This is a genomic window from Shewanella xiamenensis (assembly GCF_024971755.1).
GTDB lineage: Bacteria > Pseudomonadota > Gammaproteobacteria > Enterobacterales > Shewanellaceae > Shewanella > Shewanella xiamenensis.
In genome coordinates this window covers 115,344-230,686 of record NZ_CP079718.1, presented here as the reverse complement: position 1 = coordinate 230,686, position 115,343 = coordinate 115,344, and the positions used below count along the sequence as shown (strand labels likewise).

The 115,343-nt window shown below is 46.0% G+C and carries 99 protein-coding genes, 1 tRNA gene, 3 rRNA genes and 1 pseudogene (1 of these 104 only partly in view); 67 read left to right on the top strand and 37 right to left on the bottom strand.

Annotation, left to right across the window (positions count from 1 at the left end):
- From dnaA to tnpA, 5 genes are all read left to right on the top strand, one after another.
- Positions 1-480, top strand: the 3' end of a protein-coding gene (dnaA, locus tag KXJ80_RS02110) for a chromosomal replication initiator protein DnaA (protein ID WP_037413464.1). The gene continues 903 nt to the left of window position 1, outside the view; only the last 480 of its 1,383 coding nucleotides appear in the window; the start codon falls outside the window, past its left edge; its stop codon occupies positions 478-480.
- 20 nt (positions 481-500) lie between these two features.
- Positions 501-1,601 carry a DNA polymerase III subunit beta gene (dnaN, locus tag KXJ80_RS02105; protein ID WP_218737723.1) on the top strand — a complete coding sequence of 367 codons (1,101 nt, stop codon included), beginning with the start codon at positions 501-503 and terminating at the stop codon, positions 1,599-1,601.
- A 161-nt stretch (positions 1,602-1,762) separates the two neighbouring features.
- The gene (gene recF / locus KXJ80_RS02100) at positions 1,763-2,845 is read left to right on the top strand and encodes a DNA replication/repair protein RecF (protein WP_218737722.1); all 1,083 of its coding nucleotides are present in this window, start codon (positions 1,763-1,765) and stop codon (positions 2,843-2,845) included.
- Between the two features lie 16 nt (positions 2,846-2,861).
- Complete coding sequence (gene gyrB, locus KXJ80_RS02095) at positions 2,862-5,279, top strand: DNA topoisomerase (ATP-hydrolyzing) subunit B (protein WP_088586444.1); 2,418 nt, start codon at positions 2,862-2,864, stop codon at positions 5,277-5,279.
- Between the two features lie 194 nt (positions 5,280-5,473).
- Positions 5,474-5,908, top strand: a complete 435-nt coding sequence (tnpA, locus tag KXJ80_RS02090; RefSeq protein ID WP_039978090.1) for an IS200/IS605-like element ISShes8 family transposase — start codon at positions 5,474-5,476, stop codon at positions 5,906-5,908.
- Positions 5,909-5,976: 68 nt separating this feature from the next.
- On the opposite strand, the gene KXJ80_RS02085 is transcribed toward tnpA, so the two are convergent.
- Positions 5,977-6,639: a glutathione S-transferase family protein gene (locus KXJ80_RS02085; RefSeq protein WP_218737721.1), complete on the bottom strand. Its 663-nt coding sequence runs from the start codon at positions 6,637-6,639 to the stop codon at positions 5,977-5,979.
- Positions 6,640-6,931: 292 nt separating this feature from the next.
- Here KXJ80_RS02085 and KXJ80_RS02080 point away from each other — a divergent pair, with 292 nt between their 5' ends.
- Positions 6,932-7,975, top strand: a complete 1,044-nt coding sequence (locus KXJ80_RS02080; protein ID WP_218678120.1) for an HDOD domain-containing protein — start codon at positions 6,932-6,934, stop codon at positions 7,973-7,975.
- Between the two features lie 62 nt (positions 7,976-8,037).
- Here KXJ80_RS02080 and glyS read toward each other — a convergent pair whose 3' ends face one another.
- Entirely contained in the window at positions 8,038-10,104 is a 2,067-nt protein-coding gene (gene glyS / locus KXJ80_RS02075) for a glycine--tRNA ligase subunit beta (RefSeq protein WP_218737720.1), read from the bottom strand.
- Between the two features lie 9 nt (positions 10,105-10,113).
- Positions 10,114-11,019 (bottom strand): glycine--tRNA ligase subunit alpha, encoded by a 906-nt coding sequence (glyQ, locus tag KXJ80_RS02070; protein ID WP_047538190.1) that lies wholly within the window; start codon positions 11,017-11,019, stop codon positions 10,114-10,116.
- 118 nt (positions 11,020-11,137) lie between these two features.
- Here glyQ and KXJ80_RS02065 point away from each other — a divergent pair, with 118 nt between their 5' ends.
- Entirely contained in the window at positions 11,138-11,713 is a 576-nt protein-coding gene (locus KXJ80_RS02065) for a DNA-3-methyladenine glycosylase I (protein ID WP_218737719.1), read from the top strand.
- Between the two features lie 86 nt (positions 11,714-11,799).
- Here KXJ80_RS02065 and KXJ80_RS02060 read toward each other — a convergent pair whose 3' ends face one another.
- The 5 genes from KXJ80_RS02060 to fadB all read right to left on the bottom strand — a co-directional run bounded on the left by KXJ80_RS02060 (position 11,800) and on the right by fadB (position 19,631).
- Positions 11,800-14,988: an amidohydrolase family protein gene (locus tag KXJ80_RS02060; RefSeq protein WP_218737718.1), complete on the bottom strand. Its 3,189-nt coding sequence runs from the start codon at positions 14,986-14,988 to the stop codon at positions 11,800-11,802.
- A 196-nt stretch (positions 14,989-15,184) separates the two neighbouring features.
- The gene (locus KXJ80_RS02055) at positions 15,185-15,622 is read right to left on the bottom strand and encodes an MOSC domain-containing protein (RefSeq protein ID WP_037413487.1); all 438 of its coding nucleotides are present in this window, start codon (positions 15,620-15,622) and stop codon (positions 15,185-15,187) included.
- A 35-nt stretch (positions 15,623-15,657) separates the two neighbouring features.
- On the bottom strand, positions 15,658-15,903 hold the full coding sequence (gene tusA, locus KXJ80_RS02050; RefSeq protein ID WP_037413489.1) for a sulfurtransferase TusA: 246 nt from the start codon (positions 15,901-15,903) through the stop codon (positions 15,658-15,660).
- Positions 15,904-16,294: 391 nt separating this feature from the next.
- Positions 16,295-17,458, bottom strand: a complete 1,164-nt coding sequence (fadA, locus tag KXJ80_RS02045; protein WP_037413491.1) for an acetyl-CoA C-acyltransferase FadA — start codon at positions 17,456-17,458, stop codon at positions 16,295-16,297.
- A 22-nt stretch (positions 17,459-17,480) separates the two neighbouring features.
- The gene (gene fadB, locus KXJ80_RS02040) at positions 17,481-19,631 is read right to left on the bottom strand and encodes a fatty acid oxidation complex subunit alpha FadB (protein ID WP_169548719.1); all 2,151 of its coding nucleotides are present in this window, start codon (positions 19,629-19,631) and stop codon (positions 17,481-17,483) included.
- Between the two features lie 443 nt (positions 19,632-20,074).
- Between fadB and pepQ the strand changes: the two genes are divergently transcribed.
- The 4 genes from pepQ (at position 20,075) to hemG (KXJ80_RS02020) (ending at position 24,085) form a co-directional block, all read left to right on the top strand.
- Positions 20,075-21,394, top strand: coding sequence for a Xaa-Pro dipeptidase (pepQ, locus tag KXJ80_RS02035; protein WP_089066600.1), 1,320 nt, complete (start codon positions 20,075-20,077; stop codon positions 21,392-21,394).
- 15 nt (positions 21,395-21,409) lie between these two features.
- A complete protein-coding gene (locus KXJ80_RS02030; protein ID WP_169548721.1) occupies positions 21,410-22,024 on the top strand; it encodes a YigZ family protein in 615 nt (204 codons plus the stop codon).
- Positions 22,025-22,101: 77 nt separating this feature from the next.
- Positions 22,102-23,559 carry a TrkH family potassium uptake protein gene (locus KXJ80_RS02025; RefSeq protein ID WP_218737717.1) on the top strand — a complete coding sequence of 486 codons (1,458 nt, stop codon included), beginning with the start codon at positions 22,102-22,104 and terminating at the stop codon, positions 23,557-23,559.
- A 1-nt stretch (position 23,560) separates the two neighbouring features.
- A complete protein-coding gene (gene hemG, locus KXJ80_RS02020; RefSeq protein ID WP_218737716.1) occupies positions 23,561-24,085 on the top strand; it encodes a menaquinone-dependent protoporphyrinogen IX dehydrogenase in 525 nt (174 codons plus the stop codon).
- A gap of 58 nt (positions 24,086-24,143) precedes the next feature.
- On the opposite strand, the gene KXJ80_RS02015 is transcribed toward hemG (KXJ80_RS02020), so the two are convergent.
- Positions 24,144-24,452: an ArsR/SmtB family transcription factor gene (locus KXJ80_RS02015; RefSeq protein ID WP_011715321.1), complete on the bottom strand. Its 309-nt coding sequence runs from the start codon at positions 24,450-24,452 to the stop codon at positions 24,144-24,146.
- 198 nt (positions 24,453-24,650) lie between these two features.
- Between KXJ80_RS02015 and hemG (KXJ80_RS02010) the strand changes: the two genes are divergently transcribed.
- Positions 24,651-25,205: a menaquinone-dependent protoporphyrinogen IX dehydrogenase gene (hemG, locus tag KXJ80_RS02010; protein ID WP_218737715.1), complete on the top strand. Its 555-nt coding sequence runs from the start codon at positions 24,651-24,653 to the stop codon at positions 25,203-25,205.
- 46 nt (positions 25,206-25,251) lie between these two features.
- Here hemG (KXJ80_RS02010) and KXJ80_RS02005 read toward each other — a convergent pair whose 3' ends face one another.
- The 5 genes from KXJ80_RS02005 to def are packed head-to-tail and all read right to left on the bottom strand — an operon-like array spanning position 25,252 to position 30,898.
- On the bottom strand, positions 25,252-26,694 hold the full coding sequence (locus KXJ80_RS02005) for a TrkH family potassium uptake protein (protein ID WP_144346143.1): 1,443 nt from the start codon (positions 26,692-26,694) through the stop codon (positions 25,252-25,254).
- 11 nt (positions 26,695-26,705) lie between these two features.
- A complete protein-coding gene (gene trkA, locus KXJ80_RS02000; protein WP_037429374.1) occupies positions 26,706-28,115 on the bottom strand; it encodes a Trk system potassium transporter TrkA in 1,410 nt (469 codons plus the stop codon).
- A 15-nt stretch (positions 28,116-28,130) separates the two neighbouring features.
- Positions 28,131-29,417 (bottom strand): 16S rRNA (cytosine(967)-C(5))-methyltransferase RsmB, encoded by a 1,287-nt coding sequence (gene rsmB, locus KXJ80_RS01995; RefSeq protein ID WP_259474806.1) that lies wholly within the window; start codon positions 29,415-29,417, stop codon positions 28,131-28,133.
- Positions 29,418-29,419: 2 nt separating this feature from the next.
- Complete coding sequence (fmt, locus tag KXJ80_RS01990) at positions 29,420-30,376, bottom strand: methionyl-tRNA formyltransferase (RefSeq protein WP_218737714.1); 957 nt, start codon at positions 30,374-30,376, stop codon at positions 29,420-29,422.
- 15 nt (positions 30,377-30,391) lie between these two features.
- Positions 30,392-30,898 carry a peptide deformylase gene (def, locus tag KXJ80_RS01985; protein ID WP_037429378.1) on the bottom strand — a complete coding sequence of 169 codons (507 nt, stop codon included), beginning with the start codon at positions 30,896-30,898 and terminating at the stop codon, positions 30,392-30,394.
- Positions 30,899-31,023: 125 nt separating this feature from the next.
- On the opposite strand from def, the gene KXJ80_RS01980 reads away from it, so the two are divergent.
- From KXJ80_RS01980 to hemF, 6 genes are all read left to right on the top strand, one after another.
- Entirely contained in the window at positions 31,024-32,166 is a 1,143-nt protein-coding gene (locus KXJ80_RS01980) for a LysM peptidoglycan-binding domain-containing protein (protein ID WP_037429380.1), read from the top strand.
- Positions 32,167-32,303: 137 nt separating this feature from the next.
- Positions 32,304-33,266: a DNA-processing protein DprA gene (dprA, locus tag KXJ80_RS01975; RefSeq protein WP_445772414.1), complete on the top strand. Its 963-nt coding sequence runs from the start codon at positions 32,304-32,306 to the stop codon at positions 33,264-33,266.
- A gap of 2 nt (positions 33,267-33,268) precedes the next feature.
- Positions 33,269-33,745 carry a DUF494 family protein gene (locus tag KXJ80_RS01970; protein WP_011070451.1) on the top strand — a complete coding sequence of 159 codons (477 nt, stop codon included), beginning with the start codon at positions 33,269-33,271 and terminating at the stop codon, positions 33,743-33,745.
- Positions 33,746-33,868: 123 nt separating this feature from the next.
- Complete coding sequence (locus KXJ80_RS01965; protein WP_218737712.1) at positions 33,869-34,432, top strand: DNA topoisomerase family protein; 564 nt, start codon at positions 33,869-33,871, stop codon at positions 34,430-34,432.
- Between the two features lie 131 nt (positions 34,433-34,563).
- Positions 34,564-35,130: an L-threonylcarbamoyladenylate synthase type 1 TsaC gene (tsaC, locus tag KXJ80_RS01960; RefSeq protein ID WP_218737711.1), complete on the top strand. Its 567-nt coding sequence runs from the start codon at positions 34,564-34,566 to the stop codon at positions 35,128-35,130.
- 28 nt (positions 35,131-35,158) lie between these two features.
- A complete protein-coding gene (hemF, locus tag KXJ80_RS01955; RefSeq protein ID WP_218737710.1) occupies positions 35,159-36,067 on the top strand; it encodes an oxygen-dependent coproporphyrinogen oxidase in 909 nt (302 codons plus the stop codon).
- 35 nt (positions 36,068-36,102) lie between these two features.
- Here the strand turns inward: hemF and KXJ80_RS01950 are convergent, their stop codons facing one another.
- A complete protein-coding gene (locus KXJ80_RS01950; protein WP_218737709.1) occupies positions 36,103-36,540 on the bottom strand; it encodes a group II truncated hemoglobin in 438 nt (145 codons plus the stop codon).
- A 171-nt stretch (positions 36,541-36,711) separates the two neighbouring features.
- Here KXJ80_RS01950 and aroE point away from each other — a divergent pair, with 171 nt between their 5' ends.
- Complete coding sequence (gene aroE, locus KXJ80_RS01945; RefSeq protein WP_218737708.1) at positions 36,712-37,590, top strand: shikimate dehydrogenase; 879 nt, start codon at positions 36,712-36,714, stop codon at positions 37,588-37,590.
- Positions 37,591-37,610: 20 nt separating this feature from the next.
- Positions 37,611-37,886 (top strand): DUF1488 family protein, encoded by a 276-nt coding sequence (locus tag KXJ80_RS01940; RefSeq protein WP_037413524.1) that lies wholly within the window; start codon positions 37,611-37,613, stop codon positions 37,884-37,886.
- A gap of 55 nt (positions 37,887-37,941) precedes the next feature.
- On the opposite strand, the gene KXJ80_RS01935 is transcribed toward KXJ80_RS01940, so the two are convergent.
- Positions 37,942-38,490 carry a gamma carbonic anhydrase family protein gene (locus tag KXJ80_RS01935; protein WP_169548732.1) on the bottom strand — a complete coding sequence of 183 codons (549 nt, stop codon included), beginning with the start codon at positions 38,488-38,490 and terminating at the stop codon, positions 37,942-37,944.
- Positions 38,491-39,040: 550 nt separating this feature from the next.
- Between KXJ80_RS01935 and KXJ80_RS01930 the strand changes: the two genes are divergently transcribed.
- From KXJ80_RS01930 to KXJ80_RS01905, 6 genes are all read left to right on the top strand, one after another.
- Positions 39,041-40,583: ribosomal RNA gene (locus tag KXJ80_RS01930) — 16S ribosomal RNA — on the top strand.
- Between the two features lie 318 nt (positions 40,584-40,901).
- Positions 40,902-43,794: ribosomal RNA gene (locus KXJ80_RS01925) — 23S ribosomal RNA — on the top strand.
- Between the two features lie 222 nt (positions 43,795-44,016).
- Positions 44,017-44,132, top strand: a 5S ribosomal RNA gene (gene rrf / locus KXJ80_RS01920).
- The 16S, 23S and 5S rRNA genes sit together here with 1 tRNA gene alongside, the layout of an rRNA operon.
- A gap of 36 nt (positions 44,133-44,168) precedes the next feature.
- Positions 44,169-44,245 (top strand) — tRNA-Asp (locus KXJ80_RS01915).
- Between the two features lie 306 nt (positions 44,246-44,551).
- Complete coding sequence (locus tag KXJ80_RS01910) at positions 44,552-44,806, top strand: YkgJ family cysteine cluster protein (RefSeq protein ID WP_218737707.1); 255 nt, start codon at positions 44,552-44,554, stop codon at positions 44,804-44,806.
- Positions 44,807-44,827: 21 nt separating this feature from the next.
- The gene (locus tag KXJ80_RS01905; RefSeq protein ID WP_037431159.1) at positions 44,828-45,283 is read left to right on the top strand and encodes an Rrf2 family transcriptional regulator; all 456 of its coding nucleotides are present in this window, start codon (positions 44,828-44,830) and stop codon (positions 45,281-45,283) included.
- Here KXJ80_RS01905 and KXJ80_RS01900 read toward each other — a convergent pair.
- From KXJ80_RS01900 to gpmM, 4 genes are read right to left on the bottom strand one after another with little or no spacing between them, the layout of a single operon-like run.
- Complete coding sequence (locus tag KXJ80_RS01900; protein ID WP_218737706.1) at positions 45,258-46,013, bottom strand: divergent polysaccharide deacetylase family protein; 756 nt, start codon at positions 46,011-46,013, stop codon at positions 45,258-45,260. The two genes, KXJ80_RS01905 and KXJ80_RS01900, sit on opposite strands and share 26 nt — an antisense overlap.
- A gap of 12 nt (positions 46,014-46,025) precedes the next feature.
- Complete coding sequence (locus tag KXJ80_RS01895) at positions 46,026-47,231, bottom strand: S41 family peptidase (RefSeq protein WP_218678108.1); 1,206 nt, start codon at positions 47,229-47,231, stop codon at positions 46,026-46,028.
- A gap of 48 nt (positions 47,232-47,279) precedes the next feature.
- Positions 47,280-48,413, bottom strand: coding sequence for a murein hydrolase activator EnvC family protein (locus KXJ80_RS01890; RefSeq protein WP_037414470.1), 1,134 nt, complete (start codon positions 48,411-48,413; stop codon positions 47,280-47,282).
- 10 nt (positions 48,414-48,423) lie between these two features.
- Positions 48,424-49,968 (bottom strand): 2,3-bisphosphoglycerate-independent phosphoglycerate mutase, encoded by a 1,545-nt coding sequence (gpmM, locus tag KXJ80_RS01885; protein WP_218737705.1) that lies wholly within the window; start codon positions 49,966-49,968, stop codon positions 48,424-48,426.
- A 265-nt stretch (positions 49,969-50,233) separates the two neighbouring features.
- Between gpmM and KXJ80_RS01880 the strand changes: the two genes are divergently transcribed.
- The 9 genes from KXJ80_RS01880 to KXJ80_RS01840 all read left to right on the top strand — a co-directional run bounded on the left by KXJ80_RS01880 (position 50,234) and on the right by KXJ80_RS01840 (position 61,891).
- Complete coding sequence (locus tag KXJ80_RS01880; RefSeq protein WP_037414466.1) at positions 50,234-50,668, top strand: rhodanese-like domain-containing protein; 435 nt, start codon at positions 50,234-50,236, stop codon at positions 50,666-50,668.
- Between the two features lie 256 nt (positions 50,669-50,924).
- Complete coding sequence (gene secB, locus KXJ80_RS01875) at positions 50,925-51,410, top strand: protein-export chaperone SecB (protein WP_011620882.1); 486 nt, start codon at positions 50,925-50,927, stop codon at positions 51,408-51,410.
- Positions 51,411-51,414: 4 nt separating this feature from the next.
- The gene (gene gpsA / locus KXJ80_RS01870; RefSeq protein WP_011620883.1) at positions 51,415-52,431 is read left to right on the top strand and encodes an NAD(P)H-dependent glycerol-3-phosphate dehydrogenase; all 1,017 of its coding nucleotides are present in this window, start codon (positions 51,415-51,417) and stop codon (positions 52,429-52,431) included.
- Positions 52,432-52,669: 238 nt separating this feature from the next.
- On the top strand, positions 52,670-53,854 hold the full coding sequence (locus KXJ80_RS01865; RefSeq protein ID WP_218737704.1) for a BaiN/RdsA family NAD(P)/FAD-dependent oxidoreductase: 1,185 nt from the start codon (positions 52,670-52,672) through the stop codon (positions 53,852-53,854).
- Between the two features lie 131 nt (positions 53,855-53,985).
- Positions 53,986-54,834: a TnsA endonuclease N-terminal domain-containing protein gene (locus tag KXJ80_RS01860; protein ID WP_218737703.1), complete on the top strand. Its 849-nt coding sequence runs from the start codon at positions 53,986-53,988 to the stop codon at positions 54,832-54,834.
- A complete protein-coding gene (locus KXJ80_RS01855) occupies positions 54,801-56,939 on the top strand; it encodes a TnsB C-terminal domain-containing protein (protein WP_218737702.1) in 2,139 nt (712 codons plus the stop codon). Before KXJ80_RS01860 ends, KXJ80_RS01855 begins: the two co-directional genes overlap by 34 nt.
- The gene (locus tag KXJ80_RS01850; protein WP_218737701.1) at positions 56,936-58,357 is read left to right on the top strand and encodes an ATP-binding protein; all 1,422 of its coding nucleotides are present in this window, start codon (positions 56,936-56,938) and stop codon (positions 58,355-58,357) included. The genes KXJ80_RS01855 and KXJ80_RS01850 overlap by 4 nt, the downstream gene beginning before the upstream one ends.
- Before the next feature lie 78 nt (positions 58,358-58,435).
- A complete protein-coding gene (locus tag KXJ80_RS01845) occupies positions 58,436-59,998 on the top strand; it encodes a TnsD family Tn7-like transposition protein (RefSeq protein ID WP_218737700.1) in 1,563 nt (520 codons plus the stop codon).
- 387 nt (positions 59,999-60,385) lie between these two features.
- A complete protein-coding gene (locus tag KXJ80_RS01840; protein ID WP_375164133.1) occupies positions 60,386-61,891 on the top strand; it encodes a TniQ family protein in 1,506 nt (501 codons plus the stop codon).
- Between the two features lie 372 nt (positions 61,892-62,263).
- Here the strand turns inward: KXJ80_RS01840 and KXJ80_RS01835 are convergent, their stop codons facing one another.
- Positions 62,264-62,434, bottom strand: coding sequence for a hypothetical protein (locus KXJ80_RS01835; protein WP_218737698.1), 171 nt, complete (start codon positions 62,432-62,434; stop codon positions 62,264-62,266).
- A 609-nt stretch (positions 62,435-63,043) separates the two neighbouring features.
- On the opposite strand from KXJ80_RS01835, the gene KXJ80_RS01830 reads away from it, so the two are divergent.
- Positions 63,044-63,415, top strand: coding sequence for an antitoxin Xre/MbcA/ParS toxin-binding domain-containing protein (locus tag KXJ80_RS01830; RefSeq protein WP_218737697.1), 372 nt, complete (start codon positions 63,044-63,046; stop codon positions 63,413-63,415).
- 281 nt (positions 63,416-63,696) lie between these two features.
- Here KXJ80_RS01830 and KXJ80_RS22475 read toward each other — a convergent pair whose 3' ends face one another.
- The 3 genes and pseudogenes from KXJ80_RS22475 to KXJ80_RS22465 form a co-directional block, all read right to left on the bottom strand.
- A complete protein-coding gene (locus KXJ80_RS22475) occupies positions 63,697-64,050 on the bottom strand; it encodes a transposase (protein ID WP_375164132.1) in 354 nt (117 codons plus the stop codon).
- Positions 64,040-64,249: a transposase gene (locus tag KXJ80_RS22470; protein ID WP_375164131.1), complete on the bottom strand. Its 210-nt coding sequence runs from the start codon at positions 64,247-64,249 to the stop codon at positions 64,040-64,042. The genes KXJ80_RS22475 and KXJ80_RS22470 overlap by 11 nt, the downstream gene beginning before the upstream one ends.
- A 42-nt stretch (positions 64,250-64,291) precedes the next feature.
- Positions 64,292-64,619 (bottom strand): annotated as a pseudogene (locus KXJ80_RS22465) (transposase); the annotation flags it as partial.
- Positions 64,620-65,194: 575 nt separating this feature from the next.
- Here KXJ80_RS22465 and KXJ80_RS01820 point away from each other — a divergent pair.
- The 3 genes from KXJ80_RS01820 (at position 65,195) to KXJ80_RS01810 (ending at position 68,509) form a co-directional block, all read left to right on the top strand.
- The gene (locus tag KXJ80_RS01820; protein ID WP_218737696.1) at positions 65,195-66,310 is read left to right on the top strand and encodes a nucleoid-associated protein; all 1,116 of its coding nucleotides are present in this window, start codon (positions 65,195-65,197) and stop codon (positions 66,308-66,310) included.
- Between the two features lie 4 nt (positions 66,311-66,314).
- Positions 66,315-67,580 (top strand): hypothetical protein, encoded by a 1,266-nt coding sequence (locus KXJ80_RS01815; RefSeq protein ID WP_218737695.1) that lies wholly within the window; start codon positions 66,315-66,317, stop codon positions 67,578-67,580.
- 539 nt (positions 67,581-68,119) lie between these two features.
- Positions 68,120-68,509, top strand: coding sequence for an H-NS histone family protein (locus KXJ80_RS01810; protein WP_218737694.1), 390 nt, complete (start codon positions 68,120-68,122; stop codon positions 68,507-68,509).
- Between the two features lie 202 nt (positions 68,510-68,711).
- Here KXJ80_RS01810 and KXJ80_RS01805 read toward each other — a convergent pair whose 3' ends face one another.
- The gene (locus KXJ80_RS01805; RefSeq protein WP_256930985.1) at positions 68,712-68,846 is read right to left on the bottom strand and encodes a hypothetical protein; all 135 of its coding nucleotides are present in this window, start codon (positions 68,844-68,846) and stop codon (positions 68,712-68,714) included.
- A 292-nt stretch (positions 68,847-69,138) separates the two neighbouring features.
- On the opposite strand from KXJ80_RS01805, the gene KXJ80_RS01800 reads away from it, so the two are divergent.
- The 4 genes from KXJ80_RS01800 (at position 69,139) to KXJ80_RS01780 (ending at position 72,510) form a co-directional block, all read left to right on the top strand.
- Positions 69,139-69,306: a hypothetical protein gene (locus KXJ80_RS01800; protein ID WP_218737693.1), complete on the top strand. Its 168-nt coding sequence runs from the start codon at positions 69,139-69,141 to the stop codon at positions 69,304-69,306.
- Positions 69,307-69,607: 301 nt separating this feature from the next.
- Positions 69,608-70,327, top strand: a complete 720-nt coding sequence (locus KXJ80_RS01795; RefSeq protein WP_218737692.1) for a hypothetical protein — start codon at positions 69,608-69,610, stop codon at positions 70,325-70,327.
- A 573-nt stretch (positions 70,328-70,900) separates the two neighbouring features.
- Positions 70,901-71,392 carry a hypothetical protein gene (locus KXJ80_RS01785; RefSeq protein ID WP_218737690.1) on the top strand — a complete coding sequence of 164 codons (492 nt, stop codon included), beginning with the start codon at positions 70,901-70,903 and terminating at the stop codon, positions 71,390-71,392.
- A gap of 710 nt (positions 71,393-72,102) precedes the next feature.
- Positions 72,103-72,510 carry a hypothetical protein gene (locus KXJ80_RS01780; RefSeq protein ID WP_218737689.1) on the top strand — a complete coding sequence of 136 codons (408 nt, stop codon included), beginning with the start codon at positions 72,103-72,105 and terminating at the stop codon, positions 72,508-72,510.
- 489 nt (positions 72,511-72,999) lie between these two features.
- On the opposite strand, the gene KXJ80_RS01775 is transcribed toward KXJ80_RS01780, so the two are convergent.
- The gene (locus tag KXJ80_RS01775) at positions 73,000-73,350 is read right to left on the bottom strand and encodes a DUF3147 family protein (RefSeq protein WP_208660740.1); all 351 of its coding nucleotides are present in this window, start codon (positions 73,348-73,350) and stop codon (positions 73,000-73,002) included.
- 89 nt (positions 73,351-73,439) lie between these two features.
- Here KXJ80_RS01775 and KXJ80_RS01770 point away from each other — a divergent pair, with 89 nt between their 5' ends.
- The 8 genes from KXJ80_RS01770 to KXJ80_RS01735 are packed head-to-tail and all read left to right on the top strand — an operon-like array spanning position 73,440 to position 82,100.
- The gene (locus tag KXJ80_RS01770; protein WP_208660738.1) at positions 73,440-73,817 is read left to right on the top strand and encodes a BlaI/MecI/CopY family transcriptional regulator; all 378 of its coding nucleotides are present in this window, start codon (positions 73,440-73,442) and stop codon (positions 73,815-73,817) included.
- An 8-nt stretch (positions 73,818-73,825) separates the two neighbouring features.
- Positions 73,826-74,806: a M56 family metallopeptidase gene (locus tag KXJ80_RS01765; RefSeq protein WP_208660736.1), complete on the top strand. Its 981-nt coding sequence runs from the start codon at positions 73,826-73,828 to the stop codon at positions 74,804-74,806.
- A 13-nt stretch (positions 74,807-74,819) separates the two neighbouring features.
- Positions 74,820-76,103 (top strand): TolC family protein, encoded by a 1,284-nt coding sequence (locus tag KXJ80_RS01760; RefSeq protein WP_218737688.1) that lies wholly within the window; start codon positions 74,820-74,822, stop codon positions 76,101-76,103.
- 8 nt (positions 76,104-76,111) lie between these two features.
- Positions 76,112-77,356: an efflux RND transporter periplasmic adaptor subunit gene (locus KXJ80_RS01755; protein ID WP_218737687.1), complete on the top strand. Its 1,245-nt coding sequence runs from the start codon at positions 76,112-76,114 to the stop codon at positions 77,354-77,356.
- Between the two features lie 11 nt (positions 77,357-77,367).
- Complete coding sequence (locus KXJ80_RS01750; protein ID WP_218737686.1) at positions 77,368-80,511, top strand: efflux RND transporter permease subunit; 3,144 nt, start codon at positions 77,368-77,370, stop codon at positions 80,509-80,511.
- The gene (locus KXJ80_RS01745) at positions 80,501-81,196 is read left to right on the top strand and encodes a HupE/UreJ family protein (protein WP_208660728.1); all 696 of its coding nucleotides are present in this window, start codon (positions 80,501-80,503) and stop codon (positions 81,194-81,196) included. Before KXJ80_RS01750 ends, KXJ80_RS01745 begins: the two co-directional genes overlap by 11 nt.
- 19 nt (positions 81,197-81,215) lie before the next feature.
- On the top strand, positions 81,216-81,746 hold the full coding sequence (locus KXJ80_RS01740; RefSeq protein WP_208660726.1) for a hypothetical protein: 531 nt from the start codon (positions 81,216-81,218) through the stop codon (positions 81,744-81,746).
- A 21-nt stretch (positions 81,747-81,767) separates the two neighbouring features.
- Positions 81,768-82,100, top strand: coding sequence for a DUF6488 family protein (locus KXJ80_RS01735; RefSeq protein ID WP_208660724.1), 333 nt, complete (start codon positions 81,768-81,770; stop codon positions 82,098-82,100).
- A gap of 258 nt (positions 82,101-82,358) precedes the next feature.
- On the opposite strand, the gene ltrA is transcribed toward KXJ80_RS01735, so the two are convergent.
- Positions 82,359-83,831, bottom strand: coding sequence for a group II intron reverse transcriptase/maturase (gene ltrA, locus KXJ80_RS01730; RefSeq protein ID WP_173243081.1), 1,473 nt, complete (start codon positions 83,829-83,831; stop codon positions 82,359-82,361).
- A 982-nt stretch (positions 83,832-84,813) separates the two neighbouring features.
- On the opposite strand from ltrA, the gene KXJ80_RS01725 reads away from it, so the two are divergent.
- The 3 genes from KXJ80_RS01725 to KXJ80_RS01715 all read left to right on the top strand — a co-directional run bounded on the left by KXJ80_RS01725 (position 84,814) and on the right by KXJ80_RS01715 (position 87,413).
- Positions 84,814-85,134 carry a hypothetical protein gene (locus KXJ80_RS01725; RefSeq protein WP_218737685.1) on the top strand — a complete coding sequence of 107 codons (321 nt, stop codon included), beginning with the start codon at positions 84,814-84,816 and terminating at the stop codon, positions 85,132-85,134.
- Positions 85,135-85,460: 326 nt separating this feature from the next.
- Positions 85,461-85,991, top strand: coding sequence for a hypothetical protein (locus KXJ80_RS01720; protein WP_099457171.1), 531 nt, complete (start codon positions 85,461-85,463; stop codon positions 85,989-85,991).
- Between the two features lie 342 nt (positions 85,992-86,333).
- Positions 86,334-87,413 (top strand): Fic family protein, encoded by a 1,080-nt coding sequence (locus KXJ80_RS01715; protein ID WP_218737684.1) that lies wholly within the window; start codon positions 86,334-86,336, stop codon positions 87,411-87,413.
- A gap of 36 nt (positions 87,414-87,449) precedes the next feature.
- On the opposite strand, the gene KXJ80_RS01710 is transcribed toward KXJ80_RS01715, so the two are convergent.
- The 5 genes from KXJ80_RS01710 to KXJ80_RS01690 form a co-directional block, all read right to left on the bottom strand.
- The gene (locus KXJ80_RS01710) at positions 87,450-88,811 is read right to left on the bottom strand and encodes a TrkH family potassium uptake protein (RefSeq protein ID WP_218737683.1); all 1,362 of its coding nucleotides are present in this window, start codon (positions 88,809-88,811) and stop codon (positions 87,450-87,452) included.
- A gap of 1 nt (position 88,812) precedes the next feature.
- A complete protein-coding gene (locus KXJ80_RS01705) occupies positions 88,813-89,511 on the bottom strand; it encodes a potassium channel family protein (protein WP_218737682.1) in 699 nt (232 codons plus the stop codon).
- Between the two features lie 44 nt (positions 89,512-89,555).
- Positions 89,556-90,245 (bottom strand): response regulator transcription factor, encoded by a 690-nt coding sequence (locus KXJ80_RS01700; protein WP_218737681.1) that lies wholly within the window; start codon positions 90,243-90,245, stop codon positions 89,556-89,558.
- A complete protein-coding gene (locus KXJ80_RS01695) occupies positions 90,246-91,292 on the bottom strand; it encodes a sensor histidine kinase (protein WP_218737680.1) in 1,047 nt (348 codons plus the stop codon).
- Between the two features lie 226 nt (positions 91,293-91,518).
- On the bottom strand, positions 91,519-92,445 hold the full coding sequence (locus KXJ80_RS01690; RefSeq protein WP_218737679.1) for a pirin family protein: 927 nt from the start codon (positions 92,443-92,445) through the stop codon (positions 91,519-91,521).
- 133 nt (positions 92,446-92,578) lie between these two features.
- Between KXJ80_RS01690 and KXJ80_RS01685 the strand changes: the two genes are divergently transcribed.
- From KXJ80_RS01685 to KXJ80_RS01670, 4 genes are all read left to right on the top strand, one after another.
- Positions 92,579-93,316 carry a sulfite exporter TauE/SafE family protein gene (locus tag KXJ80_RS01685; RefSeq protein WP_037416172.1) on the top strand — a complete coding sequence of 246 codons (738 nt, stop codon included), beginning with the start codon at positions 92,579-92,581 and terminating at the stop codon, positions 93,314-93,316.
- A 115-nt stretch (positions 93,317-93,431) separates the two neighbouring features.
- A complete protein-coding gene (locus tag KXJ80_RS01680; RefSeq protein ID WP_218737678.1) occupies positions 93,432-93,896 on the top strand; it encodes an NlpC/P60 family protein in 465 nt (154 codons plus the stop codon).
- 24 nt (positions 93,897-93,920) lie between these two features.
- Entirely contained in the window at positions 93,921-95,369 is a 1,449-nt protein-coding gene (locus tag KXJ80_RS01675) for an MFS transporter (protein WP_218737677.1), read from the top strand.
- A gap of 88 nt (positions 95,370-95,457) precedes the next feature.
- Positions 95,458-96,486 (top strand): LacI family DNA-binding transcriptional regulator, encoded by a 1,029-nt coding sequence (locus KXJ80_RS01670; protein ID WP_218737676.1) that lies wholly within the window; start codon positions 95,458-95,460, stop codon positions 96,484-96,486.
- Positions 96,487-96,546: 60 nt separating this feature from the next.
- Here the strand turns inward: KXJ80_RS01670 and gtfA are convergent, their stop codons facing one another.
- Positions 96,547-98,031 (bottom strand): sucrose phosphorylase, encoded by a 1,485-nt coding sequence (gtfA, locus tag KXJ80_RS01665; protein WP_218737675.1) that lies wholly within the window; start codon positions 98,029-98,031, stop codon positions 96,547-96,549.
- Between the two features lie 257 nt (positions 98,032-98,288).
- On the opposite strand from gtfA, the gene KXJ80_RS01660 reads away from it, so the two are divergent.
- The 4 genes from KXJ80_RS01660 to mog all read left to right on the top strand — a co-directional run bounded on the left by KXJ80_RS01660 (position 98,289) and on the right by mog (position 103,956).
- Positions 98,289-99,509, top strand: coding sequence for an MFS transporter (locus KXJ80_RS01660; RefSeq protein ID WP_218737674.1), 1,221 nt, complete (start codon positions 98,289-98,291; stop codon positions 99,507-99,509).
- 258 nt (positions 99,510-99,767) lie between these two features.
- Positions 99,768-102,164: a TonB-dependent receptor domain-containing protein gene (locus KXJ80_RS01655; protein ID WP_037427975.1), complete on the top strand. Its 2,397-nt coding sequence runs from the start codon at positions 99,768-99,770 to the stop codon at positions 102,162-102,164.
- Between the two features lie 92 nt (positions 102,165-102,256).
- Positions 102,257-103,216, top strand: coding sequence for a carbohydrate kinase family protein (locus KXJ80_RS01650; protein ID WP_259474518.1), 960 nt, complete (start codon positions 102,257-102,259; stop codon positions 103,214-103,216).
- A gap of 206 nt (positions 103,217-103,422) precedes the next feature.
- Complete coding sequence (mog, locus tag KXJ80_RS01645; protein ID WP_037416491.1) at positions 103,423-103,956, top strand: molybdopterin adenylyltransferase; 534 nt, start codon at positions 103,423-103,425, stop codon at positions 103,954-103,956.
- 166 nt (positions 103,957-104,122) lie between these two features.
- Here mog and KXJ80_RS01640 read toward each other — a convergent pair whose 3' ends face one another.
- The 4 genes from KXJ80_RS01640 to KXJ80_RS01625 form a co-directional block, all read right to left on the bottom strand.
- Complete coding sequence (locus KXJ80_RS01640; protein WP_218737672.1) at positions 104,123-104,383, bottom strand: phage shock protein B; 261 nt, start codon at positions 104,381-104,383, stop codon at positions 104,123-104,125.
- A 56-nt stretch (positions 104,384-104,439) separates the two neighbouring features.
- The gene (locus tag KXJ80_RS01635; protein ID WP_218737671.1) at positions 104,440-105,579 is read right to left on the bottom strand and encodes an ABC transporter permease; all 1,140 of its coding nucleotides are present in this window, start codon (positions 105,577-105,579) and stop codon (positions 104,440-104,442) included.
- 88 nt (positions 105,580-105,667) lie between these two features.
- Complete coding sequence (locus KXJ80_RS01630) at positions 105,668-106,402, bottom strand: ABC transporter ATP-binding protein (protein WP_023265913.1); 735 nt, start codon at positions 106,400-106,402, stop codon at positions 105,668-105,670.
- Between the two features lie 3 nt (positions 106,403-106,405).
- A complete protein-coding gene (locus KXJ80_RS01625) occupies positions 106,406-108,013 on the bottom strand; it encodes an alpha/beta hydrolase (RefSeq protein WP_218737670.1) in 1,608 nt (535 codons plus the stop codon).
- A gap of 92 nt (positions 108,014-108,105) precedes the next feature.
- Between KXJ80_RS01625 and KXJ80_RS01620 the strand changes: the two genes are divergently transcribed.
- The 5 genes from KXJ80_RS01620 (at position 108,106) to KXJ80_RS01600 (ending at position 115,240) form a co-directional block, all read left to right on the top strand.
- Positions 108,106-108,477 (top strand): GntR family transcriptional regulator, encoded by a 372-nt coding sequence (locus KXJ80_RS01620; protein ID WP_037427968.1) that lies wholly within the window; start codon positions 108,106-108,108, stop codon positions 108,475-108,477.
- A gap of 40 nt (positions 108,478-108,517) precedes the next feature.
- Entirely contained in the window at positions 108,518-109,381 is an 864-nt protein-coding gene (locus tag KXJ80_RS01615) for an ABC transporter ATP-binding protein (RefSeq protein ID WP_218737669.1), read from the top strand.
- On the top strand, positions 109,378-110,688 hold the full coding sequence (locus tag KXJ80_RS01610; protein WP_218737668.1) for an ABC transporter permease: 1,311 nt from the start codon (positions 109,378-109,380) through the stop codon (positions 110,686-110,688). Before KXJ80_RS01615 ends, KXJ80_RS01610 begins: the two co-directional genes overlap by 4 nt.
- Before the next feature lie 128 nt (positions 110,689-110,816).
- Positions 110,817-112,610, top strand: a complete 1,794-nt coding sequence (locus tag KXJ80_RS01605; RefSeq protein WP_218737667.1) for an AMP-dependent synthetase/ligase — start codon at positions 110,817-110,819, stop codon at positions 112,608-112,610.
- 140 nt (positions 112,611-112,750) lie between these two features.
- Positions 112,751-115,240, top strand: a complete 2,490-nt coding sequence (locus tag KXJ80_RS01600) for a toxin-antitoxin system YwqK family antitoxin (RefSeq protein WP_218737666.1) — start codon at positions 112,751-112,753, stop codon at positions 115,238-115,240.
- Positions 115,241-115,343 lie beyond the last annotated feature (103 nt).

Genomic DNA, 115,343 nt, shown 5'->3' with positions numbered 1-115,343 from the left:
AAAGCCCAAGAGAGCGGCATTAACCTGCCCGATGAAGTGGCCTTTTTTATTGCTAAGCGCTTACGTTCAAACGTACGCGAGTTAGAAGGGGCGTTAAACCGTGTGATCGCCAACGCTAACTTTACTGGTCGCCCAATAACGATTGATTTTGTGCGTGAAGCACTACGTGACCTCTTGGCACTGCAGGAAAAATTGGTCACTATAGACAACATTCAGAAAACCGTAGCTGAATACTACAAAATCAAGATGGCTGATATGTTGTCTAAGCGTCGTTCGCGCAGTGTTGCGCGCCCAAGACAAGTGGCCATGGCGTTATCCAAAGAATTAACTAACCAGAGCTTGCCGGAAATTGGTGATGCCTTTGGTGGTCGAGATCACACCACAGTGTTACATGCCTGTCGTAAGATTGCTCAGCTACGGGAAGAGAGTCACGACATTAAAGAAGATTATGCTAACTTGATTAGAACCTTATCTTCTTAAAATCAAGGAATTTGGACACTATGAAATTTTCAATTGATAGGGACGCCCTATTAAAGCCGCTTCAATTGGTTTGTGGTGCGGTAGAAAGACGCCATAACTTGCCTATTTTGGCAAATCTCCTTGTAGAAGTTAGTGGTCACTCACTCAAATTAACAGGTACTGACCTTGAAGTTGAGTTAGTCGGTCAGGCGGTTATTCATGGTGATATCGAAGAAGGTCGAACTACAGTTCCTGCTAAGAAGCTGTTAGATATCGTTAAATCCTTACCCGAGCAAAGCGAGCTTAAGGTCGAGCAGCAAGATAACAAATGGTTGTTACGCTCTGGCCGTAGCCGTTTCTCGCTGGCAACCCTGCCCGCAGAAGAATATCCCAACGTGGAAGCCTTTCAGGCGGAAATCGAATTCACCCTTAAGCAAGGCGTGCTGAAGTCTTTGATTGATGCGACCCAGTTTTCGATGGCGAACCAAGACGTTCGTTACTATCTGAATGGTTTATTGCTCGAAACCGAAGGTAATGTGCTGCGCGCCATTGCCACCGACGGTCACCGCTTAGCCTTAAGTCACAGAACCATAGATGCACAATTACCTGAAAAACAAGTGATCGTGCCCCGTAAAGGCGTGATGGAAATGGCACGTTTGTTGGAAGCCGATGATTTAGATATCACTATTGCCATTGGCGATAACGCGATTCGCGCGACCAACAGCACCACAGTCTTTACCAGTAAATTAGTCGATGGTCGTTTCCCCGATTATCGCCGCGTGTTACCTAAGGGCGGTGATAAAATCGTTATCGCCAGCCGTAACCACTTCAAGCAAGCTTTAACGCGCGCTTCTATTTTATCGAATGAGAAGTTTCGTGGTGTACGCATTCAGTTAGAGGCGGGGTTACTGAAAATCACCGCTAATAACCCAGAGCAAGAAGAAGCGGAAGAAATCATCGATGTGGATTACAACAATCAGCCACTCGAAATTGGTTTCAACGTCAGTTACTTATTGGACGTGCTCAACAACCTTAAGTCCGATGATGTGCGTATCACTTTAATCGATGGTAACTCGAGTGCTTTATTGGAAAACCACTTGGAAGAAGATTCCATGTATGTGGTTATGCCAATGCGCTTATAGTCATCCTCTTTCTACGCAGTGCCATACGCCGCTTTTTAGCGGCGTATATGTCTTCAGACCTTATCCCTTGTTGCCTTATTAACTCTAATGGATGTGAATTGCGGTATGATAACAGTCCTGAGTCTTGGCCTGAGCCGTCGATGCGGTTTGATGAGTAACGCATGAGCCTTATCCGTCTTAATATTGATTCTTTTCGCAATATTCAATTGGCGCAACTGAGCCCGAGTGAAGGGATTAATCTGATCTATGGTCAAAATGGCAGTGGCAAAACCAGTATTCTTGAGGCGATTTACTTTCTCGGGATGGGGCGTTCGTTTCGCAGCCACTTATCCCAGCGAGTCATCAATAACGACCAGGACAAACTAACCCTGTTTGCGACCTTAAATTTACCCCGCGGCGACAGTAAAATCGGTCTACGGCGTTTTCGCAGTGGCGAAACCGAAGTCAAAATTGACGGTGAAAAGGTCAAACGGCTATCGACTTTAGCTGAAACCTTGCCCATACAAGTCATCACGCCGGAAAGCTTTTCGTTATTGTTTGAAGGTCCAAAATCCCGCAGGCAATTTATTGATTGGGGCGCCTTTCATTCTGACCCACAGTTTTATATGGCGTGGGTGAATGTGAGAAGGGTTCTTAAACAACGAAATCAACTACTTAGAAATAATTCTCCCTATGATCAAATCCAATATTGGGATCGGGAGTTTGTCCGTTATACCGAGCAGGTCACCGAAATACGAAACCGTTATGTAGACTCGTTAAATGAGCTACTTAAGGGTATAATCGAGGAGTTTTTACCGCAGGTGAATGTTAAGGTTTCATTTACCCGCGGCTGGGATAGCAAAACGGATTTTGCACAACTTCTCGAATCACAATATCCCAGAGATTTGGCTACGGGTCATACCGTCAGCGGTCCCCATAAAGCTGACTTAAGACTTCGTGTAGGCACTTTGCCGGCGCAGGATGCCCTGTCCCGTGGTCAATTGAAATTATTAGTCTGTGCACTGCGTATTGCACAGGGAAAGTTGCTCAAACAACAAATAGATAAACACAGTATTTATCTTGTGGATGATCTTCCATCCGAGTTGGATGCACAGCATAGGCAGCTATTGCTGAAACAGCTAGTGGACACTGGTGCACAAGTGTTTGTGACCGCCATTGAGCCAGCAGCAATAGTCGATTCGTTACACACGCCTCCCAGTAGGATGTTCCATGTGGAACACGGACGTGTAACGGTAATTGAATAACCATTGAGAGAATAATATGTCAGAGAATAGTTACGATTCTTCGAGTATTAAGGTCCTTAAGGGCCTTGATGCAGTACGTAAGAGACCTGGGATGTATATTGGTGACACCGACGACGGTACGGGTCTACATCATATGGTGTTCGAAGTAGTCGATAACTCTATCGATGAAGCCTTAGCGGGCCATTGTACTGATATCACAATTACTATCCATGTGGATGGTTCGGTTTCTGTTAAGGATGATGGCCGTGGTATTCCGGTCTCTATCCATGAAGAAGAAGGTGTATCGGCCGCAGAAGTTATCATGACGGTTCTGCATGCTGGTGGTAAGTTCGACGATAACTCCTATAAAGTGTCAGGTGGTCTGCACGGCGTAGGTGTGTCGGTGGTCAACGCGCTTTCTAAAAAGCTGCAATTAACCATTCGCCGCGATGGTAAAGTCCACGAGCAGTTTTACACCCACGGTGTACCTGATGCGCCAATCAAAGAGATTGGTGATGCAACTAAAACGGGTACCGAAATCCGTTTCTGGCCAAGTGAGCAAACTTTCAGTGATGTTGAGTTTCACTTTGAAATCCTGGCTAAACGGGTGCGAGAACTATCGTTCCTTAACTCTGGTGTGGGGATTCGCTTAGTCGACGAGCGTGATAATAAAAACGAATTCTTTAAATACGAAGGCGGTATCAGCGCATTCGTTGATTACTTGAACCGTAATAAAACGCCGGTAAACAAAGATGTATTCCACTTTATGCAGGAGCGTGACGACGGCATTACCGTTGAAGTGGCGATGCAGTGGAACGATGGTTACCAAGAAAACATATTCTGTTTTACCAACAACATCCCGCAGCGTGACGGTGGTACTCACTTAGCCGGTTTCCGTAGTGCGTTGACACGTAACCTAAACAACTACATGGAAAACGAAGGTTATAACAAGAAAGGCAAAACCAATGCGACTGGCGATGACGCACGCGAAGGTTTAACGGCTGTTATCTCGGTTAAAGTGCCCGATCCTAAGTTCAGCTCGCAAACCAAAGACAAGCTAGTGTCTAGCGAAGTGAAAGCCGCGGTTGAACAAACCATGGGTGAAAAGCTAAATGACTATCTGCTTGAAAATCCTGCCGATGCTAAGTTAATCGTTGGTAAGATAGTGGATGCGGCTCGTGCCCGTGAAGCGGCGCGTAAAGCCCGTGAAATGACCCGTCGAAAAGGCGCGCTCGATTTAGGTGGTTTGCCTGGTAAGCTGGCGGATTGCCAAGAGAAAGACCCTGGTCTTTCAGAAATCTACATAGTGGAAGGGGACTCTGCTGGCGGTAGCGCTAAGCAGGGACGTAATCGTAAGAATCAAGCGATTCTGCCACTGAAAGGTAAAATCTTAAACGTTGAGAAAGCTCGTTTCGATAAAATGCTTTCCTCTCAAGAGGTTGCAACACTAATCACCGCACTTGGCTGTGGTATTGGTCGTGATGAATACAACCCAGATAAGACTCGCTACCACAACATCATCATCATGACGGATGCTGACGTCGACGGCTCGCACATTCGTACCTTGCTGTTGACCTTCTTCTTCCGCCAAATGCCTGAACTGATTGAACGTGGTTATGTGTATATTGCTCAGCCGCCTTTATTCAAAGTCAAGAAAGGTAAGCAAGAACAATATCTGAAAGATGAAGCAGCACTGACTCAGTATCTGACCACTCAAGCGTTAGATGGAACCAGCATTTATCCATCTCAAGGTGCGCCAGGTATGTCGGGTGAGCCATTAGAGCGTTTAGTGACGCAATACCGCGAAGTAGAGGCGATTGTTGCCCGTTTAGAGCAACGTTATCCAACGCATATCACTAATCGGATGCTTTACCACCCAATGATCAGCAATGAGATGCTGGCCGATGAAGCTAAGATGAAGGAATGGATAGACGCCTTTATTCATGAGTTGGTGGAATTAGAAAACAGCGGCGTGCTGTATTCTGGTGAGCCTGTACTCGATCCTGAGCGTAAAGTGTATCTGCCAAAGATCACCATTCGTAAACATGGTATCGACACGCATTACCTATTTAGCTATGACTTCTTCCAATCAATGGATTATCAACGTATTGCTAAGTTAGGTGCAGCCCTAGAAGGCTTGATTGAAGTCGGTGGTTATGTGCAACGTGGCGACCGAGTGAAAGAAGTTGGCAGCTTCATTGAAGCACTAGATTGGACTATTTCTGAAGCTAAACGTGGTTTATATATCCAACGTTATAAAGGATTGGGTGAGATGAACCCTGAGCAATTGTGGGAAACCACAATGGATCCTGAATCACGGCGTATGCTGCAAGTGACCATTGATGACGCCGTCGGCGCTGACCAATTGTTTACTTGCTTGATGGGCGATCAAGTAGAACCTCGTCGTGAGTTTATTGAAGCCAACGCGCTGAACGTAGCTAACTTAGACGTTTAATATCTAGACGTTTAATATCGTTTTTTACAGATAAAACTGATTGATAAAAAAGGGAAAGCTTAGCTTTCCCTTTTATTTTTAGCCCAAAACCACCTACTTCAGTAGGTGGTTATCATCATTTGAGGCTTTGCCTGTATACCTACCCATGTTAAATGCATCTTTGATTTTTAGCGAAGTCAAAAGAGGCAAATAACATGAGTAGATACGAGCAAGCATCGCATGTGTTCTGGCGATGTCAATATCATATAGTCTGGACACCAAAGTACCGCTTTCGGATATTGAAAGGTAATGTCGGAAAAGAGGTTTATCGATGCATTCAGGTTTATTGCCATCAAATGGGATGCATAGTCATGGAGCTAAATGTTCAAGTTGACCATGTTCATTTAGTGGTGAAGGTACCTCCGAAGATATCTATATCGAATTTAATGGGGGCGTTAAAAGGTAAGATAGCTTTGAAAATATTCAGTAAATTTCCTTACCTACGTAAGAATAAACTTTGGGGAAATCATTTTTGGCAGAGAGGATACTTCGTCGATTCGATTGGAATTAACGAGGAAATAATCCGTAGATACGTTAGGCATCAAGAGAAAGTAGAGCGGCAAGAGCAGGGTCAACTTGCTCTTGAATAAAGGCCCCCTTTTAGGGGGTTAAAACAAAGCCACCTTCTTCAGAAGGTGGATTCTTTACTTTGCAAAAATTACCTATCAACACCCGCCTCATCGGCTTCGACAATTTCAGTCTCCGCTTTTGCGGCAGTTATCCAAGCCTGCATTTCTGGCTGGCTCACAATAAATTCCATATACGCTCGGCTCGCTTGCGAGACTTCAATCTCATAGGTAAAGAAGCGCATTACCACTGGTGCAAACATCATATCGGCGATTGACCACTCGCCAAATAACCAAGTGCCCTGATTTTTGGATGGGGTAAACTCAGTCATTTGCTGAGACCAAATGCTGTCGATCCGAGCAATATCTTGCTGAACAGCGGGGTTAAGCTCGACATATCGACGGGCACGGATATTCATAGGCAGGGCATTTCGCAGGGCATGAAAGCCTGAATGCATTTCACAGGCGAGGGAGCGAGCCTTGGCTTTTTGTTTTGGGTCTTGTGGCCATGCAGTGCCTGAAAGATAACAATCATTGATATATTCACAAATCGACAGTGAATCCCAAACGGTAATGTCACCATCGACCAGTGTTGGTACTTTTAGCGTTGGCGAAATGGATTGGAGTTGCTGGTAGAAGCTATCGGTATCGAGTTTTAATAGCACTTCATCGAACTTAACGCCTGATTTCGCAGCCATTAACCAAGCTCGGAGCGACCAGCTAGAGTAGTTTTTATTGCCGATATAGAGTTTCATAAGCGCCTTCCAATTTATAGTCGTGCTAATCATTATACATTATGTTTGTTTTTCACCGAGCGGTTGTGTTGTTGCATGCTCATATTCAGCTATTCAATTTGCTCACGCTATCAAGCTAAATTGGACTATGGTTTCACGTGAAACAATTCGACTTGGTAACCTTATCTTAAGTTTGGCAACATATACTCAAGCTGCACATAATACTGATAGTGGCTGCTCTAGCATATCAATTACAATGGACGGATAATGTAATACTGGCTCAGTAAACACAGCTTTCATAGGTTGGAATATTTTGATTAAATCCATATTCAACAAAATTTTTAATATCCGTGAACAAGCAACACTTGAACGACCTAAAAGCTTTAGTCAGACCGATCTCAGCAAACCTATAACGACAGCGTCACCTAAAAAACTTGTTGAAGAGCAATGTGATACTTCGATGAGTATCGACTTAGCGGCGCTGTTTTATAGTTTGTTATTCCCCGCCAGAACCAAAGATGCTGGTGGCGTTGCTAATAACCTTGAACGGCGTGTCATGGCTGAAATAGAGCTCGCCTTAGCATCACCACAAGTGATAGCCGAAAAGGTGCTGAAGCTTCCCTCTAAGGTATTGGAGCTAGACCGTAAGTTAGCTGATCCACAGTTTGATACTAAAGACTTGTTGGCGTTAATCGAGCAAGATCCCTTACTGAGCGTCGAAGTGCTTAAGCTGTGTAACTCACCGGCCTTTAAGCGTGGAGAGCGGGAAGTGACTAGCTTGCAGCAAGCTTTAGTACAACTTGGCCGTGAACAGTTACGTTGCTTTGTGACTAGCTGCCTAGTGCGTGAGATGCTAGATATTAAACCCATTTATTTTCGGCGCTTTGGCGCTGAGATTTGGCGTCATTCAATGCAGGTGGCCTTTTTAACTAGCGAACTGAGTGAAGAAGATAGGGATACCGCATTCCTATTAGGATTACTGCATGATGTGGGTAAGCTCGCCATCTTCAAAATGTTGCTTGATGCTTTTGTGCAAGCAGAGCCTGGTGAGCAGCCAAATTCTTGGTTATTCCGACAAGTGATGACGGCCAAATCACTTACCTTAAGTGCGTTATTAGCAAGATATTGGCAGTTACCCAGTATTTTTGAAGCTGAACTGGATAAACTTGCCCACGTACATACCCGGCCGCATGAGGGGATTGCCGCAGTGGTTTGGCGCGCGAATATCATCAGTGAGATTTCGATGCTGCAGCAAGCGGGTAAATTGCCTGCTGACATGCTGAGCAACTTGTTAGCCTTGGTTGGACTCGATCAAGTTCAATTTGAGGCGTTGCATGAAAAACTCCAGCAATTTTAATAAATTGCAGCCAATAAAAAACGCGCTATCAGCGCGTTTTTTATTGGTACCTAACGTGTGACTTACTGGAGTAGAGAAATATCCGCTACATGTAAGAATTGCTCACGTAGATTATTTAGCAGGGCTAAACGGTTGTTTTTCAGGGCTTCGTCATCGGCCATTACCATCACGTCTTCGAAGAACTGGTCAACACTTTCACGTAAGCTCGCCAGCAGCGTTAATGCCTGTTGGTAATCCGCATTAGCAAACAGTGGAGCAAGCAGAGGCTGAAGTTCAGCAAGTTTTGCAGCTAACGCTTGCTCTGCTGCTTCGGCTAACAGAGCTGAATTAATCGCAGTCGGTAGTTTGCCTTCTACTTTCGCCAGAATGTTAGATACACGCTTATTCGCCGCTGCCAGAGCGCTAGAGGCTTCTAAGCTTCTGAAGTGTGATACCGCATTGATACGGCTATCAAAGTCAGCTGGGCGAGTTGGGCGACGTGCTAATACGGCGAGGATCACATCAACATCGATACCTTTATCTTGGTACCAAGCACGGAAACGTGCCATTAAGAACTCAAGCACTTCATCGCTTGCATTCGCGTTGCTTAAGTTGGTTCCATGGAGTTCCTGAGCCTTAGCAATTAGGGTCACTAAGTCTAGTGGCAGCTTGTTCTCAACGATAATGCGTAGCACACCAATGGCGGCGCGGCGTAGAGCAAATGGGTCAGCTGCGCCCTTAGGTGCCTGACCAATACCGAAGATACCGACTAAGGTATCGAGTTTATCCGCTAAAGCGACTGCGCAAGATACCGCTGCCGTCGGAACCGTATCGCCAGAGAATTTTGGCTTGTATTGCTCTTCCATGGCTAAGGCTACGGCTTCAGTTTCACCGTCTAGGCGGGCGTAATGCATGCCCATAGTGCCTTGCGTATCGGTAAACTCCATCACCATATTGGTCATTAAGTCTGTTTTAGACAATAAACCAGCGCGCGCTGCATCAACGGCGTTAGCGCCAGTTTGCTCGGCAATAAAGGCGGCTAGGGCAGAGATACGAGTCACTTTGTCTTTTAAGGTGCCGAGCTGTTGCTGGAACAACACAGTCTCAAGGCTTGGCAAACGTGATTCCAGCGTGTGCTTCTTATCGGTATTAAAGAAAAACTCAGCATCAGCCAAGCGTGGACGAACCACTTTCTCATTACCAGCAATGATTTGCGCCGGATCTTTTGATTCGATGTTCGCGACAAAGATGAAGTTTGGCAGTAACTTACCGGCATCATCGAATACTGGGAAGTATTTCTGATCGCCCTTCATCGTATAAACCAAGGCTTCTGAAGGCACGTTCAAGAACTTCTCTTCAAAGCTTGCGGTTAATACGACTGGCCATTCAACTAAAGAGGTGACTTCTTCCAGCAGGTCGTCTTCTATATCGGCGGTGCCACCAATCTTAGCGGCCGCTTTTTCGGCATCGGCTTTGATTAAGGCTTTACGGCTTTCGTAGTCGGCGATGACTTTACCTTTTTCTTTCAGCAGCGTCAGGTAGTTGTCTGCATGGTCAAGCTCGAAGCCTGTACCCATAAAGCGGTGACCACGAACATTACGTGCCGATTTAATGCCTAGCAATTCACCTTCGATTAACTCACTGCCTAACAGCATGGTAGCGGTGTGAACCGGGCGAATAAATTGTGTCTTGCTGCTTCCCCAGCGCATTGGCTTAGGAATGGGTAACTTATCCAGCGCACGTTGTGCCATCGCTGCAATTAAGCTCTTGGTTTCAACGCCTTCTACTTTGGCGTTATAAACCAGCCATTCACCTTTATCGGTCACCAAACGCTCAGCTTGGTCAACGGTAATACCGTTACCACGTGCCCAGCCTTCTGAGGCTTTCGTTGGTTTACCTTCGGCATCAAAGGCTGAGCTGACAGCTGGGCCGCGTTTTTCAACGATTTTATCCGCTTGGGCAATAGCGAGTTCTGTCACATTAATGGCAAGACGGCGGGGCGCAGCATACCAAACAGCTGATTTAAAAGCTAAATCGGCTTTGATTAATTCTTCGGTAAAGTTCGCTAAGAAAGACTCAGCCAGTTTACGCAGCGCCTTTGGTGGCAGTTCTTCGGTGCCTAACTCGATGAGTAAGTTTTCAAAATTCATGTGTTACCTCTACTTACACATTGGGAAGCCAAGCGCTTCGCGTGCCTGATAATAGGATTCAGCAACGGCTTTAGCCATTGTACGAACGCGCAGGATATAACGCTGACGTTCAGTCACTGAAATGGCGTGGCGTGCATCGAGCAGGTTGAAGGCGTGCGAGGCTTTCATCACTTGCTCATAGGCTGGCAGAGGTAATGGTTTTTCAAGCGACAATAAGTGCTGACACATTTTTTCGCATTGATCGAACAGGGCAAACATAAAGTCGACGTCTGCGTGCTCAAAGTTATAGGTCGATTGTTCAACTTCGTTTTGGTGGAACACATCGCCGTAGGTGATTAGGCCCATCGGGCCATCGGTCCATACGAGGTCGTACACGCTATCCACACCTTGGATATACATGGCGAGACGCTCTAAACCGTAGGTGATCTCACCCGTGACAGGGCTACACTCTAAGCCGCCAACCTGTTGGAAGTAAGTAAACTGAGTCACTTCCATGCCATTTAACCAGACTTCCCAGCCTAAGCCCCAAGCGCCTAGTGTTGGTGATTCCCAGTTGTCTTCCACAAAACGGATATCATGGATTTGTGTATCAATACCTAGAGCTTGCAGAGAACCTAAATAGAGTTCTTGGATATTATCCGGTGACGGTTTTAACACGACTTGGAATTGGTAGTAGTGCTGCAGACGGTTTGGGTTTTCACCGTAACGGCCGTCGGTAGGGCGGCGCGATGGCTGCACATAAGCACTGCTCATTGGCTCAGGCCCTAGAGAGCGTAGGAAAGTTTGTGGGTGGAATGTACCCGCACCGACTTCCATATCTAAAGGTTGAACGATTGCACAGCCTTGCTGCGCCCAATATTCCTGTAGGGTTAGAATGAAACCCTGAAATGTTTTTACGTCGTGTTTCGTCGTCATGTCTACTTGTCTACTGCCGTCAGCTTGAATAGAAAATGGTTTCGATTATACCTTGTAGATCTCTGCTTATGTAGGTTATTTTTTACCTTCTTTGTTAAAACGTTAAGGTAGATAGGCCATGGAAGAAATCCGCTGTAATTGGGTCAGCGATGATCCCTTGTATCGTGAGTACCACGATAAAGTGTGGGGACGCCCAGTTTATGATTCGAAGGAGTTGTTTGCCAAGCTCTGTTTAGATGGCCAACAAGCCGGGTTGTCTTGGATTACTATCTTAAAGAAGCAGCAAAACTACGAACAAGCTTTTGCGGATTTTGAGCCGACAGTAATTGCCACTTTCGACGACGCTAAGGTTGAAGAGTTGATGAACAATCCAGGTATTGTGCGTAATCGCCTTAAGATCCATTCGATTATTCGTAATGCAAAAGGCTATTTAGCCTACACTGCGGATGGCAAAGATTTTTCTGAATTTCTGTGGAGCTTCGTTGGTGGTAAGCCTTTGGTTAATCAATTTACTTCCATGTCGCAGGTGCCTGCGCAAACACCAGAATCAGAGGCAATGTCCAAGGCATTAAAAAAGCTTGGCTTTAATTTTGTTGGTCCGACGATTTGTTATGCCTTTATGCAGGCGGTGGGGATGGTGAACGATCATCTTGTTGACTGTATTTCTTATCAAGCTTGTTGTGATCATCAATAATTAATTCATTTTGCTTTGATGGGCAGCGAAATAGAAAAGGCATGTTCCACGTGGAACATGCCTTTTGTTATTTCACCTTGTTGAGATTAGATTTTCTCGAAGAAGAAAGGCTTACGCTGTTGTTTGCTGCCATTGAGTTGGTTCATCGACTCTGCATCGAACAACTTACCATTGACCATGGTATAAGTAACTTTATCTGTGACGCGAATATCCGCTAATGGATCGCCATCAATAACGATTAAGTCTGCAAGCTTACCGGTTTTAATTGAGCCAAGTTGATGCTCTAGACCGAAGGTGGTGGCTGGGTTAATGGTCGCAGTTTTGAGTACATCCATATTGCTCATGCCACCTTGAGCGAACATCCACATTTCCCAATGTGCGGCTAAACCCTCACGTTGACCGTGGGCGCCAATATTTGGATGAATGCCTAATTTATTAAACTCATTCGCCACTTTAGCAACGTTAAAATGATTGTAGTGACCGTCTGGTGCATGGGGGCGACGCATAGAGCGAGCCTGCAAAATATCGCTTGGCACATACATAGACAGGCGCGGATGGGCCCACACATCGGTCTTATCATACCAATAGTTTTCACCCGAAATACCGCCGTAGGCGACGACTAAGGTTGGAGTGTAACCGACCTTAGTTTGGCTCCAGAACTGTTTAATATCGTTATAAATATTTGCCACGGGTAACGAGTGTTCTACGGTGGTATGGCCATCGGCAACCATTGTCAGGTTATGTTGCAGTAAGCTGCCACCCTCTGGCACGACCATCATTTCGAGTTCGCGAGCGGCGGCGATAACCTGTTGTCTTTGATTGCGACGCGGTTGGTTGTAGCTCTTAACGCTAAAGGCGCCGACTTTTTTGAGTCGCTCTAAATGGAATTTTGCATCATCGAGCGAGTCGATATGCGAGGTGTATCCGGGAGCATTTGCGCCGTAGAGAATTGTTCCAGTGGAGAAAATCCGCGGGCCCACGATGTTGCCAGCTTTTTGTTGCTCAGAAGCGGCAAAGATTTCAGTGGTATCGTTCGATGGATCATGGATGGTCGTCACGCCTAGGGATAATCCAGAGTAGAGTGCCCAGTTTTGTTGGGGCACGATTTCATCATCGGCCTGGGCGCCATGGGCGTGAGCGTCAAACAAACCTGGCATAATGGATTTGCCGCTTATATCGATAACTTGTGCATCCTTTGGAATTGCCGTGTTAGCGTCGCCAACAGCAACAATATGATTGTCTTTGACGATCACGACTCCCTTATCGATGACTTGGTCATTTTCCATGGTGATCACTTTACCGCCGACAAAGGCGACTGTTCCACGTGGAACATCAGCTTTTTCAGTAAAGCCTAAGTTGATAATGCTTGGCTTAGCTTGCACGTCCTTTTTGAGATACTGCGAATCAACATCGGCTTGGTACAGTTCTGGGCCAAGAGTCCAATAGAGTTGATTACTCTTGCTATTCCAACTGATACTTTCGCCGGCTCGCACACTTAACCGAGTGACGGGAAGATTGCTGGCGTTAGGGCCGATTTCAACGGTTTCACCATGTTTAGCAAAGGGCGTCACCCAAACTTTAAAGCGCTCGGCAAAGGCGAGCTGTTTACCGTCGGGTGAGACTCTAAATTCGGTTGCATGCTTACTGCTGTAGTGAACGCGCTTATCAAACCCATCCAAGTTAATAGAGGCAAGCTGCGGTGTGTCATCTTCACCACTATTCATAAAAAATATGCGATCGGCTGAGGCTCCGAATTGTGCTTGATAGCCTTCTGCGGAGATTTTCTTATTTTGTTTGGTTTTTAAATCGACCTTGTACAGGCCTGGTTCCTGCGACCAAGTTCGAGGTGTGAGATGGCCGCCTTGGGTTTTACGATACACCACAAGTTCGCCATCGGGAGAAAAGGTGGGCTCGACGTACTTTCCTGGCTCAGTGGTAAGTTGTTTCGCTTTGCCACCTTTAGCGCTGATCACTTGTACTGTGCCTTGGTCTTGGTCATTCCAAGTTGTGAAGACAATATTTTTGCCATCACGCGACCACTGGGGATAGAGTTCTTCGATATCGTTATCTAACTCGGTTAAGCGCGACATCTTGCCATCGGGAAGTGTCTTCAACCAGATTTTACCCAATGCTTCGAAGGCGACCTTACTGCCATCCGGTGAAACTTGTGCCATTCGCAGCATTTTTACATCGAATACATCTTTATCAATATCTTGTTTAAAGCGTACTGAAGGCTGAACGTCTAATTGGATTTTTACGGAAAATGGAATATCGGTGACCGTTTTATTCGCAACGTTGAGGCGGTTAATTTTGCCCTTAGCCCAGAAGAAGATGTCTTTGTTGTCTGGAGTCCATGCCATCGTCGGGTAAACACCATGGATTGCCCAAGTCTCTTGCATATCGCGGTCTAAATCGCCGAACAGTTTAGTGGTTTCACCGGATTTCAAATCAAGCAAATATAAGGATGATTGGAAATCATCACGCTTGATGTAGGCTAGTTTGGTGCCATCAGGACTTGGGGTTGGGCGAATGGCTCCGCCAGTCCCTTCTATCAGAATTTCGATATCACCTGTTTTGGTATCGTAACGCTTGATTTTATAGATGCCGTTTACTGAGTCTTTAGAGTAATGGAAGGTTTTTCCTGGGGTGTCATCTTGGCTGAAATAGATATAGCGGCCATCGGGTGAATAGGCGGGTTCGCCTAAGTCTTTCTCATCATTTGGGCGTTTGGTGAGTTTTACACCTTCGCCACCTGCTACATGGTAGAGCCAGACTTCGCCGGCACCTAAACTACGACTGGCGGTAAAATGTTTACGACCCACTAAATATTGCGAATCAGGGCTCCACGCTGGGCTGTTGAGTAAGCGAAAGGTTTCTGATGTGACGGTGCGTGGATTGCTGCCATCGGCATCCATAATCCAAATATTGTCACCACCATCCGCATCCGAGGTAAAGGCGATGTGTTTACCATCAGGGCTATAAACGGGCTGCATTTGCCAGGCTATGCCTTGAGCTAATGGTCTTGCTTCACCTCCCGTGACTGGGATTTGATAAATATCACCGAGTAAATCGAATACTAAATGTTTGCCGTCTGGACTGACACTGATGTTCATCCAAGTGCCTTCGGTTACATCTATTGCCACTTTTTCTAGCGGGGCATTGGCTGGCGCATTGACGTCCCAACTCGTTTTTTGGGCGTCTGCTGCCTGTACAGCGTGGGAGTTAAGGCCAAGCATCAGGGCGATATAAAGCGGTGTCAGCTTAGGTTTCAACATGTTATGTCCTGTTATCGTTATTCTAGGGCTTGATTGTTATCAGGTTGGATAAATATTTGTTAATGCTACGCTAAGTTATCGCACAAATACCCTGTAAGGAAAACGGAAATACTGTTTCAATTAATGACCGAGGGGCAGCAGCTGAGGTGGAGAAACTGTGGGAGAGTAATGCAGCTTACTCTCCAGGAAGTGATGATTAGTTTAATGTGACGGGATCGCCGATGTGGATCATGGCATCATTGATGACACGGCAAGTGACACCGCCTCGCCAATCAGGTGTAAGTGCTGACTCTAAGCCGGCATGAGCTTGGTCCATCTTTTTACAGGGATCAGTTTCTCCTGTGACTTCGAGGCAGAGATCCCCAATCAGTAACTGCTTACCCACATCGGCAGGACTAAAAGTTAATCCATCGACTAAAAGATTGGCGCGGCGAGTCGTCCAAGGTAAATTTGCACCTATACTTTGACACGCTATTTGCCATTGCTGGAGCGAGAGTACTGTGACTTGCCTTTTGCCTGGGCGACCAAATACATCTTTTTCAATACCGCTGTGCTGGGTGACATTCGCGCACAGCACCTCATTCATTGGTCCGCGTTTAATCGTTTTATAGGCGATAGCAACTAGTTTCGGCATGTTTGATGTCCTTATCCTAATGTCGATGTTGGGACTTAGAGTCCCTTTTTAATCAAATATTGATAGGGTGTTTGATTGGTTTCACTGGCGATCAGTGTGTGATCCATAAACTCACAAAAACTGGGAATATCACGGGTAGTAGCAGGATCATCCGCGATGATAAGCAGTGTTTCTCCTTGAGCCATTTGTCTTACCGTTTTACGCACCATCATTACAGGTTCTGGGCAGCGCAAACCAAGAGCATCCAGTTTGTGTTGTGCGGTTGTGAAAACGTCGTTCATATGACCTCGACTGAACGGTTAAACAGAATTGGCTAATGTTACTCCAGTGGTTTGGATAAACCAAGTTGGCGGCCTGATTTTGTGATGCAACGGGTAATTGGTTTTATTCCGTTTTATTCGAGAGTCAGGATTAGTGAGATGTTTCACGTGGAACAATGTTATTTCGTGGTCTCTAATCTTTCTCAAATGCTTGAGAATGGGATGGATCTCTTCATCATAAAAAATACGGGACTTTTATAGCTGCTATAAAATCGAGATAATCTAACTTTAAGCGTTTTTGGCTTAGCAACTTTATCATCGACGTTTTAGCGTGGCATTATTTCACAATGATTTTAAAGCTGCATAAAAAAGCCGGAACTGAGTCCGGCTTTGAAGGAAGAATCGTTAAGGATTAAACGCGTTCGAAAACGGTTGCAATACCTTGGCCTAAACCGATACACATAGTGGCTAAACCTAAGGTTGCATCTTTGTGTTCCATCAGGTTGATCAGCGTCGTTGAAATACGCGCACCAGAGCAACCCAGTGGATGGCCAAGCGCGATAGCACCACCATTGAGGTTAATTTTCTCATCGACCACATCCAACAGGCCTAAATCTTTAACGCAGGGTAAAGATTGTGCGGCAAAGGCTTCGTTTAGTTCAATAACATCTAAATCAGCAACGGTAATGCCTGCGCGAGCCAGTGCTTTTTGCGTGGCTGGCACTGGGCCGTAACCCATAATAGCTGCGTCACAACCTGCAACCGCCATAGAGCGAATGCGAGCACGGATTGGTAGACCCAAAGCGCGCGCTTTAGATTCTTCCATAATTAACATCGCTGAAGCACCGTCGGATAAGGCTGATGAGGTACCCGCAGTCACAGTACCGTTTGCAGGGTCGAATACTGGGCGCAGTGCTGCTAACGATTCCATGGTCGTTTCTGGGCGAATCACTTCGTCGTGCAGTACTTTAATCAGTGCACCGTTAGCATCATGGCCTTCGATGCCATAGATTTCCTTGGCAAAACGGCCTTCAACTGTGGCTGCGTAAGCGCGTTGGTGTGAACGAACAGCAAAGGCATCCTGCTGCTCACGGGTGATGCCGTGGAGCTTGCCGAGCATTTCTGCGGTTAAGCCCATCATGCCGGAGGCTTTAGCGACGTTATTGGCTAAACCAGGGTGGAAGTCCACACCATGGTTCATCGGCACATGGCCCATATGCTCAACACCACCGATGATAAAGGTGTCGCCCATGCCGGTCATAATGGCACGTGCCGCTTGGTGGATGGCTTCCATTGAAGAACCACATAGGCGGTTTACTGTCACGGCGCCAGCCGTTTTCGGGATACCTGCCAGCAATGATGCGTTACGGGCAATGTTGAAGCCTTGCTCTAGGGTTTGCTGCACGCAGCCCCAAATAACGTCTTCAATAGTATTGGGATCTAATTGCGGGTTACGCAGTAATAGACCTTTCATTAATTCGGCAGAGAGTGTTTCTGCACGTACATTACGGAACACCCCAGCCTTAGAACGGCCCATAGGAGTACGAATGCAATCTACGATAACAGCTTGTTTCATAATTAAATTCCTTTCCCGCTAATTAGGCTTGGTAGTAGCTACCGTTGTTGGCTGCAAGGGCGCGCATGGCGTCGGTGACTTGATACAAACCACCTAAGTGAGCGTATTTGTCTGCTAAAGCCACAAAGTTCGCTACGCCCATAGTATCTAAGTAACGGAACACACCACCACGGAATGGTGGGAAGCCTAAACCGTAGACTAAGCCCATATCTGCTTCGGCAGGTGATGCCACAATGCCTTCTTCTAAACAGCGAACGGTTTCGATAATCATTGGGATCATAGTGCGTGCGATGATTTCATCCGCATCGAATGCTTTTTGTTCACCAAAGGCGGCCTTCAGCAGCTCGTAGCTGGTTGGGTCGACGTCTTTCTTTGGCTTACCGCGGCTATCCACAGAGTAAGCGTAGAAGCCTTTGCCATTCTTCTGACCGAGACGTTTGTTCTCGAACATCACGTCAATCGCGTCATTGCCGGATTTGCCCATACGATCGGGGAAGCCTTCGGCCATTACTGCTTGGGCGTGGTGGCCAGTGTCTAAGCCGACAACGTCTAGCAGATAAGCAGGGCCCATTGGCCAGCCGAATTGTTTTTCCATCACTTTGTCGATAGCGGCAAAGTCGCCACCTTCGGCGAGCAGGCCGTTAAAGCCAGCAAAGTAAGGGAAGAGGACGCGGTTAACGAAGAAGCCCGGGCAATCGTTAACAACGATTGGGGTTTTACCCATTTTGCTTGCGTAAGCGACAACAGATGCGATGGTTTCTTCTGAGCTGTGCTCGCCACGGATAACTTCAACTAATGGCATTTTGTGCACTGGGTTGAAGAAGTGCATACCACAGAAGCGCTCAGGCTTCTTCATGCTCTTCGCGAGCAGGTTAATTGAAATAGTTGACGTGTTAGAGGCGATAATCGCATCTTCACTGACGTATTGCTCAACTTCAGCCAGTACTTGTGCTTTCACTTTTGGATGCTCAACTACAGCTTCGACAACTACGTCAGCATGTTTCACTGGGGCATAGTCTAATGCTGGGGTGATGTTGTTCAGCACTTTAGCCATTTTTTCTGGGGTAGAGCGGCCACGAGCAACTTGCGCAGATAACAGTTTGGCGGCTTCGCCTAAACCTAAATCTAATGCAGGTTGAGCGATATCCTTCATCACGATTGGCGTGCCTTTGCTGGCGCTTTGGTAAGCGATACCGCCACCCATAATGCCTGCACCTAATACGGCTGCGCTTTTCACATCTTTAGCGAGTTTGCCCGCTTTCTTCGCTTTGCCTTTAACGAATTGATCATTAAGGAAGATACCGATTAGTGCTTTGGCTACATCGGTTTTCGCTAACTTGATAAACGCTTGATGTTCAATTTGTAGTGCTTCGGCGCGGCCTTTGGTCGACGCTTGTTCAACTACGTTTACCGCTGCCATTGGTGCTGGGTAATGTTTGCCTGCGACAGAGAAAACCATGCCTTTAGCGGTCGTGAAAGACATCATGGCTTCGAGTTTAGGCAGTGTCAGTGGCGATAATTTGCGTTGGCGACGCGCTTGCCAATCAAGTTTTTCTGCTACTGCATCTTTTAGCATTTGAATCGCCGCAGCTTCTAAGGCTTCTGGAGCGACAACGGCGTCAACAGCGCCGACTTTTAATGCATCTTCGCCGCTTTGGTCTTTACCCGTGGTGATCCACTCAAGGGCGTTGTCTGCCCCAATCACACGTGGTAAACGCACTGTGCCACCAAAGCCTGGGATGATGCCTAGCTTGGTTTCGGGTAGACCGATTTTGGCTGTGGTGTCGGCGATACGGAAATCCGTTGCCAGAATGGTTTCACAACCGCCGCCTAGGGCAAAACCTTTAATTGCAGAAGCGGTTGGGAAAGGTAAATCTTCAAGTTTATTGAATACGGCATTAGCCTGTTCAACCCAAGAGAGCAGTACTGAATCATCTTGTGCGAATAAGCCTAAAAATTCAGTAATGTCGGCACCCACGATAAAGGTATCTTTACCTGAGGTCAGCACTAATGCCTGAATGTTTGTTTGTTGTTTAATGCTGTCTAATGCGGCATCGAGTGAGGCGAGTGTTTCTCTGTCGAATTTGTTCACCGAACCGGGTGCGTTAAAGCACAGCTTGGCAATATTATCCTCGAGTAACTCAACCTGAATTGTAGGACTTTGGTAGATCATTGCTTGCTTCCTTTTGGCTTAAAAGTGATACCCACCATTATTTTTTGGTGTTAGTACGACTCTCTATCTCACAGCAGCTTCGGCCATCATTTGACCAGTTGTGTGCCAGTGTGCTTCGAAATTCGATAAATTACAACACCCAATTTAAACGACTGTTTAATTTCTTGTCGGCTAGAGTGAATTTTCAGCTTTGTGATACACTGCACAAAGTGTAGAAGTGCCAGATTACGCGAAAGAGTACGTAGTGGGAATTTGTTCTTTAGCGGTATTACTCGCTGGCTAGTTGGGTAATTTTATTTTTAGAATTAAAAGCATAGGCTTAAATCGAGAATTTGCTACCCCGTGCGAAATGAGGGCGTAAGTAGAGGAAAACACTGAGCCTATATGGCTTAGTCAGATTTGCGGTTTTTTTATTAACTATCGTTCATTACAGGATATGAAACATGGATCACTTGGCTCATCACTATCATGCCCACATCGCCGAGCTTAATCGTCGAGTTGCTGAAATTGTATCGCGTGAAGCATTATCAGGTTTAGTGATCCACTCGGGTCAGCCACATCGAATGTTTTTGGACGACATTAATTATCCTTTTAAAGCCAATCCCCATTTCAAGGCCTGGTTACCTGTGTTGGATAACCCTAACTGTTGGTTAGTGGTGAATGGTCGCGATAAGCCGCAACTGATTTTTTATCGCCCAGTGGATTTTTGGCATAAGGTGTCTGACGTGCCGGAGATGTTCTGGACCGAGCATTTTGAGATCAAATTACTCACTAAGGCCGATAAGGTTGCCGAGCTATTGCCTAGCGATATCACCAACTGGGCTTATTTGGGTGAGCATTTAGATGTGGCTGAGGTGCTGGGTTTCACCAGTCGCAATCCTGACTCTGTGATGAGCTATCTGCATTTTCACCGTACCACTAAAACCGAATATGAACTCGAATGTATGCGCCGTGCGAACCAGATCGCGGTGCAAGGGCATTTAGCGGCTAAAAATGCCTTCTATAACGGTGCCAGCGAGTTTGAAATTCAGCAGCAGTATTTATCTGCCGTGGGACAGGGCGAGAACGAAGTGCCCTACGGTAACATCATTGCCTTAAACCAAAATGCGGCGATTTTGCATTACACTGCGCTCGAGCACCAAAATCCGGCGCGACGTTTATCTTTTTTAATTGATGCGGGTGCGAGCTACTTTGGCTATGCGTCGGATATCACTCGTACCTATGCGTTTGAGAAGAATCGCTTTGATGAATTGATCACTGCCATGAACAAGGCGCAGCTCGAACTGATCGATATGATGCGCCCGGGTGTGCGTTATCCCGATTTACACTTGGCGACCCATGGCAAAGTCGCGCAAATGCTGCTGGATTTTGAGTTAGCCACGGGCGATGCCCAAGGTTTAGTCGACCAAGGCATTACCAGTGCCTTCTTCCCCCATGGACTCGGTCATATGCTAGGCTTGCAAGTGCATGATGTGGGAGGTTTTGCCTTCGATGAACGTGGCACTCATATTCCGGCGCCTGAAGCCCATCCATTCCTGCGTTGCACCCGTATTTTGGCGCCAAACCAAGTGCTTACGATGGAGCCAGGATTATACATTATCGACACTTTACTCAATGAGCTAAAACAAGATAGCCGTGGCCAGCAGATCAATTGGCGCACCGTTGATGAGTTGCGACCTTTTGGCGGCATTCGTATCGAGGATAATGTGATTGTGCATCAGGATCGAAACGAAAATATGACCCGCGAACTGGGCTTAGCGTGATTTTAGGGAGAGCGAGTGCTCGAAAGTTATCTGATACCGAGTGAAAATGTGCAGATAGAAGAAGAGATAAAGCATAGCCGCTTTATCTCTTTTCTATTTCATTGCACAAGTTTAGAACAGCTGAAGTTAGTACTCACTGACATAAAGCGAGATTATCCTGGCGCCAGCCATTACTGCTATGCCTTTATTACTGGAGCGCCCAACGACAGCATTGCCATCGGTTCGAGTGACGATGGTGAGCCAGCGGGCAGCGCTGGTCGTCCAATGCTCGCAGTATTACAAGGCGCGAATCTTGGCGAAGTCGGTGCCGTGGTGGTGCGTTTCTATGGCGGTACTAAGTTAGGTGTGGGCGGTTTAGTGCGTGCCTATACCTCAGGATTACGCCAAGGTTTAGGGCAATTGCCGACGCGATTGAAGCAATTACGTTATCCAGCCAAACTGCATTGTGATTACACTCAATTAAGGGATGTCGAACATTTATTACAACAGTTAGAAGCGGTGATCATCGATAAGCAATTTGCCGAAGCCGTTGATATCCATTTTGAAATAGGCAAACAGCAACAGGGTATATTGAATGAATCACTGGCAACGTTGAGTCAGGGTAGCCTGCGAGCAGAGTTTGAGCTGTGATGCCTGCGTAAATTATGCCAAAATATGCAAAATGCTGAAAATACCTTTGCAGCCAATGGAATAATTGAACACGCGGAATGCAATACAAAACCATAATAAGAATCATAGGTCTGCTAATCGGCCTGTTCTCCATCACTATGCTGCCGCCAGCCTTAATCGCCATTTGGTATAACGATGGCGGTGGTACTGCGTTTATTCAGGCATTTTTTGTTAGCTTATTTATCGGTTTTTGGCTCTGGTATCCTAATCGTCGCTGCAAAGAGGAATTACGAACTCGCGAGGGTTTCCTGATCGTAGTTTTGTTCTGGACAGTGCTTGGCTCCATCGGTGCCTTACCCTTTATCTTCTCAAGCCAACCCGATCTCAGCTGGACCGATAGTTTCTTCGAATCATTCTCCGCACTAACTACCACAGGAGCCACAGTCATTGTCGGACTGGACTCCTTACCTAAGGCCATTCTGTTTTATCGACATATGCTGCAATGGCTCGGCGGTATGGGGATCATTGTTCTAGCTGTGGCGATTCTGCCTGTGCTTGGAGTTGGGGGCATGCAGCTGTATCGCGCCGAGATTCCAGGGCCTGTGAAGGACAGTAAGATGACGCCGAGGATTGCCGAAACGGCTAAGGCGTTATGGTACATCTATCTACTGCTGACCATCACCTGTGCTGGCGCCTATTGGCTGGCGGGGATGAGCGTATTCGATGCCGTGTGTCACTCGTTTTCGACCATCGCCATCGGGGGCTTTTCGACCCACGATGCCAGTATGGGCTACTTTAACAGCCCTGTAATCAATCTGATTTGCGTATTCTTTTTGATTGTCTCAGCGGTGAACTTTAGCGTGCACTTTGCGGCATTTTCGCGCCGCGGTATCAATTTTAGAGTCTATTTTCGAGACACTGAGTTCAAGATGCTGGTGGCAATTCAGTTAGTGCTAACGGCGATTTGTTTCTTAACCCTTTATCACTCAGGGATTTATGACTCGCCAGAAGAAACCTTAAATCACGCCTTATTCCAAGCGGTTTCGGTGGCGACAACCGCTGGCTTTGGTACTGAAAGTTTCCATATGTGGCCGCTTTTCCTGCCGATTCTGTTGATCTTCTCAAGCTTTATCGGTGGTTGTGGTGGTTCAACTGCGGGCGGGATTAAGGTGATCCGAGTTATCCTGCTGCTGTTGCAAGGTTCACGCGAACTTAAGCGCTTGGTTCACCCTAAGGCGATGTTCTCGATTCGTATTGGCTCCAAGGCGTTACCTGACCGGGTTGTCGATGCCGTATGGGGATTTTTCTCCGCCTACGCTTTAGTTTTCGTACTGTGTATGTTGGCGCTAATGGCCATGGGGCTGGACGATATTACGGCCTTTAGTGCCACCGCTGCCTGTTTAAATAACCTTGGCCCAGGGCTTGGGGAAGTGGCGAGTAACTATGCCAGTATCGGTGATGGCGCCAAATGGGTGCTGGTGGTGGCCATGTTATTTGGTCGCCTCGAAGTCTTTACCTTGTTGATTTTGTTCACGCCAACTTTCTGGAAGGATTGATATGCAGACATTAATAATCTATTCGACAATCGATGGCCAAACACTGGAAATTTGCCGAAAAATCAAAACGCTTGCCGAACAAGCGGGTGAGCAGGTGTCGTTAGTCACCTTAGAGCAGGCCGAGGCCTTAAGTCTTGTCGATTTCGATAAAGTGCTGATTGGTGCGAGTATTCGTTATGGTAAACATAGACCTGAGCTATATCAGTTTGTAAATCGCAACCACGCGGTGTTAAGTGCAAAAATTAACGGTTTTTTCACTGTAAATGTGGTGGCGCGTAAGCCATTAAAGAACACGCCAGAAACGAATCCTTACATGCAAAAGTTCCTTAAATTATCGCTGTGGCAACCACAGCAATTGGCAGTTTTTGCAGGCAAGATTGATTACCCTAAATACGGCTTATTCGACCGCACCATGATCCGCTTTATCATGTGGATGACTAAAGGGCCGACTGACCTGAAGGGCACCTTCGAGTTTACCGATTGGGGTAAAGTCGAAGCCTTCGGAACGCACTTTAGCAAGCTGTAAAAATGATAAAACCTAGTCTCAGCTAGGGCTTTATGACTGCATGGCGTCGTTTAACGATTTATACCGCGCAGTAACGACTATGTAGAATGGAAATCACTTGGGTGACTTGTTCATTCTTAAGCTTGTAATACACAATCTGGGAGCTCTTACGGGTATCGACTAAGTCTTCGGCTCGCAATACTGCTAAATGCTGTGATAGTGCCGATTGGCTTAAAGGAACTGTCGCATTCAGTTCCGTCACGCTCAGCTCTTTATCCAGTAAAAGGCACAGAATCATTAAGCGATAAGGATTCGCTATAGCTTTAAGCCATTTAGCCGCACTTTCCGCATTAGTTACCATTGCATTTACATCTATATCATTTTGCATAAGGTACTCACTTGATCGCTTTTGATTAGATAATTCTAATTGAACATGTTTCTATACGCAATCATACTGCTCGGCAATTCAGATCTCAATTTTTGCATTTCAGAATATGAGACAACGCTGATTTGTGATCCTATCAGGGGTTTATTTAACAGATGATTGCCACAATGGTGCCACACTTTAACGGAACGGGAATACCCCATGACACGCATTTTGGTGCTTTATTTTACCCGTGGTGGCCACACGGCCAAGATTGCGAATGCAATCGCGCAGCAATTGACTCTGCGTGGTGCTGAGGTTGACTTAGTCGACATCAATAGTGCGGCTGCAACAAGGATTAACTGGCCCGATTATCAACTGGTGGCTTTGGGGGCTTGCGTACTCTATGGTACCTATGACAAAAGCGTATTCCAGTTTATTGAACAACATTCGCAAGCGTTGAGTGCGTTGCCAAACAGTTTTTTCTGCGTCAATGTGGTGGCGCGTAATCCTGAAAAACGTATTCCAGAGAACAATAAATACCTGCAAAAATTCATAACCTTATCACCTTGGACTCCCGCCGATTTGAAGATTATTGCTGGTAAGGTGGATTACCCTTCGTGGCCTTGGTACGACAGATTAATGATCCGATTGATTATGAAAATCACCAAAGGGCCAACGGATCCTAAGGCGGTGATCGATTATACCGACTGGGAAGATGTGAAGGTCTATGCCGACCATTTGCTGACCTTGGCCAAGGTTGCTGAGCCCGCCTAATATAAATGCGCTCTGTGAGCGCATTTTTAGCTGATGGCTGATACGATTAGTATTTCCAAAAACTGGGATGGAATAGTACGGCCACAGTTAAAATCTCTAAGCGTCCTAGCAACATACCTAATGCAAGCGCCCACTTAGCCAGATCTGGCAGTGTCGAGAAGTTACCGACAGGACCAATAATCGGCCCAAGCCCAGGCCCCACGTTGGACACGGCGGTAATTGCACCAGTAAAGCTGGTTATGGGGTCTAGACCCGTTAGTACCAGAATCACAGATAACCCCACAATTACGAACATATATAACAGCACAAAGGTAATCAGCGAGCGCACAATATCTTCAGTGATCAGGCGGTTGTTATAGCGTTCCCTAAAAATGCCATTGGGATGCAATTGCTGTTTTAATTGTTCGCGCATAATCGCGCCCGCAATTTGAAAACGGAATATTTTGATCCCGCCAGACGTCGAGCCAGAACAGCTACCCACAAACATTAAGAACAGGAAGGCAATATTAGCAAAGGCACCCCAAGCGCCATAATCTGTTAAACCATAGCCCGTTGTGGTCACAACAGATACGACGTTAAAGCTGGATAATCGTAATGCATCAATCAAGGCGATATCGCGGGTTTGCCATAACCAAACACCAATAAAGCAAGAAACAAAGGTCAGAAAAAATAAGAAGCCTTTGACTTGGGCATCATTCCAAACGCTTAAATCGCGCTGGTGGATCATCTGCACAAACATCAGTAGTGGCAAACCACCTGCTGCCATAAAGATAACACCAACCCAATGGGCAGAATTGGAAAACGCCGCCATCGAGCTATCAGAAGTCGAGTAACCACCGGTCGAGAGAGTTGTCATTGAGTGGTTGATGGCTTGGAACCATGTCATGCCAGCAACATGGTAGGCAATACAGCAGATAATAGTCAGTAAAATATAGATAAAGAATAAATGCTTAGCCATGCTTTGGGTTCGAGGAACGGCCTTGTCACTCCAATCCGATGACTCAGTGCGGAACAGCCGCATACCACCAACGTTTAAGAAGGGTAGAATCGCAACCGCCATCACGATAAAGCCTATGCCACCGAGCCATTGCAATAACGAGCGCCAGAGCAAGATGCTGTGATCCATGGTATCAAGCCCAGAGAGTACGGTTGAGCCTGTGGTGGTAATGCCGGACATGGTCTCGAAGAAGGCATCCGTATAACCTATACCGTGGTAAAGCGTAAAAGGCATGGCCGCAAACAGGCTCACGATCAACCAAGTTAGGCTGGTGAGCAGAAACATATCTCGAATATTGAGGTTAATGGCCTTACTTTGGCCGTTATGCAAACACAGGCTGGCGCAAATCCCTGTGACTAAAGCCGATAACATGAAAGAGCCTACGGTCTCCTCGCCGTTGAATGCGGCAAGAAGTAAGGGCGCTAACATAAAGGCTGTTAACATCGATAAAAACAGCCCTAAAATAAACAATAACGGTCTAAAGTTCAGCATAGGATGATGACTTAAAAGAAGAAGGCGCTAGGTTGGAACAGCTTTTCGACTTCGCCGATAAATTTTTTGTTTACCAAAAACAAAATCACGTGATCCCCTTGCTCAATCACTGTTTTATCATGAGCCATCAACACTTCCTCATTCCGCACAATGGCGCCAATGGTGGTTCCCGGCGGCAGCTTGATATCGCCAATGGCCTTGCCAACAACTTTAGAGGTGCTGGAGTCACCGTGGGCAATGGCTTCGATGGCTTCGGCGGCGCCTCTACGTAAGGAATACACGTTACAGATATCGCCTTGGCGGATATGGGTCAGTAAGGCTGAAATCGTCGCCTGCTGGGGTGAAATCGCGATATCGATATTAGCTTCTTGCACAATATCCACATAGGCTTCGCGCTGGATCAGCACCATCACCTTTTTCGCCCCCATGCGCTTGGCTAGCAGGGCGGACATGATATTGGCTTCATCATCGTTAGTGACGGCAATAAACACATCGGTTTGGTCGATATGTTCTTCGAGCAGTAACTCTTGATCTGAGGCGTCACCACAAAATACTGTGGTGTTTTCAAGTTGTTCGGATAGAGACTCTGCGCGTTCGAACTTGTGTTCAATCAATTTGACTGAATGGGTGCGCTCGAGGCGTTTAGCCAAGCCTAAGCCTATGTTACCACCGCCGGCAATCATGATATTGCGGTAGGAGTTATCCAGCTTTTGCATCTCACTCATCACCGCGCGGATATGGCGACTGTCGGCCACGAAAAACACTTCATCATCGGCTTCGATAATAGTCGTACCGCGGGGCATGATAGGGCGACCTTGGCGGAAAATCGCCGCCACCCGGGTATCAATATTTGGCATATGCTCGCGTAGCGCGGCTAAGGCGTTGCCAACCAAAGGGCCGCCGTAATAGGCGCGAACTGCAACCAAACTTAAGCGCCCTTCGGCAAATTCGAGCACTTGCAGCGCACCAGGATATTCAACCAAACGTTGAATGTAAGCGGTCACTAACTGTTCGGGGGCGATAAGTTCATCGATTACAAAACCGCCGCGAGGACGCCCATCGCTATTTTTGGTCTCACTGTCGATAAATAATTTATCGCGCATCGCTAGATAAGGTTCGGAGCGAATACGGGCGATTTTAGTCGGTGTACCAAATAGGCTGTATGCCATTTGGCAGGCGACCATGTTGCATTCATCGCTGTTCGTCACAGCAATCAGCATGTCGGCATCTTCGGCGCCAGCCTCTTTCAGTACATCGGGGTGGGCACCATGGCCCGCCACGACGCGAAGGTCATATTTATCCTGCAGGGCGCGTAATCTGGATTTGTCGCTATCGACGATGGTGATATCGTTGTTTTCACCCACCAAATTTTCGGCCAAGGTTCCCCCAACTTGACCCGCACCTAATATGATAATTTTCATGGCCTTGCTTACTTCCTAATGGGTCGCTTTCAATAAACGGGCGTAATAAAACCCATCCATGTTGTGTTGTCCCGGCGTGATTTGCCAACCTATATCTTGGCTTGAAGCCTGCTGGGCAAGTGTGTCTAGCTTAGCATCTGCGGTTCTGGCTAAAAATGCACTAATTTGGTCTCGATTTTCCTGCGGCAAAATAGAGCAAGTTGCATACAGGAGTGTGCCACCGGGCTTGAGCCACTTCCAGCAGTGATCGAGAATTTGTCTTTGCAGCTCTGCCAGTTCTTCGATGTCATGGTTTTTGCGTAACCATTTGATATCGGGATGGCGGCGGATAACGCCCGTCGCTGAGCAAGGTGCGTCGAGTAAGATACGATCAAATTGTTCACCCTGCCACCATGAGTCGATATTGGCCGCATCGCCATGAATAACTTCCGCTTTTAATGATAAACGGTCAAGGTTCTGTTGCACGCGCTCAAGACGTTTGGCATCGAAATCGACGGCGACCAGCTTGATGCTAGGTTCAAGTTCGAGTAAATGGCAACTCTTACCGCCCGGTGCCGCACAGGCGTCGAGAACCAGTTCATTGGCTTGCGGAGCCAGCAGGGTCGCTGCCCATTGGGCTGCGCCATCTTGCACTGATGCCGCACCTTCGTGGAAGCGTGGTAATGTCGCCACATCCTTGGGATGGGCAAGCAGGATTGCATCATCACTCAGGCCCGCACTGGCTTCTATCTCAAGCTCACTGAGGGCGGCAAGATATTCATCGCGGCTTTGGGAGAGGCGATTGTTACGTAACCACATGGGTGGACGCTCATGACTTTGCTGGATTATCTCTTGCCAGTTGTCAGGATAAGCGGCTTTTAAGCGCTTAATTAACCAGCCCGGCGTATTGTAGCTTAAGGTCTCCGACTCTGTGCTTAGCGGTGTTAATTGGCGCTGAATATTACGCAGCACGCCATTGACGACTTTTACCATTCCCTCAAACTTTAATTGACGGCAGGCCTCAGCGGTTTCGGATATGGCCGCATGGCTTGGTATGCGGGTGAAGTAAAGCTGGTAACAGCCAACAATCAATAGCTGGTGGATGATCCTTTGCTTACCTTTGAGCGGATTAGCCAAACATTCGGCAACGCGTTTTTCTATCTGTGGCAAAGTACGCATTACGCCGTAGCAGAGCTCGGCGAGCAGGGCTTTATCTTTACCACTAGCAAGATGCCTTTGCTGTTCTGGCAGGGCAACTGAAAGTGACACGCCTTTTTCTAATACGTCGAAGATGGCTTTGGCCGCCAGTGCTCGCAAGTTCATCATTATAGCGCCTCGTTATTGAGACGAGTATTTGGGGTAAACCACTCGCCGCGGGCATTGAGAATATCTGCAACGCTGAGGGGTTTCTTGCCGGGTAATTGCATGCTGAGTAGGGTTATCACACCATCACCGGTGGCGACTTCAATGCCTTTTTTACTGGCGCTGATAATAGTGCCGGGTGCGGCATTGCTGCTGGTGGTGCTGACTTGGGTCTGCCACACCTTGATAGTATTGCCTTGGTGCTCAAAGTAGCTCACTGGCCAAGGATTGAAGGCGCGAACCTCTTGCCATAATTGGGTCGCGGATTTAGTCCAATCTAACCTCGCTTCTTCTTTACTGAGTTTTTCGGCGTAGTTAGCTAAGGCTTCATCTTGCTTTTCAGCGGCTAAGGTGCCGTTGGCTAAACCCTCGAGAGCTTGCAGTAGCGCATCAGGTCCTTGCTGGGCTAACTTCTCGTAAAGACTTGCCGAAGTATCGTCATCTTCAATAGGCAAGTAGGTTTTTAGTAGCATATCACCCGTATCTAGGCCGACATCCATCTGCATAATCGTCACGCCGGTTTCTTTATCACCTGCCCACAATGCGCGTTGAATCGGCGCCGCACCGCGCCAACGAGGCAGAATTGAACCATGAACATTGATACAGCCTAAACGTGGCGTATCAAGCACGACTTTAGGCAGGATCAAACCGTAGGCAACCACCACCATAATATCGGCATTAAGGGCGGCCAGTTCTTGCTGCGCGGGTTCTTTGCGTAGCGAACCGGGTTGATAAACTGGAATATTGTGGGCGAGCGCGAGCTCTTTCACTGGGCTGGCGGTGAGTTTTTTACCGCGCCCTGCGGGTCTATCCGGCTGTGTGTAAACAGCAATCACGTTGTGGTGTGAGTTAATCAGCGCCTGTAAATGGCGAGCGGCAAAATCCGGTGTTCCGGCGAAGATAATGTTGAGTGGTTTCAAATCTGATCCTAATGCTTATTTGGCGTCTTGTTTGGCCGCTTTTTCAAGTTTCTGTTTGATCCGTTGGCGCTTCAATGGCGACAGGTAGTCGACAAATAACTTACCTTTCAGGTGATCCATTTCATGCTGAATGCAAATCGCAAATAGGTCATCGGCTTCAACGGTGAATTCATTACCGTGTCTATCCAGAGCTTTAACGGTAACAAATTCGGCGCGGTCAACCTTGGCATAGATACCAGGGACTGACAGACAACCTTCTTCGTTACAGAAATCACCGCTACTGGCAATAATCTCGGGATTGATAAAGACTTTAGGACGTTCAACCTCGTCTTGTAAATCCATGACGATCAGTTGTTTATGATAATCAACCTGGGTTGCGGCCAAACCAATCCCTTTTTCTTGGTACATGGTTTCGAACATATCATCGATTTGAGTTTGCAACTCAGCAGTAAACTCTGTGATAGGTTGTGCTTGAGTTCGCAATCTTTCATCGGGAAAGCGTAAAACTTTTAATAGTGCCATACTTAAACTCTTAACAAGTCTGTCAAATCTCAATCAGTTGGTTATACTGACTGAGGCTAATGGGTTAATTTTAATCTTTAGTGCCTATCAATAACAGTAAAAGCTCGATTTAAGAGCTAAACAACATGGACCGCACCATGAAACGGCTAATTTTACTTGCGTTAATGACCTTTCATTGCACATTGGTTTACGCTGACACTCTCACGTTGAAAGCAGGGTATCCAGAGTCATATGTGGTAAAGAAGGGCGATACCCTGTGGGATATTTCTGCAACCTTTCTAAATGATCCGTGGAAGTGGCCACGTTTATGGGATGTTAACCCTCAAATAGCCAACCCTCATTTAATTTATCCCGGTGATCAACTCACCTTAGTCTTTATCGATGGTCAACCCAGATTAGTGCTTAATGGCGCGAGTGCGAGTATTGGAGCCAGTGAAGCAAAACCCCATATTCGCAAAACTCCAGAGGGACGCGTAATTGCCAAGAGCAATGCGGTTCCTGCGGTTGATTTGGCATTAATCCAAAATTACCTCGTTCAAAACCGTGTGGTTGATGCTAGCTGGCTAGGCATGCAACCTATGGTACTCGGCGGTGAAAGCCCGTCGCGCCATCATATTGTTGGTGATGTGATTTATATCAATAGCGAATTACCTTTGCATCAAAAGTTAGGAGTCTATGAGCGTGGCCGAGAATTCTTTAATAAAGAAACGGGCGAGGCGCTAGGACAGGAAGCGATTCTGGCATCCACGGGCCAAGTAATTGAGTCTGGCAAAGTGTCTAAGGTAAAAATTCTGAGCAATTTCCGTGAAACCAAAGCGGGCTTTAGGGTGTTGCCGATGGAGGATGAAGCGTTAATGTCAGCTTACTTTACGCCAAAACCCGCAGAACTTAAGACGCCAGCGACCATATTGGCCATCGAGTCGAAAATGCGCGAAGCCGGTAAACTCAATGTTGTCTATCTTGATAAAGGTACGCAGGACGGTATTGAGCCTGGCGAGGTATTCTCCATTTATCGCGATGGCGAAGAAATCGTGATTAATAACGATGGCCAACCTGTGCCCTCGATGGAACGGACAGCCTATGACAATGTGGTTGCGTCACTTTCATCCGACAGGGCACTCAAAATGCCTGATGTTTACAATGGTAAGTTATTAGTATTCAAAGTGTTTGATAAAGCAAGTTTAGGATTGATTGTATCGACGGAGCGTTCTGTGCGGGTCGATGATAAATTAATCGCCCCAGATTCCTTAGCCTTTAGAGGTCAATAATCTCTGAAAACTTGGTTGATTGGTTAATTGTTAGTGCGGTATCTGGGCTCGGACCCGCTCGGACACAACAATTATTAACGCACATGGATGTGGACGACCTCAGGCAAAGGCTCGAGCATGAGAAACACTCGCTCCCTTTGTCTGACAATCAGCTCCACAGCTTGGTTATTGACTATCAAAAAGTCGATGCTGCTTTAGAGTGGCAACAACAGGCGGCACATAATCATTTAGTCTGTTTTTCCGATCCGCTTTATCCTCCGTTGCTAAAACAATTAACCGATCCACCCTGCGTTTTGTTTGTTAAGGGCTGCGTCGAGGCGCTAGCGATTCCATCCCTTGCTGTTGTGGGCAGCCGTAATGCATCTCCTGGTGGGTTACAGATGGCTTATCAATTGGCTCGAGAGATGTCGGCGCTTGGATTTAGTATCTGTAGCGGCATGGCGATGGGGATTGATGGTGCGGCGCATAAAGCTTGTGTTGATTATGGTGGAAGAACGCTTGCCGTGCTGGGAACTGGGATTGATATTACTTATCCGCGCCGACATAAGCAGCTTTATGAGGATATTCAGCGCCAAGGCTGTATAATAAGCGAGTTTTGGCCGGATGTAGGGCCTTTTGCGGGCAATTTCCCGAAACGAAATCGCATCATTAGTGGTCTTTCTTTAGGGACGCTGGTGGTTGAGGCCTGTCGCAAAAGTGGTTCACTCATCACCGCAAGGTTGGCTATGGAGCAAGGGCGTGAGGTGTTTGCCGTGCCTGGCTCCATCCTAGGAGGATTTCACCAAGGCTGTCACGATTTATTACGTGATGGGGCAAAACTTGTGGAAAGCGCGGCCGATATAGTGGAAGAGCTGGCAAGTTTGACAGCCTTTCATCTTGAAGAACTCTACTCCAGCCACCATATACAGCAAGGTGATATTTGTGATTTGCCATTTTCATCGCTGTTAGCTAGTGTAGGTTATGAAACTACAACAATTGATGCTGTAGTTGAACATAGTGGGAAAACGATAGATCTGGTGTTAGAACAAATGCTTGAACTTGAGTTGCAAGGTTGGGTTGTTGCAGTACCCGGTGGTTACGTCAGAGTAAAGAGGAGCTAGCCATGTTTGATATCCTCATGTATCTATTTGAAAACTATGTTCACAGTGAAGTCGAACTATTAGTTGATGAAGACGAGTTAACCAAGGAACTCACTCGCGCTGGTTTTCATCAGTCGGAGATTTTAAAAGCCTTAACTTGGTTGGAGCGTCTGGCAGAGTTGCAGGAAGGGGATAAGCCTTACCTGTGTAATCATGATCAGCATTCGTTTCGGATTTACACCAAAGACGAAATGGAAAAGCTGGATGTGGAGTGCCGTGGATTCCTGCTCTTTTTAGAGCAAGTTAAAGTGCTTAATGTCGAAACCCGTGAGATGGTGATCGATAGAGTCATGGAGCTTGATGAGCCTGCCTTGATCCTCGAAGATCTTAAGTGGGTTATTCTGATGGTGCTCTTTAATGCGCCCGGCCATGAGTCTGCCTATGAGCAAATGGAAGATTTAATTTTTGAGCAGCCAGAAGAAGGCCGGCTACATTCTTAAGTGTTGTGACGTTATAAATAATGAGAAAGGAGGCTAGCCCTCCTTTTTTGATGCCATATGTTTGTTGAGACCTGTGCGGTGAGTTATCTGCGGATTAGCCGCAATGACTAGTGGTAAATGATTATGTCTAAGATCGATGAACAACTATTTAGTGCCCACGAGCACGCACTGGAAAAAGAATACGAGTTATGCCCCGAGTGTGGCAGCGAGTTGTCGGTAAAACACAGTAAGCATGGGAGTTTTATCGGCTGTAATAATTACCCAACCTGTGAATATACTCGTCCTTTAGTGCAGCACGAATCGATTGAAACCCAAGTGATTGAAGGTTCTAAATGTCCCGCATGCGGCCATGAGTTGGCGGTTAAATCGGGGCGTTTTGGCATTTTTATCGGCTGTACCCAATATCCCAGTTGTACTCATATTGAAAGACCTGATCAGGAGAGCAATAAACCTGAGGTGGCCTGTCCTGAATGTAAGACGGGTAAACTTGAGCATCGCACCAGCCGTTTTGGTAAGAGTTTTTATGCCTGTAGCGCGTATCCCAAATGTAAGTTTATCGTCAATTATCCACCCGTTGGCGAAACCTGTCCGAGTTGTGGCTTTGGGATTTTAGTCGAGCGTAAAGGTGCGGCGGGAATGCGTTTAGAATGCCCGCAAAAAAGCTGTAAATACAAACGAGCGCTTTAGTGTGATCGATCTCTCTAAAAGTTTGGCCGCTTAAACCGCCTTAGGTATAATCCCTGTCCAACCATGGATGGGGTAGCCAAGATGCCAAAATTTGTTTGGAAAAACGATTAAATCCATAAGGTAATCCTAAGATGTTACAGCTGCACCCCTCTGACATTAAAGACGTAGTGTTAAACGGTGGCGTTATCGCTTATCCCACTGAAGCCGTCTATGGTTTAGGTTGTGACCCAGATAATGATACTGCCATTCAAAAATTACTCGCCGTAAAACAACGTCCTTGGCAGAAGGGCCTTATCTTAGTGGCGAGCGAGTTTTCCCAGTTATTAGACTATGTCGATGAGTCACAGTTGAGCGCCGAGCAGCTTGAGTTTGCCTTTTCTAAATGGCCAGGGCCTTTTACCTTTGTGATGCCGATTAAACCGCATGTCTCGCGTTATTTATCCGGTGAATTTGATTCTATCGCCGTGCGCGTCTCCGCCCATGAAGGTGTGCGGACTTTGTGCCAAGCCTTGGGTAAACCACTCGTTTCAACCAGTGCCAACTTAGCCGGCGAAGATCCCGCACTTAGTGATGATGACATTCTCAACGCTTTTGAAGGCAAAATAGATGCCTTAGTGCTAGGCCAATTAGGCCAACAGCGTCAGCCGTCCACCATTGTTGATGCTCGAAGTGGCAAGATTTTGCGCAACGGACAGTAACTAATTAATAAAAATAAGGATAAAAGCTATGAGTGTGCCAGATGCGACAGTGGTAAAAGCATTTTTACTCGATCTACAACATCGAATTTGTGCGGGTCTTGAACAGTTGGATGGGCAAGCAAGCTTTGCAGCCGATTCATGGACGCGCGCTGAAGGCGGTGGCGGCACCAGTCGGGTCTTAACCCAAGGTGCGGTATTTGAGCAAGCCGGAGTTAACTTTTCCCATGTGACAGGGGCTGCGATGCCCACATCGGCAACGGCTCATCGCCCTGAATTGGCGGGTCGCAGCTTTGAAGCCATGGGTGTCTCCTTAGTTATTCATCCAAAAAGTCCTTACATTCCAACCACCCATGCTAATGTGCGTTTCTTTATTGCCCATAAAGACGGCGCGGATCCTGTCTGGTGGTTTGGTGGTGGTTTCGATTTAACGCCTTACTATCCTTTCGAAGAAGATGTGCGCGAGTGGCACCAAAGTGCTAAAAATCTATGCCAGCCTTTTGGTGACGATGTTTATCCTAAGTATAAGAAGTGGTGTGATGAGTATTTCTTCCTGCCACATCGTAATGAAACCCGCGGCGTGGGCGGTCTGTTCTTTGATGACTTGAACCAAGCAGGCTTCGATAAGAGTTTCGATTTTATGCAGGCGGTGGGCAACGGCTTCTTAACTGCTTATGCGCCGATTGTTGAGCGTCGTAAAGTGACTCCCTATGGTGAGCGTGAGCGTGAGTTCCAGTTATATCGTCGCGGCCGTTATGTTGAGTTCAATCTGGTATACGACAGAGGCACCTTGTTCGGCCTGCAAACCGGTGGTCGCACAGAGTCTATTTTGATGTCAATGCCGCCATTGGTACGTTGGCAATATGCTTATACGCCAGAGGCGGGCACTCCAGAGGCAGATCTTTACGATAACTACCTCAAGCCACGGGATTGGGTATAAGCAACGGGTATCAGTATGAGTAGCGTCATTGCACTTTATTGATTACGCATATGATCAGCCAGAGTTGAAATCGCCTCATAGATAGCGGCGCGATGCTCTGGCTTTTTTATGTGTTTTTCAATGGCAAACTTCATGCAAAATAGCCATTGATCCCGCATTGTCTCATCTACTGCGAAGGGCATATGCCGAGCGCGTAATGCGGGATGACCATACTTTTGCTGATATAACTGCGGACCGCCTAGCCAGCCACTTAAGAATTCATAGAGCTTTTGTTCCGACTCTGCAATCGGCGCACGGTGAATCGCGAATAAGGCTTGTGTTTCTGCTGAGCTTGCCATTTTCTGATAGAAACTATTGGCAATCGCGCGGATCACTTTGTCGCCACCAATTAAATCATAGGCATTAGACTGATTCGGATCCCTGTCATCCGACACGTTTGTGTGTTTACTAAAAATCTTTTTAAGCCAGTTCATAGGTCTAACTGCATTGCTGTCTACAATTTCGATGCGCGCATTATAGCCTGAATGTCACTGTGAAACCGAAGGCTAAAGTTAGGTACAACAACTTAGGCTCGCCACTAGGCTGTGCTACCGCCTAAAAGCGCGCTAGACTGCATGCCATTCACAGCCAATAGAATCCCGCAGATGACAGATATGCCCTCAGTAACTACGCCAGTACTTGATCGATATGCCGTGTTTGGCAATCCGATAGGTCACAGTAAATCACCCTTTATCCATGGACAGTTTGCGGCCCTTACGCAGCAGTCCCTGAGTTATGAAGCGATTCTGGCGCCCATTGATGGTTTTGAGGCGAGTTTACGAGCATTTTTTCAGGCGGGAGGAAAGGGCGCGAATGTGACAGTGCCTTTTAAAGAGCAAGCCTTTGCCCTCTGCGACCGCTTAAGCGCCGAAGCGACACTGGCGGGGGCGGTCAATACCTTAAGTTTGTTGGCCGATGGCACAATTTATGGTGATAACACCGACGGTTTAGGATTGGTGGCTGACCTTATCAGTCACCTTGGTAGTTTGCAGTATAAACGGGTGCTCTTGGTTGGTGCAGGCGGTGCAGCGCGCGGTTGTATTTTGCCATTACTTAAGGCAGAAGTTGGTCAACTAGTCATCACTAACCGCACTCAAAGTAAGGCGCAGGCCCTAGTGGAGATATTTAGCCAAGTACAAGAGGGGCGCTACAGCGATAAACTCCAAGCGATGTCTATGCTTGAGTTATCAGGGGAGTTTGATTTAGTGATTAACTCGACCTCGGCGAGTCTTGCCGGGGAGTTACCGCCACTGCCACAGTCCATTATCGGCAGCAAGACGGCTTGCTACGATATGATGTATGGCGCCAAACCAACGGCATTTAATCAATGGGCTGTGCAACAGGGCGCTGTGCAAGTGATTGATGGACTGGGTATGCTTGTGGGTCAAGCGGCAAAGAGTTTTGCGCTCTGGCGTGGCGTCGAGCCAGATACCTCAGGAGTGCTTAAATTACTCAGGGACAAACTACAGGCCGACGCGCAATAGAGGCTCAAGAGGAAGATAAAATGAATCAGAGTATTTTATTCCCCGATCTGCAACATTGGGATGAAACCCAAAAGCACATTTGCTTTATTGCCCAGCAGCAGGGAATGAATATTAAGTGTTATATCAGCGCACAGAAGTTGGCGCAGTTAAATGACTTTTCGCCCCAGCCTAATATCGATGAAGCGGCCGCCATGTTAGCGCTATTTGATGCAGTTAGATTCGATGCCGAGGAAATGGCAGAAGCCTTAATTGAAGCAGAAGAGTTTGATGAGTTTGGCGCAGTGCACTTAGGCTAAGCCAAAATAAACAAGATGGCAGCTTAAATTCTGCCATCTCGATTTAATAGATACATTACTCTGGCTTAGGTTCTGCCAAGTATTCGTTTTTCAAGCGCACATAGTTATCCGCGGATTCAGGTAAAAACTTCAATTCCGCTTCGGTTAACGGTCGCGCCTGTTTCGCAGGGCTGCCGACATATAAGTAGCCGCTCTGCAGCACTTTACCTGGTGGTACTAACGACCCCGCACCTAAAATCACATCATCTTCTAATATGGCACCGTCGAGGATAATGGCCCCCATTCCTACTAAAACACGATTACCCACCTTGCAGCCATGCAGCATCGCCTTATGCCCAATCGTCACATCATCACCAATGATCAGTGGATGCCCTTCAGGACGAGAAGCGGATTTGCGGGTCACGTGCAATATGCTGCCATCCTGTACATTGGAGCGTTTACCAATTCTAATATGATTGACATCCCCACGAGCGGCCACCATAGGCCAAATACTCGCGTCGGTATCTAAAGCAATGTCGCCAACGAGCACTGAAGCTTGGTCCACATACACATTATCGCCGAGTTGTGGATGAATTCCTTGGTAAGTTCTGAGTGGCCCAGACATAAAAAAGTCCCTAATTGAGTGGTTTTTAGCATTATAAAGGTTAAAAACTGACAGGTCAGGTCAAATATCCAACGAACAGTGCAAAAATGCCAATTATCTTAAAGTTAGGGGTTGCACAAAAAGTTTCGCTGCCTATAATGCGCATCCACTGACACGGCAGACAGCGAAAGCTAACGCGGTTACAGTGCGAATCGAATGCAAAATGTGCAGTTGATTCGAAAGCCTCAAGAAGTTTGCAAAAACGCCTTGACGCGACAAGGGAAATGCGTAGAATACGCAGCCCTGACCTAGTGAGCGGTAACGCAAGCGATGAGGTCAAACGCTCTTTAACAATCTAAACAAGAAATCTGTGTGGACACTCACAGGTGTTGAGTTAATCGAAATTACTCTGCCGTTTGGCGAGTAATCAAAGAATTAAATCAATGAATGAGTGTTCATAGCAATATGTACATACAGTAATGTATGAATTGAAACGCGATGCTTCTTAGTGAGCAAAGCGAATCAAAACAGTAGAATTCATTGAGTCGTTTCTTCGGAAACAAAAAACTTTTAATTGAAGAGTTTGATCATGGCTCAGATTGAACGCTGGCGGCAGGCCTAACACATGCAAGTCGAGCGGCAGCACGAGGGAGTTTACTCCTGAGGTGGCGAGCGGCGGACGGGTGAGTAATGCCTAGGGATCTGCCCAGTCGAGGGGGATAACAGTTGGAAACGACTGCTAATACCGCATACGCCCTACGGGGGAAAGGAGGGGACCTTCGGGCCTTCCGCGATTGGATGAACCTAGGTGGGATTAGCTAGTTGGTGAGGTAATGGCTCACCAAGGCGACGATCCCTAGCTGTTCTGAGAGGATGATCAGCCACACTGGGACTGAGACACGGCCCAGACTCCTACGGGAGGCAGCAGTGGGGAATATTGCACAATGGGGGAAACCCTGATGCAGCCATGCCGCGTGTGTGAAGAAGGCCTTCGGGTTGTAAAGCACTTTCAGTAGGGAGGAAAGGGTGAGTCTTAATACGGCTCATCTGTGACGTTACCTACAGAAGAAGGACCGGCTAACTCCGTGCCAGCAGCCGCGGTAATACGGAGGGTCCGAGCGTTAATCGGAATTACTGGGCGTAAAGCGTGCGCAGGCGGTTTGTTAAGCGAGATGTGAAAGCCCTGGGCTCAACCTAGGAATAGCATTTCGAACTGGCGAACTAGAGTCTTGTAGAGGGGGGTAGAATTCCAGGTGTAGCGGTGAAATGCGTAGAGATCTGGAGGAATACCGGTGGCGAAGGCGGCCCCCTGGACAAAGACTGACGCTCATGCACGAAAGCGTGGGGAGCAAACAGGATTAGATACCCTGGTAGTCCACGCCGTAAACGATGTCTACTCGGAGTTTGGTGTCTTGAACACTGGGCTCTCAAGCTAACGCATTAAGTAGACCGCCTGGGGAGTACGGCCGCAAGGTTAAAACTCAAATGAATTGACGGGGGCCCGCACAAGCGGTGGAGCATGTGGTTTAATTCGATGCAACGCGAAGAACCTTACCTACTCTTGACATCCACGGAAGAGACCAGAGATGGACTTGTGCCTTCGGGAACCGTGAGACAGGTGCTGCATGGCTGTCGTCAGCTCGTGTTGTGAAATGTTGGGTTAAGTCCCGCAACGAGCGCAACCCCTATCCTTATTTGCCAGCACGTAATGGTGGGAACTCTAGGGAGACTGCCGGTGATAAACCGGAGGAAGGTGGGGACGACGTCAAGTCATCATGGCCCTTACGAGTAGGGCTACACACGTGCTACAATGGCGAGTACAGAGGGTTGCAAAGCCGCGAGGTGGAGCTAATCTCACAAAGCTCGTCGTAGTCCGGATTGGAGTCTGCAACTCGACTCCATGAAGTCGGAATCGCTAGTAATCGTGGATCAGAATGCCACGGTGAATACGTTCCCGGGCCTTGTACACACCGCCCGTCACACCATGGGAGTGGGCTGCAAAAGAAGTGGGTAGCTTAACCTTCGGGGGGGCGCTCACCACTTTGTGGTTCATGACTGGGGTGAAGTCGTAACAAGGTAGCCCTAGGGGAACCTGGGGCTGGATCACCTCCTTACCTATACGACTAACTCGATGTTTGCTGAGTGTTCACACAGATGGCTTGTTGAACTTCCTGTAAGGGAAGGGAGAGCGACATGCACCGCGAGCCGGTATGCATTGTTCTTTAACAATTTGGAAAGCTGATAGTAATTAATACAATGATGTCTGTCGTTGTGTTAATACGAAAAAATTGAGTTCTTAAAACACTTGTTAAGTGTCTTGAATATTCAAGTCTAAGGCGAGTCCATCTTCTTGGTCGAAGATGAGACAAGTAAAACCAGCTGGTCGCAACAGCTCAAGTGGCTCACGTAAGTGAAACCTATTTGGGTTGTATGGTTAAGCGACTAAGCGTATACGGTGGATGCCTTGGCAGTCAGAGGCGATGAAGGACGTAGTAACTTGCGAAAAGCGTTGGCGAGCTAGTAACAAGCATTTGAGCTAACGATGTCCGAATGGGGGAACCCGGCACCATAAGGTGTCATCATTAAGTGAATACATAGCTTAATGAGGCAAACGAGGGGAACTGAAACATCTAAGTACCCTTAGGAAAAGAAATCAACCGAGATTCCCCTAGTAGCGGCGAGCGAACGGGGATTAGCCCTTAAGTCAGAGGGGTGTTAGTGGAATGGTCTGGAAAGTCCAGCGGCACAGGGTGATAGCCCCGTACACGAAAACTAACCTTTGATGAAAACGAGTAAGGCGGGACACGTGATATCCTGTTTGAATATGGGGGGACCATCCTCCAAGGCTAAATACTCCTGACTGACCGATAGTGAACCAGTACCGTGAGGGAAAGGCGAAAAGAACCCCTGTGAGGGGAGTGAAATAGAACCTGAAACCGTATACGTACAAGCAGTGGGAGCGGTTCTTGAGACCGTGACTGCGTACCTTTTGTATAATGGGTCAGCGACTTACGTTTTGTAGCGAGGTTAAGCGAATAGCGGAGCCGTAGGGAAACCGAGTGTTAACTGCGCGTTTAGTTGCAAGGCGTAGACCCGAAACCCGGTGATCTAGCCATGGGCAGGTTGAAGGTTGAGTAACATCAACTGGAGGACCGAACCGACTAATGTTGAAAAATTAGCGGATGACTTGTGGCTGGGGGTGAAAGGCCAATCAAACCGGGAGATATCTGGTTCTCCTCGAAAGCTATTTAGGTAGCGCCTCGAGCGAATACCATTGGGGGTAGAGCACTGTTAAGGCTAGGGGGTCATCCCGACTTACCAACCCTTTGCAAACTCCGAATACCAATGAGTACTACTCGGGAGACAGACGGCGGGTGCTAACGTCCGTCGTCAAAAGGGAAACAACCCAGACCGTCAGCTAAGGTCCCAAAGTGTATGTTAAGTGGGAAACGATGTGGGAAGGCTTAGACAGCTAGGATGTTGGCTTAGAAGCAGCCATCATTTAAAGAAAGCGTAATAGCTCACTAGTCGAGTCGGCCTGCGCGGAAGATGTAACGGGGCTAAACATACCACCGAAGCTACGGGTGCAATTCATTAGAGTTGCGCGGTAGAGGAGCGTTCTGTAAGCCGTTGAAGGTGAAGGGGTAACCCACACTGGAGGTATCAGAAGTGCGAATGCTGACATGAGTAACGATAAAGGGGGTGAAAAACCCCCTCGCCGAAAGACCAAGGGTTCCTGTCCAACGTTAATCGGGGCAGGGTGAGTCGACCCCTAAGGTGAGGCCGAAAGGCGTAATCGATGGGAAACAGATTAATATTTCTGTACTTCCGCTAACTGCGATGGAGAGACGGAGAAGGCTAGGCTAGCGCGGCGTTGGTAGTCCGCGTTTAAGGTGGTAGGTGGGTGACTTAGGCAAATCCGGGTCACTATACACTGAGAGCTGATGACGAGTCCCCAAGGGGATGAAGTAGTTGATGCCATGCTTCCAGGAAAATCTTCTAAGCTTCAGGTTAGCGGGAATCGTACCCCAAACCGACACAGGTGGTCGGGTAGAGAATACCAAGGCGCTTGAGAGAACTCGGCTGAAGGAACTAGGCAAAATGGTACCGTAACTTCGGGAGAAGGTACGCTCTTGTTGGTGATGAGACTTGCTCTCTAAGCTGACGGGAGTCGCAGATACCAGGTGGCTGCAACTGTTTATCAAAAACACAGCACTGTGCAAAATCGCAAGATGACGTATACGGTGTGACGCCTGCCCGGTGCCGGAAGGTTAATTGATTGGGTTATCGCAAGAGAAGCTCATGATCGAAGCCCCGGTAAACGGCGGCCGTAACTATAACGGTCCTAAGGTAGCGAAATTCCTTGTCGGGTAAGTTCCGACCTGCACGAATGGCGTAATGATGGCCACGCTGTCTCCAGCCGAGACTCAGTGAAGTTGAAATTGCGGTGAAGATGCCGTATACCCGCGGCTAGACGGAAAGACCCCGTGAACCTTTACTATAGCTTGGCACTGAACATTGACCCTACATGTGTAGGATAGGTGGGAGACTATGAAGTTGGAACGCTAGTTCTGATGGAGTCGTCCTTGAAATACCACCCTTGTAGTGTTGATGTTCTAACTTGGCCCCATTATCTGGGGTAAGGACAGTGCCTGGTGGGTAGTTTGACTGGGGCGGTCTCCTCCCAAAGAGTAACGGAGGAGCACGAAGGTTGGCTAAGTACGGTCGGACATCGTACGGTTAGTGCAATGGCATAAGCCAGCTTAACTGCGAGACAGACACGTCGAGCAGGTACGAAAGTAGGTCATAGTGATCCGGTGGTTCTGAATGGAAGGGCCATCGCTCAACGGATAAAAGGTACTCCGGGGATAACAGGCTGATACCGCCCAAGAGTTCATATCGACGGCGGTGTTTGGCACCTCGATGTCGGCTCATCACATCCTGGGGCTGAAGTCGGTCCCAAGGGTATGGCTGTTCGCCATTTAAAGTGGTACGCGAGCTGGGTTCAGAACGTCGTGAGACAGTTCGGTCCCTATCTGCCGTGGGCGTTGGATGATTGAGGGGAGTTGCTCCTAGTACGAGAGGACCGGAGTGAACGAACCGCTGGTGTTCGGGTTGTCATGCCAATGGCATTGCCCGGTAGCTATGTTCGGAATCGATAACCGCTGAAAGCATCTAAGCGGGAAGCGAGCCCCAAGATGAGTCATCCCTTGGACTTTAAGTCCACTAAAGAGCCGTTCGAGACTAGGACGTTGATAGGTCAGGTGTGTAAGCGTTGTGAGGCGTTGAGCTAACTGATACTAATGACTCGAGAGGCTTAACCATACAACCCAGATGGGTTTTGCTAAGTAGCACTTAGCTTGAATAGAAACACTTAAGAAGTGGTACTCAATACAGCTTTCCGAATTAACAAATAAAGGTTAATTACGCAGGTAATTGTACGGCAGACAAAGCCGTGACGAGCGAAGGGCGGAGTGTACGGTAGTACATGAGCACTGGAGTGAGGAAACAATGCCGTCAGACGTAGAATTAACCCGTAAGAATTTGCTTGGTGACAATAGCATTGTGGTCCCACCTGATCCCATCCCGAACTCAGAAGTGAAACGCAATCGCGCCGATGGTAGTGTGGGGTCTCCCCATGTGAGAGTAGGTCATCGCCAAGCGCCTAATTTAGCTTAATGTGTAAACGTTAAGTTAAAGGAGCGGTAGTTCAGTTGGTTAGAATACCGGCCTGTCACGCCGGGGGTCGCGGGTTCGAGTCCCGTCCGCTCCGCCAACATAAAGAAATAAGCCTCATCGAAAGATGAGGCTTTTTTCGTTTATTCGCCGGATAAATCTACTCAGACTAACTATCAACGGTGTTGTACTCTGTCTCATTCTTGTAAGTTATTCTGATACCATCATTTTTATTAAAAGAATTGAGCCGTTTTCGTTATGATAGACAGCTTATTTTTACGGCTGGACAGGTCAGTTTTTCATTTGTGGGTGAGGTGGTTGTGCGCCACTTGGCAGTATTGAACTGTGTTTCTGCCCACAGATAAATTAAACGGTATAATGTTTACCAATTTTTACGAGTAATAAAATGAATTGTCGCCTAGGCTGTGGTGCTTGTTGTATTGCACCTTCAATTAGCAGTGGGATCCCTGGAATGCCAAATGGTAAGGCGGCTGGGGAGCGCTGTGTGCAGCTCAGTGATGATAATTTGTGTTTGATTTTCGGCTCGCCTGATCGTCCTGCGGTTTGTAGTGATTTTGAAGTGTCTTTAGATGTCTGTGGGGATTCTAACGAAGAGGCGCTTTGGTTGATCACAAACCTTGAATCTCAAACATCTCAATAGTTTATTGCTGACAGGTGAATTATGCAGTTAACACGCTATACCGACTTTGGTGTTCGCACGCTGATGTATTTGGCGGTTCAGCCCGATAGAACAACCCTTTTTAGGATCGCAGAGATTACCGAGGTCTTCGATTTGTCACCAAATCATGTCTCGAAAATTGTGCATCACTTAGGCAAGTTAGGTTATCTAGAAACCATTCGCGGTAAGATGGGTGGCTTTCGTTTAGGGAAACCAGCGAGCGAGATTAATCTTGGGCAACTCATTCGTGCGTTAGAGAACTCGCTGGCACCGATTGATTGCAGCAAACCTTACTGCCGCTTCACTCCCGCCTGTCAGTTGAAGGGCGTATTAGCCCAAGCGGTTGAGGCGTATTTAAGCGTGCTCGATCAATACAGCTTGGAGGACATTGTAAGCAATCGAAATGAGTTGCTAGCATTGCTGCCAGATATGACTATTTCTGTCTTACAGTTGGATTAGTGCCTTTCTCATGGGCTAGTTCGATGGGCAACAAGCTTGACGTCGGCACTAGCTCAATCCCTTCCGCCTTTAGGCGCGCTAAGTTCGTTTTTAAGAAGTGAATGGTTTCGGGGTAAGGATGGGCGATAGCTACGAGACTGCCTTGCGAGTGAGCCTGACTTATCATCAAATTAAACTGTTTTTCCAATGCTGCGGCACTGACGTCATTATCGAGAAAGAGTTGGCGTCGTAGCAGTGGCACGCCGAGTAAATCAGCCTTATCTCCCGCCTTAGTGAATTTGGTGGTCATGCTATCGACAAAGTAGAGCTGCTTCTGCTTTAGCGTTTCCATTACCCATAACATAGGATCATCGAGCTGCGTCAGCAGGCTCCCCATATGATTGTTGGCACCTTTAGCGAAGGGCACGCTGGCGATAGCAGCAAGTACACTGCTACGTATCTGTGCTTCGCTCATTTTGTTGGTTAAACCGCCGAGCCCTAAGGCTTTACCATTGAGCGCCTGCATGGGTAAGTGCAACATAATCTCGTGGCCTTTGGCGTGTGCGGCTTTGGCTAACTTATTGCTGAGCGGCGTGTGTGGCAGCACCGATAAGGTGACTGCGCTGGGGAGTGAAAGCACGGCTTCGTCGGTGTGACGATAGCCGATATCATCGATGATCAAGGCGATTTGAGCTGCATTGCTTGGCGCAATACTGATAGCCAAAAGGGCCAATATATAAAATAGATGCACTATTTCTTCTTATTAGTCATGATGTTGTATCCAAGAAATAGCGGAAATGACTATGTTGTCTTGGCTGACATCGGTTCGTGCTGAGATGGCGTCGATTATAGCCATATTCTTTTGATTGGGGCCAGTTTCGGTTGCAACTTTGATATCTGGCACTATGCCGATAGCGTGGATGTTTTCCCCTTTGGGTGTGTTGTACTGGGCGATAGTGAGCTTGATGGCATTGCCGTCGTTCAGTATGGGGATCAGGCTTTGCACTGTGCCTTTGCCGAAGCTGGTTTCACCGAGCAGCTTGGCGCGACCATTCTCTTGTAGGGCTGCGGCGAGGACTTCGGAGGCGGAGGCCGAGCCTTTATTGATCAGCACTAACATTGGCACATTGGTCAGCATGGTTTGGGGGGAGGCGTAATAGTCGGAATTGGCATCGAAGAAGCGGCCTGAGGTAGAGACGATTCGTCCTTTAGCTAGAAACAGGTCGGCAATTTTGATTGCCTGATCCAGCAAGCCGCCGGGATTATTGCGTAAATCTAAAATCAAGCCCGTAAGATGCGCGTTTTGCCACTGGCTTAAACTGCGCACCATATCCTCGGTGGAGTTTTCTTGAAAGCTGCTGAGCCTAATATAGCCGATATTACCATCCAGTAATTTGCTGGCGACAGATTGAATCGTAATAGTGCTGGGCTTAAGGGATACCTCGAACTGGGCGTCATCATTATGGTGCTTTAAGGTTAGGTGAATACTCTGATTGCTGAGGCTATGTTGTTTGATTTGATTGAGGATATCCGCAAGATTGGTTTCGGTGGTTGGCGTGTTATTTAGCTTGATAATGATGTCACCCGCTTGGATACCTGCCTGTTCGGCGGGCGAGTTCGCAAAGGGCGCGATAATGCTGATATGGTCTTTATCGCTAGCGACCTCAAAACCAAAGCCGAAGTATTCGCCGCGATTGGAGTCTTTTAAGTCGAGTAACTCTTGGTGATTTAAAAAGCTGGAATAGGGATCTAAGTGCTCAAAAATCCCTTTAATGGCCGCTTGCACCAGCTCATCTTTGGAAACGGTTTTAACGTAATAGGTTTCGACCGTTTCTAATACATCCTGCAATAGCGGGTAGTCGAAGTCACTCTGATATGATTTGGCATTCTCTTGGCTGGAGAGGCTAATGGATAGGCCTAGGCTTAGGCCGAGTCCAAGGCAGACGATATTGCGGATTAGATGTTTCATAGCCGTCCCCGATGTTGATGGGGACGGCCACCTTAGCGACAGTACTGATTAACGACAGTACTTGGCTGGATCGACCGCTTGCCCCTTATACCTTATTTCAAAGTATAGGCCAGGCTCTGTCTGTCCACCCGAACGTCCGACTAAAGCAATTGCTTCACCGGTTTTGACCATGTCTCCAGGGCTTTTTAACAGGGCCTGCGCATGGCCGTAGAGGCTCATATAACCTTTACCATGGTCTATCACCATCACCATACCAAAGCCTTTAAGCCAATCGGCATAGATGACTTTACCGCCAGAAACCGCGCGAATATTTTGTCCTTCGGGCGCAGAGAGCATAGTGCCTTTCCACACCACTTGGCCCGATCTCGGGCTGCCAAAACCAGCAGTAACACGGCCCTTTGTTGGCCATTTGAGTTTACCGCCTTGTTTATCGAAGCCTTCCATCGAAGGATTGTCACGCATGGCTTTAAGCGCTTGTTCAACCACCCGCTTTAAGCTGGCCTCTTCAATTTGCAGTTGTTCGAGTTCGGCACCTTTAGTATTTAAGGTGCGCTGTAATTCATTAAGGGTTAATTGGCGTTGATCTTGTTCTTGGTTCAAGCGCTTAGATTGCACTTGTTGCTCGGCCATCAACTTAGTTAATTGTTTTTGCTTGCTAGTCTGGGTGACTTTAATCTCATCCAGCTCTGTGATGGTTTGTTTTAACTCGTTAATCGATTTCATCCGCGCTTTGTTGAGATATTGGTAATAGGCCAACATCCGCTCAATGGTGGCGGGACTTTGCTGATTCAGCATCATCTTTGTGTAATCGTGGTTACCGGCTAGGTATGCGCTCGCAAGTTGTTTTGAAAGCGTATTTTGCTGGCTCACCTTGAGGGTTTCTAACTCTTCCTGGCGTTGCTTGAGTTCGGCAAGCGTATTATCAATCTGCGCCAAACTGGTTTTGGTGCTATTGACCTTTTTGGCTGCCGCCGCAATCGCCTCTTCATCGCTGCGTAGCAGTGCGAGTAACTTTTCCCGCTGCTTACTGGTGTTTTTAAGCGCGCTTTGTTGTTGGTTGATTTGCGCTTGGATGGATTTCAACTCGGACTGACGCTTCTCCAAATCAGAAGCGTAGACCGAGAAAGATAACATCATAAAGCCAGCAATAATGCTGGCTTTAACGGGGAGTCGAGTGCTCACTAGGTAACAACTACTCTTTTACGTGGATTAAGGGTTTACCCGTCATCTCTGCGGGAATGGTTTCACCCATTAGGTGCAGAATCGTTGGGGCGACATCGCTCAGTTTACCGCCTTCATCTATGGTGGCGTCGCGGCCAACAAACACAAAGGGCACGAGTTCACTGGTATGCGCCGTATGGGCTTGGCCAGTGGTTTCGTCGGTCATCTGCTCGGCGTTGCCGTGGTCGGCGGTAATAATACATTCGCCGCCCACTTTCGCCAGTGCGTCAACTACACGGCCGATACAGGCATCGACAGCTTCGCAGGCTTTAACCGCCGCATCGAAGTTGCCAGTATGACCCACCATATCACCGTTCGGGTAGTTACAGATAATCACATCGTATTGAGCGGATTCAATCGCTGCGACTAACTTATCCGTCAGCTCGGTTGAGCTCATCTCAGGCTGCAAGTCGTAGGTTGCCACTTTAGGTGAGTTGATCAGGATGCGATCTTCACCGTTGAATGGCTCTTCCTTACCGCCGTTGAAGAAGAAGGTCACATGGGCGTATTTTTCAGTTTCGGAGATACGTAACTGAGTACGGCCACGATTTTGCAGCACTTCACCTAAGGTATTCACTAGGTTTTCAGAAGGATAAGCGATAGGTGCTTTGATATCGGCTGCGTATTCGGTCAGCGTTACAAAGTTAACCTTTGGCGTCACTGCACGTTCAAAACCATCGAAATCAGCATTGATAAAGCTGCGGGTGATTTGACGAGCACGGTCGGCGCGGAAGTTCATGAAAATCAGCGCATCGCCATCGTTCAAGCTGGCAACCTTGCCTTCGCTATCGGTAATGGCAGAAGACGACACAAACTCATCATTTTCGTTACGCTCATAAGCGGCTTCTAATGCGGTCACAGCGTTATCGTATTGGAACTTCGCCTTGCCTTGGGTGATCAGATCGTAAGCCTGAGACACGCGGTCCCAACGGTTATCACGGTCCATAGCAAAGTAACGACCAATAATCGAGGCGATACGGCCATGGCCCAATGTAGTAAACAGATCATCAAAGTGGCTTAGGCTGCCTTTGGCGCTGCGAGGTGGGGTATCGCGCCCATCTAAGAAAGCATGTAAGTATACTTTAGTGGCGCCGCGTGCTACTGCCATGCGGCACATGGCTTCGATATGCTCTTCATGGCTGTGTACGCCACCGGGAGAGAGCAGGCCCATAATGTGCACCGCACCACCGGCTTTGATGGCCGCATCTACGGCATCGCAAAGGGCTGGGTTTTGTTCAAACTCATGATCTGCAATGGCTTTGCTGATACGAGTCAGCTCTTGGTAAACGATTCGGCCAGAACCTAAGTTGATATGGCCTACTTCAGAGTTCCCCATCTGCCCATCGGGCAAGCCTACATCTAAGCCTGAGCCTGAAATTAAACCGTGGGCATATTGGGCGTTGAGACGGTCGAGTACTGGTGTGTTGGCGTGGTAAATCGCATTCATATGCGTATTTTCACGGTAACCCCAGCCATCGAGGATCAACAACGCGATTGGACGTTTAGTTGTCGTCATGGTGATACCTTTAAAGTTTAAGGAAGCTAAAGAAATCTGAAATTGGTTAAATATTACTACGTAAGCGGGGTACGAAAAAGCGCTTTACCTAGATTAAGGTCATCGAATGGCTATTTCAGCGGATTCTGTGAGCGCCAAGAGAAGCGAGATGGCGCAAGGGCTGAGCTGTGTTCTAGAACTGTGACTAAACTGCTGCAATCTGCCAAGGCAATGGGTATACTCTGTGCCCTTATCGAATTTTTCGCCATTTATACGGGCTGTAACCATGCAAGAATATATCGAATTTTTTAAGGCTCACACTATGCTAAGTCTGGCTTGGGTGGGTTTGTTTGTAATGCTTGTGGTCAGTGTGATCAAATCGAGCTTTTCAAAAATCAAAAATGTTACTCATCAAGAACTCACTATTATGGTGAACCGACAAGACGCCAAAGTCGTGGATGTGCGTTCTAATGACGAATTCCGCAAGGGCCATATTGTTGATGCAGTTAACGTTACGCTCGCGGATATCAAAAATAATCAGGTTTCTGCCCTTGAAAAGTTTAAAGGTAGTCCCATTATACTGGTATGCAATGCTGGCATGACCTCGTCTCAAGCGGCTCAGCTTTTAAGTAAACAAGGTTTTGAAAACCTGTATAACTTGAAAGGTGGTATGGGTGAATGGCAGGCAGCGAATATGCCTGTTTCAAAAAGCAAAAGATAAGTTGTCGGCGGCAGTTATGCGCTCTGCTGCATAGTTAATTGATTGTGCAGCAGTAGCGTCATCATTGTTTGGCATACTAATCCTGCAGTCACTAAGGGCTTTATTAAGTGTTTAGATTGACTTCACAAGTACCCGTTAAGGGAAAGTAGGGACGGTACTGAGATCTAATACAGGCCTCGTAATAAGCCCGAGCTAAATTGACAAAAAGCCAGCCACAAAAGCGCTGGCATAACATTGATAGGATAGGTAGGAAATTATGGCTGAAGTAGCAAACAACGAACAACAAGCCCCACAATTCAACATCCAACGTGTTTACACTAAAGATGTTTCTTTCGAAACACCTAACAGCCCAGCTGTATTCCAAAAAGAATGGAATCCAGAAGTTAAGTTAGATTTAGACACTCGCAGCGCTAAATTAGCCGACGACGTATACGAAGTGGTTCTGTCTTTGACTGTGACTGCACAAAACGCTGGCGAAACTGCATTCCTGTGTGAAGTACAACAAGCGGGTATCTTCTCAATCGCAGGTCTGACTGAGCCACAACTGGCTCACTCATTAGGTGCATACTGCCCTAACATCCTATTCCCATATGCGCGTGAAGCTGTAGGTAGCTTAGTGGGTCGTGGTACTTTCCCACAACTGAACTTAGCACCAGTAAACTTCGACGCTCTGTTCGCACAATACGTGCAACAACGTCAAGCCGCAGCAGCTGCACCAGCAGCCGAAGAAGCTAACGCTTAATTACATGAAAAACTCTGCCGATATCACGGTGTTAGGGGCGGGCTCTTATGGCACCGCCCTTGCCATCTCTCTAGCCAGCAATGGTCATAAGACCTTGTTGTGGGGGCACGATCCTGCCCATATGCAAACGCTCGCTCAGGACAAATGCAACCAAGCTTTCTTGCCTGGTATTGCCTTCCCTGAGTGTTTACATATCGAAGCCGACTTAGCCAAAGCCTTAGCGGCCAGCAATAATGTGCTGGTTGTGGTACCTAGCCATGTGTTTGGCTCGGTACTGGCCCAAGCGAAACCTTTGTTACGCCAAGATGCTCGCATCGTATGGGCGACCAAAGGACTCGAGCCTGAAACCGGACGTTTGCTGCAAGATGTGGCCCGTGATGTGTTAGGCGAGCAATATCCGCTGGCGGTATTGTCAGGACCTACGTTTGCGAAGGAATTAGCCATGGGGTTACCTACGGCGATTTCGGTTGCGGGCACTTGTCCTAAATTTACCGCTGAGCTAGTGGAATTGCTGCACAGCCCTAAACGTTTACGCGTTTATGCTAACGACGACTTTATCGGCCTGCAATTAGGCGGCGCGGTGAAGAACGTTATCGCCATTGGTGCGGGCATGTCCGACGGTATTGGCTTTGGTGCTAATGCCAGAACGGCGTTAATTACCCGTGGTTTGGTCGAGTTAACCCGTTTAGGCGAAGCCTTAGGCGCCAGCACTGCCACCTTTATGGGCATGGCTGGATTAGGCGACCTAGTGTTAACTTGTACCGACAACCAATCCCGTAACCGCCGCTTTGGTTTAGCCTTAGGTAAAGGCTGCGATGTGGATACCGCCCAGGCCGAAATCGGCCAAGTGGTTGAAGGTTATCGCAATACTAAAGAAGTGTTTACCCTGGCGAAGCGCATGGGCGTCGAAATGCCGATCACCGAGCAAATCTACCAAGTGTTATACCAAGGCAAAGCGCCCTTGGATGCCGCCAAAGAACTGCTCAGCAGAGAAAAAAAATCAGAAACGCCAGCGCAATAAAGCGCGAGCCGTGATGATGCTGAATAAAATAAAGGGTGCTAAAATAGCGCCCTTTTTTATGTCCGATCGCCATCGCCTTAATGTGGTAGGCAGCAATCGGCATTGTCTGTATCCGTTAAGGCTGGAAGCTGAACGCGGAATATCTACCCAATATCAAAGACCAATACCATAACCAAGTCTTTGAACTATTTGGGATGATGGGCAATCGCCAAATCAATTTATCGACTGGAGTATGAGTGTGAAACATCATGATGTAATTATTATCGGAGCCGGCGCCGCAGGATTAATGTGTGCTGCAACAGCGGGTTACCGAGGTCGTGATGTACTTGTACTCGATAATGCCAAGCAGGCTGGGCGTAAAATCCTTATCAGCGGTGGCGGCCGTTGTAACTTTACCAACCTGAAAGTTGAACCCGCCAACTTTATCTGTGGCAACCCGCACTTTGTCAAATCTGCATTGGCGCGTTATCCGTCACAGCAGTTTATTGAACTGGTTGAGCGTCACGGCATTGAATACCACGAGCGCGATCATGGTCAGCTGTTCTGTAATGACTCGGCTAAAGAGATAGTTACTATGCTGCTGACCGAATGTGAGTGGGCGGGCGTGAACATTAAACTTCGCACCGATATTCTGGCGGTGAGCAAAACCGAAGCAGGCCGCTTTGAGCTAAACACCTCAAATGGCGAGTTAAGTTGCGACTCCTTAGTGATCGCCACCGGCGGTTTATCTATGCCAAAACTTGGCGCCACGCCTTACGGTTATCAATTGGCCGAGCAGTTTGGCCTTAAGGTATTGCCAACTCACGCGGGTCTGGTGCCTTTTACTTGGCACAGCGAAGATAAAATTCGCTTCGAACCGCTGTCGGGCATTGCCGTACCGAGCCGTATTACCGCCAAAGATGGCACAGCCTTTAGCGAAGCCTTACTCTTCACCCACAGAGGCTTATCTGGCCCCGCTATTTTGCAGATTTCCAACTATTGGAAAGCTGGCGAAACCATAGAAATCAATCTATTACCCAATATGGATGCCGCACAGGCCTTAGAACAACAGCTGGCCGCACATCCTAAACAGAGTCTGCGTAATACCTTAAGTCAGTGGTTACCTAAGCGGCTGGTGGAGGTGTTATTTGATGAAGCTTTACTCAACAAAGCCTTAAATCAGCTGGTTCATGCAGAGCGCGCCAAGTTAGTCGACGATCTGCACTGCTGGACAGTCTTAATGAATGGCACCGAAGGCTATCGCACCGCTGAAGTCACTCTCGGCGGCGTGGATACCCATGAACTCTCCTCCAAAACCATGGAAGCCATAAAAGTCCCCGGCCTGTTTTTTATCGGCGAAGTGATGGACGTAAGCGGTTGGTTAGGCGGCTTTAACTTCCAATGGGCCTGGGCATCTGGTGTGGCCGCTGGACAAGCGGTTTAGTCTTGTGTAGAGACAATAAAGTTTGCCCGTAAGCACTAAAGTTTGCCCGTAAGAGCATTTTTTGACAATAAAGTTTGCCCGTAGTGATGTTTGATACTATGCTTTCTGTATGAAATATATCAGGAAATTTTATGTCACGCGGAAGAAAGCTTGAATCTTTGACAGATTATCAACGAGCCTTAAAAAATAAGTATGGAATTGGGCAAGGTTACGATTATAAGCCGTGGCTGAGAGTTCAGGATGTGAACAGTCATGGTACTAGATCGATAATTTTAGGACGAAAGTCTCAGAGAAGTCATCATATGATGTCCTCAATCGAGAGTGAGTTTTTCTATTTAGCGGAGTTCTCCGACAGTGTCGTTGATATAAGAGAGCAGTTTCCAATTTTACCTCTTAACTACACGCAGAAAGTGGCGAGTATGTTGGGTGTTAAGCACCCTATCCATCCCAAAACTAAAGAACCAATCATTATAACAACGGATCAGTTGCTTACGATTGATTCTATTCAAGGCATTTCATATCACGCAGTTTCTGTTAAACCTGAAACTGAATCTGATAAACAACGAGTGCTCGAAAAGATTGATATTGAAAGAGTTTGTTGGGAACTGCTTGGAGTTAGGTTTAGCTACTTCACTGGCAATGAGTTAACCAAAGTACAAAGTCGTAATCTTGACTGGGTGACAGCCCCGTTCCGTGAAAATCTACCTTATTTTTCTGATGGACAGATAAATAGCGCATTAACTGTTATAAATGTTGGCCAGTTTTTTTTCGAAGATCTTTGTAATAAATTGATTTCTATGAATATAGCTTCACACGATGAGGCTCAATTACTTATTCGTTACTTAATCGCAGATAAGTTCATTGATGTGGATTTATCATCATATATTCCTGAATTAGGGATTTTAGATGTTAAATCGATTGCAGATATGCAAAGAGGGCGTAGTGAATGGAATTTCCTAGAAACAGTGTTTGGGAGTTAAAAGGCTCAGATTTAGCTGAAGATGGTTTATACCGTGTTTTAGACATTATGCACGATGTTTCATCTGTCGTCCTATTCCCCCTTAATACCGAATCGACAACCTCTCGGCCTTTGGTTTTTTCTATGGAAGCATTTATTGAACATATAAAAAGTAAGAAAGCCAAAAAATCAGAGTTTACTTTACCAAGTTTTCTTTTGGTCGCAGAGGAGAATATCCCTGAGGAACATATTGCCCGTAGAGATAAAAACTATGGACTTATTGAAAATATTGTTTTAGATCGGGTTTTTATTTTTGATTACGCGACGAAAAAACGTGTTCCACATCTTGCAGAGTATGCAAAAAAAGTAGATATCGATCGTAAAGCATTATCCCGACTTTTATCGCAATATTGGCGTTACGGTCAGGAGAAAATGGCTCTTCTTCCTGCATTTTCTAAAAGCGGCGGTTCGGGAAAGGATAGGATACCAACAGACAAGCCACTCGGCGCACCTAAACAACCAAGAACAGTGGCGGTTGAAAGAGCGGTTAAATACATAATCACTGATATCGACAAAAGTAAGTTTAAGAAAGCACTGAAAAAATACTACTTAAAGCAGACTAGCTTGACGTTATCAAAAACTTATAATTACATGCTAAAAGATAGCTATGCTGATGAAGTTCGCATTGCTAATGCGTGTGGTAAACCGCCTGCTTTACCAACGCTTAAACAGTTTAGCTATTGGTCAAAGAAAATATTTAGCCAAGATGAGTTCATTAAGGGCCGGACAACAGAAAATGATCATCTCAGGAATAAAAGAGGTTTATTAGGGAGCGTCATTCAGGATAGCTATTTACCTGGAACTCACTTTGAGATCGATGCAACAGTCGCAGATGTTCATATTGTTTCTGAATTGGGGGCGCAGTATATATTAGGTAGACCAACAATCTACATTGTTATCGACAGAGCTAGCCGGATGATAGTTGGCATGCATGTATCGCTTTTCCATGCTTCATGGCGTGCAGCTAGACAAGCATTATCAAATAGTTTTTTACCTAAATCTCGCTATTGCAAAGAGTTTGGTGTAGATATCGATGATTCAGAATGGCCTTGCTCACATATTCCAAAGGAACTCGTTTGCGATAATGGTGAGATGATTGGCTTAGATCCTAAGACTGCACTCAATCCGATGACTAAGCTTTCGTTTACCCCTCCTTACAGACCTGACCGTAAAGGAGTGGTTGAGAAACGTTTTGATATTTTGAATAAAGAAGTTATTCATGAATTTTTGGGGACTACGAGGGGGGGAGATATTGTCAGAGGTAGTCGTGACCCAAGGAAGGATGCTATCTACACTTTGAAAGAAGTGACTACTGAAATAATAAAAGCCATTCTAGAGCATAATAGGTCTATTTTTAACGACCTAGCTTTTTCAAGTCCATTACTAGTCGAAAATGACTTATCACCAACTCCTATCAATTATTGGAAGATTCACCTTGCTAAGCATAAACATGAGCTTCAAGCTGCTCTTCCTGATGAGGTTATCGCTCGTTTACTTCCTCCGGCTGAAGTTAGTATGACACGCAGTGGTATATATTTTAATGGGTTGTACTATTCATGTTTGGAAATTGAAGAACGTAATTTAGTATCGGTTGCTCGATCTTCAGGTCAATGGCGATTAGAAGCACGAATCGATGAGAATACTACAAACCACATTTATGTGCGGCTAGACAAAAATCATGGCTTTACACTTTGTCATCTGTTGCCTCGTAGTCGTATGTTCAAAGATAAATCAATGTATGAGTCTGACTTTATGCAAGACTGGCTAGACTCAAAAAAAGAGCTCGCACCTATAAGTGTCGCATCTATTGATGATCACCAAAGTCGTCAACAGATGACTAAACATGCTAGAGAACGAAGCAAGAACTCTGACAAGATATCATTTGCTGAAAAAACGAAAAATGTCCGCCAACACCGCAAAGATGAGCTCAAAGCAACAACTAATGTGCTCGAGGCTGAAACAAAGATACAAGACGTTATCGATTCTAAGTCGTCAAATGAAATAGTCGGTAAGGTTGTTTGTCTGCCAGTTGGCAGAAAAAGAAAAACAAAAGGAACTCCATCATGATAACGACTAAAGCAATTTACCATGATGCAATATTGCCGGAACATCGAGGTAATCCTTTAATTGAAGCACTCCCCACTAAGAGTTCCTGGGAAAAGGTTATGGAAGTATTCAGTAACTATCCTGATTATGCTGAAGATATTGCTGACCACCCAGATCCTTTAGTAAGAGAGGAATACTTAAATAGAATTGAAGAACTTCGACAGCCTTTAACTGACTATGAAGCCTGCTTTAGGGCAGTAGAAAGAGCAATTAAAAAGGGATATTCAGCAAAAAATCCACTCACTCCAACCACTGCACAGTATTTACATTATTTGGTTGATGAAAGGCCAGAAATAGAGCCTAGAACAGGCTTCTTTCAACCCAAAGGAGAGGGGTTAACGCTAATTGGGGAAAGTGGTGTTGGCAAAACATCTATGCTTGAGCAAGTGCTTAGTTATTTTCCTAGCGTAATTGAGCATGAGTCATACAAAGGCAGTCCTTTAGTTCTTAGAAAGCAAGTTGTTTGGATAAAAGTCGATTGTCCAAGTAATTCAAGTGTAAGAGATTTGTGTGAAGAAATTTTAGCCTCGTTAGATCTGGCATTGGAGCGAGAGATGACGAAACCAGCAGGAACAATTGGTGCACTGGTTCGTCAGTTAGAACAATGCATTAAATCTAGCTTTCTTGGGATGTTGGTTATAGACGAGATGCAAAACTTACAGTTTAAACGAACTGGTGGCGAAAATAATCTACTTAGATTTTTGCATCGGTTAGTAAACAAATTAGGGGTACCACTTTTCTTTGTTGCTAACCCTCCATTTGATCTGACTTTAGCAAAAGAACTTAAATCTGCCAGGCGAGCTGAAAGTACGTATCACCATATAATGTCAACTCTTGCGAAGGAAAGTGATTCGTGGCAAGCATTCATTGCCCAACTTTGGAATTATCAGTGGACTAATGTATACACAGAATTGACAGATGAGCTTAATAACTCTCTTCATCTACTCTCTGTGGGTAATATTGATATGGCGAGCCGTACTTATCGAGAAGCGCAGCGTTTAGTTATAGGTAGTGCAGATGAGAGAATTACAGTATCAACCCTTGAAGCGGGTAATGCTATTGCATGTGGTTTATCACGACAAACCAATGAAGTTAAAGAGTTAAAAAGTTCTATTGTGTTACCAACGGGAAAACAGCGTCGCAGTATGAAAGCTGATACACAAAAAGTACCAACTGTTGATAAGACAGGTGATATCACAAAACCGCAGCATCCAGAGTTTTCCTCTAAACTTATTGAGTTACTGGGGGCAGTTGATTTACTCGTTAGGATACAAGATCCTGATATATTTCAACAAGCGGCAGGGTTAGAAGATCCTATTAGCTTTTTGAGGCAAAAAAAATTAATGCTTGATGATCCGTTAAATGATCTGTGTTCATAGCCTTCGAAATGCTGCAACTTACATAATTTCGTCTAAAATTTAGCCATGGAGTAATTAATAATACATTTAGGGGGAAGAATGATACTTCCCCTCGCCTTTCCTGATGAAATCTTGTTTAGCCGTCTTGTCCGTCATTTCACCTTAACTGGCATGACAATCGAGAATTATCTCTTGGCAGTCTTTGATAATCACAAGGTAACTATTCACCCCTATTTGACTGCCGGACTTTCTCAACTCAGTAAATTTAGCTTAGAGTCGCCATTTGAACTGATGAGTGATCAGACGCTTGCGCCCTTGTTTATTCATTTTTTGCCATCTTATAAATCGACTATTTCCACTGGGTTAGTGTCTAGTAATGCTGCTTATGCCATCAGGGCTTGTCAGTTAACAAGTGTCAAAGAAAAAGAGTCTTTATCTATTAAGTTTTGTCCCCAATGTGCAATAGAAAATATCCAAGAGTTTGGTATATCGTATTGGCATCGTCCTCATCAAATTCCTGGAATCGAGTCCTGCTATAAGCATCAAGTATGGTTAGTTCACCTTCCCATTGTTGAAAGGTCAAAGCTGAGCCATAGTTTCTTACCTCAAGTAGATATAAGCCCAAAAAAAAGTAGTTCGCTTAGCTATGAGTTAGCAAAATATGCTGCCAGTTACCTTAACCGTGTAAGCAAAAATAATCAGAGCTTCAATGTGAAAGACATAATCGCCATGCTCGATAAACTAGGTTTTGTCACTAAAGATGGGCATTTTCGTAGAAAGATACTCGTCGAAGATTTCTATCAATTTACTCAAGACCTAGCTTACCAGTCACAACATCTATTACCTGAGTCATCAACAGACTTTAGATATGTTTCGTATTTGCTTTCAGGTAAGGTTTCTCAACATCCATTTAAATATCTCTTGTTGGGATTCTGGCTATCTAAGCATTTGCCTTGTGAAGAACTTAATGATCCTGTGCCGAATGATTCAGCTTCAGCAGAGCTACTTGAAAGCAAGTGCATTACATTACTGCATCGAGGTGAATCGATGGCAAGTGTGGGGCGGCTTATAGGGAAAAGCCGTTGTTATGTTAAAGCTCTAGCATTAAGGCTTAATATCCCCGTTAGCCTTAAACCTAAACTGATAACAGGGGATATGAAATCTAGGATTATGTTACTCGCAAGAAAGGGCTTTCATCGCAACGCAATTGCAAAGCGAATGGGTATATCTGTTGGAAGTGTTGAGCAGCAACTTTCTACATTGCCGGAGTTAGTCCAATGGCGTAAGCAATGCCGACATGAGTCTAAAAGACGAAGATATAAGCTTCAAATCACCAGATTTATCAGGCGTAATCCAAAGGCGATTCGACAACAGATTAAGTCCTCATGTAATGCAGCTTTCTTTTGGCTGTATGCATATGAAAAATTATGGCTAGAATCACACCTTCCTATAGCTCAAAAGTCGATAGCTAAACCAAGAGTCGATTGGCAACAACGTGACGCCATGTTGGTTGATAAGGTGATATCCATCATGCAACAACATAACAATCAATTATCACGAACCCAACTAGATAAACGACTAGGTGGTCATGATTGGCTAACAAAAAAGAAGCATAAGTTGCCTTTAACAATGAATGCGTATCATAAGTTGATCCAAGCATAATTTTTCTTTTGCTTTTAAAGATTTACGATTTTAATAGTATTTTTTTGTTAGAAATTGTTGATAGAATCGGTCCTAATATTTTATTCGGTAATTCAGTAAAATGGCAGATTTCAAAAAATGGACCGCTTGAAAAGTAGCTCTGGATCGCAGCAGACAGTTTACATGCTAATACCGGTTTAGCCGCTCAAGAGTATTCTCGTCCAATTTTTGGGTGCGCTATGCTGAATACCGCTTTACTCAAGATAAGCAATGCCTCGATGATGACTCAAGCCGTCGTAGAACAACTTTGATGATGAATTGTGGCCTAAAACCTGTTCGGATATTTATATGAATATTTATGAGAAATTCTCAGGACAGTTAACGTTTATCTATTAGCTAAGGTGATTAATCATTATTATTCCGAATCTTATGGCCAGTGAATCTACTTATAGTTATGTGTTTAGACTTGCTAGATTGAATGGATTTTTAACAGAAAAATTTTTTTATCAGTATATCCTTATGGATATTGGAAAATTTGTTAGTAGAAAAAAATTGGTAAAGAAGTTGTTTGATTGGATCGGCGAAAGTCATCCTATTTTATTTGATGAGGCTTCAAAAAGAATATTAAGTGCACCTAATAATCATTGCATCTCTTATCGTTACCCTGGTGAACCTGTAGTTACTTTAAACGGTGAAAATCAATTTAAATCAGTGAGGTACTGTGCTTTATGTGTGGCGGAACAGCATTTTAGTCATGGGCACTCATGGCTTAAGCGAGATTGGTTATTCAATAGCAATTGCTTTGTTCATCAAAGAAGACTTCTAACTATAGATGATACCGCTAGTAAGTTAAAACTAAGTTATATTGATACTTTTAAATATATATTAGAAGGAAGTTCGCTTGACTTTAGATATGAATTTACTAACGTAAATAATCAATGTGAGAATAGATCTAGTATACTTGCTCCATGTGTATTAATTGATTATTTCAAAAGTAAAAAACATCTCGGAAACTTCGATTTTAGTGAATATGATAGCTCTTACCATAATCGTGTTAGCCTTTTCTATCAATACCTTAATTGTTTTCCGTGTGATGAGAAAGTAAGTTTTAAGTTGTATTTAAAAAATAATATTGATGCTTATTTAAAAGATGGGTTTTATTTTTATAAAGCTCGTCTTTCCTGTGTAGAATGTCCATTCAAGACGAGTTGCTTGTATGTTGAAGGCGATACAATGAAAAGCTTTATTGATGAAATGGATATAAAGCGTATTCTTGACTTTGTTTTTCAATGCTCAGATTTGCCAGAATATATTACTAAGCAACAGATTTCGGTGTATTCTGATTTTATATCCCATTTGAATGAGTCTTTTGACCCTCTCAGTTATGAGGCTGAGATCGTCGGATGGATCTTAACACTAATGAAATCTACCTTCGGTACACATAGTGAACTTATAACAAGAGAAAACAATCTTACATTCAATAATTTTAAACGTGACTCAATATCTGGTCTACTGGTTTTAACTCTTAAAAGAGAGAAGATGGATAGTCCTTACAGATCAATACTCTTACATCGAAGTTTTGAAGAAAAAATGAAAAAATTTGTAGATAAAAGATTCAATGGAACATTTTGTCTGAATATCCCTCTCGTAGCCTCTAAATCTGGTTTGGTACCTATTCAACCAGGTGTTCTCAATAGGATCATTATTGAATCTGTTAAGTCTTTTGATGCCATTCCGGCCAATGGGCGAAACTTGAATTGTGTAAGAAATGCAATCGCTTGCTCTGCTATTGCTGCTGGTGCTAACATTCATTATGTGATGAAATCTTCAGGGCTTGTTCATTCTAAGCTGATTAAAGAAGGTATTCTACCTATCGATGTCAGTTCTACTGCAGCAATATTAAGTAGCAGTTAATATGCTTATTGCACTATCGGCTTCAATCACGCTTTATGAACGAACATTTCCCCTTTAGTGCTGTAAGAAACTTAAACAGCCAATAATTAGTTCTTCATGAACATGGCTTTGTTTCCTAATAGGGAAATCCCATGTTTTTCTGGTTTAAATTAGAATAATATTCTGGTTGCAGATAAACGACTGACGATGAAACAAGGGTTTTAAGCGCCATACTGGCGCTCAGGAAGCACTCTGTAGTTATTTGTGCTTTTAGGAAACAAAGCCATAGAAAAGCTCCATGCAATCGTAATTTTATCAAATTAAAACATATCCCAGTCATTAATAATTTAACAAACTGGTATATTGATAAGTAATTAGTTAGCAGTTCTCAATTTAGTTTATTTTAAAGTTAGGCATTATTAAAATATTTTTACTTCTCCTAGGGCTTTTTGATTTTGATTTTTCAACATAAAATAAAGGCTTAGAACCACTCAACACATGTTCCGCATAGGCCAATTGCCTTCTCTTTTTTTCTTCTGCTAGCTTGTCATATTCTGCACTCATATCGCTTCCTACTTAAAAGCATCTACTGGTAACAGTAAGATTAGTTGTTTCGTCTAGGAATTACACGTTAAAATGGTTTTGATTGACGATCGGCTTTGTTTCCTAAAAGCACAAATAACTACTGAGTGCTTCCTGAGCGCCAGTATGGCGCTTAAAACCCTTGTTTCATCGTCAGTCGTTTATCTGCAATCAGAATATTATTCTGATTTAAACCAGAAAAACATGGGATTTCCCTATTAGGAAACAAAGCCTTGACGATCTAGCCGTTAGGGAAACATTCTCTTCGAGCTTCGAGCTTCGAGCTTCGAGCTTCGAGCTTCGAGCTTCGAGCTTCGAGCTTCGAGCTTCGAGCGTAGTCCTTAGCCTTACTTGAATCGTTAACATGGGGAAATACTCTCACGAGGTATGAAATGTAAAGTTAAATCAGACGGTTAGTTGTAGTGCTAAGCATACATTCAATCTGGTTAATGAAAATTAGCTTAAGGCGCAGTTTGGGTAGTCATTCCCTTCTAAGATGATATTATCAAGTAGATTGCATAACACCTGTTTAGGCAGAAGAAACAATTTATTAGACTTAATAAGTTACTAGGTGAAAGCTGAGGGGGCTAAATGCCAGAAGTTGATAGTAATGAACCAAGAACTGTTAGTGTTGAAATTAGAGCAGCACTGAAAATATTGAAGAAATGGAGTTGCGATCCACAGCAAGCTAAAATCTTGCTTAAGTTACCTGAGAACTTTAGTTATGTTGATTTTGAACAAGTGAGTTTTAGCCTGGAACAAGTTGAAAGAGTTAACTATATATTGAATATTCACGCTAGTTTACGTGAGTTATTCAGTAACCCCGAAAATGTCTATGGGTTTATGAACATGGTTAACCATAATTCCCCCTTCAATGGCACTACGCCCGTCGATTTCATTTTGAATGGCGAAGATTTTAATTTTCAATTGGTTATTGAGCACATCGACAGTCTGTTTCACTAACGTTAAGTGGCTTTGATTTTTCCTAAATCGAGTCAGCGAACAAAACTTTCATCATTGCTCGAGGCTATTCATAATTCTGTGGCCTAAGTTGTAATGTGCGATCCTGTTAGGTTGACCAAATTTGGGTAATATTCCACATTGTATTCAGGCTCATTTACGATTCGACAGGGCGAACCAAATGAATAACTCGAAACTTAAGACATTGCTCTCAAAAAGTGATTCACCGGGGCTTTGTTTCCTAAATCGAGTCGGCGAACAAAACTCTTATCATTGTTCAAATATCAAGCTATATAGTGGGTTTCAGGCATACCTAGCCCAGTAAGTTTGTTCAAAGCCCTAATCATCGCGTAAGCTTCTCCCACCTTAGCGTTATAATTTCGCATGCTCAACGTGCCTCCTAGCAGTTGTTTTATCCTGTACATTGCGGTTTCTGAGATTGAGCGGCGATGATAACCATACCGTTTTTTCCATTGCTTATTTGAGCCATGAAGCTGTTGCCAACTGACGGCTAAGTTTCGTGGATGCCCTTGTTCCCATAGCGCAGCACCTTCCCTAGGTGGAATGAGCACTAAAGCACGTTTTCGACGAACGGCTTCGTGAAAGGCTTTCGTGTCGTAAGCACCATCACCCGAGATATTGCGGACTTTTTCGATGGGTTTGCTTAAGTAAATTGGGCATCACTTCAGCGTCTGTGACACAAGATAAACTGAGTTCTGCGGCAATAATTTCATGGCTATGTGTATCTACGGCAATATGCAGTTTACGCCACACTCGACGCTTTCCATCTGTGCCATGTTTCTTCACTTTCCACTCACCTTCGCCATAGACCTTCAAGCCTGTCGAGTCGATAGCTAAGTGCTCAATGGTGCCGCGAGTCTTGGTTTTAAAAGCAATATTGATCGTTTTTGCGCGTACTGATACAGGTGTAATGCGGGCAAGATAATGGGATGTCACCCAGTTTAAACACCGAATTGATAAAGCCCTGTAAGGCTCTCAGTGGCATAGAGAAAATACGCTTAACCATCAACGCAGTGGTATTGGCTAAGTCGCTAAATAATTGAGGGCGACCTTTCTTGGGTGGCTCGACCTTGGCTTTCCACTTAGCAATTGCATCCTCATCAATCCAGAAGGTAAGTGAACCGCGGTTGATTAAGGCTTGGTTGTATTGCTTCCAGCTGGTTGTTTTATAGCGAGGCTTTGACACGGTTGGTGGGTAAGTTGATAGGCGATGCCGATCAGATCTGCGGCTACGGTTTTAGTTCAACCTATTTAAGAAATAAAGCTAGATGTTTTTTATTTTCCATTATTTCAATGAGTTAGCTTTGGTTGCGTTGGAAGGCATCCGAGTTTTAGTGAAATTTTGAGTTGGTAAAGTTCTAAGTCGACGTTGCGGGATCTTCTGTCAATTTAGAACCTATCGATTTTCTATCGACTGGCTATAAGTTCTGTCTGAGCATTGACCTGATAAGCTGATTGAGTAAGTCCGTGCGAAGGCGAACATTCTTGCAGGATTATCCGAGGTAGAAAGGAGGCTGTATCAATGATTGCTAACACAACAAAAAGGTTATTTAGAGTAAGAGTTTCTGCCTGAAGCAAAGATGCATACTGTGCTAAATGCATGCTTAAATCTCTTTAGTGTATGATTTTAAATAAAAAATTAACATTTACATAGCTGAATTCTCCTGTGAAAGATAATGTTTCAAATACCTCTGAAAGGCTTCCAGATTAAGTGCTTTACAGGCAAAATATTAAATAAATTAATTATATCAAGGACGAGTAATGGGCATCATTATCCATCGAGTTATCATTCACGAGCTGATTAAAGAGCAGCATAAGCCATTTGAAGCTGTTGATAAGAAAAATGTTGTATTGCCGACAGATAATGTTGTTGTGTTGAAACTACTTCAAGGTGTAACTGGCTTGTATGGGCGGCGAAACAATAGTGCGCATTACGGTACTTTTTTAGACGGGGCTAAAGCGGGTTACTTTCCCCCTGCGTTTAAAGACTATTTCGACCTGTCACAACCTAAAGATGATGACTTCATTAAACTTTCGCACACCGCTATGGATGAGCTTGAACGTTCAGCTGTAAGCACCCCAGCTGCTTCTGGTGGCTATATTCTGGCGGCTGACTATGAGAGCGAGCATGGTCGTTTTTTTCTAATCGCTATGCTAAAGAAAAAGGCAGGTATCCGATTGTCAGAACAATTGGTACCTGAAACCGTGCAAGAGCTGGATTTAAACAGCTTACATCAGGCCGCACGTATTAATTTTGAACGATTCGGCCAGTATAAAACTGCAAAGCCAGAAGAAAAAACAGATATTAATTACCTGAGCTTTGTTAGCCCATCGACCAATAAATCAACAGCAGGTTATTTTATTAAAGCGTTGGGTTGTTCAAAGGGCACCGCGTCAGCAAAAGCAACAGAATTGGTTATTATTGAATCCTCTGATTTTTTCAAAACGAAGCCTGAGTTAAAGCCTGTTCGGGTCAAATTTAAAGTTGAATTAACCACATACCTTACGGAGTGTGCGAAGTTAGGTAAGTCGGCAACTTTAAGTAAGGTTGAAACGATCGCCCGTAAATATTTCCCAGAAGATGATCACCAAAAAGCTGACGAATGGGCGGAAGAATTGTACGCCAGATTAAATGGCGAGAAAAATGCAGTTCCGAACGAATTTCCAGTTAGTTCAACTGTACTGAAAAAGCATACTTATATAAAGCACAAAGCTGAGAAGTGGGATATTAATTTTGAAGTAAATGCACTGGGTATAACATCAGATGCTGAAATCCAGTATGACAAGCAAGGTGCAAAATTGATTATCAGGCATCTCCCCGCAGATATGCGGGAGAAGATCGAAGAAGCGTTACGTGATCTCAAAGTAGAGAGCTGAGGCTATGCTCGAACAACTCGTTAATTTCTATCGTGACTTGGGCAGACCTTCTCTTCGCAGTGGCTTTCAGTTTGAAACGACGGTTGTGCTAACCGCCGAACTATATCAACGGCTCGAAGGTATCGATAAACAAGGGCTAGGTAGTCTTGATGAGGTACTGGTTGATGGGGACGAGTGCACACTTGATGAAATTACGGCTGCTGAATATGGTAAGCCGATCACTCTGACATACAAAGTTAGTACCGGAGATTGCAAATTTTATCTTGATATCAATGATCTGCTGCAGCGCAATAAAAGTCTGAGTAAGGGAAGTTCTGAGACTGCATTTTATGTTGCGGAGGATGATTACTATTCTAAAGAACACGAATCCAATCCTAGTCTGGAAAAATATCAGCAGCTTAGCGCTATAGTATTGTTAATACATGAACTCCAAGATCTTGCTCACTATCATGATTCGAAAATTGGTCAAGATGCATTAAATTTAGTTTTTGTGCGAGAAACAGAGGGGGCAAGCACAAAATCTTTGCAGTTGACACCTAAGCTGAATTTGCAGTTGCTCGAAGCACCCCTAATTGATATCGCAACGCTAGTCGAAATTGGCCAACAAGCTGGCGTTAATCCACATATCGGCAGAGAGAAATCAGTTTTCCGCTCAACATTAGTTGAATTCTTAAGTAATTCAGTAAGTAACTCGCAAGATAAATTCACCCATTTAGTTTTGCACTGGTCTGAATTCATTCAGCTTTATAAGAAAAACTTTGATACCTATATCAGCGGCTTTGCGTTTCACAAAGCACGTAAAGAGGTGGCCGATGCTGAGGTCGCTGCAGCTGACCAGCTATCCAAAGTTTTGAATGATATTTCCGGTAAAATGCTGGGTATCCCCATCTCTCTAGCATCGCTAGTTTTGATGGTAAAATCGGAAAGCACTTTCGAGAGACTTGTGCTCCTATTGGTTGCACTTATTACTTCTTGGCTGCTTGCAGAAGTTATGCATAATCAACAGCTTCAACTAGCGCGGCTTAAACACGCTAGGTCTTTGCTATTTGATGAGATAAACAAGAAAGCGCTGACTTACCCCTGCGAACTTGCTGAAAAAGTAAGAGGTGCAACCAATGCGCTGTCTCTTAATGAACGTAAGCTAACACGTTTACTTATCTGGCTGCGGGTTGTTAGTTGGATTCCGGCATGTATGGCTGCGTTATTGCTATGCCATCTTGAGTCTAGTCTGCTAAGACAAAGTATTACGTGGTTAATTCTGTCGGTATAGGCCCTGACGCTTACTTAAACTCATTTCTACTTGAGACGACTTTAGCGGATTTAAGCTGTGTGCAACGTGATTAATGTTGAACCTTAGATCACCGCAGAGCAACTTACTCTGCATCGGACCAACTAGGCAGCAAGGTGAATATAGATCTTCAAAGTTCGTACCTTGTTGTTTAGCAAATCTGACCTTGTAGTGGTTTCGTGAATTTGGCCATTAAGTAAGAAGCTTAGACTTTACTCATGACAATTAAGGAACTCTACAGATTAAAGCTATTAGGCGATACTTTGTTCTGAGTTCAGTCTGAGTTGATTTTAAGAGTGAAATATTAAAAACAGATAGATATGTGACTATTTATGCATATTCTTCTGCATAAAATGAGTTTGAGACAAGTTTGTCACGATAATTCGTAAAGCACGTCGATTAAGCGCTATAACTCGCGAAAACTGCATTTTAAAAGTTATTAAAATTGAAACTCTTTATTTATTCATTACAAACTGAAAATCAGCTATATTGTTGCAATACAAATTTATTGGGGAAATACAATGTCTGAATTTTTAGAGATCTTAACTCATGCTCGTCGATTAAAAGCTTCGGTTAAAGAGCTATCTGTTGCTGAACTAAAAGATGTTTACGAAAAGCTAGGCAAGATCGTTGCTGAAAGAGAAGAAGAAGCGAATGCTGAAGCTGAAGCAAATGCTGAGCGAATCGCGAAAATTGCAGAACTTCAGAAGATGATTGAGTCAGCAGGTTTGTCACTTGATGATCTTGGTGGTGTTACTGCTAAAGTAAAAAGCACAAGAGCACCACGTCCAGCTAAATATTCAATCGTAGTTGAAGGTGAAACTGTCACTTGGACAGGGCAAGGTAGAATGCCAACAGTTTTCAAACAACAAATTGAAAATGGCCGTGCAATCGAAGACTTTTCGATCTAAATTCCCCGCCTATAGCAGAACAGACTAATGAGAGTTTGTTCTGCCTCATTCAGCGTTGCAGAACTCGTTTAAGTACGCGATAGCCGCCCGCGTAATCTACCAAAAATTGCCTATGTTACAATAGTTGCCAACGGTTAATTAAGAATGTCTACTGTAACCCAAGGGAAATGTTTCGGAGGATAAATCTTTCACTATCAAGTATTTATTCGTTAACTTTGATTTCGAATTGACCTACTTCTTTGACGTAAAATTCATCATGCCAAGTGTTAATGTAATCGAGCAAAGCATCGATACAGACAGGCGCTTCCTGCGGACAGATAATCGATAGCGTCTTCATAACGTATCTCCATCGCAGAGTTGAGAGAACGATCCTAGTGATTTAAATGTAAGGAGTTTGTAAATTCAGAGCAACATAAGAAAGCTTTTGTCGGCTAAAATATCTCTTTTGGAGTAGCTGCAAATATTTAGAAAATGCGGCAAGCTAATCTCCTCGCTACCCTTGACTAGCTTTTGCCCCCCTTTGTTTTACATGATCTATCCGCGACCCGCTTACAATGTGTCAGTTGACCAAATTTTATCAATGAGCCAAGGTATCTAAAGGACTAAGGAATTACCAGAGAGGGAAAGCAATGAAAGTCGAAATCGAAAGTACCGAAGATGGAGAGGCTTTTTTCAGATTACCTGATGAATATCTTGCAGACCTAAAATGGCAAGATGTTGATGTCATTGAGTGGATTGATAATAAAGATGGTACCTGGACCTTACGAAAGTCCTCGGTAGCAAGTCCTGCGGATTAGTCATACCCCTTTATTAGTTACAGGCAATAATCAGGAAAGAACTGTGAAGAGCCTGTTGGCCTACTTTTACTAATCGATAAATAGCAGTCATTGATCGCTTTCGATTCAATATCAATACCAATGCTCACTTTGTTCATTTGTGTGCGCGTTTATCCAGCAATACTCTTGTAGGGTGTTGATAAATAAATAGCTTTTCCTCATCAAAAATCAAATAATAGGTTTATTAAATATGCATGCATATTTTCCAAATATACGCGCATGCGCACTATACAAATGTTATGTGTATAGAGGAACTAACAAATTGATCGCAAACAGTATTTGTCCCTATTGTTCGACGGCAATGGTAAAAGGCGAGAACCTGAACAACAGCCGCTCTGTTGAGCATCTTGTTCCTAACACAGCTCTAACGCGAAAGAGAAACAACGGTGAGGGTGATTTCTATGCCTGTCGTAAGTGCAACTCAGAAAAAGGTACATTGGATGAAATATTTGGTCTGATTGCCCGTTGCCAGTCCAGTGATAATGAGCTAGCAGTGAAAGCACTAGTTCGTGCTTTCACTAAACGTAATAGTGTGCCGAATCGCCTTTGGGAAATGTATGATAGTGCGGTAGAGGTGGGTGAACACGTTGAAGCAAAAATGCCTATTTATGGTCAAGAGCTGATCGACTATGCAACGTTTTTTGGCAAAGGTCTATATTTTCTAAAGCATCAACGAATATTCAACGAAAAGCGAGACATAATGCATATTCGCTTCTTCAATAAACAGGTTCATTCAAGTTTTGCTCAGAATTATGAAAGCAAATTTTCTAGTAATCCAATTAAAGATTTAGAATCCAACTCAAAATCATGGGTTATCGCAGAAGATGAGTGTGTCATCTGGTCAAAAAATAGAAGTCATCTCATTATTTTTCATCACTTTATCTCTTTTGGTATTAGGTTTAAAACTCGTAATCACAAGACTCTGATGAAGAAGAAAGAGCTAGAAAATAGTATTTTGGAAAGCTTTGGGTCATACACATAACGAACTGTTTAAGAGTGATTCGCAACGCATGGCATTTTTACTATGCGTTGGTTTTAGTGTTGAAGCTAGTATGCGGGAGCTTCGGTATTGCGTTGCTCGCACCTTAATAGGGCTTTAGGCACACCTGCAGGAAGCATTGGTTATGGCAAATGAGTTCATGAAAGAACCCTGTACCTGTCAAGGGAATAACCCGTCTTGCTTCAAGTGTGGCGGGTGGGGATATATCGACGTTATAAGTGAGTCCCGAGGAGCTGTTGGAGCTGGAGAGCTTGCACCAAGAAGGCCGCCCCGAAAAAGCAAAGCAAGGCAAAAAAACTCAGCACCTAAAGCCAAACCAACAGCCTGGGTTGCTTGCCCTATATGCAAAATTCAGTGTCTCCATTTAGAGCGACATTTGAAAAAATCGCATAAAAAGAGATCCGAAACTGTTATTTCTAATACCCTCAAAAACTAGTTAACGGAGTGGCTAACAAGGCGCTTAACTATCACTCACTTCGTTAGCTAGACGTCCAAAAGCTTCGCTTTTTCGGCCCGTTAGCTTAATCGTTAGGTAAACATAGGAAGGGAATCATTATGAGTCTGTTCTCATTACTGTTTGGGAAGAAACAAAAAGTAGAATCCTACACAACCCGCTTGGGTAAAGCAGTGCGTACTGATGCGGCATTTAATGCATGGACCTCTGGTGATCTGGATAAAATGTTAAAAGCAGTAAAAACCAAAACAAACCCGATTGATCGGCATTTTCTTCTTCAATCCATCGTTAATATCACCTATAAACAACGGAAAACAGAAAGATATCGAAATTTATGTATTGAATATGCAAAGTTGCATTTACAAGAATTCCCCTCTTTAGTTCCTACCTTGAAGGAAGATATGGATGGTACCTTGCCACGAATAACAACTTTTCAAAATTATTCCACCTTATTAACAGAGGATGGTGAATTTGAAAAGGCTATATCAGTATGCAAGCAAGCCATTGAATATGGCTTGCATGACAAAACAAAATCAGGTTACAAGGGAAGAATTGAACGAATCAAAAAACAATCAGAAAAACAAAATGCATAAAAACAGCATCAAGATCTTTCGCTCTTGCTCACTGGGACGCCGCTGCCGCGACGCCCCTATGCAGAACGTTATCTCCATAGAAATTTTAATTCGAAACTGACAAGTTAGAGCAAAAGAGCTATCACGCTTTTGTCCCCATTTGCGGAATGACTAGTTAATGCAAAATTTGCACTAACTGGTCTCTGCCCCAATCCATGTTTCGGCTAGAAGGCTAGCTCTTGCTTAGTCTGATAGTTTGAGATACATAAAGTAATGAATACCAAAAAGTATGACCTGCCCATGAGAGATTTTAAAAATCGTTACAGTGAATCAGACTTGCCTAGTCTGTTTCATGCGCAACACGCTGGCATTTTGCGTGAGCTTCATGCTCACGTGCTTTGATCAAAACTAGTGTCATTTGTTTATTCGCTCCACGGCAACTCCGAGGGGAGGTGTGTTCCTTGGAGTATTGAGTCGTTAGATAGCGATTCATCAGCAAAAATAAGCGTGACAGGATGAGAAAAAAGCTGAAACGATATCAAGTAATTACCCATCAAATAGTATAAAAAATCGCTACCGCAAAAAAGCAAATTCCTATAGCATCATTTATACCCATTTACATGGAGGTGGCAGCGGCCAAGTCCAACAAGCGATTTATGCCCTGCAAACAGTGCAGCGCATAAATACTAAGACGTTATGTTCAATGCCAATCCTCGGAGGTGGTCTAAACTATGGTTAATTTTTTTCTAGTAGTCACAATATTGTTTATTGTTCTTAGTACCTTTCTCAAACTTAGATATGTTGTGCTTATATATGTATTAGGTAACATTATATTAATTATTTTTTTTACAATTTCTGGCCAAGTCGGAGTGTGGTTTATTTTTCTTTTTCAAATTCCAGCTCTTGGGCCATCTTTTCTTGGTATCTGTATTGGAACAGCTATTGGTTATAAGGTTAGACCTATTGTTGACAGTAAACTATCAAGTTTCGGTAATGAATTTTTATATCGTTTAAACGCACCCCTAAGAAAGAATCAAGATCTAGAGTCTATTTTAAATTTAGATGGTACACCTAAAACTAGTAAAAATGTAAAAGGTGAGGATCGGCTTACTGACAAAAAAGATGTTCCAATTAAATAGTAAATATATTAAACAAATCGGGTAGCCGGAGGTGTCTAACCTCCAGCCCCCTCCCTGCATACCTACGCACAGGTCGGTTCATTTAGAACGCCTAACCTGCTTTTTGGTTAGGGTAATGAACGGCGATCCATCCATCTCTTAGTGAATACAATCCTGCTTTCTTTAGATACTCGTTACTCCGCGATTGTTGTATTCCTAGTGTTTTCGAGCTCCGTCATGGGGCTTTACTTGTGATCCCACAAGCAACGGCGGCTTAGAATCTGACCGTTTTTACTATGCGTAGGTTTATGTGATTACAGTGTTATGCTGAAAGTGACTAGTAGCATTGCCTGACCTTAAGCGGGCGTTAACCTATAGTAGAGTTAAGGCTTTAACTCTAAAATGCCCCAAATCGATTTAGCCTCTGCAAACTGTCTTAATAAATTGTCGTTGACTGACCTAATTTTAGTAATAAGAAAAAGTGACTCTTTCATAGAGGTTGCTTTGCTTTCAGATTAGATTTATCCCAAATAATTTTACGAACAGCGCAAAAAGTCCAAAGCAAAGTACGGTTATCACTACACCAATTAGTAAGGATGGCCAAAAATCAAAGCGCTGCAATAAAGAAGGAAAGATCAAAAACATCGGCAAAGTCGGCACCACATACCAAAATGTGTACCATGCGTGGTTAGCTATTTTCTCCATCGGCTGCTTTTCTACATAGAGCCAAATCATTGCTAAAATAGTTATTAGTGGTAATGCAACAATGAGTGAACCGAGTTTATCACTGCGTTTAGCAAGCTCAGAAGCTGCGACGACTACAGCTGCTGTGATCAGATACTTCGTTATTAACCAGCCCATAGTGTCCTCTCCTTGAATAGACAAAAACCGATTGCCTATCGGTTTTTGTTCTGTCACTATATCGTTCATTATGGCAAGAGAAAAGTGTTATGCAGCTAGGTGAACTAGAAAAACAGGTTTTGCAGCATCTGTGGACAGAATCTGAAGTTGATGCGAAGCAGGTACATGCAGTGCTTGGGGTCTCTAGAGGGAACTCTCTCAATACCATTCAGAGCACCTTAGAACGCTTATTTAAAAAAGGATTGCTGAGTCGAACCAAGCAAGGACATGCCTATTTTTATAGGGCAAAAGTCGACCGAGAGGCTTTGATCGCTACGCTTATTACCAATGTTACTAGCGACTTTGTCGAAGAAGGTGAGCATAGTCTCATTGCGGCATTTAGTTCCGCTTCAGCTAATCTGAATGATGCCCAACTTGATATGCTAGAACATTTAATTGAAGAACAACGTAAACTTCGGAAAGGATAATTAGGATTATGTTTGTTGGCGATTTAGCGATAGCACTAAATTTACTAAGTGTTGCAGTACTGGCATTTGTTATCAGTGTTGTGTGCATCTCAATCGCCCTTCGATTAACTTTGCCGAGATTTGAGCGTCTTACTTTTAGGTTACGCAAAGTTATCCTATGGACTTTGGTCACGGCACCTTGGTGGGTAGCCATAAGTTGTGCAACCTTCTTCTGGCCGAGGCCACAAGAGTTGTTTTCTACTGCTTGGTTAAATGAATTCGCCCATTGGCATCATGTCGACATCTTTAGCTTCAGCAGCTGGCATGCTGTTACCTTGTTATTGGCTTCTGGTTATTTAGTATGGTCGATGGTCATGACCATTTACGTGCGCAAAAAGCAATCATCTACCATGGGATCTCTGATTGGATTATCAGAGATCCAACCTCAGATCACTAAAACCAAGCAGCGTTATTATTCGTTAGCACAAACAATTCCTGCAGCCTTCACCACAGGTCTAATATCTCCTAAAATTTACCTAACTACGGGATTGCTAGAAAAGGTTACAGAACAGCAGCTCGATATTATTGTTCGACATGAAATGGCGCATGTCATCGCACGAGACCCTTTATTAAAAGTCATCTTTGCTGCGTTTGCAGGTTTTTATCCTAAGGTGGTTAAACGAGGTTTGATCGGACATTTTACCCTGTTGACTGAACAGCTTGCAGATCATGCGGTGACCTCTGAGCATGACAATCTAGATGTCGCTCAAGCCTTGATAAATGTCGCTCGAATGCAGCGAAGCGTCACTCTTGGTTGTGATGGTTTACAGACAAGTTATTTCGGTAACGATCAAACCAGTGTTCGAGTACAGCGACTGATCCAACCAGGGTTAACTTCTTCCCGATTGGTGATCGGTTTAACGTTGGTATTTTTAGCCATAATCCCACTATTAACCGCTTCTACGGTCGATAGTCTCCACCACATTATCGAAACCTTCTTCACCCATTAAAAAAGGATTGGGAATGAGAGACATGCCTTTTAAAGTCAAAACCAAAAAACCGATTGGCTGTCGGTTTTCTGCTGTTGTGTTGGGAATGTGTTTAGTATTCCCTGGCGTCGCTGTATCGGATGAAGTACCGCAATCACTCACTTTAGCCGATGCTGTGACCTTGACGCTGCAACGACACCCTGAATTACAGATATACACCTCGCAACAGCGAGTAATGGAAGGTCGAATACAGCAGGCAAGTATGGGGGCACGATCTGAAATTGGTTTGATGATAGAGGATGCACTGGGTACGGGTGAACACAGTGCCCTGAAAAGTATGCAATCTACGCTCACTTTTTCATGGTTACTGCAGCAGGATTTGATTGATAGTCGTGTTAACGCGGCTAAAACAGAGGCCACTCAACTAGAGATAGAAAAACAAATCAAAGCCTTGGATTTGTCTTCACAGGTGGCTCAACATTTTGTTGATTTGTTAGTGAAGCAAGAACGCCTCAAGCTCAATCTAATGGCAGAAACGCAGGCAAAAGAAGTTGTCAAAACCGTTGCTAAACGTGTGCAAGCGGGAAAGAGTTCTGCGGTTGAAACACAGTTGGCAAAGGCTGAGCTTATCCGTCGTGGCTTGGCCGTCGAAGATATTGAGCATGAACTCAAAGCAAGCCGATATCAATTAGCGTCACTGTGGGGAAAGCCTAAGGTATCCTATCGCTTCAGCGGCAATCTGCTCGATATGCCCAAAGTGCCATCAGTTGACAGTCAGTTTAACTTGTTAAAAAAGCACCCTCGTTTTCAACAGTTTGCGACTGCGCAGCGCATTGCTCAATCGCAAATAGAGCTTGCGCGAATTGAAGCTAAACCACAGTGGCAATTGACCGCTGGTGTGAGGCGCTATGAGGCGAGCGATGATTTTGGCTTAGTCGCGGGTATTTCTATCCCTTGGGGTTCAAGTAACCGTAATGCGGGAACAATAGCCGCCTTGCAAGCACAGCAAGATGTACTCGCCAATGAGCAAAATGCATTAATGCAGGCTCAGGATGCCCAGCTGTATGTGCTGTTACAGGAGATGGCACATTCTGCACATGTTATCGATACAGTACGCAGTGACATAGTGCCAACCCTTGAAAAAGCTCTGTCTGAGGCGAGTAATGCCTTTGATAAAGGTCTGCTCAGCTACAACCAATACAATGACGTGTATCGGGAATTACTCAGTGCTCAATATCAGTTGCTGGATGCCTTTGAAAGTTTGCATTTACAACATATTGAAATTCAACGCCTAACGGGCACATCCATTTCTCAGTGAGATTACCTATGAAGAATAACAACACATTTTCGTCATTGAGTTTGGCGATATTGCTCAGTCTGGGTATTAATGCCATCGCTTCTACACCTTTAATGGCATCCTCTGCGCCCGTTGCCGAGCAAGCTGAGCCCGAAAAAGGTTCGCATCGTGGACGTATGTTGCGTGAGGGAGATTTTGCCTTAGAGCTCGCCATTTTTGAAACGGGCGTTCCTCCTGAGTTCCGTGTTTGGACGAGCTTTGAGGGAAAACCGCTCGATCCTAAAACCGTCGATTTGAGTGTGAAATTGACCCGTTTAGGCAATGTGGTGGATGACATTGGCTTTAACGCGCAGGGGGATTTTCTCCGTGGTGATATGGAGATCTATGAACCCCATTCGTTTGTGGTCACCATTGAGGCTAAATATCAAGGTAAAACATACCGTTGGCAGTATGACAACTTTGAAGGCCGTACCACTATCGAGCAGGCTGTTGCCAGTGCTATGGAGATTCAAACTGGTATTGCAGGCCCTGCCACATTGCATCAAACCATTCCAGCCTATGGCATATTGGCGTTACCTGTCGGGGCGCAGCGTAATATCGCAGCACGTTTTGATGGCGAAATTACCCAGTTACATGTTGGACTGGGTGACAGGGTGAAAAAGGGACAAACCCTATTGACCGTGGAAAGTAATGAGAGCTTAAAACCCTATCAAATAAAGGCGCCATCCGATGGGGTGGTGTCGGAATTATTCACCAACAATGGCGAGCAAACCCTAGGACGTCCGTTGTTGACACTGACCGATAGCAGTCACTATATCGCAAAGCTTGCTGTGTACCCGAGTGATTATCACAGCATCAGTCTAGGTGCACCTGTGACCATCAACGTCGAGGGTGTGGAAGAAACCTATCAAGGTTCCATTAGCTTTATTGAGCCAGAGGTCCGCGACGATCAGGCCCGTATTGTATGGGTCAAACTTGCCGATCCTAAAGGGGTTTTGACTGCGGGCAGTTTTGTAAATGCCAGCATTGTAGTCGCAACCATTGAGGTGCCATTGGCGGTGAAAAGGGGCGGGTTACAAGGGTTTCGTAATTTTACCGTCGTGTTTGCGAAAGTTGGTGAGCAATACGAAGTCCGTATGCTGGAATTAGGCCGGCAAGACAGTGAATGGGTTGAAGTGCTTAGCGGCCTAAAACCTGGCACCGAATACGTGACCGATAATAGCTACATCTTAAAAGCCGACATTGAAAAGTCTGGCGCCTCACACGATCACTAGGAGTTTGAGCCATGTTGGAATCGATTTTACGCTTTTCGATAAAGCGCAAATTCCTAGTGTTGGTGATGGTATTCGCTGTGGCAGGCTTGGGGATTTGGAACTTCACCAAATTACCCATCGATGCCGTACCGGATATCACTAATGTGCAGGTGATGATCAATACTGAAGCGCCTGGATATACGCCGCTTGAAATCGAGCAGCGAGTCACCTTTCCATTGGAAACCGCATTAGCAGGCTTACCAGGGTTAACCTACACCCGCTCAGTATCGCGCTATGGTTTATCGCAGGTGGTGGCTATTTTCAGTGATGAGACGGATGTTTATTTTGCCCGTCAATTAGTCAATGAACGTTTATCGGCAGCACGTTCTGAACTGCCGCTTGGGCTTGAACCACAGCTTGGTCCGATTGCGACCGGCTTAGGTGAAATCTTTATGTTTACCGTGGATGCATTGCCGGATGCCACTCATGCCGATGGAACGCCTATCACGCCAATGGATTTACGCACGGTACATGATTGGACGATCAGGCCGCAGCTTATGCGTGTGCCAGGTGTGGTTGAAGTCAACCCTATCGGCGGCTTTGAGCGTGAGATTTTAGTCGCTTTCAAACCGGAAAAATTGCTTGCCTTTGGCCTAACCCAAGCCGATGTTGTCGATGCCATAGCAAAGAATAATCAGAACCAAGGTGCAGGCTTTATTGAGCAAAACGGTGCCCAGTGGTTACTGAGAATGCCTGGCCAAGCCGAAGATATAGCCGCAATTGGCAATATCCCACTTAAATCAACGCAAGGCAGTGCGCTAACCATTAAAGATGTGGCCGATATTGAAAACGGTCAGGGGCTACGCAACGGTGCTGCGACCCAAAATGGTCGTGAAGTGGTTATGAGCACAGTGTTTATGTTGATTGGTGAGAATAGTCGCACCGTTGCCCATGCTGTGGGTGAGAAGCTCAAAGAAATCAATGCGACTCTGCCTGAAGGGATTGTCGCCACAGCGGTTTATGATCGCACTAAGTTAGTGGATAAAACCCTACAAACGGTGCAGACCAACCTATTAGAAGGTGCGTTGCTAGTCATTGTCGTGTTGTTTGTATTGTTAGGGAATTTTAGAGCGGCATTTTTAACCGCGCTGGTGATCCCCTTTGCCATGTTAATGACGATTACTGGCATGGTACAAACCCGAGTCAGTGCTAACTTGATGAGTTTAGGGGCGCTCGATTTTGGTCTGTTAGTGGATGGCGCGATCATTATTGTTGAAAACTGCCTGAGACGATTGAGTCAGGCGGGGGACGATCCTTTACCGCTAAAGGAACGTTTAGAACTGGTTTTTGAAGCCACGCGAGAGGTTATCCGCCCTGCATTATTTGGTGTCTTTATTATTACCGCCGTTTATTTGCCGATTTTTGCGCTAGAAGGTGTAGAAGGCAAAATGTTCCACCCAATGGCGATTACGGTAGTGATTGCGCTATTAAGCGCCATGTTGCTGTCGGTAACTTTTGTGCCAGCAACCATTGCCTTGCTGTTTAAAAAACCAGTGAAAGAGAAGCATAGCCCGCTTATCCGTGGTGCAGGCGCCTTGTATCGCCCTGCGTTAAACTGGGTGATTCAAGGTCGCTGGGTTGTGGTGATTGCTGCCACGTTGTTGGTCGCTGTTTTTGGTTACCAAGCGACAAAATTAGGCAGTGAATTTGCCCCTAATTTGGATGAGGGGGATATTGCGATGCATGCCCTACGTATTCCAGGTACCTCACTGAGTCAGGCTATTGCCCTGCAAGAAACCCTCGAAGATAAAATTAAGCAAATGCCAGAGGTTGAACGGGTATTTGCCAAAATTGGTACTGCGGATGTTGCGACCGATGCGGTGCCTCCGAGTGTGGCTGATAACTTTATTATCCTAAAACCTCGTGAACAGTGGCCAAATCCCAATAAATCGAAGGAGCAAATCGTAGAAGAGTTGGCAGTGCTGGTTGAACCTATCCCAGGCAACCGCTATGAATTCTTACAGCCGATTCAAATGCGCTTTAATGAGCTGCTTGCAGGGGTCAGGGCGGAACTTGCAATTAAGGTGTTTGGTGATGATTTCGATACGCTGACAGCGCTTGGTGCACAAATCGAGGCGGCTATCGCTCAGGTCGATGGTATTGCCGATGTCCAAGTGGAGCAGACCACAGGTTTGCCTATGCTGAATATCATTCCTAAGCGTCAACAGCTGATGCAGCATGGCTTAAGTATTGCCGAGTTGCAGTCTCAGGTGGCAACTGCAATGGGCGGCACTGTGGCGAGTAAATTCTATGAAGGAGATATTCGCTCAGACATTGTTGTACGTCTGGGTGAATCGCGTAGGCAAAATCTGGATGGCTTAAGTTATTTACCGATTTCCCTGCCTGATGGGCATAGCATCCCGCTTCAGGAATTAGCGTCCTTAGAATTGGTTTCTGGTGCTAATCAGATTAACCGTGAAAATGGGAAACGTCGCATGGTGGTTACCGCCAACGTACGTGGACGGGATTTAGGTAGCTTTGTCGCTGATATTCAAAACGTTATCGGGGATAGAGTCGCTATTCCGGCAGGTTATTGGGTGGAGTACGGTGGCACCTATCAAAAATTACAATCGGCATCGCAACGCTTGAGTATTGTTGTGCCTGTGACCCTGTTGATGATTATCGGTTTACTGATCCTCGCCCTTAGCTCCTTTAAGGATGCGATGATTATCTTTACCGGCGTCCCCTTAGCCCTGACGGGCGGGATTGCCGCATTACTGTTACGGGATATTCCCTTTTCTATCTCAGCCGCAGTGGGCTTTATCGCCCTCTCTGGTATCGCGATTTTAAATGGTCTCGTCATGGTGTCATTTATTCGCGAATTACGTAAAGAAGGCATGGGGCTCGATAGGGCAATTTTTGAGGGGGCACTAACAAGGCTTCGTCCAGTGTTAACCACGGCTCTAGTGGCCTCACTCGGGTTTATTCCAATGGCACTCAATACCGGTATCGGTTCAGAAGTTCAACGTCCGCTGGCAACGGTTGTGATTGGGGGAATTATTTCATCAACCCTGTTAACGCTGTTTGTTATTCCGGCGTTATATCGCATTTTACATAAAGAAAAGGAGTCGATTTTGACTGAAGTAGAAGTAATGGAGATTGCTGATGCCAAATAAGCTATTGAACATCAGCTTGTTGCTGATGGTTGGATTATTAGGTTTGGTGAGTATTGATGTGCTAGCCCATGGGGTTGATGACAATACTCGCGCCTTTTTAGAACAAAACCAAGGAGTGCAATTTATCCCCTTTTTGTACATTGGGGCTAAGCACATGATCACGGGCTACGACCACTTGCTGTTTCTCGTCGGTGTGATCTTCTTTTTGTACCGCAGCAAAGATGTGCTGTTGTATGTGACCATGTTTACCCTTGGCCACAGCACCACATTATTGCTTGGTGTCATGACCGATGTGCAAGTTAACGCCTATCTCATCGATGCCATTATTGGCTTATCGGTGATCTATAAAGGTTTTGATAACTTAGGAGGATTTAAGCGCTGCTTTAATTGGCAACCCAATACCAAAATAGCGGTGTTGATCTTTGGCTTGTTCCATGGATTTGGACTGGCAACTAAATTGCAGGAGTTTGAGTTGTCACCGGAAGGCCTGTTTACCAATTTATTGGCATTCAATATTGGGGTGGAGATCGGACAATTTGCAGCGCTGGCCATCATCTTGATTGTGATAAATGCCTGGCGTCATTTCCCTTCATTTCAACGATTTTCAACACTTACTAACACTGCACTGATGAGTGCAGGGATGATGCTGATGGGTTATCAGTTCACAGGTTATTTCGTCAACTAAACGATTATTAGAGAAGATTATGCAACACACTGTAAGCACAAAAACCTTAGTGAAAGCGAGCGTATCGGCAACGGTAGTGGCGGCCATTGCACTGGTCACTTTTATTCTCCCAGCCGAGTACAACATCGATCCTACTGGTGTAGGTCAAAAGCTGGGATTAACTTCTATTGCCCAGGCAGCTGAAGCGGATGGAACTGTTGCGGTGACGGGAACCCAAGCAAGTAATACAGAGTTTCAAACTATTGAAGTGGTGGTTCCGGCGGGTCGTGGTGTCGAATATAAATTCGCCATGACTCAGTATGCCAAAATGACCTACGAATGGATTACCGATGGCGATGCTTTGTATTTTGACCTCCATGGTGAACCTAAGGGTGATACCACAGGCTATTTTGAGAGTTATACCATAGCGACATCAAACGAAATGAAAGGGAGCTTTACTGCGCCTTTCGCGGGTTCACATGGTTGGTATTGGAAAAACAAGACAGATAAACCTATTGCCGTTCAGTTACAGGTGAAAGGGCAATATGAAGTCATTGGTCTAAAACAATAATTGGCAAATTTGGAGACATCGATGAAAAAGTTATTATCAGTATTCACCCTATGCACAGCGTTAATCAGTGGCAATGTATTAGCCCATGCGGATCACGGAGTGATCAGCGGTCAAGGTGCCTTAAAGGTTGCAGCTAAATCGCTTAATCAAATGACATTTAAAGACTTTGGTTTTGAGGTTGGTAAATTAGAGGGGACATGGAAAGACTTACCTGAGGCACAGTTATCAATAGTAAGCTTTGAAGGCAATTACTACATAGTCAGTGCCGTTAACCCAACTACTCAAAAACAAGTTTTTCTCAAAATAGCCAGTAACGGCGAGCTTTTAGAAGTCAAAAACACGAACAAGTTCTAGTTCCAAGATTGCACTGTCTATATCATGGTTAACAGACAGTGCAATAGCCCAGTTCACCATTTACTTTCATTAATCAAATTTCGGTCTTAGCCATACATTTAGTAATCCGAAAATCTCAAATTAGAGCTAACAATCTAACAAGGTTTTGTCGGGTGGACGACACTTGTTACCAAGTGCCGTCTCCCTAAGAACCGTACGTGCAACTTTCACTGCATACGGCTCAAGCCTCCACAAAAGCATCGTTTGATACCCAGCAACTTATAAAGCAGTCAGAGCAGGTTCGTTCCAAGAGCTGCGAGCTAGCCTTTTGGACTTTCTCTTCGCCAAGTATGCTTGGTATTGAGGGTCAAATGGTGTTGCTGAACTTCGGATTTTCACATGTCTCTCGATAGGCACTTTGGCTATTTGGAAGAGATTGAACTGGCAATCCATACCCAAGAGCTTCTGCCAACCGTGAAATTGCCACTGGCCTTTTCGATTGACGAAGTATTTAAGGGCGATCCAAGTTTTAGATTTGGTTGGATGACGCCTTTTAGCCCAGTGCCATAACGCAAGGAATAGCTTGTGGCCTACATATCCAAACACCTGTTTCGCGACGCAGTGTCGATAGTAATTCGACCATCCCCTAAGTTTCGGATTTATCAGTTTGATAAGATCGTTCACGGGTAGGGTTACGTGCTTTTTGATGAGTTCACGCAGATGACTTAAGAACATCAACGTATTGGATTTACTCGGTTTAATGAGCAGTTTTCCTTTGTACTTCCTATGGTTAAAACCTAAAAAGTCAAAGCCATCGTTGATGTGAGTGATATGCGTTTTCTCTTCGGATAGTGTTAAGCCTCTTTCTGCTAAGAAGTCAGTAATCAACGGTTTGATATCGTTCTCCAGCACTTCCTTTGAAGCACAAGTGACGACGAAATCGTCGGCGTACCCAATAAAGTTGGCTCTAGTCCCCTTTTTGAGGGCGGTGGATTTTATGTGCTGCTCAAGGCCTGCAAGAGTCATTAACATCAAGGTTGGTGAGATGATCCCGCCTTGCGGTGTACCCTCGTCGGTACGATAAAACAGCCCTTTATCCATAAAGCCAGACTTTAACCATTGTTCCAACATCCGCTTATCTACGGCGATGTTATCAAGAAGCCATTGATGACCGATCTTGTCAAAACAGGCTTTGATATCACCTTCGAGAACCCATTGGGCTGATGTCTTTAGAGCCAGACACTTAAAGCACTGATCGACAGCGTCAGCAGTACTGCGGTTTGGTCTAAACCCATAGCTGTTAGGGTCGGCAAGTGTTTCTGACACGGGCTCTAGTGCAAGAAGGTGGAGTGCTTGTTGCGCTCTGTCTATCATGCACGGGATACCGAGAGGTCTGAGCTTGCCGTTTTTCTTAGGGATGTAGATACGCTTGAGCGGCTTGGCTTGATAAGCTTTTCTGCTCAATTGATTGACTGCTTTCATGCGGCGTGCATCTGTGTTCCAGATAATGCCGTCTATTCCAGGCGTCTTACTGCCTTTGTTTTTCGACACTCGTTTAACAGCAAGGAGTTTTGCTGAGCGAGAGTGAGTCAGTATCCATTGCAGGGCTTTCACCTTGCCTTGTTTACCTTCTCTTGTTGCCTTTGCAATACGCATCTGAAGCTTTAATACAAGCGACTCAGCGGCCTTCCAGTCAATGGATTTCCACGGGTTGCTGTCAGGGGAGGCACTGATTTCATGCGAAATCATCATTTGCGTTTCACCTTGAATAAAGTTCTTCAAATTCTCTCGCAACGGGAGACCAGTCGGAAGTGGGCTCACTTTCGTGCCAGACAGTTGTCTGTATCTGCATCGTTACAATGCAGCCTTTGCTTTCTCCAACATCCTATACCTGCACCGCCATCGGCTATATTGGCTTTCCCAGAGGGAGCGATACAGGCTTACCGTGTTCCGTATGTCGCGCAATGTCAGGTTAGATGCCCGCTATGGTGCGGAGAGTACAATGATCACGAAAGAGCATGGGACAATCTCTTTCCGACTCTCGTGCCTTTTGGCTACAGCGTGTTAACCACTTCCGCTGTTTCATCGCATGACGCACCTTACGCGGATTCACTTACATTCATCATACTGACTACCTAGCACTCACCCGATTTGTGGTTATCAGGAGGATCATCCCCTCGCGGTTTATATCCCGATTGGTCAAAGACTAATCTTCGTTACATTGTCAGAGCCGCTACTTTATTCAGGCTCCTAGGTTCATCTGGTGATACAGAAGGTTCACTCGTTGAGCGGTGAACAGCGCTTCATACGACTTCACGTCGCACGTCCCAAAAGCGTGCTGCATATTTCTTTAAAACTTATAGGCTACGCCAATACTAGAAGGGTGAGTCATGGTGATTAGCTACACGACTGTCGGCTTCATGGATTGGGCGGTCGAACATTCAAGAGGAATTTACTGCGTGTCGGAGTGGAACGCCATGGCAAGCCTGTGTTAGTTCATATCAGCAAGGAATATGCGTGGTCTGTGTAAAGTAATCTGGTTGTCATAACTTTGCTAATACTATTACTTGCTCATCTTAAGTATATTAAATATAAAGTATTTTTCTCTGAGTGAGTTTAAAATTGATCAAACATTATTTTGCTATGACTCTTACGGGCAAACTTTATTGTCTCATTTTGCTCTTACGGGCAAACATTATTGTCACTACACAAGTCTGTTTGGGAACAATAAAGTTTGAAGAAATATTTAGAAAAATTAAATGAACTAGAAAACGCTTGTCATAACAATTTTAAGGATGACTCAGATGAACATTGGGTTGATGAAGAATACGTCCGTATAAGAGTTGATGCTCTCAAGTTGCTAAGTAGCGCAAGCAAAGAGTTAGAAGTAAATGAACTCACGAGTTTTAGATTGAAAATAGTACAGTTCTTTTGTGCCAATATGGGATGTCATTTAGATATTAAAGTGCTTGAATCTGAAGATGCAAATGTACTGTCGCAAAATGAGATCGAATTTATATTGGGAAATTCTCAGTTAGCGCGGTGGAATACGTAAATTTAAGTTTGTTTTCTGCACATAACAATTCAAGGAAGTTGGCGTTGTATACATTGTCACTATTTCCCCTGTGACACGCCGCCTTTTTATTTTACAAGAAGTATCCCTATAGGCTCGACGGCGGCATACATGCCGCCAACGGTCAAAGTTACGGCAATGGCAATCGTAACTATCTAAGCTATTATCTCGATTCTTTACCTCGAATGCAGCCTTGCTACTTTTCTTGTTACTTATTGAAGTCATTCTAGCCAGATGTGTTGTCGGAAAATCGAAAGTGAATTATGTTATTGCTTTACTTTGGGTGACTCTATTTTTTAGGTAAGATTATGGAACTAACTGATCCGAACTACGTATTAGATTTGTTCAAAAAACTAATAATGAGTGTTTTTGAAGAAATGAGAAACCCAACAAACTCTTTTGACTTAAACGAAAAAAATTATAAACGGAATATTGGATTAATAGCTCAGATCGACGTATCTAATATTTATTTACGTTTATCTTCTATTTTTGACCAAATCAATGAATTAAAAAATCGTGTTGCTTTAGAAAATGAATTTCAAATTAGTCAATTTAATTATGAGACGATGCTAAGGCAGTTTTGTGATGATTACCATGATGTCGTAAATGTTGCTGCATCCATAAAAAGTAGTTTAGACCAAAGGTCTGGTTTGCTCGGTCTATTCAAAGGCTACAATAATCCGATTGAAACCATATTGAGTGGGAAAAGCTACCAATTGAACTTTCAGCAATTGCGTAACAAATTTTCTTATCATGCAGCAGTTCTTCGGCAGTCAGAAAAGAAAACGATAGATACTATCGCAAAAGATTTGGACGAATTTATGCTTAACTTTACTTGAGGCTGAAAAACTGGACACCCATCCTTAATAGCACTTAAGTCAACCTCCTATTATGCTTGGTTTGGTTAAGCATTAAACAAGGAGGTTTGTATGCCGCTTCTTCGCAGAACTCTGAAAAGCCTCTAGTTAATTCTTGTATATTAGTTGGTTAGCTGTATTGTGCTGCGTGACTCTTTTGCGGTAATCCTACCATTTTTAACATTCTTGCCATTGAGTCTAACTAGTTAGGTGTAATGTATAGAAAACTTGAAAAACTATACATGTTTTCTCTATCATGTATAATTTTTGAGGAAAACTATACATATTGAATCTCTTCAGTATAAAAAAGAGTGGAATTTATCTATGTTAGACTCACTGGCTTTGCTTCCTCTTCCTAACATTGAACTGTGGGAAACCCGTTCGGTACTCAAAAAAACTGCCGAAGCACATCGCTACTTGGCAGAGCTTAAAGGTGTCGCAGCCAGCATTCCCAATGAAGCTATTTTAATCAATACGTTAGCTCTACAAGAGGCAAAAGATAGTTCTGAAGTTGAGAATATCGTCACTACGCACGATGAGCTTTATAAGGCCAACTTATTTGAAGAGGCTATTAATAATCCTTCAACCAAAGAAGTTCAAGATTACGCCTTTGCTTTAAAGCAAGGGTTCTATATTGCACGGCAAAATAAATTGATCCGTCTGAGCGATATTCTTGCGATACAACAAAATCTAGAGCACAACAATGCGGGACTGCGGAAGTTACCTGGCACGGAACTTAAGAATGCGCGGACTGGGGAAGTGATCTATACACCACCACAGCATGCCGATGATATTGCTGAGCTTATGGAAAATCTGATTCTGTTTATCAACGATGACGAGCAATGTGATGCCGATCCGTTGGTAAAAATGGCAATTATTCATCATCAATTTGAAAGTATTCACCCCTTCTATGACGGTAATGGTCGAACTGGCCGTATATTGAATATTTTGTACTTGGTTATTAAAGATTTACTTAACCTGCCAGTTCTGTATTTAAGCCGTTATATTATTCAGCATAAGCCTGATTATTATGCGAAATTGCAGGCGGTAAGAGATTCAGGGAATTGGGAGCAGTGGCTGCTATTTATGCTTGATGGCATTATCGACACAGCACAAAATACCATTTCGCTGATCACCGAAATGAAAACCTTGATGACTGATGTCAAACAAGGTATCCGTGAGCAGCTTCCAAAAGTCTATAGCCAAGATTTACTAAACAATTTGTTTAATCATCCCTATACCAAGATTGACTTTCTAATCGAAGAATTGGGTGTGACACGCATTACCGCCACTAAATATTTAGAGCAGCTGGTCGAGCACGGTTTCTTAACGAAACAAAAAGTGGGGCGTGCTAATTATTACATTAATGCTCCACTGTGTCGGTTGTTGATAGCTCATAGCTAAGCGAATTATTTTTTACGGTGCGCCTTAGTGTTTTACTTACCCAATCGCTAATTTGGTTTCTGCATAGCGCAGTTTCTTTACCCTTGGGTTGGCAAGGAAGTAGGCCAACATTAGTGGGCCGAGGCGCCCCATAAACATCATAAAGATGATAATCCCTTGGCCTGCACTGGATAAATTACCTGTTAATCCGCGGGATAACCCGACGGTGCCGAGGGCGGATACGGCTTCGAAGGCGATATCCATTATCGGGGCGTTTTCGGTGAGTACGAGGGCGAATATTGCCAGCCAAGTGACGCCGATGGAGATCATCGTCAGGGCGAGCGCCTTGCTAATGGTGTCTTTGGGGATTTCCCGCTTAAACACATACACTGCTTCATCGCGACGTAAATAGCCGTAGGTGGCGAGAATAAGCACCATAAAGGTCACGACTTTAATGCCGCTGGCGGTACTGAGGGAGCCGCCGCCGATAAACATCAGCACTAAAATCAATAGGGTGGAACCATCCTCGAGTTGGTCTATGGGTAGGGTGTTAAAGCCTGCGGTGCGCGGGGTTACGGCTTGAAACCAAGAGGCCAACCATTTGCCGAGTTCGCTTAAGGGCGCGAGGGTGTTGGGGTTGTTGTACTCAATCAGGTAAATGGCTATCACGGCTACGGCGTTGATTAGTACGGTGCCAGTAATCATCATACGGCTGTAGACGGTGAGTTTCGACCAACGTTTATTGCGTTTAAGGTCAATCCAAACCGAAAAGCCAAGGCCACCCACAATAAATAAGCCGGTGATGGTGAGGTTGATAACTGGGTCTGCCACATAGGGGATTAAGCTATCTGGGCTTAGGGCAAAACCCGCGTTATTAAAGGCGCTAATGGTATAAAAGAAGCCATGAAACAGGCTGGTTTGCCAGCCAAGCTCGCCGCTCCAGTAGACGGATAAAATCAGCATTCCCACGGCTTCAACCAATAGTGAAAACACCAGCACGGCCTTAGCGGTCGAGACTAGGGTGGAGGTATCGGTTTGATTAAACGCTTCTTTCGCCACCGTTTGTTGTAAGAAACCTATCTTACCGCCCAGCGCTATTAGCGTGACTATGGCAAAGGTCATCAAGCCTAGCCCGCCGCATTGAATGAGCAGCGCGATAATCACTTGGCCAAAGGGCGTGAACACACTGCCAGTATCGACGACCACAAGCCCTGTGACTGTCACCGCCGAAGTCACGGTAAAGAGGCTTTGCAGCCAAGTAATGGGCGACTCGGTGGCGATGGGTAGTTTTAGCAAGCAAGTGCCAACGAGGATCAGCAGAGCAAAGCTTGCACTTAAGATAAAGGGCGGCGCGCCAAAGAGTTTTTTACTGGTTTTCGGTGTGTGCTCTAGGGTGAGCGAAGGATGCCATTGAACCACCTTACACCAACCTTGGTGCGAGCTGTTTTAACTCGGCACGGCTACCGCAGAGGAATAGGGCATCGTCAGTGTGTAGGATAAAGTCACTATCAATCTTGCTAAATACGCTCTGCCCGCGCTTAATCATCAGCGGCGCGACTTTGCCCTTAGGGCTGCGTTGCACATTGGTTTGCTCATCGGTGTTTTTCTCTTGTAGGCTCCCTAGTAGTTGGCCAACTGTGACTTGATGTAAATGGGCTTTAATATGGATTTCAACAATATAGAGCCCATCTTCTATGGCGAGAAAGTTATTCACCATAGGGTAGTTTAGCGACTGGGCGACGCGGATCCCCATATCTTCTTCAGGGTGAATAATTCGCGCGACATCGAGTTTAGACAATATGGTGTGGTGCGCTTTATTGCTGGCTTTAACCCAAATATTTTGCACGCCGAGATTTTTCAGTGCTAGGGTGCAGAGCAAGCTCGATTGCATATCAAAACCGATAGCGACAATCACGACTTCACTACTGGTAAGATCGAGTTCCCGCAGCGACGCCTCATCGGCGCAGTCGCAAATCACCGCTTCAGTAAGACTTTCTACATATTTTTCAACAGCTTTGTGGTCATTGTCGACACCCGTAACCGTATGACCTAAGTGGATCAGTTCTCTGCTTACAGCAACGCCGAAGCGGCCTAATCCGATGACAGTAAAATGTGCCATTTCATATCCTTTTGTGGTTGAACTAAAGAGAGAGGCGAACTGGCCTAAGGCGGGCCGAGGTCGGTGAGTCGATACCCTAAACCCGGCTCGGTTTTGATCAGTTGTTGTTCGTCGCTGTCGTTGAGCTTTTTACGCAGTTGGCGGACTAAAATCCGCAGATAGTGACTATCTTCTTGGTGAGTTTCGCCCCAGATATTGCGCAGCAGTTCGCTCTGTTTCAGCAATTGCCCAGGGTGCGACATTAACTGAACCAGTAGGGCAAACTCTTTTTTGGTGAGGGCGATTTCCTGTTGGTTGAGCCAGCATTGATGGCTGCTCTTTTGTAGAGTGAGCGGGCCAAATTGCAGCATATCGATAGTGCTTGAGGTATCCACAAGGTCACGGACTAATACCTTGATACGCACGATTAATTCCCTGATACCAAAGGGTTTACTTAGATAATCGTTAGCACCGGCCTCGAGCAGGCGGATTTTTTCTTCCTCCTGATCGCGGGCGGTTAAAACCAACACTGGGGTCTTATCTTGCTGGCGCAGCGCATGGAGTAGTTCGATGCCATCGCCATCGGGCAGGCCGAGGTCGAGCACGATAAGGTGTGGCTGGTGGCTTTGGTATTGTTTGAGCGCCGTGGCTATGCTGGTGGCGCTTATGTATTCAAAGCCTTCCGCCTCAAGTGAGATCCGCATAAAGGTATGGATTTGTGGCTCATCATCCACCACTAACACCTTGTAAGCCATTTATGCACTTTCCTTCGTTATCGGTAACGCGATGCGGATCAGGCTGCCTTGAGCAACACTTTCGGCGCTGATACGCCCGTTATGGGCAGTAATAATCCCTTTGGCGACAGGTAGACCCAATCCTGCGCCGCCATCGGTAGAGGGATGTTGGCGGTAAAACAGTTCGAAAATTGCCTCCTTTTGAGATGGGGCTATGCCTTGTCCTAGGTCTTGAATATCGATACGCAGCATATCTTGGTGGCGATAGAGGCTTACGATCACAGGCTGGTTGGTGGGGGAATAATGCAGGGCATTATCGAGCACATTAAAAATCGCCTGTTCAATCAAAGAGCTGCAAATCATTAATGGCGGTAGCTCTGGTTCACTATGAATTTTGATCCTAGGTTGCGCGGTTTGAAAGCGGGCGATAGTGCGCTGTAGCACTTCGCGTAGATTGGCTTCGTCTAGGCTAAATTTGAGCGCGCCATGTTGTAACTTAGTGGCCTGCAAAAGATTTTCAATATATTGGTGCAGGCGATGACTCTCGGCGGCGGCCGAGTCGATAAGCTCCTCGGTTTGCTCTGGGTTGAGCTTAGCTTGGTATTCCTTCAGCGTGGTTAAGGTGCCGATAATGGTCGCAAGTGGCGTGCGTAAATCGTGGGAGACAGAGAGCAAAATGCTATTTCTGAGCTGCGCCTGTTCGAGTGCATGCTGCTGGCGGCGGTAATGTTCGGCCAATTTGCTGCTAGTAAGGGCGACCAGCAAAAATACGCTTAGATTGACTATGTCTTCGATGTTGAACATCTGCAACGAATAGCGCGGTGTGGTAAATAAAAAATTAAAGCTGACAGCGCCAAACACGGCCACAAAGTAGGCATAGTTGGCACTGCATTGCAGGGCCACGGCGACCACGGCTAATTGCAGGATAAGCAGTACGGCAATGGCTGATCCTGAAAATACATCAATAAAATAGCTAGTTATTAACGTTACCACTAACAACATGGCGGTAAATATCGCGGGATGCGTGCGCCAGTATTGGTTGATGGAGGCTGTGTTTGCAAAAGTCATAACGGCTAAGGCGTTGCGGAAATTAAGGCTACTCTAGCAAAGGCCTGTGGGGATAGCGCGTAAAAAATCCGTAAAATTTTCTGCGGCTTGGCGTGTGGGTGTTATCTGGCATTTGCATCAGGCAGGCGGTTTTGCTCGCTAACTTACATTAGATAGTGGCTGCAAACGCCGCCTTAAGCGAGGTAGTCTAGCTCGATTACCTCGCGATAACGTATTACTGCTCGGATTACCAAGGGATGGGCGGCGGCATTAAGCGTTTGCCACTATAACCCGACACAGTGGCAAAACGTGGGGACTTGGCCTCCCAATCGGCTTGGGCGCTGGCGATATCTTCCTTACTGTGGCCGACAAAATTCCACCAGATACTGACAGAGTCGGCGAGGGGCGCGCCGCCAATCAGCAGTAAACGTGCGCCTTGGTGAAGGTCGAGCGTTATACTCTCGCGCAGCATGCCAAGGTAAGCGAGGTTATTGTTATCAAAGGATTCGTCGTCGATATCGAATCGGCCCTCAAGCGGCATTAGGCCATATTCAAATCGCGGATCGAGCCGAAGTGTTAGTTGAGTGGCCTCTGTGGCGAAGATATCGAGCGCGACGATCGGTGAAAAGTGCAGTGTGGGCGCTTGTTTATCCTTCCACGAACCAATCAATAGGGTGAATTCAGCGCCCGCCTCCTGCCAAGTGGGCAGCTGGGGATAATGGTCGAACCTCGGGGTTGTGTCTTTGTGTTCCAGCGGTAGCGCAATCCATAGCTGCACCGCATGCATAGTACGATGACCTTCGACGGACTCTTCGGTGTGGGCGATACCATGGCCTGCGGTCATCAGATTGACTTGCTTAGGGCGGATCACTTGGGTGCTGCCTAGGCTGTCCCTGTGCATGATTTCCCCCTCCAGCATCCAAGTGAAGGTTTGAAGGCCAATATGGGGATGCTCGCCCACATTCATTAAGGGGCCGTCGGTGACTGGGCCAATATGATCCAGAAAGCACCAAGGGCCTATGAGTCGACGCGGTTTTTGCGGAATCGCCCGTGCTACGGGTATCCCGCCTACATCACCGATTTTGGAGGCTATATGTTGGATTTGGATCCGCCCATCTTCGACGGGGCATTCCCTTGGGCCGCCGTAAAACGGCGACGTTTGCATTTGACTCATATCGACTCCTTATCTTCATTTAGACACGGATAGATTTAACATTTATGCTGGTGCAGCGAGGCGTGTTATCGCCCTCAAGCTCTGTTACTCACGCTCGACCTTAATGACTTTAACGCAATATTAGGAATAAGGGATGTTAACAGACCCTGTTTTTTGGTTGGTGGCGATACCTGCGGTGTTGATCACTGGGATCTCTAAATCGGGTTTTGCTGGTGGCGTCGGTGGCTTGACTGTGCCCCTGTTAGCGCTAGCCATAAGCCCAGCAACTGCGGCGGCAATCATGTTACCACTGCTGATTTATATGGATTTTTTAAGTGTTCGTTCGTGGTGGGGCCAACATAATCCACGCCAATTATGGATCCTCTTACCCGCGGCGATTGTGGGCATAGGTATAGCCTATTGGTTGTTCGACCGATTAAACGAAGATTACTTACGGGCGATTTTAGGCTGTGTGTCCTTAGGGTTTGGTCTTTATGGCTTGGTTTTAGGGGATAAAACCCAAGCGACCCCTTCACCTTTGGTGGGACGACTCTGCGGCTTAACCGCAGGCTTTACCAGCTTTGTGGCCCATGCTGGCGGGCCGCCACTCAATGCCTATTTGCTGCCGTTACGTTTGGCCAAACCAGAGTTTTTAGCCACGGCAGTGGTATTTTTTGCGGTGGTGAATCTGGTTAAGTTAGTGCCCTACAGTCTGCTCGGGCAAATTAACCAAGGTAACATTCTGATTTCTCTGTTACTTGCGCCTTTGGCTTGGTTAGGGGTAAAACTGGGGTTGTCGATCCAAGATAAGATCAGCGATAGGTTGTTTAAACGCATCATCTTGATTTTAATGGTGCTGGTGGGTATTCGCTTATTGTGGACGGCGTTATAGTTTTAAGCTTGAGATTAGCTTAGGCTGTTACCATCGATTTTTTCACGGTATGTTAGTTATCGCTTTGATAGCACCCGATATTACGCAAGAATTGCCCGCGATGAGTTTTACGCTAATGAAACGATTACTGATAGTTATCTTAGCCTTAGGTCTTGGTGCCTGTGCGAGCGCGCCAGAACCTAAGCCTGTGGTCAAGCAAGTTGAACCCGTCTCCGTTTGGAACGATAGCAATATCGCCGAATTGCATTCCGAATGGCGCGGCGTACCTTATCGCTTGGGGGGCGCGACCAAGAAAGGCATCGATTGCTCGGCCTTTGTGTCGGTCGCTTACCAAAAAATGTTGGGTATGACTCTGCCGCGTACAGTGGCGGAGCAGCAAGCACTTGGTAAACCCGTGGCGCGGGACCAACTGCGTAAGGGGGACTTAGTGTTCTTTAAAACCGGCTGGAGCACGCACCATGTCGGCATTTATGTGGGCGGGAATAATTTCCTCCATGTCTCGACGAGCCAAGGGGTAAAAATTTCGAGCCTACTCAATAGCTATTGGGCATCAAAATATTGGAATGCAAGGCGAATTTAAGCCTTGATTACAGGTGGAGACTCTATGACTACAGCATCTGCTTCGTCCCAACATGAGCCTCTACCCACTTCGGTTTTTCTGGCGATTTTCTCCGCCGTGTTCTTACCCATGTTTTTGGCGGCGGTCGATCAAACCCTACTCGCCACCGCAACCCCTGCCATAGTGGAAGATCTTGGCGGCCTCAGGCAAGCCTCGTGGATCACTATCGGCTATATGTTGGCAATGGCGGCCAGTGTGCCTATTTATGGCTGGCTGGGGGATAACTTTGGCCGCGCCAAAATCTTGATGATTGCCTTGGCGGTGTTCGCGTTAGGCTCAATTGTCTCCGCCAGCGCTGGGACGATGGACCATATGATTGCCGGAAGGATTCTCCAAGGCCTCGGCGGTGGCGGGCTAATGAGTCTGTCCCAATCCCTTGTGGGGGAATTGGTGCCGATACGGCAACGGGCGCGTTTTCAGGGCTATTTTGCCGCTATGTTTACCCTCGCCAGTGTTGGCGGCCCAATGATTGGTGGTTTTGTGGTGCATGCCTATTCTTGGCACTGGTTATTTTGGGCGAATATTCCCTTGGCTATGCTGGCGGTTTGGCGACTTAATCGCTTGCATAAACAGAGTATTAAACCTGTACGACTGGGTCGGTTTGATTTGCTTGGCGTGCTGTTATTTCCTTCTATCATTACGGCGCTGCTGTATTGGTTGTCTGCGGCAGGGCAAGACTTTGTTTGGCTATCGGCCACAAGTTTAGGCTTTATGGGATTTATCTTTGTGGGTGCCGCCTTGCTGTTGTGGTGGGAGCGTCAGCGTGAGAGTCCTTTCTTGCCGCTGGATTTACTCGCCAACAAAGCCATTTATATGCCGCTATTAACCGCTGCGCTGTTTGCCGCCTGTCTGTTTGCGATGATCTTCTTTTTACCCATTTACTTACAGGTTGGTCTGCAAACCAATCCGGCCAAAACTGGCTTGCTGCTGATACCAATGACCTTTGGTATAGTGACAGGTTCTACTATTGCGGGCCGGTTGTTGAGCAGAGATGTAGCACCTAAATGGTTGCCGACCTTCGGGATGGGGCTGGCTTCTATCGGTTTACTCTCTATCGGTTTAGTCCCGCCCAATGCGGATCTTATTGGCGGATTAGGTGTGCTGGTGGGCATAGGGTTAGGAACCGTGATGCCCAGCGTGCAGTTAGTTGTGCAGAGTGTGTCGGGCAAGGCGCGTTTAAGCCAAATTACCGCTATGGTGTCCTTGTGTCGCTCCATGGGCGCGGCAATTGGTACGGCCTTATTCAGCCTGTTGCTATATAGCTTGTTACCGCTCGAAGGGGCGCAAGTGGGGATTGCGGCGATAAAAAAGCTACCCATTGAGGTTGTGCATCACGCCTTCCAATGGGGTTTTATCGCGGCGGCCTTGGTGGCGCTCAGCTCTGCGATTGTAGGGTATCTCTCGCCCGCCACAGCGCTTAGGGATCATGAGTAGATTTGTTGGTGCACGACGGATTTAAGCTGTGTAGTATTTGCGATAGGTTAGCTTCCGCTGTGACCCCATTCTTTGCCAGGAATTCTGCATGACAACTAAAAACTGGACCTTAAAGAGCATAGCTAACGAGCTAGGTGTCTCTAACGCCACTGTTTCTAATGCTTTTAATCGTCCCGATCAACTATCGGAAAAACGCCGCAACGAAATTTTGGCCGCCTGTTCTAAATTGGGTTACTTTGGCCCAAACAAGGCGGCGCAGTCCCTACGTAGGGGCAAATTTGATACCGTCGCGCTGGTATTGTCCGATAGTGTTGAATATATGGTGTCCGATCCTGTCGCCAGTAAGTTTATGAAGGGGGTGGCTTCGGTATTGGAGCGGGAAAAACTCAACTTATTGCTGTTTTCGGGCAGCTCTGACAGTGTGAATGCGGTGGCAGATTTTGTGGATGGATTTATTTGTTATGGTCGTCCCCGTAATGCCTTGCTTGCCGAGCAATTGAAACAGGTTAAGAAGAAGCTGGTTACAGTGGATTTTGATATCCACCGCAACGCCGCTGTCAGCATTGACAATAAGTTAGCCGCCTATGAAGTGGCAAAATTGGCATTAAAATCACCTACCGATCAGGTTGCAATATTAGGGCTAAGACTGCTCGATACCCATTTAACCTGCCGAGTTTACGATTTGAATTTGCTCGAAATCGATATGTCGATTGCACACCAGAGGTTGCAGGGATATTTACAGGCAATTGAGGAAACTGGTATTACCCTTGGCAATGATCGGATTTGGAATATTCCCGAAAGTAATGCGGAATATGCGCGGATTGCAGCCAAGGAGGCGCTGAATTCAACGCCAAGACCCAACGTATTTTTATGCATGAGTGACTTAATTGCTCTTAGCGTGCTGGGCGAGGCACAGGCGATGGGATTAGCGATCCCTGAGGATATTCGTGTAGTGGGGTTTGATGGTATTGATGAGGCGACTCGCTCGAATCCTCCGCTGACTACGGTTTATCAATACTCTGAACAAAAAGGTCAAATGGCGGCGCAGATGTTTATCGACGATGCTGTACATGCTCAGGTATTAGGGTATGAATTACGTTTAGGTAAAAGCTGTTAATATATTGATTTTTAAATGCAAAAGGCGCTATTAAAGCGCCTTTTGTTTTATGTTTGGTATTTATCCCTGCGCTGGGGTGAGCAGGTCGGCTAAGCTGATTTGGGTTTCGATGCTTTGCTCATCAAGCAGGGTGATCAGCCCTTGTTTATTGGCAAAGTCGAGATTAAGACTCGCCAGTGCATTTACCGCAGACCATGTGAGTGTTAGTGATTTTCCACTGGCTGCCATCGTAAAACGGCCATTGAATGCGGCGCTGCTATTACGCAGTTTAATCAATTGAATGAGAGCGTTAACCACTGGTTTTTGCAGGGCTTGTTGCACTTTTTCTCGGTTTAAATAGGGGCGATTAATATCTCGGCCAACATGGGTTTGATTTAGCAATACCATGTCGTTGGGTACGGTAAGCAGGCCTGCGTAGTACACCTGCGGAATACCCGGTGCGAAAAACTGAATCGCCCGAGCCATCAAGTAATCTAGGTCTTTTTGCCCGAGGGCATCGTAATAGGTGCAGTTGATTTGATACAAATCGACATTGCTGGCGGCCGCACCTGTGGCTTGTAAACTCTCGCCTTGACTGTTTTTGTGTATGGTTTCAACCAGATTATCGATTTGTTTTTCGTCCAATAATCCTTGTAAGCCATTCATTGGGCCCACATCGATAATGCCAATACCATCGTGGGTATCGAGTACGGTAATGCAGTTGCGAGGCGCCATTTCAAGCCAGTGGCTCAGGGCGCGACAATCTTGGCTGAAGAGCGTGTGTAAAATCAGCGGTGGTAATGCAAAGTCGTAAACCATATCGACCCGTTTGGCGATATCGATCTGCGTCATGTGATGGGAGTGAATTTCGGCTAGGGTTGTCATGCCTAACTGATTGGCTTGCTTTGCTAATTTATCTACAAACTCGAAGGATTCCTCAATCATAAAGCAACTAGTGCCGGGCTTTTTGATCGCATAACCTGCGGCATCTAAGCGGATTAAATTGACTTTGCTGTGGTTAAATCGCGCCAATACACGGTTTAAGTAATCTTTACCTGCTGCGGAGTGTACGTCGATATCGATTTGGTTACGGGTAAAGGTGGTCCAAAACTCTTCCGTTGAACCATCCGCTAAGGTGTAAGTGCTAAAGCAGCTCCCTGGGCGAGGGCGATAGATAGCTTTTTGATCCTGCTCGCTTAATCCCTCGGGGAATACCTTGTCCTTGGTTAGGAATAAATCCCAGTAAGCCGATTGTTTGCCATGCTTGAGCACATCTTTAAACTCGGGAGACTCCGCAGACATATGGTTAACGATCAAGTCGGCCATGATGTCGAACTCTTCACCTATGCTTTTGACATCGTCCCAATCACCTAAGCGAGAATCCACTTGCACATGGTCTATGGGATCAAAACCCGCATCGCTGCCATCGATAGGATAGTAAAAGGGCAGTAGATGAACGCCCCCAAATAACCCCTGTAACTCGTTATTGAGTAAGGATTTGAGTTCTTTGAGTCCGGCACCGGTTATCCGATCGACATAGGTGATCAATTGCACTTGATTTTTCATACTTTGCCCACGTTTGAGTAGCCTTCCCAGAGTAAAGTTTGCCCGCGTTTATTTATAAATTGCGCAAACAAACTTAATCGATTAAGTTGTATATTTAACCAATGTGAAACATTATTCAAGTGGTTTGTTTTATTTTTGAGTTAGTCTTAGGTTTTGGGGGGATTAGCTCACTGCTGTACATAAATAATGCCTAAAGCTGTTTGGGGCTTAGCCAGCTTCAGAGGGAGTTAGGCGCGATAACGATAAGGTGAAACAGTATGGTAAGTGATTCAAATTCTGTAGAAAATCGCCATCACACTCGTATTCGAGTGCTGACGTATTTAATGTTTTTTATGTTTGCTATGACCTCCGATGCCGTGGGCGTGATCATCCCGCAGCTGATTGCTGAATTTGGCCTCTCTTTGTCTCAGGCGAGCGCCTTCCATTATATGCCGATGATTTTTATAGCAATAAGTGGCCTGTTTCTGGGTTTTTTGGCGGATAAAATAGGGCGTAAACTAACCATTTTATTAGGGTTGTTGTTGTTCGCTATTGCCTGTTTTTTATTTGCGCTTGGGGAGTCGTTTTATTATTTCCTGATGCTATTGGCCTTGGTGGGCTTGGCAATTGGGGTATTTAAAACTGGGGCTTTAGCCCTGATCGGTGATATCTCTCGGTCACCAAAACAACATTCCAGCACCATGAACACGGTCGAAGGATTCTTTGGGGTTGGCGCGATGGTGGGGCCAGCCATCGTCAGCTATCTCCTTATCAGTGGTGTGTCATGGAAGTATTTGTATTTTGGGGCGGGTGTATTTTGTCTGCTGCTCTGTTGGTTAGCGTTTAGGGCCGATTATCCGCAGGTTAAGCAATCCTCGACGGAAACAATTAATCTGGCGAACACCTTCAGTATGATGAAAAACCCTTATGCATTAGGGTTTTCCCTTGCGATTGGTTTGTATGTGGCCACCGAAGTAGCGATTTATGTATGGATGCCTAGCCTGCTGCAAGAGTATCAGGGGGATTACACTGCACTGGCGGCCTATGCCTTAACCCTCTTTTTTACCCTGCGAGCGGGTGGGCGGTTTTTGGGCGGATGGATATTAAATTACTTTTCGTGGCAACAGGTTATGTTCTGGTTTAGCTTGGCGATCAGCCTTTGCTATCTCGGTTCTATGCTCTATGGTGTTGAGGCCGCCGTTATTCTCTTGCCCCTCTCTGGGCTGTTTATGTCAATGATATATCCCACCTTAAACTCCAAGGGGATCAGTTGTTTCCCCGTGGCGCAGCACGGTTCTGTGGCTGGGGTTATCCTGTTTTTTACCGCGGTTTCTGCGGCGCTGGCTCCCCTTTGTATGGGGTTAGTTGGGGATATTTTCGGCCATGTGAAGTATGGCTTTTACCTCGCAACTGGGTTTGCCGTTTTACTGTGCCTGTTAGCGGGCGTTAATCTGATTAAAGATCCTACCCAATCATTGTTGGGCCGTGAAACCGCTTAAATTGGAATGTGAAAGAAAAATTTTTTCTGTCACATTTCTCCAATTAATCAATTAACTATCTATTGTTCTCACTTTAAGTTTGTGGGTCTGTACAAAAAACACACTTGCTTTTTGTTATTTAGTTGCTAACTTGTTAACTTAATCGATTAAGATGTTTTTTGGTAAAGTGAAATAACAGGCTAATCGATTAACAACAATTTCAGTAGAAGTCGCCGTGGGGAGAGGGGCGGCTTCTCAAATATGGGTGGGGACATAAAAATGATAAATCGCACATCACAACAATTCTTGTTAAGCACAATCGCCGTCTTGGTGAGTTCTCAGCTTTGGGCTGCCGATGCACCTGCACAGGAAGAAACCAAGAAAGATGCGTTAGGCCTTGAGCGCATTACTGTTACGGGCGTGGCCCGTGGCACCCGCGTCATGGACTCGAGCGTGTCAGTCAGCAGCGTATCACTCGCCGAGTTGGAGGTTAGTACTCCACGTTCATCCGCCGAAGCATTTCGGATCATTCCAGGGATGAAGGTGGAATCAACTGGCGGCGAAGGTAATGCTAACATTGCTGTCCGTGGCTTACCTGTGGCATCGGGTGGTGCTAAGTTTCTTCAAATTCAAGAAGATGGTTTACCAATTCTACAGTTTGGCGATATTGCCTTTGGTAATGCGGATATCTTTTTACGTTTAGACTCTACAGTACAAACCATTGAATCTATTCGTGGTGGTTCGGCATCAACTGCAGCCAGTAATGCTCCCGGTGGCATTATTAACGTGATCAGTAAAACCGGAAGTTCAGATGCTGGCAGCGTGTCGACCACCTTTGGCTTGGACTACGATACCTTCCGTACCGACTTTGAATATGGCACCAGCATCAATGACAGCCTGCGTTTCCATGTGGGTGGTTTTGTGCGTACTGGTGAAGGCCCTCGCCAAGCAGGTTATGACGCCAACAAGGGCGGTCAGGTAAAAGCTAACATAACCAAAGAGTTCGATAGTGGCTATGTTCGTCTTTATTTCAAACACTTAGATGATAAAAGTATTGGCTACTTACCCATGCCAATGTATTCGGACGGTAGCTCTGTCCCAGGTTTTAATGCGAAATCCGATGCCATTCAGTCAGCATATTTCCTCTCAACCCTGAGTTTGGGCGCCGATGGTGAGCGTCGTCGCGGTGATATGCGCGATGGGATGAACCCTGAGGTTAACTCTGTGGGTTTAGAGGCGTCTTTTGATTTAGGCAATGATTGGCAGGTCGAAAACCGCTTCCGTTTCTCGGATGTGAGCGGCAATTTTATGGCACCATTCCCAGCCGAAGTGGCTAATGGCGCCGACATTGCGGCCAGTATTGCGGGCACTGGCGCCAAGTTGATTTATGCCAATGGCCCTGATGCGGGCAATCCAATGGATGGACTCGCCATGCGGATCCATACCTTCGACGTTAAGATGAATGACTTTGGTTCAATCGTAAACGACTTAAAATTAACGAAAACCTTTGACGATACCAGTGTTACTTTGGGTTATTACAATGCCACCCAAAATATCAATATGACTTGGATGTGGAACTCCTATTTGATGGAAGTCAAAGGGGATAACGCCGCATTGCTTGATGTTGTGGCTGCCGATGGTACCGCCTATTCCGATGCTGGGCTCTACGGCTATGGTGTGCCTTATTGGGGTAATTGTTGCCAACGTAATTACGATACAGAATACAACATTAAGGCGCCTTATCTTGCGGTCGCGTCAAGCTTTGGGGATTTATCGCTGGATGCCAGTGTGCGTTACGACAGCGGCGATGCCAGTGGTTACTACGCTGGCAATGTGCAATCGCAAGTCGATATGAACTTGGATGGCGTTATCTCTATTCCTGAACAAAGTGTCTCTTCTATCGATAATGCTAATCCGCAACCTGTGAATTATGACTGGAGCTACACCTCCTATTCACTCGGCGCAAACTATCAGTTTGACAGCGATTTAGCTGCTTTTGGTCGCTTGAGTCATGGCGGCCGTGCCAACGCGGATCGCCTGTTATTTGGTAAAGTTCGTGCCGATGGTTCAGTGGCAAAAGAAGATGCGGTCGATAATGTGGATCAATATGAGTTAGGCGTTAAGTACCGTTACGATGACTTATCGGTGTTCGCGACCGCTTTCTATTCCGAGACCGAAGAACAAAACTTTGAGGCGACGAGTCAGCGTTTCTTCGACCGTAAGTATAAAGCCAAAGGGATTGAAATTGAATCGGCCTATTTTATCGGTGACTTCGATTTTAGGGGCAATGTCACTTGGACCGATGCTGAGATTGCTAAGGACGCTTTAACACCAGATGTTGTGGGTAATACTCCAAGAAGACAGGCCGACTTTATCTACTCACTGATGGGCCGTTATAACTTTGACCAAGGTTCAGTGGGCATCAACCTGATTGGCACTACTGACTCCTATGCACAGGATAATAATGACCTCAAGTTTGATGGTTACAATCAGGTCAATGCCTTTGCAACCTACAACTTAACTCAGGCCTTAAGTGTCTCCTTAAACGTCAACAACCTGTTTGACGCTACGGGTATCACCGAAGCAGAGGAAGGTTCGATTCCTGATAACAATATTATCCGCGCTCGCACTATTAATGGCAGAACCACGAGTGCAACCTTGAAATACGAGTTTTAACTCCGGCGGGGTTGGGGTTTAAAACCGACAATTTAAAAGGCCCATCCAGCATGGGCTTTTTGCTTAACTAATAGAAATATAAAGGGATCCATATGACGGTATTACTCAGTTTTGGTGAGGTGTTAGTGGATTTATTACCCACGGAGGCTAGCGACAAATCCCATCAAGCCATTGCAGGCGGCGCGCCTGCAAACGTGGCTGTAGGTTATGCCAAACTGGGGGGCAAGAGTTACTTTGCCGGCGGTATCAGCACCGATGATTATGGGGCTATGTTAAAACAAGCCCTAGCGAATGAAGGGGTTGTAACGGATTACTTGACCCAAGTGCCGGAGGCGCCAACGGCGACAGTGGTGGTTAATTTGGATGAGCATGGTGAACGAACCTTCGAGTTTAACCGCCAAGGGACTGCCGACCTTTGCTATAGCCAGCGCCATTTTGATGCCATTCCATGGCAACAGATGGATATTTTTCATCTCTGCTCCAATACCTTTACCGAAGCGAGCATTTTTCACGCGAGTCTTTATGGCGCTCGTTGTGCGAATTCATTCAATAAGATAGTGAGTTTTGATGTTAATTTGCGCTTATCGCTCTGGCCCGATACCGCATTGCTTGCTGAGCGGGTTGAGCAGTGTTTTCGTTACACTCAGGTACTGAAAATGAGCCGTGAAGAGGCTGAGTATTTAGCGTTAACGCGGAATAAGAGTTTCGAAGATTATTTGCAGTTTTGTTTGGCGCAAGGAGTTGAAGTGATTTTGATTACTGACGGCGCCAATCCAGTGCAATGCATAACAGTAGATGAGCGATTTAGCGTGCCAGTCCCCCAAATTAAAGCCGTAGATACCACGGCGGCGGGCGACAGCTTTATGGCGGGATTTTTGTTTGCACTGGGTTCTGAGTTGGAGTTTGATCTCGAGCATTTAACCTTAAAACATCGACTTGCATGTCAGGCACAGTTGCGCAAGGCGGTTGAGTTTGCGGTGCGTTGCGGCGCCGTAACCTGTTGTCAGAAGGGCGCTTTCCCTGCTTTACCCACATTGTCGCAGGTGAGTTAACCCTTCACTCCAAACTATTAAGCTAAGGTGAGCTATGGCTTGTCTTAGCTTTTTTCGAGCATATTGCGCGAACTTCATCACGTTTTACTTGCCCCATTGGCCGAGCATTTATGCTATTTTAGCTGCGGCTTATAGTCGAAGGAGCATAGGTTTCTCCTCTGCTTTCGGTCGATATGGTTTTATTTCAACATGATTGGGGATTTCCTATGAGCAAAGCAAAAATCGGGATTGTAACGGTGAGCGATCGTGCCAGCGCGGGGATTTATGAGGATATCTCGGGCAAGGCGATTATCGACACCCTCAATGATTACCTCACCAGCGAGTGGGAGCCGATTTATCAAGTGATCCCCGACGAGCAGGATGTGATTGAAGCGACCCTGATCAAGATGGCCGATGAGCTGGATTGCTGCTTAATTGTGACCACGGGCGGTACTGGCCCAGCAAAACGCGATGTGACGCCCGAGGCAACTGAGGCCGTGTGCGATCGTATGATGCCGGGCTTTGGCGAGTTGATGCGCGCTGAGTCATTAAAGTTTGTGCCGACGGCGATTCTCTCGCGCCAAACCGCGGGCTTACGGGGGGATTCATTAATTGTGAACCTGCCGGGCAAACCAAAATCAATCCGCGAATGTTTAGATGCGGTATTCCCAGCGATTCCTTACTGTATTGACCTGATGGAAGGGCCGTACCTCGAGTGTAACGAGGCCGTGATGAAGCCTTTTAGACCTAAGGCAAAATAATCCGCGCTGCAAGATTGCCTAAACCCAAGCCTAGCTTGGGTTTTTTATTGGCATTTGTTGTGGGCTGTTGTGGTCGCGCTAAGTCGCAAGTACGCAGCTTGACTTAGCGCCTATAGACACAACTTTAATACCCTGTAATACGAGTTTAACTGCGGTGCATTAACGACTATTTTAATGCCTCAATTTGCTGTGCCAGTGTGGTCTTGGCGGCGTTGTCCTCTGCATCTGTCACTATGCGCTCCAGCACTTGTACTCGTTCAATCAGTACCTGATTTTGTAGACTCAGCTGGGTGAGTTTATCCTCAAACTGTCGATCGTTTCCGCCACCTAGTTGGCGCATTTTTAGGTAATGTTTAAACATCTCTGTGGCGCTTACACCGATAATAAAGGTCACCATAATGACCATGATAATAAATTCTTTTTCCATGATTGGCTCCTTAACTCAATGTTAGGGCGCGGCGCGCCCTCTGTGGGTTGATAGTGTTATAAACCGAAGATCACTTTTTCGCTCTTTAACGATTTTTCCATGCCGAATGCCAGTATTACCGCAATGGCGAGTGTGCCCAAGGTCGATACCAGCAATTGCAGCATGTTCATATCTTTACCTTTAATAAAGTCCATCAGTGCCTGTTGCTGACCCGAAACGGGCAACCATTGCAGGACGTCGGGCGCGATGTTGTAGCTGGCGGCCATCGACAGCGCTAAGGGCACAAACAGCACCATAGTTAGATAGGACTGAGCTTCCTTAAAGGTTTTCGCCATAAAGGACACAAACAATTGCAGACAGGCGGCCATCAGGGCGACGGGAATACCGACCAGCAGCATTAACGCCATAAATTCATTGGTGATGCTGACGCTAAAACCGAGCTCCTGCCAAGGTACGAAGGTATAGGCGACCTTAGACACGAGTAGAATCAACACTAGGCCGAGCAGGGCAAATAGGCCGACGGCAATGATTTTAGAGAGCACTAATTGGCGCGTGGTCAGCGGATGGCTGAGCAACAATGCCAAGGAGTTGCGCTCACGCTCACCGGCGCTGGTGTCGATGGCCAGATTCATCCCCGAGATAAACACTGAGTAAATCATAGTGAAAATGGCGATACCTAAGATCATCCCGCCCTTAGAGTCGGTTGTGGCTTGGTCATGCACATTCACTTTCAGTGGCTGCACTACTCGAGGGTCGATGCCACGGGCGATTAGGCGCAGGCTGCCCATTTCGGCGCTATAGGCCTGCAACTGTTTCTCTAAGCGGCGAATCGAGTTTTGCAGTTTTTCCTCTGAGTTATCGGCCACGATAGTGATTTCGGCGCCTTTGCCTTGGTTCATCTGCTTGGCATAGTCGGGGCTGATAATCAGCTCTATGGCTTTCAGATCCTTAGAGCCTGCTTCGCCTTGAGTAATCCCCTTGTTGGATAAAAATCTCACTAAGTCCGGCGCCTTGTCGGGATTAGTGATGCTGATTTTAAGATCGTCTGGGCTGGTCAGTTGGCCGATAAGCACCATAAACAGGCCACACATGATCAGCGGCGTACCAATGGCGTAGTAGAGTCCCGCCATCACAGAACGTTTATCGCGGGCGGCGTCTATCAGTTCCTTGCGAACCATTGCGATGATTTTGTTCATGATTATTCCTTATCCCAAGTTTGTCTGTTCGCCATTAGGTCGAAGCAGGTGTTATCGCAATTTGTGTGAGCGTTAATGCTGTGAGTCATCATGCGGCAATGCCCTCATCGGTACCGATCAGCTGGATAAAGGCATCTTCGAGTGAGGCCTTACCCGTTTGCGCGCAGAGTTGCTCTGGGCTGCCGATGGCGACCACTCGACCCTGCGCCATCACGATCACTTGGTCGCACAAGGCCGCGACTTCTTGCATCACATGGCTGGAAAACAGCACGCAATGCCCTTGATTCTTAAGGTCGATAAGAATATCCCGCAGCAAGCGAGTGCTCATCACATCGAGTCCACGGGTCGGCTCGTCGAGGATAATATTGCTCGGGCTGTGGACTATGGCCTGGGCGAGGGCGGTTTTCATTCGTTGCCCTTGGGAGAAGCCTTTACAGCGGCGATCGCTGATATCTTCGAGGCGCAGTTTGGCGATGACATTGTCGGTGGCCGCCTTGGCATCGCTCGCAGATAATCCGCTGAGTTCGGCAAAGTAACGGATATATTCCCGCGGCGTGAGGCGCTCATACAGACCGAACGGGTCGGGGAATAAGCCTAACTGCTGCTTAGCGCCAATCGGGTCGATGGCGACATCGATACCTTCTATTTCAGCCGTGCCAGTGTCGGGCTTTAACAGCCCGAAAATCGTGCGCAAACAGGTGGTTTTACCCGCGCCATTGGGGCCGAGCAGGCCGGTGATCTGGCCGTTTTCAGCAACAAAACTCAAATCGTTTAGGGCCTGCACTTCGCCGATGCGCTTAGAAAGATGGGATACTTTGATCATGACTTACTCCTTGGCTCCAGTGCTGGGCTTATCTTTGGCAGAGTGGGTTGCATCTTCGGTCGCGAGTGGCTCAACCGAGCTGGCATTTAAATAGAAACTACGGCGCACATCCTTTTTCAAACATTCACCATCGAGATCTTTAACCGAACCAGTACGCACTAATTCGGCGATTAAGTTGTTGGCACAGGACTGATAGGCCACACCATGGGTAGCATAAGGTGCGACAAAGTGTTTGGCGTTGGTGAGTTTTTCCATTGCAAGCTCACCCCAACTCGGTGGTGTGGCAGGGTCGATTTCGCCCGACAGTAACAGCGTGGGGATTGCACTCTTAATCGGCTCGCTAAAGCTGGCATCGACGGGCGGCACCTTCCACACAGAACACGATGCTTCGAGGCTATCGAGCATGGTTTTACCGACATAAGAGGTTTTGGCTTGTTCACGCATCGCAGGGGTGATGCGATGGATGTCTTCACCACAAACCACGGAGGCGTGCATGCCCATTGCCATACCTGCACCATCGGTAGTTAAGGCATACAATCCGAGTAGCGGTTGATAGTTACCTTTGGCGGCTTGATGAATTGCATGGGGCACTAAGGCACGCACATTGGTTTGATATAACGCCATTCTGATCGCGCCGTAAAACTTCGCACGGGTGAGCGTGAGTAAGGTCTTTTCACCCGTGACTGGGTCGTGTACTTGCTCCATTACTGGCCCTTCGGTCAGTCTTGCAACCACTTGGTCAAACTCGGTCTTGAGCCCAGGAAACTCGGCATGGCAGGCCGCGGTTTCTTGGCAATCTTTAAACAGCAAGTCAAAGCCGCGCTCAATTGCCGAGCCAATCTCTAATACGCTTTGCTGCATCGGCACTATGCCGTCTAAGGTGACAGTGGCTAAATGCTCGGGATACAAACGCATATAGAGCTGCGCCATGCGTGTGCCGTAGGAAATACCGTAGAGGTGCAGCTTTTTGTAGCCTAAGTGGGCGCGTACGGCCTCGAAGTCTTTGACGGCATTAATGCTGCCGTATTGTGTGACATCGCTACCCGTCAATTGATCTCGGCATTTTTGCGCCTCTACTAAGCTATCGACATTGTCATCGTTAAAGGCGAGTAAAGATTGTTCACCTGCATCGCAATTCAATAGGTTTGAGCGGCCAGTACCGCGTTGATCAATCAGCAAAATATCCCGCTGCTGACGTACTTTATTCAGCATGCTATCAAAGCTTGCCGCATTATCTATGGCCGATTGACCTGGGCCGCCTGCTATCGCCAGCAATGCTTCTTCATGATTGACGTTTTTTACCGCGGGCAAGACCACATAATGCACTTGGATCTGTTTGCCATCGGGCTTGTTAGGGTTTTCGGGCACAGTCACAAAGCCGCAGTTTAAACGGTCCGAAACACCGTCCACATAACAGGTATTTGTGGGGGTTGTTGAAGGCGCTGATTTTTCACTTGCCCAAACCGTTGCGCTAGCCATAGCGAGCATAAGTGTGCTCAAGCCTATGATTTTGCGAGTTGAAATATGTTTATGCCAGCCTGTATTTGAACGCTTAATCGCAACGCAAGCGCTGGTATTATGGGACTTCCTGTGGATCATGCTATCTATCATGAGCGCTTTCCTTTTTGCATTTCAGGATGAGTGTGATACTTTAAATACAGTGTATCGGTGTATCAATGTATTAATACAGTGTGTAAAGCCTAATGTTAGAACTTTTAAATGTCAACCCCAGCAGTGGTGAGCCAATTTACAAGCAATTACACGAGCAAATCGTGCGCTTGATTGTGGGCGGCCAACTGCAAGAGGAAGACGTATTACCCTCAGTGCGCCAGATTGCGGAATACCTTGCGGTGAACCCGATGACAGTATCTCGCGCGATTCAGCAATTGGTGGATCAGGGCTGGTTAGAACGCCGCCGTGGGCAGGCGACTCGAGTTGCTGCCCGTACCGAGGCGATGGAGTCGGGCGTGAGTCTGCTTGAGCCACAATTAGATGGCTTATTGGCACAAGCCAAGCAGCTGGGCGTGAGCCTGCCCGAGTTGCTGCAATTGATTAACGAGCGCTGGCAAGCCTAGTCGGCCCAAGCGAAAACGAGAATAAAAAGGACGCAATTCGATGGATCAAGAGTTTCCCCCAATACTTGAGTTTTCTAAGGTAAACAAAGTTTTTCGTGGAAAAAATGGCGTTGAAAAACAGGCGTTAAAGGATCTGTCCTTGTGCTTGTCTGCCGGGATGGTGGTTGGCTTATTGGGACAAAACGGTGCGGGCAAATCAACCTTAATGCGCTGCGCTTTGGGGATCCTCTCGCCGGATTCTGGCGAAATCCGCACCTTAGGTGAGACGCCGGAGCAACTTTCGTCAGCCGCAAAGGAGCGCCTTGGTTATGTGCCACAACAGCCCTTTGGTTATGAAGGTTTTACCGTTGAGCGCGCCCTTGATTTACACCGCAGCTTTTATCCCCATTGGGACATGCAGTTAGAGCAAGATTGGCTTGCCCGCTTTGAGTTAGATGTCAGCCAACAGGTACAACGTCTGTCCGTCGGCCAGCGCCAATCCTTGGCGCTGATCATGGCAATGGCCTATCGCCCCGAACTGTTGATCCTCGATGAACCTGTGGCCAGCCTCGATCCTATCGTCAGACGCAAATTTATGGTCGATTTGTTCGACTTGGCCCTCGAATCCGGCTCGGCGGTGCTGTTTTCATCCCATATCACCTCAGATTTAGAGCGGGTCGCGAGTCATGTGGCACTGATTAAACAGGGCGAATTAGTGCTGTTTAAGGAAATCGATGCTCTACGGGAAGAGGTGCGTCTACTCAAACTGGCTGTGGGTACGGAGTTGCCTGAGCAGGTGCGTATTTTGAGCCGTGATGGTAATTCTGTGCTGGTGGATAGTGGCGGAATCGATCTCAATCTTCCCGGCGTGCAGCGAAGTGAAGCGCTTAATTTGGAGCAACTCTTTGTGGAGTTACACAAATGAGTTCAGCTAAACCGCTTGTGCAACCTACTGATAAGCCTGTAACACAGCATTCAATCAATCCCTTTAACGGCATGCTGCGCCTGTGGTTATTTGATGTCGGCAGTGTGAGTTTTTTGGGTACCGGATTATTTGGCTTAGCTCTGAGCGTTTTGGCGGGATGGGCTGGGCAGAAGGAGAGTTTTGATATTTTTGTCGGCATGGGGATTGTCTCTACCTCGGCAGCGGTCGCATGGCAGTTGATTCGCTTGATGGCGAGTGAGTGCTCAATCTTAATCCCCCGTTATCGGCAGAATATTTTTATCCAGTGCGAGGTGATGCTCATTGGCGTGTTTAGCCTTGCGGTGCTTTTATGCGTATTGTTTGACTTTACCTCTAGCCTGTCGTTACTGGTGTTTGCCCAAGGGATAAGCTTAGGTTTTATCTTGCTGTGTCTGCGGCAAACCCAATGGTTTTACTCCTCATTTTTACTGTTTATTTTAGTGCCGTTTTCTAGCGCTTTGGCTGAGCAAGTACCATTGTGGCTGAGCATCATAGTGCTGTTTGTGTTTGTCGTTCTGATTTGGCGCCGCTGCCTAGTGTTACCTTGGCGGGTGGAAGCACGCAGTGTGTACCTCAACGGGTTAGAAATGGGCTGGTTTTGGTTGCCTAATCTGCAATCCATGCGGTTTTTGAGCCGTTTCGAGCGTTATTTGCATCCGGTTAACTTTTTTATCGGGCCGATGTTAACCGTATTGCTGTTGTTGCTGCCCGTTCTGACATTGGTGCTGGGGGTATTATCCCATCAGTTTAATTGGGATTTTCCGGTGTTACTGCTACTGGCGCAGTTTTGTGTGATCAGCTGTTCGCTGGTGCATTGGAGTCGGGTGCAACGAGCGCGTGCAACAGAGTTACTGTTGTTGATGCCGGGTTTTGATGGCAGAACCGGTTTGGTTAATGCTTTTGCCCGAGGGCAGCAACGATTGCTGTATCTCATCAGTGTCGGCATGTTGCTCTGTAGTGTGTTTATTACTTGGCTCAATGGCGGGATAAGTGCGCCATTGCTGGCGCATTTAGTGATGAGCACCTATTGGGCTTGTGCCTTGGTGTTAGGGCTAGGTTGCCTGTGCCGCCGAGTGTTACAGGTTAGCTTGACTATGCTGGTGGTGCTGGGGCATTCACTATGGGTGTCTATCAGTTTAGCGGCATTGCAGCATGATGGTCATCTATATTATTGGTTAATAGGCGATCTTTTACTGGTTGTGTTGGGGCAAATTGCCCTGTTTGGCGGCCGTAAAAAGTTATGGCGGGGCGATATCGTTGGGCTGTAATCGGCCTTAAATGACGTGATTTGGGCGACATTTGCACAAGATTAGAGCAAAAACTCTTAGTTTTTAGCTTGCCTTCAGGTAGAATGCTGCAAAAGCGGAACACTTGTAAGCTAAAAGGTGAGTCACTCATGTCGCTCGAACAATATCACGTAATTCGACTATTACAGCAGCAAAGCCAGTCGTTAAAGGAGGCTATTGCGCTGGAAGGTTTTGAAATGGCAGCCCCTTGGCATCAAGTCAGTTGGCAGGCATTTGATGAGATCAGCCATAAAATTGCACAAGTGTTGATTCAACTCGGCGTACAAGTGCAAGACCGCTGTGTGATCCTGTCACAAAACTGCCCACAATGGACCTGTGCCGATATCGGCATTCTGAAAAGCCGTGCCATTGTCGTGCCTATTTACCCAACCAGTACCTTAGAGCAAGCCAGCTTTATCATTAATGATGCGGCGGCTAAGGTGATTTTTGTCGACGACGCTAAGCAATATGCGCTGGCCTGTGAGCTACAAAAACAGTGTCCGACTCTAGAGCATGTGATTGTGTTCGATGCCGCAGTTCAGTTGGCTCAGGATAAACCTCAGCATAGGCATTTAGATAACGTGCTAGCGCAGGCATATGACCAAAGTGCCGAGCTGGAGCAACGCTTAAAAGACGCGAATCTTGATGATCTGTTAACCCTGATTTATACCTCCGGCACCACGGGTGATCCTAAGGGCGTCATGCTGGATTACCGCAATATGGCTTCGACTGTGCGTCAGCACGATCAGATTTTGCCTTTTAATGCTGGCGATGTGTCTTTAGCTTTCCTACCGCTAAGCCATGTGTTTGAGCGTAGCTGGAGTTTCTACGTTTTATGCCGTGGTGGCCATAATGTGTATCTGCAAAATACCCAAAGAGTAAAAGAAGCGATAAGTGCTGTGCGTCCGCATACCTTGTGTGTGGTGCCGCGTTTCCTCGAGAAGGTTTACAGCGCAGTACAGGATAAGGTAGCGAAATCCGCAGAGGGTCGTAAAAAATTATTTGCTTGGGCGATGGGGATTGGCGAGCGTCAGTTTGAAGTGAGCCAAGGCCGCGCTAAGGGTGGTTTGTGGTTATCCTTGCAATGGCGTTTGGCGAACAAATTGGTTTACAGCAAGTTGCAGGCAGTGCTCGGTGGACGCTTAAAGTTTATGCCCTGTGGCGGTGCTGCACTTGATTTAAATGTGGCGTCTTTTTTCCATGCTATTGGTATTCCTGTGCTTTGTGGCTATGGCATGACCGAAACAAACGCTACTGTGACCTGTAACACTTTGGATAACCGTGTTGCGGGGTCAAATGGTAAAGTCTTGCCCGAAATCGAAATTAAACTGGGTAAAGACGATGAAATCTTAGTCCGTGGCGACACTGTGATGCGCGGTTATTACAATCGCCCTGAAGATACTGCCGCCGCCTTTGAAGACGGCTGGTTAAAAACCGGTGATGCGGGACGACTCGATGCCCACGGCAATTTGTTTATTACCGATCGTATTAAAGAATTGATGAAGACCTCTAACGGTAAATATATTGCACCGCAAAGGGTTGAGGGTGCTGTTGGGTGTTGTCCTTTTATCGAACAAGTGGCGGTGATTGCCGATGCGCGTAACTATGTGACGGCGTTGATTGTGCCAGCCTTTGAAGCGCTCGAAGCTTGGGCCAAGGATAAGGGCTTGAAATACGAGTCACCTATCGATCTGCTGCGTCACAGCCATGTGGTTGAGCATTTCGAGCAGCGTTTAAAGCATTTGCAGCAAGAGCTGGCGGGGTTTGAGCAAATCAAAAAGTTTACCCTGCTGCCCGAAGCCTTTTCGATGGAGGCGGGATTAATCACGCCGACGCTGAAATTGCGCCGCAAAATGATTTACCACAAGTACGCCCATGAAATTAATGCTATGTACAATAATTGATTGTTAAATCTTTGATCTTAAAAGGCCGCTTTGCGGCCTTTTTTGTGTTTGCCACTTCCTGAAGCAGCGGACTTCGCTTAAAATTCGCCCCGCTTACTGGTGCGCACGAGGCGGAAGGTGTCGGTGTAAAGGATAGTTAAATGGAACTTTCGATTCGTCGTTTATGCGCCGCAGTTGGTGCGGTGTTGCTTTCTTCGTTTGCGGTTATTCCTGCTGCACTTGCGGCGGAATATGACAAAATGGTTCACGGTCCCGTGGATCTTCCCAATGGCCAATGGCTCAATTTTTATCAAAAAGATCAGCAGGTATGGGGCGAAATGCTCTATGGCGATGCGCCAGGTGTACGCATTGACGATTACGGCCGCGCCGAAATCGTGGCGGTGTTTTACTATGACTTCGACAAAGGCGGCACCAAAGAAGTGATCGTCATGCTCAAGGATGCCGATGGCCAGCATCTACGGGGTTATGGTTTTGAGGGGGAGGAGTTGACTAAACTGCCGCGCCTGCAAGCAGTGCTCGATGAAGTCGCACCCACCATTAGCACCTTTACCGTCGGCGGCGTTCGCAAAGTATTAAGCCAGTTGCCCCCGCAGCAGTACAGCATGACCTATGAGGCTGAGGGCGTCCAAGATCCTGACCTTAAGGCGATTCTTGATGGTACCTCAAAACTCAAACCGACCTTAATTGGCTATCGCAATTCTGAAGGCACGGCAACGGATGTCAAAAACGCAGTGGAATACAAGCTGCGCTATCCCCTGACTCGCACCGATAAAGATGCCGAGGGGCGTGAACGAAAATACAGTCTGGTTGCAACCTTTGATCGCAGCGCCTACGTTGAAGAAGATGGTAGCTTTATGCTGGTTGCCATTGGCTACGAGGCCGACGACATCGATTGGCTTAAAAATGGCAGCGAAAAAATCCCGCGAACAGGGCCTTTTTACGAATTCATGAGTATGGGCAGTACTTGGGCTGGCGTTGCCAGTGAAGCCCATTATGTGCAAGGTGAGCTTGATGGTCACTTTGCCGCTTACGATGCCCGCAATGGCAGTGTGATGTATGCCGGTGACTATAAGCTAGGTAAGCAAGTGGGTAAGTGGATCGAAGCCGACAGCCGTGAAACCTACTGGGAAGGCGAGTACCTCGACGGTAAGAAGCAAGGCAAATGGGTGTTGCAGTCCATTATGGATGACGCCGATAACTACGGCTTTATTCACTACAACAAGGGCGTGCCCGATGGCCCGAGTGAAATCTATACCCCAGATTACGATTCCAGCACCGAAGGCGCGAAGAAGTTGTCCGAAAAGGGCATTTATCTCAATGGCGTAAAAGATGGCGAGTGGCTTGAGTCCGATGGCAGCAAAGGCCAATACCAAAAGGGTGTGAGACAAGGCGCTTGGATGGAAAAGGTCACCCAAGGGGATTATCGCTTTCAAACCGGTGAAGGCAGCTACCTCGATGGTAAACGTTCAGGCACTTGGGTCTATATTCGAACGCCTGATACGAATGATGCTTTTACAACAAGACAATCAGTGACTTATCTCTACAAAACCGAAGTCAACTATGAGAATGGCCTACGCCAAGGTGAGGCTAAGTTATTCAATAAAGATAATTTTATGTTTGCCCTAAAACATTACGATAAGGGCCGTCTCCACGGAGAAAGTTTATGGTACTCAGCGCCAAATATCGTCAGCAATGTTGCTAACTATCGTCAAGGCGAGTTAGATGGCCCACAAATGTGGCTCGAGCCTAACGGCGATCTGAATGAGTTGAGTCAGTATAAGTTTAATGACGCCGTAAAACTTAAGCCTTCGCAGGATGAATGCATGATGCGAAAAGAGCCCTACGCAGGCGATTGTGAGGGGGTGTTAAGTTCAAAAAATGCTGAAACCACTTCAATTAAGGATGGTGAGCAGCGTGTATATCGCGGCGGCCGCCTATCCGAATTAAGCTATTACACTAATGGGTCAGTCGATAAAGAATATCGATTCGATTCTAATGGTCGCTTAATGTCCTTGCAGACCTATAAAGCGGGTAAGGAATATGGCCCAAGCATTCGCTATTCCACCGACGGCGGCTATTCGCTCGTGCAATATGGTCATCTTATCAATAACCGTCTTTCTGGCCCCCATTACACTTTCTATCCAAACGGTCAGTTAAAGAGTTTGTGGAACTATTGCCAGCAAGAAGGGGAAATGTGGAACGGTGAACCTTATTTCTGGGATAACGCCATTGCACGTTGCGGTATCCAGCGGGAGTATTTTGATAATGGTGCCGTGAGTTGTATCGAGGATCTCGACAGCAATTATGCCGTGGATAAAGTCTGTTATGACCAGAATGGCAAGTTAGCCAGCGAAATGCTGCGGATTGATGAGCAACATGTGGTGCACAAGCGCTATATCAACGGAGTGATCTATCAAGAGGAACCTGGGTTTTCGGATTTTTCCCATGTGACCAAGGGACGCAAAATCTATCACCTAGAAAACCCAAAAAGCCATGGTGTGTTTAAGTCCTACGACAGCAGTGGCAAGCTCAAATACGAAAAAATTTATGATATGGGTAAAGCTGGCTGTATGAAAAAGTACGATGCCAATGGCAAGCAAACCCCAGATACCGCGAGCTGCCAGTTCTAGCATCGCGCTTCTTATTTCTGTTAGGCTTGGTAGGGATAAACGGGGTAAGCGCCTCGTTTATCCCATTCACAGCATAAAAGTATAAGAACAACAAAAGGGAAGT

Bases quoted from the DNA above. Each gene is read 5' to 3' on its own strand.
- dnaN (WP_218737723.1), top strand. From the start codon at position 501: ATGAAATTTTCAATTGATAGGGACGCCCTATTAAAGCCGCTTCAATTG.
- recF (WP_218737722.1), top strand. From the start codon at position 1,763: ATGAGCCTTATCCGTCTTAATATTGATTCTTTTCGCAATATTCAATTG.
- gyrB (WP_088586444.1), top strand. From the start codon at position 2,862: ATGTCAGAGAATAGTTACGATTCTTCGAGTATTAAGGTCCTTAAGGGC.
- tnpA (WP_039978090.1), top strand. From the start codon at position 5,474: ATGAGTAGATACGAGCAAGCATCGCATGTGTTCTGGCGATGTCAATAT.
- KXJ80_RS02085 (WP_218737721.1), bottom strand. From the start codon at position 6,639: ATGAAACTCTATATCGGCAATAAAAACTACTCTAGCTGGTCGCTCCGA.
- glyS (WP_218737720.1), bottom strand. From the start codon at position 10,104: ATGAATTTTGAAAACTTACTCATCGAGTTAGGCACCGAAGAACTGCCA.
- glyQ (WP_047538190.1), bottom strand. From the start codon at position 11,019: ATGACGACGAAACACGACGTAAAAACATTTCAGGGTTTCATTCTAACC.
- KXJ80_RS02065 (WP_218737719.1), top strand. From the start codon at position 11,138: ATGGAAGAAATCCGCTGTAATTGGGTCAGCGATGATCCCTTGTATCGT.
- KXJ80_RS02060 (WP_218737718.1), bottom strand. From the start codon at position 14,988: ATGTTGAAACCTAAGCTGACACCGCTTTATATCGCCCTGATGCTTGGC.
- KXJ80_RS02055 (WP_037413487.1), bottom strand. From the start codon at position 15,622: ATGCCGAAACTAGTTGCTATCGCCTATAAAACGATTAAACGCGGACCA.
- tusA (WP_037413489.1), bottom strand. From the start codon at position 15,903: ATGAACGACGTTTTCACAACCGCACAACACAAACTGGATGCTCTTGGT.
- fadA (WP_037413491.1), bottom strand. From the start codon at position 17,458: ATGAAACAAGCTGTTATCGTAGATTGCATTCGTACTCCTATGGGCCGT.
- fadB (WP_169548719.1), bottom strand. From the start codon at position 19,631: ATGATCTACCAAAGTCCTACAATTCAGGTTGAGTTACTCGAGGATAAT.
- pepQ (WP_089066600.1), top strand. From the start codon at position 20,075: ATGGATCACTTGGCTCATCACTATCATGCCCACATCGCCGAGCTTAAT.
- KXJ80_RS02025 (WP_218737717.1), top strand. From the start codon at position 22,102: ATGCAATACAAAACCATAATAAGAATCATAGGTCTGCTAATCGGCCTG.
- hemG (WP_218737716.1), top strand. From the start codon at position 23,561: ATGCAGACATTAATAATCTATTCGACAATCGATGGCCAAACACTGGAA.
- KXJ80_RS02015 (WP_011715321.1), bottom strand. From the start codon at position 24,452: ATGCAAAATGATATAGATGTAAATGCAATGGTAACTAATGCGGAAAGT.
- hemG (WP_218737715.1), top strand. From the start codon at position 24,651: ATGACACGCATTTTGGTGCTTTATTTTACCCGTGGTGGCCACACGGCC.
- KXJ80_RS02005 (WP_144346143.1), bottom strand. From the start codon at position 26,694: ATGCTGAACTTTAGACCGTTATTGTTTATTTTAGGGCTGTTTTTATCG.
- trkA (WP_037429374.1), bottom strand. From the start codon at position 28,115: ATGAAAATTATCATATTAGGTGCGGGTCAAGTTGGGGGAACCTTGGCC.
- rsmB (WP_259474806.1), bottom strand. From the start codon at position 29,417: ATGAACTTGCGAGCACTGGCGGCCAAAGCCATCTTCGACGTATTAGAA.
- def (WP_037429378.1), bottom strand. From the start codon at position 30,898: ATGGCACTATTAAAAGTTTTACGCTTTCCCGATGAAAGATTGCGAACT.
- KXJ80_RS01980 (WP_037429380.1), top strand. From the start codon at position 31,024: ATGGACCGCACCATGAAACGGCTAATTTTACTTGCGTTAATGACCTTT.
- KXJ80_RS01970 (WP_011070451.1), top strand. From the start codon at position 33,269: ATGTTTGATATCCTCATGTATCTATTTGAAAACTATGTTCACAGTGAA.
- KXJ80_RS01965 (WP_218737712.1), top strand. From the start codon at position 33,869: ATGTCTAAGATCGATGAACAACTATTTAGTGCCCACGAGCACGCACTG.
- tsaC (WP_218737711.1), top strand. From the start codon at position 34,564: ATGTTACAGCTGCACCCCTCTGACATTAAAGACGTAGTGTTAAACGGT.
- hemF (WP_218737710.1), top strand. From the start codon at position 35,159: ATGAGTGTGCCAGATGCGACAGTGGTAAAAGCATTTTTACTCGATCTA.
- KXJ80_RS01950 (WP_218737709.1), bottom strand. From the start codon at position 36,540: ATGAACTGGCTTAAAAAGATTTTTAGTAAACACACAAACGTGTCGGAT.
- aroE (WP_218737708.1), top strand. From the start codon at position 36,712: ATGACAGATATGCCCTCAGTAACTACGCCAGTACTTGATCGATATGCC.
- KXJ80_RS01940 (WP_037413524.1), top strand. From the start codon at position 37,611: ATGAATCAGAGTATTTTATTCCCCGATCTGCAACATTGGGATGAAACC.
- KXJ80_RS01935 (WP_169548732.1), bottom strand. From the start codon at position 38,490: ATGTCTGGGCCACTCAGAACTTACCAAGGAATTCATCCACAACTCGGC.
- KXJ80_RS01910 (WP_218737707.1), top strand. From the start codon at position 44,552: ATGAATTGTCGCCTAGGCTGTGGTGCTTGTTGTATTGCACCTTCAATT.
- KXJ80_RS01905 (WP_037431159.1), top strand. From the start codon at position 44,828: ATGCAGTTAACACGCTATACCGACTTTGGTGTTCGCACGCTGATGTAT.
- KXJ80_RS01895 (WP_218678108.1), bottom strand. From the start codon at position 47,231: ATGAAACATCTAATCCGCAATATCGTCTGCCTTGGACTCGGCCTAAGC.
- gpmM (WP_218737705.1), bottom strand. From the start codon at position 49,968: ATGACGACAACTAAACGTCCAATCGCGTTGTTGATCCTCGATGGCTGG.
- KXJ80_RS01880 (WP_037414466.1), top strand. From the start codon at position 50,234: ATGCAAGAATATATCGAATTTTTTAAGGCTCACACTATGCTAAGTCTG.
- secB (WP_011620882.1), top strand. From the start codon at position 50,925: ATGGCTGAAGTAGCAAACAACGAACAACAAGCCCCACAATTCAACATC.
- gpsA (WP_011620883.1), top strand. From the start codon at position 51,415: ATGAAAAACTCTGCCGATATCACGGTGTTAGGGGCGGGCTCTTATGGC.
- KXJ80_RS01860 (WP_218737703.1), top strand. From the start codon at position 53,986: ATGTCACGCGGAAGAAAGCTTGAATCTTTGACAGATTATCAACGAGCC.
- KXJ80_RS01855 (WP_218737702.1), top strand. From the start codon at position 54,801: ATGGAATTTCCTAGAAACAGTGTTTGGGAGTTAAAAGGCTCAGATTTA.
- KXJ80_RS01850 (WP_218737701.1), top strand. From the start codon at position 56,936: ATGATAACGACTAAAGCAATTTACCATGATGCAATATTGCCGGAACAT.
- KXJ80_RS01845 (WP_218737700.1), top strand. From the start codon at position 58,436: ATGATACTTCCCCTCGCCTTTCCTGATGAAATCTTGTTTAGCCGTCTT.
- KXJ80_RS01835 (WP_218737698.1), bottom strand. From the start codon at position 62,434: ATGAGTGCAGAATATGACAAGCTAGCAGAAGAAAAAAAGAGAAGGCAA.
- KXJ80_RS01830 (WP_218737697.1), top strand. From the start codon at position 63,044: ATGCCAGAAGTTGATAGTAATGAACCAAGAACTGTTAGTGTTGAAATT.
- KXJ80_RS01820 (WP_218737696.1), top strand. From the start codon at position 65,195: ATGGGCATCATTATCCATCGAGTTATCATTCACGAGCTGATTAAAGAG.
- KXJ80_RS01815 (WP_218737695.1), top strand. From the start codon at position 66,315: ATGCTCGAACAACTCGTTAATTTCTATCGTGACTTGGGCAGACCTTCT.
- KXJ80_RS01810 (WP_218737694.1), top strand. From the start codon at position 68,120: ATGTCTGAATTTTTAGAGATCTTAACTCATGCTCGTCGATTAAAAGCT.
- KXJ80_RS01805 (WP_256930985.1), bottom strand. From the start codon at position 68,846: ATGAAGACGCTATCGATTATCTGTCCGCAGGAAGCGCCTGTCTGTATC.
- KXJ80_RS01800 (WP_218737693.1), top strand. From the start codon at position 69,139: ATGAAAGTCGAAATCGAAAGTACCGAAGATGGAGAGGCTTTTTTCAGA.
- KXJ80_RS01785 (WP_218737690.1), top strand. From the start codon at position 70,901: ATGAGTCTGTTCTCATTACTGTTTGGGAAGAAACAAAAAGTAGAATCC.
- KXJ80_RS01780 (WP_218737689.1), top strand. From the start codon at position 72,103: ATGGTTAATTTTTTTCTAGTAGTCACAATATTGTTTATTGTTCTTAGT.
- KXJ80_RS01775 (WP_208660740.1), bottom strand. From the start codon at position 73,350: ATGGGCTGGTTAATAACGAAGTATCTGATCACAGCAGCTGTAGTCGTC.
- KXJ80_RS01770 (WP_208660738.1), top strand. From the start codon at position 73,440: ATGCAGCTAGGTGAACTAGAAAAACAGGTTTTGCAGCATCTGTGGACA.
- KXJ80_RS01765 (WP_208660736.1), top strand. From the start codon at position 73,826: ATGTTTGTTGGCGATTTAGCGATAGCACTAAATTTACTAAGTGTTGCA.
- KXJ80_RS01760 (WP_218737688.1), top strand. From the start codon at position 74,820: ATGAGAGACATGCCTTTTAAAGTCAAAACCAAAAAACCGATTGGCTGT.
- KXJ80_RS01755 (WP_218737687.1), top strand. From the start codon at position 76,112: ATGAAGAATAACAACACATTTTCGTCATTGAGTTTGGCGATATTGCTC.
- KXJ80_RS01750 (WP_218737686.1), top strand. From the start codon at position 77,368: ATGTTGGAATCGATTTTACGCTTTTCGATAAAGCGCAAATTCCTAGTG.
- KXJ80_RS01745 (WP_208660728.1), top strand. From the start codon at position 80,501: ATGCCAAATAAGCTATTGAACATCAGCTTGTTGCTGATGGTTGGATTA.
- KXJ80_RS01740 (WP_208660726.1), top strand. From the start codon at position 81,216: ATGCAACACACTGTAAGCACAAAAACCTTAGTGAAAGCGAGCGTATCG.
- KXJ80_RS01735 (WP_208660724.1), top strand. From the start codon at position 81,768: ATGAAAAAGTTATTATCAGTATTCACCCTATGCACAGCGTTAATCAGT.
- ltrA (WP_173243081.1), bottom strand. From the start codon at position 83,831: ATGATGATTTCGCATGAAATCAGTGCCTCCCCTGACAGCAACCCGTGG.
- KXJ80_RS01720 (WP_099457171.1), top strand. From the start codon at position 85,461: ATGGAACTAACTGATCCGAACTACGTATTAGATTTGTTCAAAAAACTA.
- KXJ80_RS01715 (WP_218737684.1), top strand. From the start codon at position 86,334: ATGTTAGACTCACTGGCTTTGCTTCCTCTTCCTAACATTGAACTGTGG.
- KXJ80_RS01705 (WP_218737682.1), bottom strand. From the start codon at position 89,511: ATGGCACATTTTACTGTCATCGGATTAGGCCGCTTCGGCGTTGCTGTA.
- KXJ80_RS01700 (WP_218737681.1), bottom strand. From the start codon at position 90,245: ATGGCTTACAAGGTGTTAGTGGTGGATGATGAGCCACAAATCCATACC.
- KXJ80_RS01695 (WP_218737680.1), bottom strand. From the start codon at position 91,292: ATGACTTTTGCAAACACAGCCTCCATCAACCAATACTGGCGCACGCAT.
- KXJ80_RS01690 (WP_218737679.1), bottom strand. From the start codon at position 92,445: ATGAGTCAAATGCAAACGTCGCCGTTTTACGGCGGCCCAAGGGAATGC.
- KXJ80_RS01685 (WP_037416172.1), top strand. From the start codon at position 92,579: ATGTTAACAGACCCTGTTTTTTGGTTGGTGGCGATACCTGCGGTGTTG.
- KXJ80_RS01680 (WP_218737678.1), top strand. From the start codon at position 93,432: ATGAAACGATTACTGATAGTTATCTTAGCCTTAGGTCTTGGTGCCTGT.
- KXJ80_RS01675 (WP_218737677.1), top strand. From the start codon at position 93,921: ATGACTACAGCATCTGCTTCGTCCCAACATGAGCCTCTACCCACTTCG.
- KXJ80_RS01670 (WP_218737676.1), top strand. From the start codon at position 95,458: ATGACAACTAAAAACTGGACCTTAAAGAGCATAGCTAACGAGCTAGGT.
- gtfA (WP_218737675.1), bottom strand. From the start codon at position 98,031: ATGAAAAATCAAGTGCAATTGATCACCTATGTCGATCGGATAACCGGT.
- KXJ80_RS01660 (WP_218737674.1), top strand. From the start codon at position 98,289: ATGGTAAGTGATTCAAATTCTGTAGAAAATCGCCATCACACTCGTATT.
- KXJ80_RS01655 (WP_037427975.1), top strand. From the start codon at position 99,768: ATGATAAATCGCACATCACAACAATTCTTGTTAAGCACAATCGCCGTC.
- KXJ80_RS01650 (WP_259474518.1), top strand. From the start codon at position 102,257: ATGACGGTATTACTCAGTTTTGGTGAGGTGTTAGTGGATTTATTACCC.
- mog (WP_037416491.1), top strand. From the start codon at position 103,423: ATGAGCAAAGCAAAAATCGGGATTGTAACGGTGAGCGATCGTGCCAGC.
- KXJ80_RS01640 (WP_218737672.1), bottom strand. From the start codon at position 104,383: ATGGAAAAAGAATTTATTATCATGGTCATTATGGTGACCTTTATTATC.
- KXJ80_RS01635 (WP_218737671.1), bottom strand. From the start codon at position 105,579: ATGAACAAAATCATCGCAATGGTTCGCAAGGAACTGATAGACGCCGCC.
- KXJ80_RS01630 (WP_023265913.1), bottom strand. From the start codon at position 106,402: ATGATCAAAGTATCCCATCTTTCTAAGCGCATCGGCGAAGTGCAGGCC.
- KXJ80_RS01625 (WP_218737670.1), bottom strand. From the start codon at position 108,013: ATGATAGATAGCATGATCCACAGGAAGTCCCATAATACCAGCGCTTGC.
- KXJ80_RS01620 (WP_037427968.1), top strand. From the start codon at position 108,106: ATGTTAGAACTTTTAAATGTCAACCCCAGCAGTGGTGAGCCAATTTAC.
- KXJ80_RS01615 (WP_218737669.1), top strand. From the start codon at position 108,518: ATGGATCAAGAGTTTCCCCCAATACTTGAGTTTTCTAAGGTAAACAAA.
- KXJ80_RS01610 (WP_218737668.1), top strand. From the start codon at position 109,378: ATGAGTTCAGCTAAACCGCTTGTGCAACCTACTGATAAGCCTGTAACA.
- KXJ80_RS01605 (WP_218737667.1), top strand. From the start codon at position 110,817: ATGTCGCTCGAACAATATCACGTAATTCGACTATTACAGCAGCAAAGC.
- KXJ80_RS01600 (WP_218737666.1), top strand. From the start codon at position 112,751: ATGGAACTTTCGATTCGTCGTTTATGCGCCGCAGTTGGTGCGGTGTTG.